Below are 115,343 nucleotides of genomic sequence, written 5' to 3'. Positions count from 1 at the left end.
CCACCACCGGTACGGCCACCGCTTCGCCCCCGGAGCAACCACCGATCAGCACACCGCTGTACGGGGCTGACGGCCCGGTTCTCATACCGGCAACGGTGATCGGCAATCCTGGCAGCGGAATCACCACGAACATTCCCGGCCTGCTTGACCATATATCGAGTCCGGTCCCGAACGGGGACACCTCGCTACTTACCAACGTTGCCGATGCCTGGCGGACATTTGCCAACCACGACACTGTCATGTCCACATCCGACACGCTGAAAAGCATCTCCGCAACTCTCACGGCCGATCTCCACGCACCCGACATCGAGCATTTCGCCGATCACTTCACCACTCTCGCCGCCAGCGCGAGCGATCTCCACAGTGCTGCTGCGGGCATCGCCCCGTTGGTCGCGTCACATCATGACAATCTCGACGCACTACGGACCAACATCCATTCCGATACCGACGGACTCGTCGTCAAACTCGCTGCCATCGCCGTCGCAGCAGCCGTTGTCATCATTCTCACGACGATCTTCACCGCCGGACTCAGCCTCGCCGGCGGAGACGAAGCCGAGGCCGGCGCGGCCACCGCTGCCGGGGCCGCCACGATCGCCACCGTCGGTGAGACAATCACCGGCGCGATCGCTGCGTTCGTCAGCGCCGTCCTCGAAGGAGCCACTGGCGCATTCGCCGCGGTCACCGCGCTGAGCGCCACCGAACTCGAGGCTATCGCAGCGCTGACTGTCGCATCGGTAGCCGGTGCCATGGTCGCCGAAATGGCCAAGGGGGGAAAGAAAAACGTCGGTGACACCGGTATCGAGAATGAGATGCGTGGTCTGCTCGAGAGTGGTGCCGCCGCTACCGCCTGTGAGGCGCTCGGTCAATTGTGGGACGCGGCAAGCAGCGATTCCAAGCGGCGTCAGAGAATCAAGGCGACGCAGAAGAAGTATGGCTGCAGGCACTCGAGCGGGGGCGGGGGACGATGAGTCCGGACAGGAACAGGAGGCGATACATGGCGGACGAGCACCTTTTCTGGGTGGATGAAAGCCGATCCGGCGATCCGGAACGGCAGGTTCGAGCGCTGATCGAGATCATTAAACTTGGCGACGGCACCCTGCTCCCGGACGTTTTCCGTCTGCTCGACTCGACGAACACAGCGGTCCGTGGTGAGGCGGTTCGCGCGATCGGATACCTGGGAGTGGAGCACGTATCCGAGGTCGGGCCGGTTCTGCTGAGGTTGTCGACAGACCCGGACGACATGGTGAGAGACGAGGCCGTCGAAGCGCTCGGTCTGGTGAGGTACGCCCCCGCGTCGAAGGCGCTCATCGCAATTCTCAGCAACGACGAGTCCTGGATAGTACGAGCTTCCGCCGCGGAGGCACTCGGCAGCTATCCCGGTCCGGAATCCGTCCGCGCGCTGGAACGTGTTGTGCGTGATGCCGACGAATACGACGAGGTAAAAGCTTATGCCGCAAATGCTTTGGGCCGATACGCCGATGAGAATCTACTTCGGTTACTGCATTCGCTGATGTCCGATGCCGACAATGATCCGTCGGTCGAATCGGCGTTGCATCTGGCCGCATACCGTTCGGGCGGCCAGGCGGATGTGAACTGGGTACTCGACCACCTGGCCCAGGCGGACGAAGAGGATACGGTCCGCCTGTTGAACTGGATCGAAGATCTCACCCGCCGACCGTTGCCTCCGACTCTCGCCATCGACGCTCCCCACATAGGCGCTGCTCTGACTGTGGCCGCCGATCGCTGGCCGCTTTACGCACGTCAAGTCGCCGCGATACTGGACAAGCTCCCACAGTGAAGTTTCCCGCTCGAGGCCGAGTTGCCGGTAGACCTCGAGCTTGTCGGCGGCACGCGGGATCTCGAGGAGGCCGCCGAATGACTTCACGAGGTCGCGAATCTCGTTGCGGCTCAGGTCGCGCGATGGGCACGTACGAGGGGCAGCAATGTCTGGTCGACGATCGAGCGGATGCGGTCGGTGTCGAGGGGTTCGAGGTCCATGAGCAGGTCGTGGCGCACGAGGTCGAACGGCACGGCGAGCACCGCGGGGGGAACGCGTTCGAGGTCGAGTTCGCCGCAGGCCGCGCCCTGCCGGTAGATGGTTCGGTTCTGTGGCGGTGCCTGATCGCCCATGGCTCCTTCGCGGATTTGGGCGGGCGACAGGCCGGTGGCGGCGAGCAGTCCCGAAAAGGCAAGCTGTACTGCATGGGGTCGGTGGCGAGGAACGATGTCTGAGGACAGTGCCGGGTGGTCGTTTGCCGCAGCGCGCGAGCCTGCCAGATTCGCGGCCGCGCTGAAGCGTGGTTCCGGTGGCGAACATGCGCGTGGATCCGGCCCGACCAGTTTGTGCGGTATCCCCGAAGCTGAGCTCACGGTGGTCAGACGCCTGTTCGCCGACAGTCTCAGCCCTGATCGGTGCTGTCCGCGCTGCTGGGAGCTGGCTGCGGCAGCACCCACCGTGCCCTGCGTGCAAGAGCGTCTGTATGACGAGGTCGTCACGGCACCGCCGGGCACCCTGCGTGCTCGGCTAGTCGATGCGCTACACGACGGAGCCGAAATCGTCATCTGGATCAATGGGCCAGCGCGCGACATTGCGAGTTATGCAGAGACCGAACGCATCACCGACGGAGCCGGCGCAGTGCATTGCGCGCTGGATTCGCCCGGCGAACAGCGTCGTTCGGGTCGGCGGCGCCGACGAAGTGGCGGCTGCGCCCGAACGGCATCGGCGCGGCGGGACACCATTGTCCGAATAGGCAGGCCACCACTCTCGCCATGGCAGGCTATCCAGTGGCCCAGGCGATGACCGGGGCTGCGTGCTCGGTGAGTACGACGACGAATTCACCGCCAGGTTGGCGGACGCGGGCAACGCTGGCGTGATCCGTCGCAGGCCAACGCCTGAAGCCTGGAGTCGGGCTTCACCCAGGTGGCCGCGTTCGATGCGATGACCGGCGGTTGGAGTTCGCCTGCGCCGATGAGCGTCGGTCGCTTCAACTTCGCCGCGGCCGCGGCAAATCCATCGGCGGGGGCCGCCGTGGTCGACGACGCCATGCTGTCCATGGCCTTGCACCGTGGTCATCCCGAAGGCACCGGTGTCCTTGGCAGATTCTCGGCCGTCGCAGCATCGATTAGTTATGTTAGGGTCCCCCCAGAATTAAGAGGTATGGCATAGCCCATATCTCGGTTGATGTGCATCAGGCAGGTCACGGAGGTTTCGATGCCCGAGGCAGAGTCGAAGAACACCGCGTGCGTGTTGTGTGAGTGCAACTGCGGCATCTCCGTCGAGCTCGAGGGTCGCCGGTTCGCGAAGATTCGCGGCGACAAGGCCCATCCAGCCTCGGCGGGCTATACCTGCGAGAAGGCCATGCGGCTGGACCTCTATCAGAACGGCCCGCATCGGCTCGTCTCTCCGCTCAAGCGGGCTGCCGATGGCACCTATGTCGAAATCGATTGGGACACAGCGCTCGACGAGATCGCCGCCAAACTTCTCGACATCAAGACTCGGCATGGTGGCGACAAGATCTTCTTCTACGGTGGTGGCGGTCAGGGCAATCACCTGGGGAACGCGAATCAACTCGCGCTGCGAGGTGCGCTGGGATCGGTGTACCAGTCCAATGCGCTCGCGCAGGAGAAGACCGGGGAGATGTGGGTCGACGGGCGACTCTACGGCGGTCATACCAAGGGCGACTTCGAACATGCCGAAGTGCTGGTCTTCGTCGGCAAGAACCCCTGGCAGTCGCACAGTTTCCCCCGCGCCCGGCCGGTCCTCAAGCAGGTCGCCGCCGACCCTGAGCGGTCCATCATCGTAGTGGATCCGCGGGTGAGCGAGACCGCGGCAATGGCCGATCACCACCTGCAGGTCACCCCGGGCGGCGACGCCTGGCTCATGGCGGCACTGGTTGCGGTTCTGGTGCAGGAGGGCCTCGTCGACCGAGGCTTCATCTCGTCGCATACCGAGGGATACGCCGAGGTTGCTGCCGCGTTCGCGGCCGTGGATATCGCGGCGTTCGCGCGCACCAGTGGTGTCCCGGAGCCGCAAATCCGTTCGGCGGCAAGAAGAATCGCTACCGCGGCGAGCGTGTGCGTGTATGAGGATCTAGGAATCCAACAGGCGCCCAACAGCACTCTGGTGTCCTATTTGAACAAATTGCTGTGGATCCTCACCGGCAATTTCGGCCGTCCCGGAACGATGTTCCTGCACTCCTCATTCGTCGCGCTCGCCACCGGTGGGACGGGGCAGGCTGCGGGCCCGCGCAAACCGCCGAATGCGTTCGCCAGGGCACGAACCAAGGCCGGGGCGCAGGCCTTGCGGACCGGCGCGACCGCCCTGAGCAGGGCATTGCCTGCGGCCGCGAGTATTGCTGCGGTGCGGCCCGTCGTGGCTGCGGGTACTCGACTGACGCTCGAAGCGTTGACCCCCTTCATGGGTGGTGCGGTCGGCGGAATGAACGGCGGCATGCGCGGTGACGGTGGCGGGCGGACCACTCCGGTCACCGGGGCGAAGATCATCGCCGGATTGGTCCCGTGCAATTCCATCGCCGACGAGGTCCTCACCGACCACCCTGATCGATTCCGGGCAATGTGGATCGACAGCTCCAATCCAGCGCATTCACTGGCAGATTCCAAACGGTTCCGCGCCGCGATGCGCACCCTGGAACTGTCGGTCGTGATCGATGTGGCGTTCACTGAAACCGCCCGCCAAGCCGACTACGTCTTGCCCGCGTCGAGCCAGTTCGAGAAACCGGAAGCCACCTTCTTCAATTTCGAGTTCCCGCGCAATGTGTTCCATCTACGCAAACCCGTTCTCGACCCACTGCCGGGGACGCTGTCCGAACCGGAGATCTACGCGCGGTTGCTACGCCGGATGGAAGCCGTCGATCAAGCCACTCTCGACCGGCTCCGGCGGGCCGCACGGGGTGGCCGCGATACCTTCGGCGCCAGTATGTTCGCCGCCGTGGCGGCTCGCCCCGCCCTCGCGAAACTACTGCCATACCTGCTCTATGAGACTCTCGGCGAAACGCTGCCCCCACGTATGCGCGGTGCTGCCGTGTTGTGGGGTGCCGCGCAGTTGTGCGCGATGGGGAATCCGAAGGCCGTTGCGCGGGCGGGGTTCGGTGGGCAGGGACTCGCGCCGGGCCACAAACTGTTCGACGCGATCCTCGACTCCGATACCGGCGTGGTGTTCACCGAGGACACCTGGGACGACGTCTGGCATTACGTCAAGGGGCGGGATCGCAGGTTCACCATCGCCATCGATCCCCTCCTCGAGCAGGTCCGCGGGTTGGATACCGCCCAATCGGTATGGACCAGCGATGAATTCCCGCTCGTGCTCGCCGCCGGTGAGCGCCGTTCGTTCACCGCCAACGCCATCTTCCGCAACCCTGATTGGCGACGCCGCGACCGCAACGGCCACCTACGCGTCAACGGCGAAGATGCCCAACGCCTGCACATCGCCGACGGGGCTCAGGCCCGCCTGACAACCCATGGGGGCTCGGCACTCGTCACGGTGGAAGTCAGCGACATGATGCGCCCCGGCAATATCGCGTTGCCGAACGGCCTCGGCCTGGACTTCCCCACCGAGGACGGCGGGGTGATCACGGCAGGCATCGCGCCCAACGAATTGACCAGCACACACTTCAAAGACGACTTTGCCGGCACACCCTGGCACAAGTACGTACCTGCCCGTCTGGAGCCCATCGCGGCCGATACCGCGACGAGGTAGTTCGATGACCACTTATGGTCGAAACAGGTCAGGCCATGCGGGATAGGAAGGGCCCGAAGTGGAACACGCGAGGGTGAGCATTTCCGCATAGCCGGCCGTGTCGGTGCCGTATCTGCCGGTGGCCAGAATCCGTCCTGTTTTGTCGATGATTTCGATGGTGGCAGAGCGTTTGTGTGGATCCATTCCGCGATCACGGTCATCGGTGTTTCCTCCCTGGACGGCGGCTATTTGTGGTGTCCGTGCCGGGAGGGCATTGCTAGTTCGAGCGTGGGGGCACATCCCTTTCGAGCCACTCCGGCACGGCACCCGGTGGGAGGCAAGCCATGAGTGAGCCACACCGGTCTTGCTGGCGGGCAGCCGCATTGGAGAGCATCCCACCGGGCACCTGGACCAGATCCTGGCCAGGACCCAGCCCTACCCACCATTGTCTTAAGTAGCCGATGAGCGTGCGATCGATAGTCACCGGCGGATCTCTTGAACTAGGACATGATCAGATCTATTTCATACGTCACCCCGGTCGGCATGTCCGGTCGCTGGGCGTGTCAGAAAGGCTCGGTGTGGAGGTCGTGGGCTGCTCTCGAGTCCCGGCGGATCGCCCCAAACAGCTGCGCCTTGGATTGGTTCGGCGGCACGGGTCCACTCCTAGGGGGCCGTTGCAACTGATAGCAGGGTGATCTTGCCACTGGAACCCGCCAGGTGGTGTCAAAATTTGCGGATACCAACACCTTCCGGCGCAGGAGTGGTGTCGAGATCCACCGATCAACGGTGTCGTGATTTGCGGACAAAACCAGATGGCTTTCGACTCTTGACCGGGTGGCCGGTGACGCCGGCGGGTGCGCGATCCGTTCGGCAATATCTGATGGATCCAGGCGCATGTCAAAGATATTCCGGCGGAGCAGTTTCCGGCTGCGGCGAGCGATCCCGGCGCGCTCGAAGCGATAATCTACTTGCAGACCTCGCTCGATGCGGAGCTTCGCGGTCGGTCTCACTGAAAGTCGTTGCGGCCCCGGCGCTGCTCATTCACGATGCCGTTGATCGGCGAGCATGCGAGCGAACTGCTCGTTGCTCGCCCTGACGTCGTCGCGCCGCGTTCAAGTGTCAGTGATCGAACAGAGTGACTACGCTCTGCGGTGCTTCCGGGCCGAAGAAGAGTTCCAGGTTATTCGCCGCGCGGCGGGCGGCGTCGCTACTACCCAGAAACAGCCTCTCTTCGTAGGCGGTGAGCGCGCCTTCGATGTCGGGCTGTTCAATCAGCTTGCTCGCCAGGTCAGCGCCGTCGTACATGGCGAGGTTCGCGCCCTCGCCGGCGAAGGGCGACATCAGATGCGCGGCGTCGCCGACGAGCGTCACGCCGGGCACTCTGTCCCATTCGAGCCCGACGGGCAGGGCATAGATGGGTCGTAGCCACGGTTGCGCATCGCTCTCGGTTACGAAGACGGTGAGCAGCGGCGACCAGCCATCGAACTCGTCGGCAAGTCGACGCAGGCCCGCGGACGGGTCACCGAAGTCGATCGACCTCATCCACTCCTCGGGCTTGTTCAACGCCACGTACCCGGACACGCCCCCGTCGGCGTTGCGATGGGCGATGATGCCTTTGCCTGGCTCGACCGCCATCAGGGTGCCGCTGCCGATCGCGGCCACACTCGCCCGACAGTTCTGTTCGCCTGCGGCGAAAGCGATCTCGACAAAGCAGGTTCCGCTATAGCGAGGCTCGGCGGGGGTGAGCAGCGGACGCACCTTCGACCAGGCACCGTCCGCGCCGATGACGATGTCGGCGTGTGTGGCGGAACCTTTTGCGAAGGTGAGGTCGTAGCCGCCCGCCACACGGTGCCCGATCGAATCGAGCTTGTGACCCCACCTGATCGTCCCGGGCGCCAGTGAGTCGATGAGCAGGCGCCTGAGTTCGCCACGGTCGACCTCGGGACGGACCGAACCGCGGTCCGCGGGCTTATCGAACAGAATCGTGCCGTGGCGGTTGACCACCCGCTTGGCGTCCTCGCCCGGGCGGACCAGAGTCAGGAACTCGTCGTACAGACCGGCTGCACGAAGCGCGACCTGGCCGGTCTCTTCATGGATGTCGAGCAGGCCGCCCTGCGCCCGGGTCGTCGCCGAAGCCTCACCCTCGTAGATCGTCGCGGCGACGCCGTGAGCCTGAAGTACCCGAGCGAGTGTCAGCCCGCCCAACCCCGCTCCGACAATGGCAATGGTCCTGTGCATGTTGCGCTCCTCTGTCGCGCCGACGCATGCCGGCGATGGTCAGTGCCGGGAGCGGACGGGATGCCCGGTCTCAGCAAGGAGACGCTCAACGATCAGAACCATCTGGATCGATGTACGAACGATGTCCTGCGGAGCAACCACGGAACATCGCTTTTCGCGACCCCGTGATCATAGCTCGGCCTCGCGGCCGCCGCACATGCCGCGACCCGCGCTTTTTGACCGGTGGGTGGCCAGCCGCTGAGTGGTTGGCCCAGTGGATGCCGGTGACAGTCCTGCAACAGGATTGGGGCGCGGCGCTCGGCTTCGACGCCGAATCGCTCTGGCGCGCTTGGTCTTCCGAACTCACAAACAGCACCGTCGACTGCGGGCACTTCATGGCCGAGGAATCCCCGGCCACCGTCACCCGAGCCATCCGCGAGCTCGTCACTCGCTGACGCCGTGCATGGCAGTCCGCTGCCGTCCGCGCCCAATTCGGGTCCGCCTGCTGGCCACTAGATGCCAATGGTGGATAGCGAGCCGATCATCGCTCTAGATTGGCGACATCGCGTATCACGCGTACACGGCGTATCCGGGGAGGTGCACGCAATGCCGTTGAAGACTGCGGGGTTCAGTACGACGCCAGGCTCCGCGAATTCACGATGATTCCTGTCGCACGGCTTCGCAGGGCGAGTGTCGGCGAACATCCCGTGCGCATGCTGCTTTTGCATGGAATGGCGGGATCGCCCGCCATCTGGGATGGATTCGTCGCCCGTGCTGCCGAACGGTCGGAGATCTGGGATGTGGAATTACCGTGGTCGGTGACGGGCGACCCGAATTGGGCGCTACGAACCGATATTCCGGGCGTAATCGCTACTGTGCTGGATTCACTGCCGCGGCGATCGGCGAGTTTGCCGGATATCGATGTCGTCGTCGCGCATTCGTTCGGCGCGAGCGCACTGCTGGAACTGCTGTCGTCGAGCGCGGAGGTTCGAGTGGGCGCGGTGGTCCTGGTGACTCCGCTGGCGTGCCCGCAGCCGTTCGACTGGTCGGAGATCGGCAGGAAGGTCGAGGAGTTCCCTCGGCTGCTCGCCGCGGGCATCGCGAACCGCGCTGGTGGGCGCATCAGCGCGGACACCAGGCGCGACCTGGCACTGCGGCTGCGCGACCTGATCGGTCCGCTGCCGTGGTTGCGGACCTACGAGTACGGCCTGCGCAGTGCGCTGCTCGAGCTCGGCCGACTGACGATTCCGGTGCTCGTGGTGGCGGGCGGAGCCGACCGTATAGCCCCGGTCTCCGACATCGAACACCTGACCCGGAAATTGCCAGATGCGCAAAGTGTGGTGTTTCCGGATTGTGCGCATTTCCCAATGGTCGATCGAGTGGAACAGTTCACCGAAACCGTCGACCGCTTTGTGCATGCTTGGTTCGAGTTGCGTGAGCCTCAGCAAGCGTTCGAATGCGAAAGTTGAGTCACGGCAACAAGTTGCAATCGCGCTGGCAGCTTGATGCACAGTTGGCTTCCATGGCCTCGCTCTATCAGCAGCCGACGATATATTGAATTCACCGCAATCGAGTTCCTCGATTGTTCGTGGTTATGAAAGGAAATGGCCGAATGCCTGTTCTCGCTACCGCCGATAAAGACCGGATCAAAGAAACTGTCTGTGCCATCCTCGAATTGGAACCGGACCAGGTCACCGACAGCAGCCTGTTCAAGGAAAACCACGGCGCGGACTCGCTGCTTGCCATCGAGATCCTGGCGCAGCTGGAGCGCACCTTCAAGGTCACCATCGATCAGTCCGAACTCGACCGCATGGTGAACCTCGACGGCGTGTACGCCGTCCTCGCCGATGCGATGCCCGCCTGATCCGGGCGAGCGAGCGGACGAGCATGACCAGCACCGATCGCCGACCGGAGCGCAGGGTTGTCATCACCGGGCTCGGTGCGGTCACAAGCATCGGCACCGGTGCCGGTCAATTCCTGGACGCGCTGCGGGCGGGTAGGCAAGGCGCGGCGCCGATCTCGGCGTTCGACACCACCGGATACCCGAATACCACCGGTTGTGAGGTGCCGGATTTCGTTCCGGCACAGTGGCTCACCGTGCACCGCGCCGAGGAACTCGGCCGGGCAACGCAGTTCGCGGTGGCCGCGGCACGGCTGGCCCTGGCCGACGCGGGTCTGTCCGAGGACCGGCTGCGCAATCGGCACGGGCTCGTCGCCGTCGGGACAACCGACGGCGAATCCCGTGATCTGGATCAGCTGATGCAGACCTGGATCGAAAACGCGCCCGAGGCAATGGATTCCGTGCAGGCCCGGCGCATACCGGTGAGCCGTCTGTCGGCCGTGATCGCCAGGGAACTGGCGCTCACCGATGTCGAGGCCGTCACCATCCCAACGGCATGCGCCGCGGGCAACTACGCGATCGGGTACGGCGCGGACGCGGTGCGCAGTGGCGATGTCGATTTCGCGCTGGTCGGCGGGGCAGACGCGGTCTGCCGCAAGACGTTCTCCGGTTTCTATCGGGTTGGCACCATCGCCGCGGGGCGATGCCGCCCGTTCGACGCGGACCGCGACGGCATCCTCACCGGCGAGGGCGGCGGCATGCTGCTGCTCGAGGAGCTCGACTCCGCGCTGGCCCGCGGCGCGCACATTTACGCGGAAATACTCGGGTACGGCATCAACTGCGACGGAAAGCATCCCGTCGCACCGGATCTCGACAGCTTCGGCCGGTGCATGCGACTGGCGCACGAGGATGCCGGTGTCAAGCCGCAGGAGGTCGACTTCATCTCCGCGCACGGCACCGGAACCAAGGCCAACGACATCACCGAGGCGGGCGCGATCCGAGCCGTTTTCGGCGAGCGACCGCCGCCGACCACCTCGATCAAATCGATGATCGGCCACACCATGGGTGCCGCGAGCGCGCTGGCCGCGATCGCCTGCGCCCTTGCCATCACGCACGGGTTCATACCGCCGACCGTCAACCATCGCCGCACCGATCCCGAGTGCGGACTCGACGTGGTGCCGAATCGGGCTCGTGCGGCCGATCTCCGGACCGTGCAGAACAACGGCCTTGCCTTCGGCGGCAACAACGCCGTGCTGATGCTGAGCCGATATCGGGAGCGGTCATGACGGCGGGCGGGACGCACCGGCGCGCGCCGAGGAAGGAATCGACGAATCCGATGACGCTGGTGTTCTCCGGCTGGTCCGTGCTGTCACCATTCGGCGGTGGCCGGGCGGACTTCGAACGCGGCATCCGATCGGGGGCGTCCGCTCTGCGGGCCGCGGATCCCGGTCCGGACCGGTCACCGATCACGCGGGTCGGCCTGGTGCGTGACTTCGAGGTGCGAGAGGCGCTGGGCAGCAACGGGACTCGCGCCATGGATCGGCTCACCGGCCTAGCGGTCAAGACGGTCGGACAGGTACTCGACGAGTTGCCCGCGCCCGCCAACGACGGCGCGGACACCGCCCTCGTCCTCGGTACGACGACCGGCAGCCTGCGCAGCATGATGGAGTTTGTCAAGGACTCCTTCATCCAGGACAGGCCTTTTCAGGTCGATCCGGCCCGATTCCCGAACGCGGTGATGAACCGTGCGGCCGGGCAGTGCGCCATCTGGCACGGCCTGCGCGGACCGAACACCACTATCGCGGGCGGGCGGGCCGCAGGTGTCGCAGTGCTGCAATATGCCGCGCGGCTGTTCCAGCGCGACCGCGCACAAATGGTGTTGTGCGGCATGGCCGAGGAGTTCTCGCCGCATCGGGCCTGGGTGGAATACCTTGGCGCGGACGACACGGATCGCCCGCTCGGTGAGGGCTGCGCGGTGTTCGCGCTGGAATCGGCCGCCTCCGCGCGGTCGGCCGGTCGCGGCGCGGTGGCCGAACTCGTGCGTGTGCGGCAAGGAGTCTGGAGCGCCGGTGCGCCGGTGCGCGAGGTGCTTTCGCGGTTGTTGCGCTCCATGCTCGAGTCCGCCGGGATCGAGGCGGACGAGGTCGCCGTGGCAATGGTGAGCGGTACCGCGACCACCGACCCATGGGCCGGGTTTTCCGCGGGCGAGGTGGCGGCGGTGCGTGATGTCCTGCCGCGGACAGCGATTCGCAGCATCGCCGATCTGGTCGGCGACGCCGGAGCGGCCACCGGCGGGTTCCAGCTCGCCGCGCTGCTGGACGCGAATCCGGCTGTAAGCCAGCCGTATTCGCTGATGACCTCGGTAGACCTGGACGGTGTTGTCGGATGTGTCCTGATTCGTCACTACGGGCCGACTGGGGCAAAGCGATGAGCGGCACCGAGCCGCGCCCGGTCGCGCTGGTGAGCGGCGGGTCGCGCGGCATCGGCCGCGCGGTGGTGGCTCGCTTGGCGGCCGACGGCTACGACATCGCGTTCTGCTACCACTCGCGTCCGGATGCGGCCGAATCGTGTGTCGAGCAAGCCGAGGCCGCCGGTGCGGTCGCGGTCGGCACGCGGGTCGACGTCTCCGAGGCCGACGCGGTGCACGCCTGGGTCGACGCCACCGAGCGCCAACTCGGGCCGATCAGCACACTGGTCACCTCGGCAGGCATCGTGCGGGACAGCCCGATGCTGCGAATGGCCGAGAAGGATTGGCGCACAGTCATAGACACGAACCTGACGGGGACGTTCACGGTGTGCCGGGCAGCGCTGTTCCCGATGCTGAAGCGACGCTCGGGCAGCATCATCAACATCTCCTCGATTTCCGGTATCCACGGAAACGTCGGGCAGTCCAACTACTCCGCGGCCAAGGCGGGCATCATCGGCATGACCAAGGCGCTGGCGAAGGAGGTCGGCCGTTTCGGCGTGCGGGCCAACGTCGTCGCGCCCGGCTTCATCGAGACCGACATGACGGCCGCTCTGGACGCGGAGCTGCGCGGTGCCGCCTTGGCGCGAATTCCGCTCGGGCGCTGGGGAACCGCCGACGAGGTCGCCGACCTGGTGAGTTTCCTGGCATCGCCGCGGTCGGCATACGTCACCGCGGGCGTCTTCCAGATCGACGGGGGAATGTCATTGTGAAAACCGAACCGAGGTTCTATTTCTCGCTGCGCAGCCCGTACTCCTGGCTTGCCGTCGAGGATCTGCTCGCCCGGCATCGCGAGCTGGCCGAAACCCTGACCTGGCTGCCGTTCTGGGATCCGGACGGCGCCATGCTCGCCGAGTTGGAGCAGGCGGGCGGCGGCTACTGCTACGCGCCGATGTCGCGCGAGAAGCACCTGTACATCCTGCAGGACGCGCGGCGGGCTGCGGCCGCCCGCGGCCTGACGGTGCGCTGGCCGGTCGACCGCAATCCCTGGTGGGAGGTGCCGCATCTGGCCTGTGTCGCCGCGGCCAGGGTCGGCAGGATGCCCGAACTCGCGGTGGCGCTGACCCGCGCCCGCTGGCACGAGGGACGCGATATCTGCGATCCCGGCACGGTCGAGGCGGTCGGCACCGACCTGGGACTCGACGGTGCGGAGCTGGCGCGGGCGGCATCCGATCCCGAGGTGCGCGCCGCGGCCGTCGAGATGCTGTTGACGGCCTATCGGGACAGCGTGTTCGGGGTGCCGTTCTTCGTACGCGGCGTCAATCGGTTCTGGGGTGTCGAGCGGCTGGACGACTTCGCGTCGTGGCTCGGTGCGCCGGTCGCCGAACCGGCCGCCCGCGCCGTACCGCTCCCGGTCGGCAGCGATATGGGGCACGCCGGTGGCTGTGGCTGAACCGCCCGACTGGGACACCATCGTGGTCGGCGCGGGCATCGGAGGCCTGGTCTGCGCCGGGTATCTCGCGGCCGCCGGACAGCGCGTCCTGGTGTTGGAGCAGCACGATGTCGCGGGCGGGAACGCGCATGTCTTCCGACGTCGCCGTGCCTACGAATTCGATGTCGGCGTGCACTATCTCGGCGATTGCGGGCCCGAGGGGATGCTGCCCGCGATCCTGAATGGTTTGGCGTTGGGCGATCGAATCCGGCTGCTCCCCATGGATTTTCAGGGATTCGATCGGATCGTGTTGCCGAGCAGGACCATCGACGTGCCGGTGGGCTGGGCGGCGTACCGGGATCGTTTGTGCTCGGCGCTGCCTGCCGAGCGGACCGGGATCACCGCCTGTATCGCGGTGTTCGAGGCGATCGGCGAGATCATGCGCGCCACGCTGCTGTCGCCCGGCGAGGTCGCGCAGCTGACCCGGGACCACCCCGGCGCGCTCGTTTGGAGCCGACGACCGCTCACGCAGTTGTTCGCTGCGCACCGGCTCTCGCCGCTGGCCAGGACGGTGCTTGCGGCACAGGCGGGCAACTACGGAGCGAGCCCCGATGGCGTCACCGTCGCGACCCACGCCAGCGTGCTGGATCACTATCTGCGCGGCGCGTACCACTTGGACGGCGGCGGGCAGACCCTGGTTGCCGCGCTGGTCGAGCTGGTGGAGGCGCACGGCGGACAGGTGCGTACGCGGGCGTGCGTTCGCACCGTTCACACCGACGGCGGTGTGGTCTCCGGGGTGACGCTCGACGACGACGAGCGCATTCACGCGTCGACGGTGGTGTCCAATGCGGACTTTCGTCGCACTGTGCTCGAATTGTGCAGCGACACCGACGGTTTCCCCGTCGAGGTGGTCGAGCGAACGCGCGCCGCGGTCATGCGGCACGCGTGGGCGATCCTGTACCTCGGTTTATCAACCCAGCCTCCCGGCATCGGTTCGGCCAATCTGTGGTGCTTCGACCACGAGGACATCGAAGGCGCCTATCGCCGGTTCGCCGCGGGCGATGAGCGGCTGCCGTTCGTCTTCGTGTCGTGCGCTTCCGCCCGACCGGCCCGGCGGCCATGGGCTTGTCCGCCCGGCCAGGGCAGCGTCCAGGTGATGGCGCCGTGCGCGGCCGGGCCGCCGCAGTGGAACAGCGACGGTCGTTACCGGCGTGACCCGCGGTACCGGTCGCGCAAGCGCAGGCTCACCAACGCGTTGTTGGCCGCTGCTGAGCGAGCCGTCGGACCGCTCGGCGGCGATATCGTGCACCTCGAGGTCGCGACTCCGTCCAGTCATCAGCGCTACACCCGCTCGACCGATGGGACACCCTATGGCCTGGCCGATTGGGGCGGGATCGCGCGGCGACCCGACACCGCCACGCCGGTTACGGGACTGCATGTTGTCGGGCAGAGCACCCGCTATGGCAGCGGAGTTACCGGCGCGGCCGTCAGCGGAATTTGCTGTGCCGGAGAAATTCTCGGTCGCGAACTGCTGCGCGACGTCTATGCGGGGACGGTGCTCGCGGATCCGGCGCGGCTGCCGCACCGAACAACGGACTGGGATCCGCTCGCGGTCTCGCGCGGCGAGCAGCGCCGCGGCGCCCCTGGATTGCCGAAAGTGCCACTGGTGCGACCAAAGCATGCTGTGTCGTGAGCCGTGAATCACCCTGTGAGAGTTTATGAATCAGAATGAAATGGGCCGCGCGATAGCTGGAGTCGGCGCCGTCGCCGCGATCGGCGACACCGCGGCAACGGTCTTCGACGCGCTGTGCGCCGGGCAGTCCGGCGTCGCGGAACTCCGTCGCTTCGATACCCGCGAATACCGCACCCAGCACGGATATCCGATGGCCAATCAGGCACCGGACCGCCCGGCCTACGCGACCCGATGGCTGATCGAGACCATCGCCGAAGCCGCCGCGCAGGCCGGACTCGGCGATGACCTGACCGGCATTCCGGTCATTGTCGGAACCGGTCTGCGCGAACTGCGCTCGGTCGAGCTGGCGTGGCAGGCGGGTCACGAGGGCGGCGCACCGGACCTGGATTTCGGGCCCGCGCTGCGCGAGCGATTCGGCTGCGCCGAGGTGCACACCGTGGCCAATGCCTGCGCGGCCTCGCTCCATGCGCTCGGTATGGCCGATGACCTGCTGACGCTCGGCCGGGCCGACACCGTCGTGGTCGCCGGCGTCGACACCATCGCGGTGAGCATGTTCGCCGCACTCGACGTGGTGCAGCCTCGGATGACGGCATTGCGCCCGTTCGACGCACGGCACAAAGGCGTGCTCATGGGCGACGGCGCCGCAGCCATTGTGCTGCGGCGCGACGGGCCTGCCTTGGCGCGGCTGCGCGGCGTCGGAATCAGTTGCGACGCAGGCCATGTGACGGCGCCCGACCCGGTCGGCATCGTCGCGGCCATGCACGACGCGCACCGGCGCGCGGGAGTGCGGCCCACCGACGTGGATCTCGTGCTGGCGCACGGAACCGGTACGGCGCTCAACGACGCCGCCGAGGCGACGGCGCTGACTGATGTCTTCGGCGCGGCGCGACCGCTGGTGACCGCGATCAAGGCGATGACAGGGCACACCTCAGGCAGCTCCGGGATGCTCAGCCTGGTCGCCGCCGTCGCGTCCCTGCGCACCGGCCGGGTGCCGCCGATCCCAGACCTTGTCACCCCGATCCATGAGGCGCGCACGCTGCGGCTGGCGACCGAGCCCACCGAGCTGGCGGTCCTCGGCGTTGCCCAGGTGAACTCCTTCGGCTTCGGCGGCGTCAACGCGGTGGCGATCGTGGAGGGTGCCTCATGACCGAGACCGTGCTCGTCGGCGCCGCGATTGTCGGTGCGGGCTTTCCGGACGAGGATCCGGCCGCCATCCTCGGCGCGCGTGGCCTGCGCTACAAGGACGAGGCGACCCGGCTCGGCATGGCCGCCGCGCAGGCGGCGTTGCGCGACATGGGAATAGATGATTGCGCCGATGCCGTGACCGCGGTCGTCGTCAGCTCCAACTTCGGAAACGTCGACACCGTGTGCCGGGTCGTCGGCAATGGGATCGAAGCGGGCGAACGCGGCCCGATGGATCTGCCGAACGCGTCGAGCAACGTGGTCGCCTCGTCCATTGCCATTCGATTCGGGCTGTTCGGCCCGAACCTCATGCTGTGCAGCGGGGCGAGCTCCGGGCTGGACGCGATGGACTGGGCGAGCGTCCTGATCGAGTCGCGCCGGGCGGCGCGCGTGCTCGTTGTCGGCGTGGAGGTGGACAACCCGATGGTCCGCCGATTCGCCGGTGCCCGAGCGTCTTCCGGGCGTTTCCACGGGGCCGCCTGCGTGATCGTCGAGCGGGCGGACGCGTCGGCAGCGCGGCCGCGAGCGGTGTTCGGCGGGTGCGTTCGCGGCGCGGAGATACCGGGCCTGCTGCACAGCCAGGCGATAGACCATTGGTACACACCGGATTTCGGTCCGACACCGGACCTCGCCGAACTGGCTTCCGCGGCGGCGGTGGTCGACCTCGCCGACCGGCTCGGCGCGGCCTCGGGCGCGCTCGGGGTTGTGCAGGCGGCCTGTGCGGCCTGCACCGACGGCACCTCGCTGCTCACCACCGGAGGTGTCGGCGAGCCACTCACCGCGTGCCTGATCACTTCGAATTCCATTAGCAGAGTTGGAGAATGACAATGACCTCAGTCGTCACCCCGGTCACCGATGTCGAGCTGCGCCCGGGCTACGAGGGCGCCAATATCGGCCCATGGATCGGGTTCAAACACGTGAACTACCTGATCGAAGAGGCCGTGCTGAGGCACTTTTGCGCCATCGGCCACGATGCCCGCGGCCTCTACGTCGACAACGGCCTGTGCTGGGAGATCGTCGACATCGACACCCGGATCATTCACGTGTTCAACCTGGACGAGACGGTTCGACTGAGTGTCTCCCCGGTCGCGTCGCCGCGCGACGGTGAGCACGTGTTCGAGATCGGCATCGTGGGCGATCGGCAGGGCGAGCAGATCAAGCTGGCCAGATCGCGGGTATCGGTGGCGTTGCGGGAGGACTCGCGATGGGCGACGCCGCGTGCGGCGGTGGCGCCGGAATTGGCATCCGCGGTCGTCCCTCGGATCCGGCGATCCGCTCCTGCGATCGGGTTCGGCGCCGCGCCCGACGCGGGCGTGCCCACCGACCTCGCGCGAATCGCGCAGGGGCGCAACGCGTTCGCCTGGAAGCTGCGGATCCCGTACTTCTACTGCCACTTCACCGAGCGGCTCCAGATGTCGGGCTACCTGCGGGTGATGGAGGAGGTGGTCGATCGGTTGCTCGCCGACCGCGGGGTGTCCATCCGGACGCTGCTCGACGACAAACAGCTCATCCCGGTGGTGCCGCGCTCGCGGATCAGCATGCTCGACGAGGTGTACATGGAGGAGGAATTGCACACCGTGCTCGTCGTGGACCAGGTGTTCAAGAACCTGACCTTCACCGCGGGGATGGAATGCTACGTAGAGCGCGACGGACAGCTGGTGAACGTCGCCGTCGGAGCGATCACGCACGGGTACGCCATGCTCGAGGATCGGGGCAGCTGGGGACTCAGCACTCTGGATGACCGCCTGTGCCAAGCGCTTACAGCTCCCTGATGGCCCGGGCAGCGTAACTCCGTTCCGCCCGAACCGTTTCCGGTGGCACGTGCCTGTGCCACCGGAAACGCACCAGCCATTACGTCCGCGCGCCCGCCGAGAGGGCATCCGCCAACGCCCGCAGCTGTTCGGTGGCCGCACCGAACAGGAACTCGGTGCGCTTGGCCGCAAGGAAGTAGCGATGCACCGGGTACTCCAGGAAGATGCCGATGCTGGCGTGCACATGCACCATCGTGTGCGCCACCCGGTGGCCCGCCTCGGCGGCCCAGAACTTGGCGGTGGCGACGTCGGCCTCGGCGGGCAGTCCCTGTGATTCGCGCCAGGCCGCATGCCAGAGGGTCAGCCGGACCGCGTCGACATCGAGGTAGGCGTCTGCCAGTCGCTGCCGCACGGCTTGGAACGAGCCGATGGGTTTGTCGAATTGCTTTCGGGTGAGCGCATATTCAGCCGTGAGCTCGAGCGCGCGCTCGACAACGCCGAGCTGATAGGCGCACGCGGCCACGGTCGCCCGGCGGCGCGCCCACCCGGCACCGCCGTCGCCCGGGGCGCCGAGCACGTTCGCGACATCCACCGATACCGCGTCCAACTCGACCAGCGCGGCGTCGGCGCCGTCGACCACCTGCTGTTCGGTGCTGCGAAGGCCGGGGGTGTCGCGGTCGAGCACAAACAGTAGCGGCCCGTCGGCGGTGTGTGCCTCGATCAGGAACGCGTCCGCGAAAGCACCTCCGGGAACGGCACTGTGCGAGCCGCTGACCTGCCAACCGGTCGGGGCCGGTGTCGCGGTGAACCGGTCGTCCTCGGTCGCCAGGGCGACCGCGAAGGTCAGATCGCCCTGGGCGACCGGTGCCGCCCAGCGCTGCCGCTGCGCGTCGTCGCCGAACGCGGCGATGGCCGAGGCCGCGACGGCGACACTGGTCAGATACGGGGTGGGCGCCACCGTGCGGCCGATCTCGATGAGCACACTGCACTGCTCCAGCAACCCGAACCCGCCGCCGATCGGCGCGGGCAGGGCGGCCTCGAGCAGTCCGGCGCGCGCCAGCGACGACCACAGCGACCGGTCGAAACCGGTGCCGTCCGGAGTGTTCTTGCCGGTCCAGTCGGCGAGCAGGTCACGGGTAAGCCCGGACAGGTCGTCCTGAGCCTCGGTGAACGTGAAGTCCATGGAATTCCTCCGGGAAGATCAGCGGGTGACGGGCAGGCCGAGGGCGGTCTTGGCGATGATGTCGCGCTGGACCTCATTGGTGCCGCCGCCGAAGGTCAGGATCAGCGACGACCGGTGCAGCCGTTCGATCCGCCCGCGCAGTATCGCGGCGGGCGAGTCCGTGCGCACGACCGCCGACGCACCGAGCACCTCCATCAGCAATCGGTAAGCCTGCGTTGCCAATTCGGTGCCGAACACCTTGGTGGCCGAGGCGTCCGCCGGCCCGAGTTCACCGGTATCGGCCGCCCAGGCGATGCGCCAATTGCGCAGCTTCAAGTACTCGATGTGGGCATGGACGCGGGCCAGGTGCAGCCGTACCCACTCGGCATCGATCACCAGTGAGCCGTCGGCGCGGGTGGTCTGCTCGGCCCATTCCCGTACCTGACGCAGCGATTCCTGCAGCGGCGCGGCGGAGGTCAGCGCGACCCGCTCGTGGTTGAGCTGGTTGGTGATCAGCGACCAGCCCGCGTGTAATTCGCCGACGACGCTCGACGCGGGCACCCGGACGTCGGAGTAGTACGTCGCGCTGGTGCCGGGCCCGGCCATGGTGTGAATCTTGCTCCAGGAGAAGCCATCCGCCGTGGTGGGCATGATCAGGATGGATAGGCCGCGATGCCTGGTCGCGTCCGGGTCGGTGCGGGCGGCGAGCCAGATGTAATCGGCGTATTCGATGAGGCTTGTCCACGCCTTCTCGCCGTTGATGACGTAGTTGTCGCCGTCGCGTACCGCGCGTGTGCGCAGCGCCGCCAGGTCGGTACCCGCCTCCGGCTCGGAATAGCCGATGGAGAAGTGCAATTCGCCCTTGGCGATCCGGGGCAGGAAGAACGCCTTCTGTTCCGGGGTGCCGAATCGCATGATTGTCGGTGCGACGGTGTTCACCGTGAGGAACGGGAACGGGACGCCCGCGGCGGCGGCCTCGTCGTTGAAGATCAGCTGGTCCATGGCGGGCCGGTCCTGGCCGCCGAACTCCTCCGGCCAGCCGAGGGTCAGCCATCCGCTGCTGCCGAGGGTGCGTACGACTTGTTTGTAGGCCTCCGGCGCGCCGTACTCGCCACCGGGTCCGGCCAGCGCCGCCTGGATGTCCGGTGTCATGAGGTCGGCGAAAAAGGCACGTAGCTGCTTGCGTAACTGCTGCTGCTCTTCGGTGAAATCGATATGCATCGTGATCCCTTGGTTCCGGTATCTCAGTAGTAGAACTAGAACACGTTCCTATAGGTGTGAAGGTGGTGATGCCGCAGGAAAATGTCGTCGAATTGGCAGCAAAATGCCAGCCTGCCGCATCATGTCGGCCGACTACCTGGCATAGATCCTTGCGCGTTCGGTGCAGCGCCGAGGTTGTTGGTCGGCGGGCAAGTCCAGCCTTCCTTGCCATGTTAGAACTTGTTCCATAGGCTGGGAAAGACTTGTAGCGAGGCAGGAATCTGCCGTCGCGACAGTGCGGTGCCGGGCCCATCGGCTGAGCGCGAGGTCGATCGCGAGGCTCGGGTCTACCGGGATGGGTTGGGGCATGCAGTCTTTCGATGACGAGACATGCGCAGGGGAGGGCCAGGCATGAACCGAGACATAACGGAGACCGTGCGGGGTGGGGGGCTCGGATATTCGGGGGACAGCAGCACCGATGTCGGTGCGCTGCTCGCGGAATCGCGTCGGCTGATAGATCAGGCGATCGACGAGTGTCGCAGTACCCGGGGCGCGGACAGCATCATCTACCTGCGGCCGGGCGAGGGGTGGGAACAGGAGCTGCAGCAATTGCTCCAGCGGGTGCGCAAGGAGGCGATGCTGGTGGTGTCGAGTCCGCTGCGCATGCAGCCGCACTACGAGGCAAGTCGGATACTGGTCGCCGATCTGCTCGCGTCGGGCAGGCAGGTCCGGCTGCTGTATTCGCGGCACTACGTGGAGACGCGTGATCCGGCGTTGTTGCTGGAACATCCCCAGATCCACGCGCAGACCAGGGTGGTCGACGCGGACTTCTACAACATGGCCATCATCGACAAGCAGATCGCGGCGGTCTGGGGCGGCACCAGCGAGCAGCGTCCGCACGGATTCGTGATTCGAGATCCGGTGCTGCTGAGGGTGATTCACCAGTTCGCGCGCATCCTCTGGGAATCGTCCTGCGAGTTGTCGGTGCACCTCGGGTTCCGGCTGACCGAGTTCGACGAGACGACGCTCGCCGTGCTGCAAAGCCTCAATCACGGCCTCAAGGATGAGGTTGCCGCCCGGCGGCTCTCGGTTTCGCTGCGAACCTACCGGCGCTACGTCGCCGACATGATGGTCCGCCTCGGTGTCACCACCCGCTTCCAAATCGGTGCTCGCGCTGCGGAACTCGGCTTGCTCGAGTCCTCGGGTGAGCCGATGTCCCCGCCGTGAGTTCTCCCGATCGAGCCCGTGCGCGAGAGAGGTTTCGCCATGTCCGACAGTGCCGTCACGCAGCGACCGAAGGTGTTCGCCGATCTGCTGCTCGCACGAGCCGACGATGACCATCCCGGGTTGCTATTCGAGGACTCGCGGTGGACGTGGCGCCAGGTGGTGCGCGAAAGCTTCGCTCGCGCGGCGGTTTTGGCCGACCTGCGGCAACCCGGCCGGGAGTTGCATGTCGGAGTCCTGTTGGAGAACGAGCCGGAGTACATCTTCCTGATCGGTGCGGCCGCGCTATCCGGTGCCACGCTGATCGGTATCAATCCGACCCGGCGCGGCGCGGCGCTCGCGGCCGATATCCGTGCCACGGACTGCGATCTGATCATCACCGACGCGGCACAGCTACCGCTGCTCGCCGGGCTGGACACGGGAGTCGACCCGGACCGGATCATGATCGTCGGCGGCGCGGCATGGGCCGCTCGCATCGTCGCGGCGCGCGAACGGGCGGTTCCGGTGTCGCCGTCCGCGCAGGACCCGGCCACTCGACTACTACTGACGTTCACCTCGGGTTCGACGGCCGCGCCGAAGGCGGTGATCTGCTCGACCGGCAGGCTTGCCGCGCTTGCCACGGCCAACCCGTTCGGGATCACCCGTGACGACGTCACCTACAACGCGATGCCGCTGTTCCATGGCAACGCGATCATGGCCTGCTGGGCGCCGTCGGTCCGCACCGGCGCGACCTTCACCATGCGGCGCAAGTTCTCGGTGTCCGGCTTCCTGCCCGATATCCGCCGCTTCGGTGTCACCTACTTCAACTACGTCGGACGATCGCTGGCCTATCTGCTGTCCGCGCCCGAATCGCCGCTCGAGTCGGACACCCGGCTGCGTCTGGTGTTCGGTACCGAGGCGGCGCCACGGGACCGGGCCGAATTCGAGCGCCGGTTCGGCGTACGGCCGGTCGAAAGCTACGGCTCCAGCGAGGGCGCCATCGTCATCAGGATGAGCAAGGACGCCCCGCCGAACTCACTGGGGCGCGCACCCGAATTCATGAACATCGAGATCCACGACGAAGCCGGAAGACGATGCCCTCGAGCACGATTCGATAGCAACGGACGATTGTGCAACGCGGCGGAGGCGATCGGCGAGATCGTCAATACCACGGGTGCAACGCTCTTCGAGGGCTACTACAACAACGCCGCCGCCACACGGGAGCGCTTGAGCGGCACGGTATTTCGCAGTGGTGATCTCGGATATCGCGACGAAGCGGGCTACTTCTACTTCGCGGGGCGCTCCGGCGACCGCATTCGGGTCGACAGCGAGAACTTCTCCGCGGCGCCGGTGGAACGCATCCTGGCCCGGTTTCCGGACGCGGCGCTGGTCGCAGTGTATCCGGTGCCCGATGCCCGCACCGGCGACCAGGTCATGGCGACAGTCGAACTGGTGGCGGGCGCCGATTTCGACGCCGAGGCATTCGGTGAATTCCTAAGCAAGCAGCCCGATCTCGGCACCAAATGGGCGCCGCGCTACTTGCGGATCATCGAACAGATGCCGGTGACCGCCACCAGGAAGATAGACAAGCCCGCGTTGCGGCGGGCGGCGTGGTTGGTCGACGACCCGATCTACCTGCGCGAACCGAGGTCGACCCACTACCGTCGGGCCGATGGTCCCGCGCTCGCCGAGATCATGGCCGAGTTCGCGCATTACGGGCGTGCGCCGCGGTGAACGGCCTCGCCCGCGCTGCCGGGCGACATCGGCACCGGGCGGCGTGGCGCCGCACGATGCCGATGACGATCATGCCGTCGTGGACGTCTTCACGCAGATCCGGCCCTGCGTATCGATGCGATTGAGCAGCACCGGTTCGTTCAGCTTCGCGAAGTACTCGTCCACCGCTTTCGTGGCGCCGCTGTACTTGCCGTAGTCGTCGACGATCAGGACACCGCCGACGGAAAGGCGCGGATAGAGGTGCTCGAGCTCGTGCCGTGTCGAGTCGTACAGGTCGGTGTCCAGCCGCAGTAGGGCGATGCGGTCCGGCGCGTCGTCGGGGATCGTGTTCTGCACCAAACCTTCGACACAGCGAATCCGCTCGCGTGGATATCCGGTGCCGCAGACGGTTTCGGTGACCGACGCCTGGTCACTGCCCTCGTCCTGCACACTGTCGGTGACGCTCGCGAGCAGGTCGGTGAGTTTCATGTCACCGGAGGGAAGCTGCAGTTGGTCCTCGTCCGTCGGCGTGTCCCAGGTCCAGTTGAAGGTGTCGTACAGCCAGATCGTGCGGGCGAGGTCGCCGTGCTCGCGCAGGGTCGCGGTGGCGATGGCCGCGCTGCCGCCGCGCCAGACCCCGCATTCGACAACATCACCGGGGATAGCGGAGTCGACGATGTACTTCGTCGCGATCCGCAACGCGTAACTCATCGCGACCGAGGTCTGGGTGGCGTGCTGCACGCTCTCGTAGAGACGCACGAACTCCGGGTCGAGCTGTCTGATGTCCGGGAAGGTCTCGAGAGCGCGCGGCACCTCCATCGCGGCGACGCGAAGGGAGGCGTCGGGCCTGTCGCGGTCCGTGCCCTCCTGCAACAACCCGGCGGCCGCCAGGTGATCGATCGCCTTCCTGGTCGTGGCTGCGGCGTCGCCGTCGAGCGCGAGCTGCGCGACGACCTCTTCGGCCGTCACCGGCTCGGACAATCTGGCGAGCACATCTGTGATCGCCGGCGTCACCGCTTGCAGATCGAGCGGACTGTCGCTGTGCCCCAGCCGAATACCGTCCGTTCCCCACGCGAGGAAGGTGCCCGGCTTGATTTGGTACGTCGTCATGGATTCTCCCGTCGTTGCCGACCGATCGACACGCGGCAGTGCGCCGCTCGCGCGAGTCGGGAAGCTAGACATCTACCCGACGCGGACCGGCTGAACCGCCGCCTCGCAGGAACATGTCGCCGATCCACGGCCGCGCCGACGGCCTGGTGGCCACTAGGTGTCAGCTCGCGGATGCGGTGCGGTAGCGCGCTTACCGTCGTGATCCCACGGCTACCTCACCCGACCGTGTAGCTCGAACTTGGCCAGGAGGCAGATGGTATGCGGGTTCTCGACGGCGCGGAGCTGATCACCGCCAGTCCCGTCCGTGCATCGATCGAACTGGAATACGCGGACCCCCAGGAGTTCTCGGCGTCCTGGATGATCGATCCGGACGACCCGATCTTTCGCGGGCACTACCCGGGTTTCCTGATCTATCCGGGCGTCTGTCTCATCGAGTCGGCTCATCAGGTGGCCATGGCGCACGCGTCGGCCGTCGGCCGGTCCATGGCTCTGGTGCAGATAGAGAGCGCCCGATTCCGGCGTCCCGTGTTTCCCGGTCATCGAATTACCGTGACGGGCAAGACAACCGACGCCGAAGACGGAGATCTGCGGTGCACCGCTACGGTGCGCTCGATACGCGAAGACGGGATACCGGGCGAGGCGGCTCGCATCCGGCTGCGGTACACGAGGCGGATCCGATGACCCGACTCGGACCCGAGCGAATCAAGGAAATCCTGCCGCACCGCCCACCCGCGCTGCTGCTCGATCAGGTAGTCGAACTGGTACCGGGCGAGCGGATCACCGCGATCAAGGCGATCACCGTGGAGGCGATCTGGTACGAGGGCGTGGTCGGACCCGACCACTCCTATCCGAGTTCCCTGCTCGTGGAATCATTCGGCCAGGCCGCCGCCGTGCTGCTCGCCGAGCAATGGCGACCGGAACAGGGGATGGCGCAGGACGTCCCCATCTTCTGCAGCGCGTCCGGCGTGCACTTCGACGCGTCGGTGGAACCCGGCGACATCGTGCGGCACCACGTGCGGATCGACCGCGTCATCGACGACAACGCGATCCTCAGCGGCCACAGCACCGTCGGCGATCACGTCGTCATGCGAGTCGATCAAGTGATCCTGGCACTGCGCCCCAGACACCAAGTCACATAACCGGATCGGCGAACCTTTTGAGAAGGCTGGCAGATGGATTTCGAGCTCGATGAGACACAGCGCGCCGTGCACGAGGCTGTCCACGGCGTGCTTTCGCGCGGACCGGTCCCCGCGACCGCTTGGCGGATGTTGCAGGACAGCGGCGTTCACGCGCTCGCCATCCCGGAGCGCTACGGCGGTGCTGGACTGGGCGCGGTAGAAGTGGGCATCGTGGCTCAGGCGTTGGGAGAAGCCGCGCTGAACAGTCCGTACGTCAGTGCGGGCATCGCGGCCATGGTGGCGTCGCGGACCGCGACCGGTGTCGACATCGGTGACTGGTGCAAGGGCATGGCCGACGGGGAGCTGACCGCGGTGAGCGTGCGGGCCGCGGGGCAGCGCGGTGTGCCCGAGCTCGCACCCGAATCTCGCAGGGTCACTGGCCGATTCGGTGCCGCGCAGCACGCGCGGGACGCCAGGTGGTTGGTTGTGCCGACCACCGCCGGACCGGCGCTTGTCGATCTCGCGCAGGATGGCGTGTCGATGACGCCGGTCCATTGCTCCCTGGGGACCGAAACACCGGATACGCCGGTGGACGGCCAGTTCGAGCTCACCGAGGCGCGGTGCACGCCGCTGTTCACCGGGCAGCCGGATGCCTTGGACCTGTTCGAGGAACTGCATGGAGCGGTCTTCCTGTCGTATGCGAGCGGGCTGCTCAAAGGCGCGTTGCGGCTGACCGCGGATCATCTCGGGGCCAGAAAACAGTTCGGTCGCCCGCTGGCGACATTCCAGGCTGCCGCACAGGAGATCGCGGACATCTACGTCCTGGCTACCGCGCTGGAATCTGTTGCGCTGTACTGTAATTGGACCATCGACAACGGCGGCAGGCCGACCACGGAACTGGCTGCCGCGCTGTTCATGTTCGCCGGAGAGGGCCGCGCGGCGATGCAGATGTGTCACCACCTGCACGGGGGGCTCGGCGTCGACATCACCTACCCGATGCACCGGTATTTCTCGTCGGCCAAGGACGTCGTCCGCCACTGCGGTGGTGAGCGGCATAATCTCCGGAGGTTGGGTACGCGATGTTCATCGGACTGACACCAGAGCAACAGTCGCTGCAGCGCGAAATCCGTTCGTATTTCAGCACGCTCGTCAGTGACGAGGACGCGATCACGCTGCTGAACGACCGGCACGGCCCGGTGGCGCACCGTATCGTCCGGCAGCTCGGCGCGGACGGCTGGCTCGGCGTCGGCTGGCCGGAAGAGTTCGGCGGCAAGGGATTCGGCCCGCTGGAGCAGCAGATATTCGAATCCGAGGCGGTGCGGTCGAGTATCCCGCTGTCGTCGGTCACCCTGCAGACGGTCGGGCCTACTCTGCTGCGCTACGGCACGGAGGAACAGAAGCGCCGTTTCCTGCCAGGCATCCTGCGCGGCGAAATCGAGTTCGCCATCGGATACACCGAACCCGACGCCGGAACCGACCTGTTCTCGCTGTCCACGACGGCGAAAAAGCAGGAAGACGGCTCCTACCTCGTCAACGGGCAGAAGACCTACACCACCGGTGGGCACACCGCCGACTACATCTGGCTTGCGGCGCGAACCGGCACCGTGGACTCGCGGCACCACGGCCTGTCCATCCTGATCGTCGACACCAAAGATCCGGGGTTCAGCTACACCCCGATCATTTCGCTCGACGGCGCGCATCACACGAATGCCACGTACTACCAGGATGTGCGCGTCCCGGCGTCGATGCTGGTCGGCACCGAGAACAACGGTGTCCGCTACCTGATCTCCCAGCTCAACCACGAACGCGTGATGCTCAGCCCGTCCGGTCGCATCGCCGCCGTCTACGACCTCGTGCGCGCGTGGGCCGTCTCGGAGAGCCTGCTCGACCGCGACGACGTGCGGGAAGGCCTCGGCGAAATCCTCGCGGTGCTGAAGGTCAACGACGTGCTGAACTGGCGGGTGGTGGCGTCCGCGGGCCCCGACGGGCCAAGCCAGGCCGACGCCTCCGCGTCCAAGGTCTTCCACACCACCCGAGTGCAACGCGTGGTCCGCATCGCCGAAGACATCATCTACGCGTGGGGCGACCTCAGCGATCCCTACACAGCCCGAACCCTGAAATTCCTGGATGTGCACGCCAAGCGGAACGTCGTGATCACCTTCGGCGGCGGCGTCAACGAGGTGATGCGCGACATGGTCGCCGAAGTCGGCTTGGGCCTGCCGAAAGTCACCCGTCGATAAGCCCCCCGCAACCAATCAGCCGGTGCACGGCTGGTTCGGACCGGGCTGTCCCGGTCGTGCGCCTGGTTCAGCTCTGCGGGTTCAGTCCGGCCACGGTCAGTCCGAACAGCCGCTCCGCCTGGGCGGCGGGGTCAGGGTGGTGTTCGGTGGCCAGGGCGATGCCGACGATCAGCGCGATCAGGTCGGCGACGGTGACACCCTTCGTCACCGCGCCGTCCTGAATTGCGCGGCGTAGCAAAGGTTTTCCTGCCTCTTCCAGCGGCGCGGAGCAGGCGTTGTCGTGCACCGGGTCGGATCCGGCAGCGTCGTGGGCCAGCGCGACTGCCAGGCCCCGGGCGCGGACACAGTAGTTCACCACGTCGGTCAGCCATTCCAGCAGTGCGCTGCGGGCCTCGCCTGCGCCGGTCAGGTCGTGGGCGCGGGCGCACAGGGCCTCGATCTGTTTGCGGGAGACCGCTTCCAGCAATGCCTGGCGGGTGGGGAAGTGTCGGCGCACGGTCGCCGAGCCGACCCCCGCGATACGGGCGATCTGTTCCAAGGAGGCACTGGCACCGTGGGCGGCGACCTGCTCCTCGGGCCAGCACACCGAAACACCCGGCTGGACCGAAGGCCGCTGGGCTGGAATGGAACCCGTCCTCGGCGCGAAAAGCACGATCCAGGACCGGCTCCGCACGGCAGGCTTCCCGCACTGGACGCTGCTCAAGCCGGCCTTTTTCATGGAGAACTTCCTCCCGTCCATGGCCTACCTGTTCCCACGCGGCGTCGAGGGCGGCCTGGTCACTCTGCTGCGCCCCGATACCCAGCTGGCCCTGGTCGCGGTGGAAGACATCGGCCGCGCGGCCGCCGCGGCCATCGCCGAGCCGCAGCGCTTCGCCGGGGTCGAGCTGGAACTGGCGAGCGACTATCTGTCGATGACAGAGATCGCCGAGGTCCTCTCGCACGCTCTGGACACGCAGCTGTCCGCCCCGGACATGACCGAGGAACAGGCCATCGCCGCCGGAATGCCGGCGATGGGCGCCTCACACGAGTGGCTCAACGTGGCCGGCCAGCCGGGCCGCCCGCAATACGCCAGGGACCTCGACATCCCACTCACCAGCTTCGAAGAATGGGCACAGCAGAACATGCGGCCCGATGCCTGATCGTATCGGGGTGTCCGACCCGTGCAGAGTTTCCGCGTTTACCTTCAACGCTCACGGTTTCACGGCGACTCCGGCGTAGAACGACACCAGTGCATCCAACGCGTCGGCCGACACCGCCGAGGTGTAATCAGAGTGTTTGCGTGGCAGCGGCACCTCCACGTCCTGGCGCCAGCGGTGTGGCGGGGTGACGCCGGGTTCGACCAGATCCAGACCGGCGAAAAATCGCTCCACGTCTGCTCGGCATCGGAATTCGGCGTCTATGCCGCCTTCCTGGTAGATGCGAGTGATGTGCTCGAACGCTTCGGGGTCGAAATCGGCTGTGGCGTGGCTGATTACGAGGTAGCTGCCCGACGGGACGGCGTCCATCAGTGTGGACACGATGTCGTAGGGGTGGTCGGCGGCCGGGACGAAATGCAGGAGCGCGACCAGGCTGATCGCGACCGGGCGAGTCAGATCGAGGGTGTCGATGAGTTCGGGTGCGTTGAGGATGTCGTGGGTGTGTCGTACGTCGGCTTCGGCGTAGGCGGTGCGCCCCGCAGTGGTTGTGGAGCCCAGCAGTGCCCGCGCGTGGGTCAGGACAAGTGGATCGTTATCGACGTAGACGATTCGGGATTCGGGGGCGACCTTCTGGGCGATCTGGTGGAGGTTCCATTCGGTGGGGATTCCGGTGCCGATGTCGAGGAATTGGCGGATGCCGATGGTCGCGAGGTAGGTCGTGGCGCGGTGCATGAATTCGCGGTTGACCCAGGCTGCCCGGCGTACGGACGGAAAGACTTCGAGGACTTTGGTTGCGGCCTCCTGGTCGACCGGGTAATAGTCTTTGCCGCCCAAATACCAGTCGTACATGCGCGCGGGGTGCGGGCTGCTCTGATCGAAGTTGTCCACGCTCTTCATCTTTGTCCGAGATGGGTTGTGACGCACGACTTCCGATCAAAAACAGGCCCACTTTGTCGATGTCGTGATACGTCGTCATCGAGTACAGCAGCTTGTAGCACCAGCAGACGCTTTCCTTAACCATTCTGCCCGGTTGTAGCCACTGGTCGGCGATCTTCGCCCACCCGTCCGGGCCGTGGGTGGCGGGGAGTTCCCGGATTGGGAGCAGGTGGCGTGGGATTTGTATATGCCGCTGACCTACGCTCGCAGGCTGCGAGGCCGGCCCGATGAGTTCGCCTCGCCCGTCCTATATCGCCGCAACATTGCAGGCCGTGCTCATCGGGTGAAACGACAACCAGGCCATGAGTGACCCGCCACTGAGAGTTGGCGGTAGACCTCGAGTTTGTCGGTTCCGGCGGCGGGCTGCAAAAATCTTCACAAGGCCGCCCAAGGATTCGACGAGTTGGCGAATCTCGTTGCGGCTCGAGCAAGCAGGACGGAGTGGTGCGGGCGCTCGCAGTCATTCCTGACTGCGAGCGCCCGGAACTCGCGAACGTCTAGGGCAAGCAGCCGTTCTGTTGCAGCTGCGCTGCCAACGAGTCCGATAGCGTCGCCTGTGATCCGACGGTGATGCCGTTTAGTACGGAAACGTCGATGTCGGCGCGAGCTGCGCAGCCGAGCAGATCGGCGGTGACGGTGACGGTCTGGTCGGCGTGGGCCACACCTGCCCCAGCCGCTAGCAAACCTGCCAGTAGCACAACCGAGGAACCCGCTTTAGCGAACCTCATGAGATCTCCTCCTTCGAATCGCATTCGTGTGAGTTTGCTCGATCTACGGACACGGGATATCCCGATTGCACAGAAGTAACCATCCGCGCGTTCGGGCCGCGCGGGGCGTCCGTGCCGGTTTCGGCTGTGATGGGCATTTGGACGATGCCGTTGATGTACATAGATCGCAGTCGTCGGGGCGCGCCTGTGCCCACGTAGCGGCGGTCACCGGCACCAGCGAGGACGTTGCTGCGGGTGTAGACGAAGTCGTGCTGGCTCCCGCAAAGTTGGTCGTGCACCGTCCGGCCGCCAGGCTCGGGCCCATGATGAGCCTGGCGTGCTGCGGGTGCGACTCGGTCGACGCCACCCAACACACCTGAGGCACCTGCGTCCACGCTGGCACCACCCGGCACGATGTCACCGACTCCTTCCGTGTCGCCGTCGACCACGCCTGGACGCTGAGGTCACCGCGGTTCGCCGAAACTCCCTGCCGTGCGGAAGCCGGCGTTGCCCATGGTGGACGTGGGGGTGTTCGAGGACCGGGCGGCGGTGCGGTATCGGGTGCAGTAGCTGTCGTGGCAGAGGTATGAGCCGCCGCGCAGGACTCGCGAATGCCCGGTTGCTGGGCCTTGTGGATCGCGTACGTGGCCTGCTCGGGCGTTGTGGGTGTAGGTGTTGGGGGAGAAGTGGTCGGCGCACCACTCCCAGACGTTTCCGGCTGTTTGCCAGAGTCCGTATCCGTTGGGGCGGTAGGTGCGTACCGGTGCGGTGGTGCGGAATTCGTTGTCCTGGATGGTGGTTGAGAAGGTGCCCTGCCAGATGTTCGCCCGCCACTGGCCGCCGGAATCCGGCGGTTCGTCACCCCACGGGTAGCGGGCGCCGTAAAGGCCACCGCGCGCGGCGAATTCCCACTCCGCTTCGGTCGGGAGGCGACGGCCGGCCCAGTCGCAGTAGGCGATGGCGTCGTGCCAGGAGACTTGCACGACCGGATGATCGCCGCGGTCATCGATGCTGGAATGCCGTCCTTGCGGGTGCCGCCAGTCCGCTTCCCGCACCCCTATCCACCACGGTGTACGGGTGGTGGGGCCGAGAAGGTCTGCGTCGTCGGCTGCCAGCACGAGGTGGAACACGGCGGAGTACCCGAACTTTTCGGCGTCGGTTTCGTACCCGGTCTGTTCGACGAATGTCGCGAAGGCGGCATTGGTGACCGTGGTGGTGTCGATCGTGAACGGCGAGAGTTCCACGGTGTGCACCGGTGTTTCTCCGTCGGCGTGGAATCCGTCGCGGTGCGGATCGCCCATCGCGAAGGTCCCGCCGGGCAGGTGTGCCTGTTCGATCGGGTGCCGGGCGGGGTTCATCCGGTCACCTCGGGTCGGGCTCGCTCGACCAGGAGGGCGCGTTGCCGTTCGACGTCGCGGGGATAGGTGCGATAGAGAATGGTGCAGAAGGCGGCGTTGACGAGCATGAGAATGCCTGGGATCCAAAGCATTACGCCACGGAGGCCGATCACATCGGTGAGCAGTCCGGCGACGAGGTTGAACAGCGCGTAGGCGAGGGCTTCGAACACCGACAGCAGCAGTGCGAAGGCGGCGCCGCGCATTTCGGGCGGTACGACGGCGGCCACGATGGGCCGGTTCACCCCGGGGTTGAGGCCCTGCATGAAGCCGAGCACCGCCCAGAATCCGGCGAAGACCTCGATGCCGCCCCAATTGTGCTGAGTACCAACCACGGCGACGACACCGAAGCCGAGCTGGGCGAACTGCAGGACGATGACGCGGCCGATCCTTGGCAGCCTGCTCTGCAGGAAGTCGGTGGCCAGACTGCCGCCGAAAGTGCCGAGGAGATAACCGATTCCGAAGGGCAGGGTGACGATCGAAGCGACCGCGGTGGAGAAGCCGTAGGTGTGTACGAGGAAGACGATGCCGAAGCTCATGATCAGCAGGTGACCGGAGATGAGCCGCTGGATCAGCATCAGCACGAAGGTGGGGATCCGCAGCATCTGCCGCACCTTGGTCCAGGTGATCCGGCTGTCCTCGGCCTGCTGCGGGGCGATGTCGCTGGCGCCGACGGCGGGGTCGGTGAAGAACACGGCCAGCAGCACTGCGGTGAGCACGGTTATGGCACCCCACGCGAAGAATCCGTAGCGCCAGCCGTCGGGGACGCGGGACAGCTGACCGATGAGTGGTCCGAGCACCGAGCCGAGGAGTGAGATCGCGCCCCAGGTGTAACCGTTGGCGCGACCGCGCGCGGCATCGTCGAACAGGTCGGCGGTGATTTCGCTGGCGATCGGCAGTGCCGCGGCGATGAACACGGCCGACACTCCGTACAGGACGATGAGCTGGGCGTAGCTCTGCGCGAGACCGGTTGCGGCGGTGGCAATTCCGGCGAGACCGGAGGCCACGGCGAAGGCGACCTTGCGGTTGGTCCTGCGCGCCACCCACGCCCACAGCGGCCCGCAGACGATGCTGATGAACTTCCCGATGGAGGTCAGGTAGCCGACCGCGGCCGCAGGGGCGGCGACCGCCGCGACGATGACCGGGGCGAGGGTGCTGAGCACACTTGATTCGTTGTTGTCGGCCCAGAGTGGAGCCGCGACGAGGGCGAGTTTGCGCCAGCGGCCGGGGACGACCACCGGGGTGCCGGTGGTGGTCGGGGATGCCGGTATGACGGTGTCTGTCAACGGAATACCTCATTGAGAGTGGTGGGGGACCGGTCAGCTTTCGGCCAGTGCCCGATCGAGCTGGTGCAGGGTTCGCCTGGTTAGCGCCGGGGTGAAGTCGGCCAGGTCGAGAAGGGTGACCGAACCGGTCTGCGCGGCGATGCGGGCGATCGCGGGCCCGAGCGCGGCCTCGACGATCGCGCGGGTGCCCGCGGTGGCGAGGAGTTCGGTGATCGGGGTGTTCACCCCCGGCCCGCTGGGGCGGAAGTCCGCCGGAATCGGTAGCGGGGCAACGGCTTCCTGGTAAGCACGCAGTTGGGTGCGGGCCAGTAGGTGCCGGGAATCGGCGGGCCCGTCGAGCGGAAGTCCGAGGCGGGTGAACTGGGAATCCGGCGCGTCGTTCGCGTGCATGAGTTCCAGCAGGAGGTTGATCATCCGCAGTTCGAGGTCGTCGTCGATCATCGGATTCTCTTGGCGGGGATCGCTTTCCAGATCGAACAGGGCCGTGCCGAAGTCGAACGGGTCGCCGACTGCGAACCCGGGTACGCGCAACACCGGGACATTCTTGGTGAACGAGAGTGGGCCGACCAGTTGCGCGTTTTCCAGTTCGGCCGGGGTGAAACGGGAGGCCATGTGCGTTGGCATCAGCGTGTGCTCGAAAAGTGGGGCGTTGCCCGGCGCGGCCGGTGCCCGCAGGTACACGTACCGCCCGTCGGTGACGTTGACGTGCCCGCCGAAGATCCCGAACAACGCCCCCGCTCGGTGCCTGTCCGGCGCGGGGTCGCGCAGCAGCGAAAGTAGGGACCGGCCTTGCATATTGGTGGTCGGCTGGAGACCGAAGAAATCCAGGAGTGTGGGGCCGAAGTCGATGGTCTGCACCAGTTCCTGGCAGGTGCCTGCTTTCGTCCGGGCAACCGGATCCCAGACGAAAAGCGGCGTGTGGATGTTCTCGTCGTACCAGGGCTGTACGTTCTTGCCCCACCAGCCGTGCTCGCCGAGCAGGAATCCGTGGTCGGTGCACACGATCAGCAGCGTGTCGTCCCACAGGCCCAGCTCGTCGAAGACGTCGAGGACGCGACCCAGCGACGCGTCGCACATCGTCAGCAGCGCGGCGTACTCGGCCCGCGCGCGGTCCACGGTTTCCGGATCTTCGGCCACTCGCTTGTAGTCGGGCCACGCCGGAGACGCGCCCGGCGCGTCCAGCGCGGGATAGTGGCGCTGGAATTCGCGGTGCGAGAAGTACGGTTCGTGTGGGTCGAAGCACTCGATCTGCAGGAACCACGCGTCCTCGGCGTGATTGGTGCGGATGAACTCGAGGCCGGCGTGCACCGTCCGGATCTGTGGGTGATCGGCCGGTTCGGTCAGGTACTGCCGGTTCACGAGATCCTGGCGCCACAGCTGATTTCGGACCCGACGCGGGCTCTGCGGTTGCGGCGGATCGGCGACCTGTCCCTTCCACGCGTCGCCCTCCTGCCCGCGGAAGAACTCGAAGGTGCGGAATCGGCTGTGGTATGTCGCTCCGCCGTCCTCCCAGTAGTGCGGATGGTCGGTGACCAGGTGCGAGTAGACCCCTGCCGCGGACAGCAGCTCCGGCACGGAGTCGTCGAAGGGTTCCAAGGGGCCCCAAGAACGGTGCAGGAAGTTGTGGCGGCCGGTGTGCATCTCGCGGCGGGCGGGCATGCAAGGCATCGAGCCGCCGTAGCAGTTGTCGAACCGCGCGGTGTGCGCGGCGAGGCGGGTGAAGTTCGGGGCGTGTACCCAATCGGCGCCGTAGGGCGGCAGGAACCGGCGGTTGAGACTGTCGAACAGCATCAGGACCGCGCGCATCAGATGCCCACCTCCGACCGGTCGGGCGCCGCTGTGTCCCGCGCCGTGGATTCAGGTGTCCAGGAGAAGGTGTCGCGCAACGAATTCAGATACGCCGAGCGCGGTGTCAGCCACACGAGGCTGTTCCGGAACGCAACCGTCAGCGGATTGCGCCATTGCGCGACCCGCCCGGCCGCGGCCGAGGCCTGCGCGAGCTGCTGGGTGCGGCCACGACGTGCCAGGTCGTAGTCGGCTATCACGGATTCCACGGTGGACTCGGTGGTGGCGAGCGCGTTCAACGTCGCGGCGTCCTCCAGCGCCTGTGCCGCGCCCTGCCCGAGGTCGGGGGTCATCGCGTGCGCGGCGTCACCGAGCAGGATCACCCGGTCGGAGGCATACCTGGGCAGCGGTGTCTCCAGGGAGTAAATGTCGTGTCGCAGTAGCGATTTCAGGGGAGTGGCGGCGATCAGGCGGGGGATCGGTTCGTGCCAGTCGCGGAAGAGTCGCGCGACCGTCTCGATGTCCGCGTGGGCGTGGGAGTTCGGCGGGGCAGACAGCGTGGCGTACCAGTAGACCCGGCCACCGGTGAGCGGCATGATGCCGAATCGCTGACTCCGCCCCCAACTCTCGACCAACGAGCGGCCCACTTCGATGTCGGCGGCGGCCTCGGCTGGTACCACGCCGCGCCAGGTGAGGTACCCGGCGTAGACCGGTCCCGGATGGTCTGGAAACAGTTGTGCCCGTGTGGGACTGGAGATGCCGTCCGCGGCGACGATGAGTTCCGCGCTGAGCGTTGCGGTTTCGCCGGTGGGACGCTGGAACGTCACGGTGCCCGTCTCGGGCTCCACCTCGGTGACCTGGTGGCCGGTGCACAGGTTGGTGTGCCGCAGTGCTCCGATGAGCATGGCGTGTGCGTCGGCCCGGTGCAGCATGTACCCGGGGACACCGAACCGGCGGACGACCTCGGGGACCTCGCCGCGCAACAGCCACTTTCCCGATGCGGTCCGAATCCCCGTGGCGCCCTGCGCGGCATCGAGCGACCGGAGCTCCTCGGCCAGTCCGAGCCAGTTCAGCGCCCGCACCGCGTTGGGTGCCAGCATCAACCCGGCGCCGACTGGGCGGAACTGCTCCGCCCGTTCCAGCACCGTCACCCGCCAGCCGGCGCGCTCGAGGCCGAGTGCCGCACTCAACCCGCCGATTCCGCCGCCGACCACGATTGCCGTGTTCATGCCTGCCTGCTCCCGGCTGCGTGCGACGAGTCACTCATGTTGCTGGACAACAGTGTTGAAGTCCCAGGCTGCTGTGTGGACAGTCGTTGGGCGCGGTAGGCGAGAACAATCATCACGGCGGGGAAGAGTAGGTCGCAGACCAGGACGCCACCGGTGTTGCCGGGCGCGTGATCGCCGTGCGCGAACCATTGATAGATGTGGCCGATCAGCGCGCCCCACAAGAACATTCCCGCGCCCAGACCGATGGTGATGCGTTCACGGGCAGTGGCGGAGACGGCACGGAAGCCCATGACCGCGAGCCCGAGGTTGGCGAATGCGATCTCGAACTGGAACGGAGTCGAGTCGAACCCGATCGCGGTCGCCATCACCTCCGGCACCGCGAGGAAGGTGAACGTCATCCACAGACTGCCGAACCCGAGCGCGACGACGGCCCACCACCGTTGCCAGGTCTCCAATGTGGCTGCGCGAGAAGGACTGTGCCGGGTGGCGACGAGTGCACCGATGACCGCGACCAGCGGCCAGAACAGGGGGACTGAGGTCCGGGCGAGGTAAGCCATATCGTTCATTCCTTGAGTCTTGCATAGTTAATATTAACCACGCAAGATTCTGGTGTGGCCCGAATCTTGGATGGCGGTCCCGTCTGAAAGGTGTTCTCCACCAGCGGCATCTGGTCCGCACCGTCGCTCGGTGGCGGCTGTCGTACGGCGCTTGTGCACTGACGAAATAACCTTACTACTAGTAAGGCCAATATGGTTATCGACGGTCCGGTGCGGGATCGCCGAGCCCGTCGGCTGGGGAGAAGCGCTCATGTCGGGACGGAGCCATCCGCGAAATCAGCTCTCGCACAATGGTCTAGCTGTCGGAGGTCGCAGCGCGCGAGATCGCCGACCGCGCGCGCGACAAGATGGTCACGACCGGACGTTGGAGCCGTTCGGTGAGTCGCTCGCGATCCTGTGCGGCCAGGGCGTCGAGTATCAGGCGGAACTGCACTGTCGACTCTTGCGGCGCGGCCAGGATGTCGTAGTTGTGCGCACGATAGGACGCCGTGCGCGCCCAGAGCCGTTCGATTTCAGCAATGATGAGCGTGCGGTGGCACAGGCGGTAGATGGACAGGTAGAGGTCCGCCATCGCACCCCTCGCGAGGTCGGGTCGGCCTGCCATCGCCTCGGCTTCGATCCGGTCGACGTGCGCGGACAGCTCGGCCAGCACCTCGGGGCTCGGCCACTCGAGCGTGCGGAGCGCCTCGGCCTCCAGTAGGTCGCGCATGGTGTAGAGCTGCTCCACCTCATCGTTGCTGAACTTCGCGACGAAGTAGCCCTGGTTCAGCCCATGCGTGAGCAGGCCCTCGTTGCTCAGTATCTCCAGGGCTTCCCGGACCGGCGGGCGGCTGACGCCGCACCGCTCTGCCCAGGCCTGCTGACGGAGCTGCTCTCCCGGGGAGAGCTCGCCGTTGACGATGGCGCCACGAATGGCATCGAGGACCTTCGCCGTGGTGCTGCTCGCGGGGCGGGTAGATGCGGCCGCCCGGCGGTCGGTGCCGGCCTGCTCGGCACCGCTGTTGACAGCGTCATTGCTCACCTTCATGATTGAAAACATAATTGAATACATTTTTGAAGACAAGTTTGAGGGCGGAACCTGGCGGTCCCGTGCCGGACCGAAACGGAGAGATCATGCCGATGCGGCTCGGTGCGTCGCTCCTGGGCAGAACTGCCGAAGGCGCACATCGAAGGACTGGAAGTCTTGCGTGGTTAATATTAACTATGCAAGACTCAAGGAATGAACGATATGGCTTACCTCGCCCGGACCTCAGTCCCCCTGTTCTGGCCGCTGGTCGCGGTCATCGGTGCACTCGTCGCCACCCGGCACAGTCCTTCTCGCGCAGCCACATTGGAGACCTGGCAACGGTGGTGGGCCGTCGTCGCGCTCGGGTTCGGCAGTCTGTGGATGACGTTCACCTTCCTCACGGTGCCGGAGGTGATGGCGACCGCGATCGGGTTCAATTCGACTCCGTTCCAGTTCGAGATCGCGTTCGCCAACCTCGGGCTCGCGGTCATGGGTTTCCGTGCCGTGTCGGCCTCGGCCCGTGAGCGGATCACCATCGGTCTGGGTGCGGGAATGTTCTTGTGGGGCGCGTTGATCGGCCACGTCTACCAGTGGTTCGCCCATGGGGATCACGCTCCTGGCAACACCGGTGGAGTTCTGGTGTGTGACCTGCTGTTCCCCGCGGTCATGATCGTCCTGGCCTACCGCGCGCAACGACTGTCCACTACCGAACGCCCCGCCCACGCTGCCTCGCCGCAGACGCTGCCGGCTTTGTAGGCCCAATCAATCGACGCCGCACCGCAAGTCGGATCGGTCGGTCGTCGTGGCCATCGGCGCTCGTGCCGCCGGAGCCGGCGATCAGAACCACCATGGAGTTGCAGCAAGAGAGAGATGACATCAGATGAGTGAAGACATCGTGGAGGACGTTCGGTGGCGGGGTTCGTGGGCAGTGGTCGCTGGTTCGACGGGGGGTGTCGGGCGGGAGACGGCGTTGCGGCTGGCTGAAGACGGGTATTCGATCGTGGTCTGTGGCTGCGACGGTGCTGGTGCGGAGGAGACCCGCAAATTGATCGAGTGGGCCGGGGGGCGGGCGGTGGATCTGGTAGTCGATCTGGGTGATGCCGCGGCGGTGCGTCGGTTGATCGCCGAAATGATCGGGTTGGTCGGCGGTGCGCCGGTGGAGGTGTTGGTCAACAATGCCGGTGCGGCGGATTACGGGTCGGCCGAGGACATCTTCGACACGGTGTTCAACCGAAATGTGAAGGCGCCCTTGGTTTTGACCGGCGCGCTCGCGCCGCTCATGGCTAAGCGTGGCCGGGGAGCGATCGTCAATGTGGGTGGGTTCGGCGCCTCGGTGGGGGATGGGGGCCAGGCGCAGGCCGCGAAGGCGGCGTTGATCATGTTGACCAGGTTGTGGTCGGCGGAGTACGGGCCGAAGGGGGTGCGGGTCAATTTCGTGGATCCCGGCCATCTGTTCCCTTCAGCTCAGGAGCGCCGAACGGAACTGGATCCGGGATACCCGCACGGTGTGTCGGCCGGCGCTGGTGGGCCGGTCGAGGTCGCGGAGACCATCCGGTTCCTCGTCTCACCTCGGGCTGCCGCTATACAAGGCGCCCTATTGACCATGGCCGGAGCGGTAGACGCGGCGGAAAGTTATGGCTGCCCGTCCGCGCCGGCGTAAGGCCTGGCACTGCGGCACGTTTCGCGGCGATTGACGTCGTCGGCGATATTCTGATTGACTTACAGTCAACTCAATTGTCCACCGGACAGCCTCGATGTTCGAATGTGAGGGACCAGTTGTCAGCACAGCGGAACCCGGGTACTCGCTGGACGAGGCATCCGGAACTTCGGTTATCGGTACTGGGACCGGTAGCGGCGTGGTTGGACAACCATCGCCTGGATATCGGCGCCCCGCAGATGCTGGCCGTGCTTGCGATACTCGCGACCGAACACGGGTGCACACTGACAGCGGCGCAGCTGATCGAGCGAGTATGGTCCGACGACCCGCCGACCTCGGCAATCAGTGTGCTGCGCAATCATATATCCGCCCTGCGCAGAGAGTTCGATGCGCACGGCGGTGCGGGTGCCGGGTTCGAGTGGCTCGATTCGACTCAGGGCGGGTATCGACTGTGCCTGCCGGTGCGGTTCGATGTCGCGGAGGTCGAGGCACTTCTTGCCGCCGCCGACGCCGACCGCCGATCGGGAGTGGTGGATCGGGCGGAAACCAAATTGGGTACAGCGCGGAGTCTTTGGCGGGGCGACCCCTTGGTCGGTCTACCCGGACCGTGGGCAGGCCAGGAGCGCAACCGCTTGGCCAGGCTGCGTTCGGAGTTAGGTGAGGCGACGATCTTGGTCGCGCTGGATCTCGGCCGGTATTCGGCGGCGGTCATGGAAGCGCAGACGCTCGTCGCGGCCGAACCACACACTGAGCGCTGGCACGAACTGCTCATGGTCGCGCTCTCCCGCGGCGGGCGGCGGGTCGAAGCGCTCGACGCGTATCGCAACGCACACCGCGTGCTCGCCGACGAATTCGGCCTCAGTCCCGGCCCGGAGATAGTCAAGCTGCATCAGCAGCTGCTTTCGGCCGAGCGGCCGCGATTGGCCGCCACGAAACTGCCTCCCGATCTCGCCGATTTCGTTGGACGCGCGAATCTGGTGCACGAGCTCGCCGAGGTGCTCGGCGCCGAACATCGGCCGGTGATCGCGATCACCGGCATGGGCGGCATCGGAAAGACCGCACTCGCCATGCATCTCGCTCATCACGTGCGCACCCACTATCCGGACGGGTCGTTGTATCTCGATCTCGGCGGTCTGGACGAGCACCCTCCCTCGGCCGAGATGTTGCTGACGGTCGCATTGCGAAAGATCGGTGTCCGGCCCGACGAGCTGCCGCCGGACGTGGCTGGGCGAACAGCCTTGTGGCGCAACACCGTAACGGACAAGCGCATACTGCTGATCCTGGACAACGCGCGCGACGTCGACCAGCTCACCCCGCTGCTACCAGGCACCGGCGCGGCGGCAGTGCTGGTCACCAGCCGGTCGAGCTTGGCGGAACTGTTCGGTGCGCGACTGGTCCCGCTCGGCGTCCTCACCACCGACGAAGCACGGACGCTGCTGCAGCGGCTGGTGACCACGCGACGGTTGACGGACGAGCCCGGCGCGGCCCGCGAGATCCTGCGCGCGTGCGGCAACCTGCCCGTCGCATTGCGCATCGTCGGTGCCCGACTCGCGACCCGGCCCGGCTGGCGACTCACCACGGTCGCCGAGCGACTGGCCGATGAGCAGCGGCGGCTGACTGAACTCACCCTCGGCAACACCAGCGTGGAATCGGTGTTCTGGGGGAGCTATCGCCTCCTGGTGCCCGAGCTCGCGCGCGCCTTCGTCCTGCTCGCGTTCGCCGAAGCGCCCGAGCTGTCGGTCGCGGCCGTCGCCGCGCTGCTGGACCGGGATCGGGCCGAAGCCGAGCAGCTCTGCGAGGCCCTCGTCGATCGCGGCATGTTGCAGACACCGACGCACGGTAACTACCGGCAGCACAACCTGATGCGGCTGTTCGCTCGCACGGTGGCCGATCCCGACCAGCGTCGCGAATCGCCGCAGGCACTGTGCCGACTGCGCGATTTCTGCACCTCGGCCGCACCGCGCTTCACCGGCGAACGCGATGGCACCGCGGCGCTGGGCGCCGCTCTACTCATGACGGAAATGCGTGCCCTGTGAGGACCGAAACATCCCGAACCCCAGCACTTCCGGTCACCCGGCCGACCGGCTGCCCCTTCGACCCGCCCGCCGAGTACGCCGCCTTGCGCGATACCGAGCCGGTGCGCGCGGTGCGCTGCCCGACGGGCATCGACGCCTGGCTGGTGACCCGCTACGACGACGTTCGTGCCGTGCTGGCCGACCGGACGATGAGCTCTCGTGGCGCGGCCTCGGTGCACATCCTCCCGAACGCCGGTCTCGACGAGGTGCTGCCCGGTTCGGTCATCCAGCTCGACGGCAAAGACCATGCGCGGCTGCGCAAGATGGTGATCGCGGAGTTCACCGTTCGCCGCGTCGAGGCGATGCGCGACTACGTGCGAACGGTGGTGGACGGTCACCTCGACACGATGCTCGCGCAACCCGGTCGCGCGGATCTGGTGCGAGACTTCGCCTCTCCGATCACGCTGCTGATGATTTCCGAGCTCCTCGGCGTGCCACCGGCCTACCGTCGGCAGTTCCAGAGCATGAGCACGACGCTGCTCAGCAGCGATGCCACGCCCGAACAAACGCAGCAGGCCACCGCCGGGCTGCGCGATTATCTGGCCGAGCTGTTCGCCGACAAGCAGAAGAACCCACGCGAGGACCTATTCAGCCGGATGATCGTGCGCGGCGAGGCCGATCATCACGGTTGGCCGAGTTCAGTGCCGCGACCAGCAGGAGGCGCTCACCCGGCTGTTCCGGCGAGTACCGAGCCTGCGACTCGCGGTGCCGCGCGAAGCGCTGGAGTACAAGGACAACACGCTGGTGTATGGCGTGCGCCGGCTTCCGATCGCCTGGGACTGAGCCACCGCCAGGGACTGAGCCTCAGCGCGCGAACACCTGTGCTTCATCGGTGAATGCCTTGAACTCCAGGGAATTACCGGCCGGATCGCGGAAGAACATCGTCCACTGCTCGGCGGGCTGGCCGGGGAACCGCTGGTAGGGCTCGATCAGGAATTCCGTTCCTGCCGTGCGCAATCGCTCCGCCAGCACGTGAAAGTCCTTGTGCGGCAACAGTAGACCGAAGTGTGGTATCGGCACGTTGTGTCCGTCGACCTCGCTGGTCCCCGGCGCGACGGATCGCCTGGGAACGAGATGGGTGACGAGTTGGTGGCCGTGCAGATTCCAGTCGATCCAGTGATCGGTGCGGCGTCCTTCGTCGAGTCCGAGGATACCGCCGTAGAACTGGCGGGCCGCGTCGAGGTCGTCGACCGGAATGGCGAGGTGTACGGCGGGACGGGTTGGCATCGGCGAGACTCCTTCGATTCGAGCGGATTCTCACCTTGCCCGAGGCCATGTCCGTATGTCAACATTCGTACATGACCACATCACTCCCCAAGGCGGCCCGCCGCGGATTGGCCGACGAGGCCGCCGACGTCATCCGCCAGGCGATCTTCGCCGGTGACTTCGCGCCGGGTGCGCCGCTGCGCGAGGTCGAACTCGCCGCCGCGCTCGGCATCAGCCGAGGATCGGTGCGCGAGGGTCTTGCGCTGCTGGGACGCGAGGGGCTCGTTCGGGGCGGCTGGCACCGCGGCACCAGCGTTATCGAGATCACCGAGCATGATGTCGAGGAGGTCTACGCGGTCCGCGGCGCGTTGGACCGGCTGGCGGCGGTGACCGCCCAGTCGGTGCTGAGTGCCGCTCAATTGGCGCGGCTGGACGAGCTCGTCGCTGCGATGGCGGCCGAACTCGCCGGCCAGGCATCAGGGCCGAGGCTGCTCGCCCTCGACATCGACTTCCACGACTACATTTACGAGTCGACCGGAAACAATCGGCTCTGTCAGGCATGGCACGCGGTGCGATCGCAGGTCTATCTGTTCCAAACGCGCCGTGTCGCTAGCGGATACGAGCACTATCGGGAGCGGGTGGTGGAGGAGCATCGCGAGTTGGTCACGCTGTTGCGCTCCGAGGACCGGGAGTCGCTGGCCCGATGTGCGGAGCACCATGTGGACACCGCCCGCCAGAACCTGCTCGCCAGTCTGCGTACCTGAGTGTTCGGATCGATGGGGCCCGCCGCAGTGCGCGGCCCGGCTCGGCGAGTCGGACGCCAGTCCGCTTGTTTGACGGCCGTCGGATAGTCTGATTGACTCCTGGTCAAATCAGATGATTCTTAGTAACCCTAATATGGGACTTGGTGTCAAAAGTGTTGCAATCACAGCGTTTATCGGATCGGGATCGATTAGTTGGTCGCCTCGGAAGCGCCGATCCTGTCCGGCATCGCGCGCCATGGTGAATCGGTTGCGCACCAGAGTCACCCAGGCCGTGGCGGCTGCCCCCTACCGAGAACGGAGGTGGCAATTGCTTGCCGCACTCGCCGGCCATCGACCGCCCGCCGCGCTGGTGGCGGGCCTACTCGCTGTGCACACCACAACCGAATCCGGCGCCACTATCCGGTTCGAGCGCCGTCCCGGCGGGACGAGCGGGCCCGGCCGCGATGATTCGCGGTTGCTGGAAACCGTCGTCAACCTCTCGCATGAGCTGTCGCCGTCGTGCCGATTCGAGTTCGGCGATCATGCGGAATATTTCGCGAAGCTCACCTGGCCGTGCGAGTGCGGCAAGAGGGAGAGGACATCAGATGAGTGAGGGCATTGTGCGGAACGGGTGCGGTTCGTGGGCGGTGGTCACCGGGTCGACGGGTGGTGTCGGTCGGGAGGTTGCGTTGCGGTTGGCGGAGGATGGGTATTCGATCGTGGTCTGTGGCAGCGACGGTGCGAAGGAGACTCGTCAGCTGATCGAGTGGGCCGGGGGACGGGCGGTGGACCTGGCCGTCGATCTCGGTGAATCCGCGGCGCTGCGACGGTTCATTGCCGAGATTGCCGGTGTGGTGGCGGATGCTCCGGTGGAGGTGTTGGTCAACAATGCCGGGGAGGCGGATTATGGATCGACCGAGGATATGTTCGATACGGTATTCAACCGGAATGTGAAGGCGCCGTTGGTGTTGACAGCGGCGTTCGCGCCGCTGATGGCCGAGCGTGGCCGGGGCGCGATCGTCAACGTGGGTGGCCCCGGAGCCTCGGCGGGGGATGCGGGGCAACTGCAGGCGGCGAAGGCGGCATTGATGATGTTGACCAGGCTGTGGGCGGAGGAGTACGGGCCGAAGGGGGTGCGGGTCAATTCCGTCGACCCGCGCTACGCGCCTACTCGCCACGGCGGTCGGCGCGCCGAGGTCGCCGAGGCCATACGGTTCCTCGTCTCACCGCGAGCCACCGCCATCCAGGGCGCCGTAGTGACCATTAGCGCGGAGGCGGGTGCCTTCGACAGTGGTGATTGTCTGTCGGCACCCGTGTGAAACCGAGCCTGCTACGAAATCGACGCCGAACCGCGCTCCCGGAAACGTTGTTCGAATCCTTCGGCGTACAGCGACGGTGCGGTGGACGAGGAGGATTGTTCGATGACTCCGTCGTCGGCAATGTAGAAGATGGCGCGGCCGATGGCGATTTCGCCGGGTTCGGTGGGCACGAAGACCATCCAGCCGACGTCGAGGCGTTCGGCGACGAGTTCGTCGAGCGGGTAACCGGTGGTGTCCACGCCGAGCTCCAGGATGTAGTCGCGGACCAGGGTGATGGCCTGGTTCTGGGGGAGTGGCTCTAGATCGGTGACGGTGAGGCCGGCCAGGTTCAGCTGATAGAAGGCGGCGTCGACGTTGTCGGCGGCATTGTCGAAGAAGGCGGTCACCGTGTCCCGGGTGACCACTCCGGTTTCGGCGGCGGCGACGAGTGTGGCCGCGGCGTCGCGCTGGTGCTCGGTCGGCTCGTCGCCGAGCACAGCGCAGAGGATGTCGGCGACCGTCTGGGCCGACCACACGCCGGGGACGGCCGCGCTGAACTCGGCGGCGTCCGGTGATTCGCCGCGGTGCCAGCTGCCGCGCTCCCACCAGTAGCAGAACGACAGTTGGCCTTGGGCGGCACGGGGATTGAGTACCTGGTTGGCTACCCAGTCCGGGGCGCCGGCATACAGGTCGGGTAGCGGCTCGTCGGCGTTGTAGGCGGCGTCGAGGTCGGGGGCGTTCCACAGTCCGCCGGAGAGGACGGCGCGGCCGCCGGGCAGGATGAACAGGGTGGCGCCGCTGCGCGTGGCACCCTCGAAGATGCCGAGCGCGGGCCGGATTCGCGGTCCCAGTTCGGAGCCGACGGCGACGAAAGCGGCCGCGATCGTGGCCCAACGGGCCCACAGCACGGGCAGCGGGGGGAAGTCGTCGCGGGAGAGCGTCGAGGTGATGCCCGCGTCGCGGTCGGCGCGGGCCTGTGCGGCGGCGTCCGTCGGCGAACGCCACTGCCGCTCGTCGTGGAATATGTATGCGGCCAGCCACACCGGAACCCGTTCGCGGGGAAAGGCTTCCAGGTCAGCGCGATAGGCGTCGGCGGGCAGTAGTTGATCGTCGGGGAACGGTTCGTCGGCGTAGTCGTAGTCGACTTCGACCTCGCCGGTCTGGTCGAGGTCGATGAGCATCCGCCACCATGGGCCGTCGCCGAGGCCCGCGGAGATGTCGCGGTGCAGCCGGACGAGTTCGCTGACCTGGGCAGGTGGTTCGGTCTGCGAGACCTGATCGTCGTCGTCGTAGTACAGGATGTAGGCCACGCCGCCCGCGATGGTCAGGGAGAAGAACGCCTGCAGGTGTTGCCAGCCCTCGGGGCCGCTGGCGCCGAGTTCGCGGGCGATGCGGTGGGCGAGCTCGGTCGCCTGCTGTTCGATCGTCAGCAGCTCGGGTGCCGGGTTCTCGGTTGCCTGCTCGTCGGCGGGGTCGGCAAGGTGCGCGTCGTCTGCTTGCGGCTCGCTCGGCTGTGCGTCGGCGTCCGCGTCGATGTTCCCCGGATTCGCATCGGCCGCCGCCGGAGCGGTCTCCCCGGTGTCCGCGGGCGGCGCGGTGCTCGGTGCAGCCGATTTGCCCAGGGTGAAGCCGATATCGATCGCGCTGTCGGCGGCGGAGTCTTCGGGTCGCAGATCGTTCGGCTGCGGATCAGTCATCGGAACAAGCCCTCCGGGGTCCAGCTGTCAGGATCGGGCTCCAGACGCGGTCGCGACAGGCGGCCCTGGATTAGAACCATAGACGAATAGGCAAATCATTTGCCTGCAAGTCAAGCAGAATGCTACGGTTGACGTCAAACACTGCGCTACCGGCGCGGTGCGGTGCGCCTTGCGAAAATCGTTGACCGTCAGGAGGTTTCGTCATGGTCGACAGCCGGAGGACTGAAAGTCGCCGGTCCGGGGCCGAGATCGATGACCTGATGGAAACGGTGGGCACGCACATCCGGTCGATCGCGGAAATGCAGCGCAAACGGAGCGAGCTCGTCGCAACGGCCAGTACTCAGGACAGGCGGATCACGGTCACCTGCAATGCGGATGGCGTACCGATCGACATCGACTTCGCCGACGACATCGACGACCTCGATTACGACGACATCGCGACGGGGGTGCTCGAAGCCGCGCAAGCGGCGGCCACCGAGGTCGCCACCATGGCCGAGGATTTGCTGGCTCCGGTGCGCACGGCGCGATCCCGGCTGCCCAGTTTGTCGGCGATGGTCGAGGGGATGCCCGATCTGCGCACGAATGTGCCTGAGCTGCAGCGGGCGTCGTTCGAGCCGAATCGTTTCCCGGCCGATGACGACTCCCGGCCCCGGCGGCGGTCGGTTATCGACAGCGAGTGATTCGCCGCCTGTGGTGACGAAGATCGAGGCCTCGGTAGGTACTCGCCTGCGGTGGGGTTCGCGCGGGTGAGTCTCCCGTTTCCGCCTCCGCTGCAATGGCTGTTCTATCTGGTGGGTGGTGAGTGGCCGAAGGGCGACGAGGACAAGATGTTCTCGATCGACGGCCATTTCCAGACGGCGGCAGACGGCCTGGATGGTTTGATCGACCAGTTGAAGAAGGCCTGCGACAAAGCGTCCGAGAGTTACTCGGGCCCGGGCGCGGATGAGATGAAACGCCAGTTCGACCAATTCTTTTCCGGCGATCAGGCAATTTCGCACCAGGTGGACGCGTTGCGGGGGCTGGGCACCTCGAGCCATCAGACGGGTGCCTCGATCGAGCACACGAAGCTGCAGCAAATCTTCACCCTGTCATTAGCCGGCGCCGAGATCGCGTACCTGCTGACGACCTGGTTCGGCGCGGCAATGGTTCCAGCGGTGGAACTCGAAACCGAAGGCGTGGTGACGGGCATCAACCGCGCCTCGGCCTCGCGGCTCGGCTGGATGATCGAGCACTCCGCCGCGATCCAGGCGATGCCGCTGTGGAAACTGACCGCGATAAGCAGCGTGGTGCAGGGCGGCCTCGGCCTGCTGACCGAGGTCGGGGTGGAGGGCATTCAGAAGGCGAAGGGGCATATCAGCGGCTACGACTTGAAGCAGATCTTCGTCGCCGGAGCCATCGGCGTGGCAGGCGCCGCGGCGGGCGTGCCGGTTGGCAGCTTCATCGGCAAAGGCCTGAGTAATTGGGTCGCCAAGAACTTCGAGATGACGGGCGCGAAGGCCTTCGGCATCGGCATGACCGCCAGCATCGGCGGCGGTTTAGCAGGTGTCGGTGCGGGTTTCGTTACCGGTGGGTTACTGACCGGGGAGTGGGATTTCGATCCGGCCATGATCGCCGGAGCCGTGCTCAACCCTGCTGGCGTGCTCGGCGCCCTGCGCGGCGTGTCCAGAGGGGGACCGGGCAAGGCGTTGTCCATGTCTCCCGTCGATTTGAAGGCTCATGCGAAAGCCATCGACGGCAGCGCTGCCCGTTCTGGATCGGGCAAGGACGATGGTTCGGGTGGAGGCGGTACTACTGGTGAAAAGGCGAGTGCGGAAGAATCCACGCCGACGCCGTCGCATGCTGCGGATACCGAGAACAACCGCTCCGTGGTCGGGCGTTCGCAAAGCGTTCCCGGCAGAGCGTCGTCCGGCCACGGACCCCTCGCCGCCACATCCCCGGCGTCCGGCCGCGCCGGGGCAGCTCGACCGACATCCATAGGCGTCGGCAGTATTTCGGCGAAGAGCGTGCTGCGGGGACGCTCGGGTTCGTTCGGCTCGAACGCCGATGACGGGTCCGCGTCGCATGTTTCGGCAGCGTCGTCCCCAGCGCACCGGTCCGTCAGTGCGCCGCCACCGGCCAGCCGCGGGTTCGAGTCCCATTCCGAGCAGGTGTCCCGGTCCTCGTACCCGGCTCCACACAACGACGTGCGGGTGTCGTCGGAGAAGAGTTCGGTTGCTCCCGAACATCTTTCGCCGGAGACATCGGTTGCTGCGCGCTCCGGCGGCGAATTCGCTTCCTCCGTATCCCATCCCGGCGAGGCGTCGTCGGTGCGCGGTTCGAACGGGCACGAGCCGCCGCCCAGCCAGGCGGAGTCTCGGCCGTCGTCGAGGGCCTCGTCCACCGACAGCGGGATGGACTCACAAAGCCGGGGCCGGTCCACCGATGGGGTGTCGACGAATGGCACCCGGAGTGGCTCCGAAATCTATACTCGGCCAACGACACCGGACTCCGAGCAGATCCGTGGCCGGTCGGGGGCGCCGATCACCTCGGCGTCCGAGGGCGGGTCGCAGGCGCGGATCACCGCGGCACACAACGAGTCCGGCCCGGCCGGGCAGCGTCCGGTTGCCGCCAGGGAAGACCAGTCGCCGGTCTCGTCGCGGGCGGCGTCACCGGAGCGCACGGTCGGCCCTGCGGCCGGGGCGCGGCCGGAAAGCCCGACGGGACATAGCGGGTCCGGCTCGGAAGCCGGGCAGATCCGCGCCAACCGCAACTCGGGTGACGATACCCGTACGCATCCGGAAAATGTTGTGCGGGAACGCAAAAGCGGTACCGGCGAGACCGAAGACCGTTCGATTCGACGGCCGCGGACGCACCTGTCCGACACAAAAGACGGCCCGGCTGTTTCCGCGCAGCCTCCTCGACGAGCAGCCGAGCTGCCGACGGACTCCGTTGCCGAGACCGGCGAGCAACTTCGCGCCCCGGAGGCACGTGATGATTCCGGCCTGCTGGTTTCAGAGCGGCACAGCACATCTCGTCCCGACACCTCCGTCGGTAGCCACCGAACCGACCCCTCGCGCAGGACGCCCGGCGCCGACGAGCCGATGGACCGGCGCGTGGCAGAACTGCGAAATCGCTTGCGGGACTCGGCCGAGATCCGTGACCACTCGGCGGTAGCCGAGGCCCGAAGCCGGCTGGCAGCCGCGAAGAAGAACGTCGATGACAGCGATGTCTTGCTGGATAGCAAGGGCGAGGTAAAGCACGTCGAGCAGGGATCGAAAGCTGCAGAGGCGCTACGTGAGTCGCATGATGACGCCGCGGCCGAGTACAAAGCTGCACAGCGCGCGCATGAAGCGGCAATAGAGCATGCGGTGCAGGAGCGCTATGCGGAGTTGCAGGCCGAATCGAAGGCCGGAATCGCCGCGATCGACCGCGAGAACGCCCGGGTGCTCGCCGATACCGAGACACAGTTCACCGAGAAGCGGGGCCGTCTCGGGCAGATTCGCGGTGATCTGGAGGAAGCCAAGCATGCCTACAACAATGCGCTCGACGAGTCCGAGGCGAGGGTGCGCGGTGGTCTGGAGGAGCGGATCAGGGCGGCGCGGGAACGGGTGGACCAGGAACGGGCCGCCTTGGAAAGGAGCAGGCGCGACTATGACGGCGAGGCCGCCGATGACGAGCCGCGGCTGCAGCGACTCGAGGGGCTGAAGCAGGAGATCAACGCCCGTACCGAGCAGTTGCGGTCGGAGATGGTCGCGCATGAGGCGCTGGTGCGGGTCGCGGCCGGTGATCACTCGGCCGAGTTGAAGTCGATGGCAGCCGCGCGGGAGAAGTTGTTTCGGGAAACTGCCGGTGATCGTTCGGCGGCGTTGGCGACGGTCCAGGCCGAACGTGATCGGTTGCACAAGCGTTGGGGCGGAAGGGGTGTCGCTTCCGATGTGTTGGGATGGCTGCGGCCGGAGGTGCGGGCCGGGCGGCAGGAGCTTGCGCAGGCACAGGAGCGGGCGGGGGAGCTGACCGCCGAACTGGCGGAGCATCTTTCGGCTGCGGACAAAGACTTCCAGTCCAAGGTGGACGCGCGGGTAGCGGAACTGAAGCACGCGTTGGCTGATCGGGAGGCCGAGGCGAAGGCTCGTACGGGTGTGGATGAGCTGAAGTCTCGGCTGGACGAGCAGACCGCGGCGTATGTGCAGGCGTTCGCGGAGTTCAAGAGCGGTGGACTGGAGATTCTGGGGAAGCGCTGGGAGGTTTCGCGGACTGCGGGGGCAACGGATGTGGCGGCGTTCGAGGCCGGACTGGTCGACCGTGTGACGGCGTTCAGGGCTGCGGCGGCTAAGGAACGGCAGGCACAGGAGAAGTTCCTCGAACTCGCCAACATCTACGACCAGGAGGTGTGGCAGCGGTCGGATGAGGTGGTGGCGCGGGCCCCCGACGACGAGGTCAAGAACATGGTCAACGACGGTTCGCCCGTGGAGAAGTTCGTGGGTATCCGTGAGTATGTGCGCCGGGCGACGGGATACGACGTCGAGGCGAAGGGCGGCCGCGACCTGAGGGATACCCAGCTGTTCGGGCTCATGTCCCACGTTTCCGGCTTGCGGACCGGTGAGGGCAAAACGCTGGTGACGCTGGCTAAAGCGTGGGTGGCCGCCCGCGAGGGTGGGCGGGTGTACGTGACGACCAGCGGCGACAATCAGGTCGGGGATCTGATTCGCGAGTTCGGAAAGTTCGGTAACGCGTCCTCACGCATCGGTGGCCTGGATGTGCAGGTGGACCGGATGGTCAACGAGGAGGATCTGCCCAAGCTGAGAGAGGGCGCGGGGCACATCGTGGTCGCCACGATGTACGACATGAAGAACCGGGTCCTGCACGAGGAGTCGCGGATGCTGGGCCGCCTCGAAGAAAAGGGCATGCCGAAGGAAGAGATCGAGGCGTTGCGTGACCGTTTCAATCTGGAGCGGCCCGACCTGGACGAGATGACGGAGATTTTCAACGACGCTGCTGCCCGGCACGGTCTGGATGATCGGTTCGAGCCGTTCCCCCCGGGCAGGCACATTGCCGACGAAATAGACACCTTGGGCAACGAGGAATCGGTCCTGACGCCCGGCAATCCCGAGAAGATGGCCGCCGACCAGGTCGCGATTCGCCAGCAGGTCCACGATCGGGTCGAGGCGGCCGTGGCGTTGCCGGAGGATCCGTTGACGGCCGCGCATTTCGGCAAGCCCGAGGGCACCCGGGGCTTCTGGCCGGCCCACGCGTCCGCCGAGGTGATCGAGCGGCTCAATCGGGTGCCGGGACCGCGGGTTACCGAGGACGATCCGCTGCTGGCCGAGTACGCCCACAAGGCGGTGGCCAAATGGGGGCCCGAACGCAACAACGATTACCTCGAAGGCAGGGGCGACACCCCCACCTTGAACAAGATCAAGACGATGTCGACTACCGCCAAGGTGATGGCCGACCGGAACAAGGGGACCGAGACCCGTTTCCAGGGGGTGCATCCGTACCTGGAGCTGGAGGCGGGGGTGGATGTGATGGCGGAGTTGCCCAAGGAAGCGTTGCAGATGTCGGATGCGCAATTGCTCGGTACCCGGCTGCTGCAGGACACCCAGGGCCATTCCGGGACGGCGAAGCTCGCGGAGCAGAAGCTGTTCGAGCTTGGTGTTCTCAAAGGTCCGGTGCGCGACATCGATCCGTACTACAAGTCTCAGGTCAAGTTTTTGAAGGATCGGGAGTTCGACAGCACCGAAGACATGTTGAAGGACTTGGCAGGCCAGGTCGTGGAGGACGCGAAGCTCGAACTGGTGGTGCGGGACGGCCAGGTGGTCGATGTGCGGGGGACCGGGGTCAATCAGCTGGTCGGTGGCTTCGACAACCGGGATCTGCGTGGTGACGATATCCGGGTCGACGAGCACGGTCGGCCGGTCATCGTGGACGGCGAGCGGGTGCGGTTGTCGGGGTGGCGGGACAAGACCGACTCGGAGAAGGGTCTCGCCGACTGGATCGATGAGCTGGTCGAGCAGAAGGTGCGCGCCATGGCCGGTGACGAATTCACCGTCGCCGAGGGGACCAAATGGAAGTACGACATCCTCGATGGACGGTTCGACGACGGATTCGACAGCGCCGCCGAGGCCGAGCTGGCGGGCCAGCACATCATCGACAAATTCGGTGACAACAAGCGGAAGGACGCTGTACTCGCTCTCGTGAACCAGAACCGAATGCGTGGCACGGACTTCCAGACGGTTGAACGCTTGATCGAGGCGGGGACCGGTAATTCGGCCAAGTTCATCGGCGGTTCCAGATTCGGAGAGGCCGCGGTTGAGCAGGGTGATGGTCGAGTAGGCCGCGGTGGCCACGGACCCGACCGGGAAACCGATGGGACCCCCGGCACCGTCGGGCACTGGTATGCACCGAAGGACTACCAGGGCCCGATAGCGCACGACGGAGTCATCCGGCAGGTCATCGAATACCAGAACGCCGCCAAGACACACCGGCAGGCCGCTGCCGACCATGAGGCGAACCCGACTGCCGAGACCCGCAGCGCACTCAGCGACGCAAACAAGGCCCTACAGCACACCGAGCAAGTTCTGCACGACGAGACAAGGCCAACCCTGCAGCGCGCCGTCGACGAGCACCTCGCCGCATCCGCCCGCCCCCGGAACTACCGAGCCGGTGCCCTGCCCGCCCCGCACGAAGCGCCCTTCTCGAACACGCCGTCGCCGCAACCGGCTGCCCAATTCGCGCGCACCCCGCTAGACAACGTCGGACATGCACCACCGGGCATGGACTTGACTGGTCCGCCGCCCGCTGCACAACCCCCGCAACGGCACACCAGCACACCGCAGCCGGACCATGCCGACGAATCGGCCACCCCACCACCCAATCCGGCCGACGTTCCGCGCGCGGAAGAACAACTGCTCGCCCCACACCTCGGGCCCAAAGACACAGCACCTGCACCGCGACATGCGATGGAAGACCAGCTACAGTCGTCCGGGCATCCCGGGACCTACCGCGCCAATGCTCCACCGGTGCTTGTTCCTGGCCCGGGCCAGCAGCCCGCCATTTCCTTGGCCCCGCCGGGGATGGACTTCACCGCACCGCCCGAGGTACAGCTGCCGGAACAGCAGACTGTTACACCGGAGCCGGATCGTATCGATGGCTCCGTCGATCCTCGGGGTGATGCTGGTATGCGCCACGACACCGATACTGACGATGGCGCGAATGTATACGGCGACAACAACACTCAGTACGACAGCAGCACCAACGACGACAGCGATACGCACAGCGACACCAGCAGTCATTACGACAGCGACTTCACCGTCGACACCGATGTGCACAGCGACACTCACGACGATACGGCTCAGAAGGTGCCGCCGACCCAGGTGACACCACCCCTGGTACAGGAGCTCACCAGCACTCGGAATGATGGCAACTCTGCGATAACCGCTCGACGTTCGCCGCCGAATACGTCGACCTTCGACGGTTCGGCAGATTCGTTGTCGCGCAACGGATCCAGCGCTTCGGCTAGATCGGGAGCGTCCGGGCGGTCAATGTTCGAGCCGATGGCCGGTAAGACGTATTCCGGCCCGGGCTCGGACAGGTTCTTCGATTCCGCCGACTCGTATTCGGCTAGACATCCGAATGGCCTGGCGCACCAGAAATTCGGCAACGGCCGGGATGGCTTCCAGGATCTGACCGAGATAGTCGACCACGACGAGCCACGTATCGGCCTCGGCCCCGAGCCGGCGGATTTCTCGGGGTCACCACCCGCGCAGTCGCCGCTCGCGAATGGGCAGCCGGCGATACCGGCCACGGCGCATCAACCCGGTTCGGCGGTGGCGCGCGCTGCCGCGCAATCCCGCGATATCTTCGACCAGCCCCTGCGGCTGAACCAGCTCTACACCGCGCTGCGCCCAAGGTGGCACGACCTGTCGTTCGACGATCTGCAGGAATTGCGGGCACACACGTACCTGAACAATGGGAAGCAGCCTCCCACGGTGTCACGGGAGAACCTGGACAATTTCCTGCGGATCATCTGGGACGACCGCGAGTTCTTCTCGGACGAGAACGCGATCTACGAGGCGTATTTGACCCTCGGGGCAGGAGACCGGCCTGCGGATGCGGGCGCCTTCAAAGACGACATGGTGCAGATCCTGACCCAGCGCCGACCCGGACGGGCCCAGCGGGGCGTCATGGGGGCAGCGGGCGTGCTCACGCCGCACAACGCAGGCGACTGGGCGCCCGAAGACATCCCGGTTGTGCAGTTCGCCCGAAACAACCCCCTCGGCGACGCACCCAGCCGAGACGTCAAATACAAGATCTATGTGAACGCGACCGGTGCCGCGCGCTCCACGGTGACCGGGCACCTCGTCCACTATGTCCTCGACAACCCCCGTCATTTCCCGGGGGTCTATGTGGTGAAAGCATTCGGCCCACAGGAACTGCGGGTGGACGGCATCGTCGTCTACGTCACCGACCAGGTCGCGGCAGACCGGGTGATCGACTGGTTGCGGGAGTATCAGGACAACTACGCCGACCTGTTCCATTGGGGCGTGCCGACCGGGTCTGAGCAAGTACTGTCCGGTGTCGGCCTCGGCGCCGAAACCCGCAGCGACAGCTTCGGCATGACTCGGGCCACAGCGCTGTCCGCGGCACTCGACTTGCACCGTTACGGCACGTTCGACGACTTCGCTTCCGAAGTCCGACATCAGTACCGCGCCCACGGCATCGACCCCGAGCGCGTGCACCTGGCACTAGCCGACGACCCCGGCCACGGGGGATACGCTCCGGCACTGACAGACGGTAGTGCCCCGCACCATCAGCCGAGCCAGGGACCTGGTATCGGTAGTCATCCTGCGAGTGTTGTTGTGCAGCCGCTGGTTTCGGGTCGTCGTAATATTTGTGTCGACTTGTCGGTGGCGGGTGTCAAGCGGCTCACGGGTAGTCGGCGTATGACCGTTCCTGTGGAGTCGGCTGGTTTGGGCGGGCGTACCTTCGCCGAGGCCGAATCCTTTTTCGGTGCATCGTTGTATCGGTACGACAGTCACGCTCGCGTCGCGGACCATCTTCATGCTCAGGGTCCTGCGGTGGTTCACGTGGTCGAGGAGTACAAGGGGCCGGTCGACAAGAACGGTATCGGTGGTCATTCGTTCTATGTGGTGGCAAAGCCCGACGGGGTCGTCACTATGGTGGACGAGGCGTTCAAGGAGATCGGTCCTTACCCGCCGCAGCTCCAGCGCCGCGAGATCCTGACGGTGCATGCCAGCTTCTTCACCTTGGCTGGTGGCAAAAACATTCCCCCACCTTCCGGTGTCCCGCTGTCGCGCACATCCCCGCAGAACAAACTCATCGCCCTCGGACCCGACAGCGCCGACGACCCGATGTGGAACGACACGGCGAATACCGGGGACTTCGGGATCCACGACACCGACGTAACCAGCCAAGGCCCGCCGATCACCGACGACAGCCACACCATCGACCCCGCAATGCTGACAGGTCAACGATGGGAGGGCCAGCCGCTGCCGGACGACCCGATGGCTCCACCAGCCTCCGACCTGGTCGTTCTCGACGCCGAAATGCTGCCATTGCGTGGCTATCCGGCCGATCATGGAGGCGATGTCCGGGTGTTCCGCAACCTTGATGAGCTTGTCGCCGACGAGGAATTCTCCTCTTATTCGTTTGGTACCCGTATTTATATCACTGATGGTGAGTGGCGATACTGGTTTGTTGCCTATGGTGGCAATGTATTCGTATCCGGACGTCGCAGTAATTATGACCCCGGCAATCTTGTTGATGGAGCGATCTTTGATGGTGCGGGCATGGTGTACTACTTCCGCAACAGTATCGATCCTCGCACTGTTTCATCGATCAGTGTGCATCATCCTGCACCTGATGTGTCGGGGAGGGCCATTGATGTTACTGTCGACAGGATTGCTCGTTGGGTTTATGACAATGTTCTACTCAGCGGCACGAAGATTATGCTTTCCGCCGAAACTACTGCGAAAGTTCTTGCGGATGGGCGAGTCGAAATCGATACTCGCGCGGGGTCGCACATTATCTATATTGCCGAATTCCGCGCTCGCTTGGCCGCACTCGACGCGGCTTGGGTGACGGTTCAGCTGCCTGAGCCGGGCGACTGGAGCCGTGACTCCGATGATCCGGTCGCTGCTGTTGCGCGCGTGCTCGGCAGGGCTGCCGGGCAGTTGTATGGCGATCTGGCTGATTACCTCGAACAGCATCGTGAGAAATACCAGTCGATCATCACCCAGGATATCGAGGGTGAGCAGGCTCATGAAAAAGTTTATCGTCGGCAAATCTTGGACTACCCGGGCAGGCACTCGGCTATTGTGCACAGTGGTGCCGAACGTGCACGTGCCGATGCTTTCGATGCCTGGATGGCGGGTGAGCGTGCTCGCCTATTCGATAACGAGGTTGCCGCGCTGCGCGAGGGCCGAACCAGCGGTAACCTGTCTGCGGAGTATCCCGGGCTGCCTTTCGTGTTCCATCTTGCCACCGAGTACGCCAAAACAAATCTTGTGGTAATCCAGCCCGGTTTCACTCGGTACACCCTGCTCGGCGACCGGGCTGGCGGGCAGGCGATCCATTACCTACGGCAGCTCCCCGAGGGTCAGGCCTACCAGGGCGGACGCCCACTCGAAGGCACTCGCCACGTCAGCACGATCCCCGGCCGCCCCAGTCTGTTGCCACTGCAGAAGGCGGTTCTCGAGTATCGTGCCGCCGGGTTCGACGGATATGACGAAATCGCGCAACATATGAACCAAAACACTGAATTCGCTGGGACCACTGTGCGCAAAATAACGGAGACGATGGGCAAGCAGCGGTCAAGCACCGCATTCCGGAAACTCGGAGTTTCCGATGTCGAGTCTGCAGTGGTCCAAGCTCGCCGGTGGTGTCTGATCGATGAGGATGTCGTGGAAGCGCTTCGGCGACATCGTCGGCTGCTGGTCAACCCCGCTGCGCCGGCGACGTTGGTGTCTCAGCAGCGGGATGTTCTGCACCGCGTCGCCCGGGGCCATAAGAACGAGCAGATCGTGGAGCAGCTCGGTATCGACTATCAGGCGTTGGAAACGATACTCATGACAGCGGCTCATGATCTCGCCCTACCCGTCGCCAGCCGTAACCCGTTCTGTTACCGGAATGAGATCGCGGATAAAGCCCGCAAGGAGAACAAGCTTGACCAAGCTGCTATCGACGCGCTCCCGCATCCCGGGGAACTCCCCATGACGCGGTTCGTGAATGTGCTGTCGAATCAGACACCGCAGTTCGATGTGCTGCAATATTTAGCCGCCGGCTGGCCTTACGAGGCCACCGCCGCTGATCGTCAACGGCGCGGCCAGCCGACATACAACACTACGGCGAGCGTTCGCCATATAACCGGTAAACGTATATATGGACATCTGCTACCGGATGGAGCCGGCAAGCTGATAGCGACGATGGCTCGTGCCGAGGTTTTGGCTATTGCGCACGATGCGGGTTTGTTGAGGCGGGACGTTATCGACGAACGTGCCGCTCGATTGGCCAAGCCGGTGATTGCACTGGAAAACAGGTTACTTCAGTGTCTTGTCGCGGGTATAACCTCCAACCAGGATATCTTTGACAGGCTGCAAGCCGCCGGAACTGACATCGAACGGGCCGAGATAAAACGTACAAAGAACAAACTGCTTCGTAGTCTGAATCCCCAGATATATCGTAGCCATGGAAAAGCTGATTTCGGTCGGATAGTGCGTATTTTGGCTGAGGCGAGGAGTATGGCGAGGCGGGGTGAGCTGGATCGGGATCGGGTCCGGGCATTGTTGACGCCGTTGCCCGCGTTGCCGCCGCAATCTGGCGATGGTGGCGGTGGACCCTCTCGCGCCGGTGTCGCGGTAGCCGAGGAATCCGGGCCTGGCTCCGCGGCCGACGGCAGCACTGCGCACGCCCGCCCCACTCATATCGGTGCCAGCGAACGCGACAACAACTGTGGTCCAGCCCTACTCACCCACCTCGACACCCACGCCCCCGACTCCGCCCGCATCGACCACGACAGTCTTCCCCGCGGCCCTGCCGGGGTCACCCACCACCACATCGAACAAGCCCTACCCGCCAACGCCGGCTTCCGCACCGTTCCCGACTACGGCGTCATCGCCGCTACCCTGCGCCGAGAAGGTCCCGCGACCCACGCCTTCGTCGTCATCAACTACACCGACGACTACATCAAAAACAAGAACAATGAATACGGCATCGGCGCCCACGCCTTCCTCATCACCAACAACCACAAACTCCCCGACAACCACACCACCCACGACCTCACCGTCACCGACCCGGCGAACAACACCGCTCACCCTTACCCACCCCGCATCACCCAAACCATCACCAGAATCGACGTCCTCTACCTCGATCACACCAACCAGCCCGTCCCACCACCCACCCAACACCACACCCCGACCCCCCACACACCACACCGCATCGGGCTCGACGACAACACCCGCGACGTGAATGCTTCGCTGCTCGACGACCCGGAGGCCCCGCAGGCATCAGCCGCGCCTTCCGGCGTTGGTATTCGTATGTCCAGCGATGACCGGCTGGGGGGTGTGCAGGATTTCGGTAGCTTGGATGCTTTGTTTACCGGGCTCGGGCAGGGTTTTCCGGTTGGTAGTGTGATCGGTCTGCTTGCCGCGGATGGCATGTTGGAGCTTATTGTTACGGGTGAGTATAAGTTTATGCCCTATTATGTTGGTAATAATGGTCCATTTGGTAATTTTAGTGGACCGATCGAGCCTGCCGACCTTCGTGGTTTCTTGGCAGCGTATGTTGATTCCGGGAATCGTGTTGTCACGTCGATTACAGTGTGGCCCGGTTCGGGTGAATTGAGCGGTCGTGGTGAGGATTATCGTCTTGTTGCGGCAATAGATTCGTTCGGGTCCTGGGTGGATCGGGAGGAGGGTGCGGGTTTGCCCGATTTTCCGGAGGGTAGTGAGATTTCCCTATTTGATAATAATGGTGGGGTTTTGCGCGTGCTGGTTACCGAGGGGGGTGGTTTGTTCCCGCAGTACTATGCTGATGCTGATTATGATTTTGCTTCGAGGGGTGGTCATAATGGGTTTGTTTTCAAGGGTCTGGATGCGCGAAAGTTGATTGTTACGCATATGTCGGATCGGAGTCGGCGTGTGATTACTGGGGTGTTGGTGGAGCGTTCGGTACCCGGTTACCGAGACGAGACCGAGACTGTGGTCGATGGGCGCGCTGGGGTCGCGAGTAGCTCGCCGTGGTTCGATCGCCTGTCGGATGAGGAGAAACGGACATTCGCCTATGTCGCTTGCGGTTACAGCTGGCACCGGGCAGCCCGCGCACTGTACAGCACCGACCGGGCAGCGCCGGTACTGATGATTCACCGGCGTACTATTATTAGTAATCTCAATAGCGCATTTGACAGCCTCGAGATCGAGAATGGCACGGAGAGACTTTCGAGGGCGTTGGCGAAGGTGGGCTCCGAACCAGCATTTATAGCTTTGAAGAAGAGTGTTCCGCCTAAGTGGAAATATTTGACAGCTTTTGAGAAGCAGATCCTTTCTTATTTGGTCAGAGGTTACTCGATTGAGCAGATCGGCGAAGCTCTCGGTAAGAACCCGGGACGGTGTGGTCAAACTATGGGGGGGTTGCGGGAGCTATTCGGTATCGTGGTTGGAATCAAGGATCGGGTGGCATTCAGTGCGGCTTTGATGAAGTATGCTGTGGTGCGGGAGTCGTTGACCGACGAGGATCTGAAAATGATACGGGAATTGCCGCCACCGTCGCTGGCCTCCATTGACCGCAAAATCCTCCTGGCCTATATGGAGTACCCCCGCGCTTCCATGAAAATCGTAGGCGACTTGGTAGGTAGGGATAGGCGTACTATTAGGAGGCGACTGCATCTTATCGCGGCCGATTACGGCGTCGAACTGCGGCGCGGTGGGATCACCGAGGATAAGATACGCGAAATTTTGGGTGCGGTTTGGCCCGATCGGGAGGCGGGTGAGGCTGGCCGTTCTGTCGCTGGGCGTAGGGACTCGAGCGTCGGTATGGCTAGCGACTCGGTCCGGCCACCGACGGCCTCTCAAAGGGACGCGCGCGAGCAGGCTGGCAGCCCTGTCGCTGGGCGTAGGGACTCGAGCATCGGTGTGGCTAACGGCTCGGTCCGGCCACTGACGGCCTCTCAAAGGTCCGCGCTCGAGCAGTACGCCATCTACGAGAACTACAGAGAGGCCGCACGGCGACTGCGCATTGCCCCGCCATCGCTGACGGAGTTCGTCCTCGGCGCGGTAGATGAGCTGGGAGCGAGGGATGTGCGACAGGCCGTGGAGTGGCAGCGCGCGGCCATCGGTGAAGGGGTTGATGTCGAGGAGGTCGCGCGGAGGGCGCAGCAACATCCCCAGACCACACCGCGATCGGTCCAGACACTGACGGCCTCTCAAAGGACCGCGCTCGAGCAGTACGCCATCTACGAGAACTACAGAGAGGCCGGACTGCAACTCGGCATCGGCCGTAAAGGGGTGGCGAGATTCGTGCGCGTCGTGACACGTCAGCTGGGAGCGAGGGATGTGCGACAGGTTGTGCAGTGGCAGCGCGAGGCCGTCGGTGAAGGGGTTGATGTCGAGGAGGTCGCGCGGAGGGCGCAGCAACATCCTCAGACTGTGCAGGGGCCGGACGCGGCAGAACTCACCGGCGCCCCCTCGAGCAACGACGGCAGTTACGCCGCTGGCCCCACCACTCAGACAGGTAACACACATCAACCAGAGGACGACCCGATGTGGGAGGGTGACGTGATGTCGGGGGGCGAGCCGATGGAGTGGGATGTCTCGGCGCCCGACCCGATGCCGGGGCTCTTCTCGGGGGCGGAAGAGGACGATTATATGTGGACTGACATCGGGGAAATCCCGGACTGGTGGGATGAACCGACGCTGGGGGATCGTGACGGTAGCTGGGACTTGGGGCCGAATGATGAGAGGCTCAGGGGTGGAGCTCGGCTGGGAGGTATTGGTGGTGCGCTGCGTTGGCGTATCAACGATATACCCGCTCCCCAAGCGGGGTTGTGGGAGTCGCAGGTGGGTGATGGTAATTGTATGTTCCGCGCCATTGCCCGCGTACTCGGCATGAACGACCCCAGTGCACACCTGGATCTACGGGCTCATGCTGTGGAAGCCGCTTACCGCGACCGGGCCGATAATTTTATGGCCGGAAATCCACCCAATTATTTCATGCCTGGAAAACCGCCCACCCACTTCTTGCCCGGCAGCCCCGATACCGAACGTCGTGACAGGTATCAGCAACGCCGCCGCAGCATGTACCTGCGGTTTCATGAGGCCACTCTCGATCAGCTCGAGAACCTTCTCCTCGATGGTCGATACGCCGACTCTGCAGCCGAATTCCTGCTTCCCGCGATAGCGCGCAACCTCGAGGTCAATCTCGATATTCTCCACCCGGACGGGACCGTTCATCATCTTCACCACGGCACTCGTGGCTCACCGGTCTATTCCCTGTTCCGTGACAATCACCGCGGCGGTCACTACCATGTTGCCGTACATCGCAGCGGCGAGCCCGTCACCACAGCCAACACCGGCCTCTCCGCAGGTGGTCGATCCACCCAGCCGCTCCGCGGCGGCACTGAAGCACTCACCACCCCCGACCGCGCACAGACTTTTGATGACCCTGGCGCGCACCACCACACCAATGACGCCGGCTCGTTTCACTACCAGCACAGCGGCGACGAGGAGTCCGACGAAACGGGCGGGCTCTCCGACGGCCGGAGCGTCCCGGGGTCAGACCGCATCAGCGAATTGCGCACGGCCGCTTCGATCTTCGACGGCCCGGAAGATCATGTGCTGCTCGGCCTGTTCGGCGAATCACGGCACGTTGCGCCGGTGTTCGAGCCGGGGGAGGACGAAACCTATTTCGGGGCGCTGGCCGAGGCGTTCGGGGGCGAGGATGCCGGTGCCGCCACGCCGCCGCCTGGTTTGAGTCCGGCGCTGCGCGAGTTCGGTACCCGGCGCGAAGGCCTCCGGAACCTGGTATATCCGCAGCCGGTTCCCCACGATCAGCTGGAGATGCTGCGTGAGCACGTCATCAGAATCGTCGAGGGGGACCGCGGCGCGGACCCTGAGTTCGAGGCCGCTGTCCGGCCCGCGCTGCAGGCGGCCGTCACGGTCAAGAAATTCGACCAGTTGCTGACCGAATCGGGGGTGCCGTTGGGCGCGCCGTACCAGGGCAACCCCTATCCGGCCTTCTTACGCCTCTCGGCTCGTGTTCTGCGCCGTTCGGAAAATCAGATGGCGCCGGTCGGTGACGATCCTACGGTAGCCAATCAAAGATATGATTCCGGTTCCGCCGCACACGCTGACAAGTTCAGCACCGCCAATCAGCGCTCCGCAATGTATTCCTCCGTCTTCAATATTGCCAAGTGGTTGGCGATCACCGGACAGGTGACCGCCGTCTACAACCAGTTGTCCACCATCATGAATGTCGAAACGACGCAGCGGTTCATTGCGAAGCTGCGCAGTCTCGGCCATTCGGAGCGCTACGATCTGGTCGGGGTGTGGCAGATCCGTCTCGGTAACGGCTGGGGCGACGTGTTTCGGGTCCTGCCCGACGGCTGGGAGACGGTCCACGACAACGCGCTGTTGCAAGCTGATTTCCCGCAGTACCTGACCGCGAGCGGTGAGCTGCCCACGGTCGATCCGGACGATGCCACCACGATTCCCGCGCCGATCGAACGGCTGCAGCGCGAGTTCCCGCTGTACGGCGTTCTAGACATTCCGAATTTCGATCAGCTCCGTGCTGACACCTGGGCCTCATTCGAAACTCATCTCGGCGACTTGGACGACAATTCCCGTAAAGTGCTGTTGCAGTTCCTCGATGTGTCGCATTTCACTGACCATTTCCAGAAGATGTGGGGTGATTCGAGGCAGATGTGGGGTGATTCGGGGCAAGCGGGCTTCGGGATGGCTTCACCGACTTTGCGAAAGGCTTCCGGGGAACCGATATATCTGCAGTTCGCCGTCCAGTCGGCGGGTGATGCGGAGATCGCAGGCCCTACGGCGCGGCAGAGCAGGCTCGAATCCTATTCGATGCGGCAGGTCGGATTGCACGGTAGTTCGACGATCACCGAGATGCTCGGTGGTTCCTTGGCGTTGACATTCAAGGTGGGCGGCGAACCGGTCGCCGATCACAGTGGTCACGCGTCCCCGGGTGGCCGAGTTACCCTCCGGGCCGGGGGATCTCGTGAGTTCAGTCACGAACTGAAAACTATTAAGGACGCTCTGACGCAGTATTCACTGCGCCATGCGGGAAACAACATCCAGAACGTGACGGCGGAGTTTATTGTCCACGTCACGCTGGTGCGCCCGTTCGGTCCCCCGGTCGGGCCCGCTGTCGGAACTCCGTTGTACGGCGGGAACAATTATTCGGTACAAATGCTGGTGCCGTCGCTGCAAGATCTCGGTCACGCTCCTACCGGAGCCTTGTTTCCGTCATCGAATATTGTGCATCTCAGGCAGTATGGAATGAACACGACACCGCTCGGCGTCGACATGGAGGAGGATCTGATCGAGCAGGCTCGGCAATTCCTCGTCGATCGCGGTGTCATTCCGTCCGAGCACAACACAGCGGGCCTGCTCACGGACAATGTCACTGCCGAGCAGCTGCTCGAGAATCGTCGCAAATTCGACGATATATTCGGCTCGACGGGCCTGAAATCAATGCAGCCTGCGGCGATCGAAGGCGGCGCCCTCGAATGGTTCACGCTGACCCCGACCGGGGTCCGGCGCTTCGGGATCGAGTTCGTCACCGAACGGCGCTATCTCTCGGATGACCCGTACGACGGCGTCTCCCACGATTGGACCTACGACGAGGCCCAGACGTATAACGTTGCCGGTTCGGCGATGTCGGGCGACGAGGAGTTCTCGGCGGCGTCGCCGCAGCAGAATTATCATGGCGGTGTCAACGTCGCGGTGAATATGCCGATCATGGTCGCCACCGGCGTCTATGACTATGCCCGTAAGGACAAGCGGAGCCGGGGCTCCGGCTCCGGGTTCGGCGAGCAGAAATTCACGCTCAGCTCGCCTGGCCTCGAAGTCGTCACCCTGTCCGTTGTTCACAAGGTGCGGTTCATCGAAGAAGGCCGCCCCGACGAGACGCACACCGCGAACGGTAGCGTCCGCGTGGCCATCCCCACCGACGACATGCTCACTGAACGGCCTGCCGCCGCGCCGCGCCCGTCGGCCACGATCCGCGAACTCACCGCGGACGACACTCGGATACTCGCGCTGCCCTCCGGCGGTCGTACCCTCGAAGACGGCATCGGCGACCTCGACCATCCGGTCGAGGTCCTGCGAGTTCCCGACGGCGCTGTCATGAAGCATTTCATCGCCAGCAAGGAACTCCGCGAAGCCGCCACCGACGCCATCAGCGATCTGCGCAACTACTACCTGAACTACGTGCGGACAACCTCCGCTGGCGCCGTCGACAGTCTCCGCGACCGTTTCCGGCAGGCCGACGGGCCTGCTCAGCCGCTGTCGGGTGCCTACCCTGCCGATCCGATGGACGAGCAACTGCCGCCGATTGAATCGGAGGTCCAGGTTCTCAGCTCTGTAGCGGAGGACGTCCAGGAGCCGCAGCCGCAGCCGCAGCCGCAGCAGGAGCAGGAGCAGGAGCAGGAGCAGCAGCCTGCGCAGCCGCAGGAACACGAGCCGGAGCAGGAACATGAGCAGCAGCCGCGGCCTGCGCAGCCACAGGAAGACGAGCAGGAGCACGAGCCTCAGCCTCAGCCTCAGCAGGAGCAGGAGCAGGAGCAGGAGCACACACCGCAGGAGCAGCAGGGTGTGGCCTCGGACATCCGTACCAATCCTTCGATACCTGGCGCGTTTCCGGCCGATCACCTCGAAAGCGAGCCGGCTCGGTCGGTGAACTGGTCGGCGGTGGGGCAGGATTTGCTCGGCAAGGCGGAGTGGGTCGTGGATGCGGGCACCGGTGTTGGACGGTGGGTTTGGCGACAGGCTTTCGGCGAGTCCGCCACAGATCCGTGGTCGAAGGTCGCCGAGGTCATCCATGCCGCCTTCTCGCCGGAGCAGATGATGGCCAATGCGCTCCCGATCCTGCAAGACAGCCTCACCATCGAAGGCCTCTTCACCGACGGTGCGCTGGCGGGCACCAACTATATGGTCGAGGTCAGGGCATACGCCACCGAACCCGAGTATCGAGGGCGTCAGAAGAAAAATCTGGAACACTGGGTACGGCGCGACAACAAATTTGAACGCTCCGGGGCCCGCCAACGTGGACACCGCTTAGGCGTCACCCCGGCAGGGCTGCCCGGCGAAGCCGCCGACGGAAGTTTCGTGCCGGCCGGCAGCTATCAATACGGCTGGTCCGCCGAGGACCACGTCACCGCCGCCGACAACACCTACTCGAGCCGTGTCCGCAACTCCAACGAACTCGTGCATGAAATCGTTTTCAAGAAGTTGACAATCGTCCTCGTGTTCAGTGCCAATACCAACAATCTTTTCGTCAACCAATTTCCCGGTGGGCCTCGCACCGTCGAAAAGGTCGTTGTTATGCCCGACGGGATTGCGATCTTGGTGGACGATCACGACTTGCAGGACAACCCGGAACTAGCCGCGATCGTGCAGGCGAACAGGGGCTACGAAATCCCCCGCGTGCCCGCGCCCGACCGGACCCTGCCCCTCAGCTTCCTGGAGACCGGTGGCCATCTCGGTTACGGCGCCGTCATCAGCGCTACCATCAGGCCCGATGATGACACCGCCGGCAGCCGCGACGTCCTCCAAAACCTCTTGATGGAGCTCGTCGCGCAAGTAGCGCCGGGCGCCACTCAGATCAGTTCGAGCAATTACCTCCCGTTCCTCCGGTCGGTGATGAACGCGCTCGGCACCACTTTCGGCCTGCGCACCATGGTCTACGACGGGCCCGACAGCCGCATCACCTTCGGCTTCATCAGCCGCGCCTGGCCGTATTCGGTCATCCCGTCCTTGATCACGTTCACGCTCAGCGCTCGCCCCGATCCCAGCGTCGACCTCGGCGCCGTGCTCGGTCGCGAGGTCACCCACCCCTCCGCCATGGACACCATGCTCGGCGCCACCGGCGCCTCGGGTGCCACGGGAATCGGCAAAAAGCGAGTCAAGAGCCACCAGGCAGCCTTCAATCCCAGACTGAACAACGCGGTAAAGCTCGCGTTCAGCTTCACCGGTGAGGTACAAGCCCACCAGAGCGACGAGCTGACCGAAGAAGACGAGGTCGCGTCGTGGACGCAGAGTAGCGGGCCTATTATCCAATACCCGATGCTGTACCGGCTAGATATCGAGGTCAGCCGGCGTCCCGTGACCGCGGACCTGAAGAAGAACCTGCTGTCCATGGGTGCCGATATCGAAGCATTCCTCGGGCGGGAGAACGGGATCTTCCGGGTGGACGAAAGCGAACTCCCGCTGCCGTCGAATACCGTGTTCGGCTCGGTGGGGCTCGACACCCTGCTGTGGTTCCATTCCTCCGAAACCGGAAACGGTGCCATCACGCCACGCATCCCGCCCAGCATTTACAGTTCCGATCCCACTGTGCCCCGCCAGGCCGCCCCGCCGGGCACCGTCGTCGTCGAGATGGAGATCCCGGCCGAACTGCATGCTCTGGTCACCACCGCGCCCTGGATACCGACCAACGAGATTTCACTCAACTATTTCTCGGGCGCACGCCAAATCGCCCAGGCGCTCCGGCAAGTCGACCCGTCCCTGCGCCGCACCGATCCCACCCGCAGCATCGGCCAGCAAACCTATTCCTCGGTAGGCGTATTCAACCTGCTGAAGCAGATGGCGACTTCGAATCAGCTCACGGAGCTGGGGCCCACAGCGATCGCGACTTTGCTCGGCGTATCGGGACCGAATGGTCGGGTGAACCCCCAGGAGCACGCCGAGGGCGAGACAGTTGCGGGCGTCTCCGTGAAGTTCGCTATCTATGCGCCGCGTAGCGACTCGAGCAGCCGAGATATCGCGGTTCACCGGAAAAGAACCAAAAAGACGGGCGAAAAGAGCACGGCCGGACACGGATTCGCCTTCCGCCCGACCATCGGTCTCACCAACGCCTACACGGCGGACTCCACCAACCAAAACCCATCCCACGTGCAGTTGGGCGGCTACTACGGTGCCGTCGAGCAGGTCAGTGGCACGGCCCGGCAGGACGACGATCTGCTCCGCCTGGGTACGACCGCGGTGACGGAAACCGGTGAAGGCGCGGAGAACGTGGAATTCGTCGGCGTCGGAATCGCTGAAATCATCGGCCCCGACGGCACGCACTGGGTGACCGGCGTGGTCCGCGGGCGCCACACAGGGCCGCTGGACATGTACGACCCCGCTCCGGGTGAGCAGATCGGCCCGCCGCGGCCACCAACGCTACCCGCGCCTGCGGTGCTGGCGGGGGCGCGGCGGCCCACGTACGGAGTGGGCCGGATGGGCTCTGTTGTGGCACTGCCGCATATGCGGCCGTCGGTCGGTACGGACGGGTCGAGTGCGAATACCGCTGCGACTGAGTCGGTTCGCGACTCGGTGTCGGTGGACGACGCCGCTGTCTCGCTGCAAGGCTCACTCGAGGATCAGTCGGATGCCGAGGCGCAACAACAGCATTCGGAGTTGCCTGCCGTACTTCCACCCGATCCGACGCGCACTATCGATCCGCCGGCGATTTTCGTGGACCCCGGTGTGGATTCAGCCGGGGCCGAAACTGTCTTCCCCACAATGGATCCCGAGGGCCGGTTGACACCTATCACCGAGGTCGACACCCATTCCCATTCCGATCTCAGTGTCGCACTGGACGACTCGGTCGGGCAGGCAGAGCAGGTGTCTGACGTTGATACCGCGTCACTGTCCGCGCCGGACGCCCAGCAAGCCCTGGCCGCGTACCTGGGTGAACAACTCCGCCCGTCGCAGGAAGAGTCCGACGATGGCGAACGGGCGGGGGAGTCCCGCAGCATCGCTCAGGTGGCGCAGGACGCACCTCGAGCCCCGCCCACAATCGAGCGGCCTGCCTCGTCCTCTGGCGTCGACGATTCCACCCGCACTGCCCAGTCCGCCCAGCGGCTCGATCGGGAAACCGACGACGCCACCGGATCCGAGCACGAGGAAATCGACACCGCGCCGCTGGCTCCGGCCGACGACTCAGCCCTCATTCAGCAGCAACGCGCCGAGCGATTGTCGAAGCTCTTCAACCCGCTCGATCGACGGCGGGTCATCCGCAGGACCGCCTCACTCCCGGATGACCTGCGGCCCCCATCCCGCTCCGACGGGTCGGTCGACAGCACCGAGTCGGGCCAGCCCGGACGTTCGAGCGAACCATCCCTGCACGAACCCGAGCGGATCGCGGGCGACCGCACCTCGCCAACCGAACCGGAGGCTCCCCGCCGTCTGGCGAACATCCCGTCCGCAATGCAGATCGACGACGAGTTGACTCACGGCACCGACGACGAAGTGGTTCGCGACTCCGAAGGCGAGTCGATGCACAGCACCGACGACGGGTCGGTGGACAGCATCCACGAGGAGAACCCAACTCGGCGAATGCAGGACCTCGCGCCGGACGAGTCTGGGGCGCCCAGAGACGAGCGCGGTTCCGGGAGTGAGCAAGACCAACCTCGGCGTGGCCTTGTTCGTCCGGAGGCTCCGCCTCGCACCAGTTCGCAGCCGGATGCGCGGCAGCCCGAAATCTCCAGGCAGGACCGAGTTTCCCGAACATTCGCCGACAACATTCCAGCCCGGCGCAGTTCCGCACCAACGGCGCAGCGGGACAACCGTTTCCGAGAGAATTGGTTCCCCCGCACGAGCTTCCACAGTTGGGCCGACGGCTCCCCGCCGTTGGGTATGTCCGAGCTGTTCAAACCGGACTGGGACCTGCGGCAATCCCGGCCGACGAGACGGTCCACCGTCCCGAGCGACGAGCGATCGCGCAGTGTTTCCCCGACCGGGGTCGCGCCGAAGTCTGGGACGCCCGAGCAGCACGGCGAAACCTCGCAGGCGGGTGCTCATTTGGGTCCGTTCGAGATGAGCCGTCCATCCGAGATGCTGGCCGATATGAACCCCGAGTTCGGAGAGTTCGAGGACATCCCCGACTTCGTCTACGACGCACCCGGCATCGAACCCGCAGCGCGCGACCACCTGGACGATAGCCTGCGTGTTGATGGTGGCTCGCAGGTTGATGGCGGTCCGCGTGTTGATGGTGGCTCACACGTTGATGGCGGCCCGCACGTTGATGACAGCCCGCACATCGACGGCAGTGGCCAAATCCGCGAAGGCACAGCAACATCCACGACCGGCCGCCAGGACTCACGCACCCCGGGCACCGATGGCAGCACCGCCGTCCGCACCGCAGGACCCAACGGCAACACACCCGCCCGTGCCGGCGACACCCAGCCGGGCGGTGCGGGCCGCCAGTCCCGTGGCCTCACAACAACAGTCGCAACCGACGGCCGGATCATCTACACCGGAGCCGACGGCCAACGACATTTCCCCACCCTCGGGCCGCCACCTGCGCAACCCTCACTCCGATCCCGCACGCTGCGACGACTGCGCGGATTCGTCTCCCGCGTCCGCAGCGGAGACGACTCGGCGGATGCGACGACATCGACTGCGGTGCAGCACCTCTCGGCGCCGATGCGCCTTTCACCCCGCCCCGTCCTGACCGCTTTCCAGCGGATCCTGCACCAGATGGTCAGCGGCACATCAGTTCCCACGGTTCCCGCGCATGGTGACGGCACGGCCGCGCATACGACCCGCACCGACCGGCCGAGTGACGCCACACTCGGTCCCTATGACTGCTTCGACCGCGCGCTGACCGACATCCAGCGCAACACCGGCAGCACTACCATCCGGCTCCAATACCGGTCCCGAACCGAAAGGCTGCTCGACCGCTGGCACCAACCCCTACCCGGCAGCTCGCGGCGAACCGCCGAAAAACGCGCAGGCGGCAAACTCCGCAAACACACCGACGAACACAGCATCGCCAGGCAACTAGACCTGCTCGGCCCCGGCGCCGAGGCCGTGGTCGTCAGCGTGCACCCCGAAATCAACGCGAACGGAATCGGCGCACACGCTTACCGGATGGTCAACGACCATGGCGCCATCGTCGCCCACGACATCGACACCAGCGACCCCAACGCGCCGAAACCCATACGCCGAGCTCCCGGACCCACCAAATCAGCCGGTCTCTTCGCCATTCACTACACCCCGACCGGCGAAGTGAGCCCGATGCGCCTGCACGGCCGAGGGCTCCAGAATTTCCCACGCAACATCCGCATCGGCGCGCCGGACGTCGATGGGTCACCGTCCCCGACGGGGCGCCTGGACAGCACCAAGATCCACGAGCTTCGGGATGATTCGGTGGCGCACCTGGAGGATCTCAGCGCCGAGGACCGGGAGACTGTGCTTCCGGTGCCGCTGACGGTTCCCCATCTCACCGATCCTCGAGGGGGCGAGGTCCTTACGCTCGTCGACGACTTGGGCAGTCCGACCCAGGTCCCGCTCTCCGGCACGGTTCGAGCGACCTACCGTCCGGCGCAGAACGGGCTCTCCGAGAGCTTCACGTTCGAGCTGGACGGGGAACCCCGCTCTGTCAATTTCGCGCTGTCGCATGGCTTCACCTTCACCCAGGACGCCCCCGATGTTCTCGACGGAACGCTGACCTGGGATTTTCCCGAAGGTGAACTGCGAATGCTCACGCCCGCCGAGGCCGGTGGGCCGGTTGCTCTGGCGGTGCCGTATGGCTACGTGTTCGTGGCGAAGCCCGGCGATTGGCCGTTCCGGTACGTGCGCTACAAGGGGGAGCAGGATTGGCGGCGCGTCATTGTGCCGGACGGCATTCTTCCCGAGCTTCCCGTGCTCGCCGACGATCGGGACGACGATCCGATGTTCGGACCGGACGGCGAGCCGAAACCGGAGGATGCCCGTCAGGGCGCCGGCGGGGATTGTGCGCTGCTGGCCACTCTCAGGTCCAAGGCGGCGATCGATCCTGCGGCGATCAAGGAGATGTTGCGCGCCAACAAGGACGGTACGGTTTCGGTCCGATTCACCCTCCGCACCCGGAATGCAAACGGCCCGGACGACGTCCGGTTCGCGTGGGTCACGGTCACCAAGGAGATTTACGTGGCAGCGGACACCCGCATCGGGTACTTCGTCCGCCAGGAACTCGGAGAACCGTTGTGGGCCAGTATGATCGAGAAGGCGTTCGCGAAACTCTTCGGCCGGGGCGACGGGTATCACGTCTTCACGGACTCATCGCATGCCGGCACCGCGGCTGAGGTGCTCGACCGGGGCTTCTATGAGGCTCCAGTCGGAAAGGGTTACCAGGCTTGGGATTCCGGGCAGAATGTCACGATGACCGTGGCTGCCACGGCACGGCGGCAGCCCACGCACACTGTCACCGATCAGGATTTGCTGAATCCGCTCGGATTCGATGCCGACACCGTGCACGACCTGGTCAGTGCCTATGTCCAGGGCGACCGGGTCCGTTCCGATCTCCGGCAGTTGCCGGAGATCGACCGGGATTTTTCCCGCGCGGTCGCCGATACGTACCGCGAATGGCATCGTCGGCGCGAGGAACTGCGCGCGGCGACCGAACAGCGGCTCAAAGTGATGCATCACGCCGATCCGGCCGCCAGAGCTGCCGCGTGGGACGAGTTCTTGCGCATCCGCGACTACGCCGCGCCCGAGGGCTTCCGGGACTATCTCGACGCGACATTCCCCCATGTCTGGGCGACCGAGAAAGCGGCGCTGGCGCAGTATTACCGGGAGACGCGGGCCGGGCCGGCCGAAGCCCGGCTGCTGAGCGCCCGCGCCGGTATCGCTACCCGGGCGGTCGGCCACCGGATCGCCTACGCGTTGCGGCGCGGTACCTCGGTGGTGATCGGGACATTCGGATTCGGGGACGGTTACGAGAACTGGACCGCGGTGCCGGGTCTGTTCGGCAATCACGCATTCGACGTACACGCGATCGAAAACGACGAGGCCGGCAACCCCGCCCGCATGTTGTTGCGGAACCCGCACGACAAGTACGGAAGGTATCTCGCGCCGACCGCCGGCATCGCCCACCGCCTCGACCCGGGCGGAATCGATTACCGGCCGCGGGCCGGCGGGGGGACTTATCGGCGGGAGCCCGACAACGCCGAGTGGGGGATCGAATACGGCACCTACCCCGATGGCGACGGCGTCCACCAGTACCTTCGGTACCGGAACGGGACCGAGTACGGCATCACCGGATCCGGGATGCGGTACCGAAAGGACCGGGACGGCACCATTTATCGCGTCTACCCCGACAACAGCAGGTATCGCCGGGTACAGGGTGTGGAGTACGGGAATAATGCGGACGGCAGCGCATTCCGCCGGCAACCGGGCGGCGGTTGGCGCTCCGACCCGAATCCCACCCCTCCGGTGCGGGATATGACCATTCCGCCGGGCGGCCTGATCATCGTGGTCGACCTCGCGCATCTGGCTAAATTCCAGCAGATCGGGATGAGTGGCCCGGGCGCGCACGGCCTCTATCATCCCGATCATCCCGAACCGACCGATGAGGGCCTGTTCGCCCCGGACCTCGGCCCTGCGCAGCAGGTGCCAGGCAGTCACACCGCGGCGGCGCCAACCGGCGAACCGCTGCAGACGGACGACGGACATAACGCGGCTGATCCGCTTCGACCGGCCGCTGGGTTCGACGATCCAGAAACGTCGGGCTCCCGGTGGCGGGATGCCGGTGCAGCCTGGGATCTGCTGCGAGAGGCGGGAATCCTGCCCGAATCGACGGCGCCAACCGTGGCGCACGTCGATCGGTTGCTGACCGATTTCCATGCCGGCGCGGTGACCCCGTTGCACCGTGCCTTGCTGGTCGACGTGCTCGACGATCTCGAGGCGAAGGGCCGGGCGCTCACGGTCGACGAGGTTCGGGCCGAGTATCGGCAGTTCCTCGCCCGCACCGCCGCGACTCTCGGCGATCGGACGGTGACGGTCGGTGACCTGCCCGCCGAATTCGATCGGCTCACCGGTTCCGGGGCCGTGCTTCCGGCCCGGTTGCTGATCGCCGGTGCCGGGCGCGCAGGTTTGCGCCGGGCGGGCGACCGGATGGCCGTGGATTTGCTGCCGAAACTGCGTGCCGCCGACGCGAGCTCGGTGCATGAGGTACCCCGTGAGATGAACTTCGCCTGGTTCGGTGGCGAACTCAGTCCGACGGCATTGGCGAACGTCAAGTCGTGGGGGAAATCGGCGGGGAATTCGAAGTGGGCCTTCACGTTCTGGACCCAGGCCGGCTACGACAAGGTGCGCGCGCAGCTGGAGAAGGACCCCGAAATCCGGACGGCGGCGGCCGCGGGCAAGTTCGTGGTCCGCGATGATCTGCGCGACCTGGTCGCCGATATCGGCAGCGCGGAATTGGCGGCCATTTACGACGCCGGCCTGCAGGCCGGGGCTTTCAATCTGGCCTCGGATATCGGCCGGTATGCGCTGCTGGTGTCGCGTGGTGGCGTGTACGCGGATGTGGACCTGGCCCCCGGCGCGGTGCGACTGGCCGACCTCGAGCCGATGTTCCTGCACGAGGACGACGTTCCGGTGTTCGGCGTGCTGATTCGTGACCGAGAGGAATTGGAGCAGGAGGAGTTCGAGGGCTTGCCCGTCGCGGAGCGGTTGCGGCGCCTGGTCGAGCGCCGATACCGGAAGGGGATGCTGGGCAACCACTTCATTGTGGCGCCGCCCCATTCCCGGTATCTGGCAGATGTGATGACGGCGATCCCGGGACGGTTCGTCGCTCGATACCAGGCCGGCGACCGTGCCGTGATCCAGGCCGACCGTGCGGAGCTCGAGCAGATGGTGAGCGAGCTGGCGGCCGAGGGCGAGCCGGACACCGTGCTGGGACGGGAGTACCAGCGCTTGCTGGAGTCACTGCAGATCAATGGTGTCGAGCAGATCCCGGCCGCGATGCTGCGCCTGCATCGGCTGGCAACGCTGCGTGGGGTGCGGCCGCCGCGGCTGGCCAGGGCTGCTCTCAGTATCAGCGGTCCGGTGCTGATGCAGTCCGACCCGGGAGAGGAGCCCGAGCACGGCTCGATCGAGAGCTACGCCCTGCGGGTGTTCGGGCTGGCGCCGTTGGCCTGGGAAGACCACACCCTCGCGATGAATCCAGCGATTCTGGCGGCGTTCACACCGCTGGACTGGCTGACCGAGGAGAGCGAGGCGCAGCTCGACGGCCCGAGCATATTCATTATGCCGGGGTGGGCTCCGAAGCCGGTGCCGGTGACCGCTGCTCCCACCTCAGTGACTGTCGCGGTGCCGCCCGCACTCACCCACGATCAGCGCCGGGAGGCGGCGCGGCTACTGTTCACCGGCGAGTTCACCGGCCCGCTGGACCTGGCACGGCAGCTGGGCCGCGCCGGGGTCGTCAACCTGCGTGACGTGCTGTCGGGGACCGACGATCCCGTAGCCCACGTGGCGGGCGCGGCGTTGACCCAGATCCTGCGGACTGCCGATCCGGAGCAGGCGTTCACCGAATTGCGTGCACTGCACTGGGCCCCGAACCAGGCGCAACTGCAGGCGCTGGGCGCGGCCGGACTGGAACCGGCCATGGTCGAGCCGACCGGCGACAGCCTGTTCGAGGCGTTCGTCATCGCCTCGGGCGGTGTGAAGGATCTCTTGACGGTCCGCGTCGAAGCCTTCGATCACATCGCGGCGAACCGGGCGGGGTTCTTCGCGCTGTACCACCCGCCGGGTGTCGGTGAGCAGGATCGGGCGGCGCGGTTCGAGGAGGAACTGCAGCAGTTGCGCAAGTCAGGGGTGTACCAGAACGACCTGGCCGAGCTGTTGCCGCGGGCGATCATGGAATCACAGCACACGACGATCGCGATCCTCGACGACCGCCGCTCCAGCCCGATCGGCGATCCGGCCACCGCGAGCGCGGTGCTGGTGCGTGTCGCTTACGGGGGCGGCCACTATCACGCGGGCGTCCGACCAGTAGCCGCCGATCCCGGCCCGCAGCGCACCGAGCACGCGCAGCGGCAAGCACCGGCCATCACCGCCCGGCGGTCCGGCCCCGTGGCGTGGCAGCCCATGGGCGAGGTCGCGGATCCGCTGTTCGCCACCCTGGCCCGGATGTTCGACGCCGAGTCCCCGATGTCGGTGCGGACGATGCTGGCCGCTGAACTCGAGCAGCACCTCGACCACTATCGACAGACGATGCTTTCCGAACGCGCGCAAGCGCAGTGGGCGACCGAACGAATGCAACGGCAGCGGGTCGACACTCGCGCTGCCGCCGATCCTGAATTCGCCGCGGCAAACCAGGCCGCGGAAACCCAACGGCGGGAATCCTTCGACGAGAACTTCCAGAAGCAGTCCGAAACCCGGCTGCGTCACGCGATCGCCGATCTGAAGAATCCGAGACGCGATTTCGAGCGGAATCCCCTCCTGAGTACCGACCTGACCCACCGGGAACTACTGGTCCTCGCGAGCCGCCGGTTCGATGCCGACATCGTGCTGGAACATCTCTCCGGGCCGCCGACCCGAACCGGGGAAGGCAACCGGCAGACCCGCCACATCCGTCGCACCGCACCCGGCCGCTACGAGATCGCGCGCAACGTCGGCGTCCTGAATCTGGCCCGCACCGCCACCGGTAGTTCCGGCATCCGGATCGGCCACCTGCCCGCTGGGTCCACAAGCATCACCCACGAACAACTCGAAAACGGTATCCCTGGCGCCCGCCTGCACACCGTGCCCGGCCACGACACCATCGCCGCCACCCTGCGCGGACCCGGCCCCGCCACCCACGCCATCGTCGTCGACAACTACACCACCGCCGACGACCACGGCTTCGACGCACGCGCCTACCTGATCACCAACAACAGCAAAGCCCTCGACAGCCACGAGCGCCCCGACGGGCTCACCGTCGGGGATCCCGGGCTCGACGAAGAACACCCCTACCCCCCGCAGCGGCAACGAGACATAGCCAGCACTGAGGTCATCTATCTCGACGAGCGCGGCCACCTGGTCGCACCCCCGACAGAACACCACACCCCCACCGCCACACCCCGCGGACAGCAACACATCGGCTCCGGCGTGCCAGACCCGCACCCCGCGCCCGCACTCGAGTTCGAACCGGTGGGCCGCGAGACCTACTTCGGGCACGATCTGGAAAAGGCCTTCGGATCCAGCGCCGGTTACGCGGTCAATGGGCCACGCGCCCGTCTCGACACGCCCCCGGACGGCGGATGGGCACCCGGACAGGGATACGAACATCCGCGACTGCAGGACCACGAACGCCTGGAACGACTGTCTCGCGCGGACAGACAGCGGCTGCTCCCGACACCCGGCATCCCTGTGGAACTCAAACAAGACCCTGATACCAAGACCCTGAAGCTCGTCGACCGTGACGGCACGGTCCACACGCTCCGGGCGCGCGCCCTGCGCCCCATCGATAACTCGTTCACCGTGCGTGCGCGAGTGGTCCACGACCAGCAGGGCGTCGCCTATTACCAGTTCCGTGAGAACAAGCAGCGAATCCCCGTCGCCCTGGTCGACGCCACCGGCAGCAGATACGTTCCGCCCTCCGGACTGCACCGCCACGGCAAACTGAAAATGCGTGTTCGCGAAAGCGAGACACGCTTTCGCGGCGTCGATGACCGCGGCCGCCCAGCGATGTTCGCCGTGGCCGGACAGACTTTCGTGGTCGCACCGCGTGCGGACCGCAACTCCGCCTGGATCCTCACCCATCCGGGCCGCCCGGAGCGGGTCACCGTCACGGTGCCCGATGGGTTCTTCGGCAAGCTGCCCGAACTCGTCCGCCGGCACGACGACCCCCTGATCGGACCGGGCGGAGCCAAACCCGAGGACGTCGCTCAGGGCGAGGCAGGCGACTGCATCCTGCTCTCCTTCCTCAAGGCACGAGTCGCCGACGACCCGAGCATCATCGACCAGTACACCCACGACCACGAGGACGGCACCGCTAGTGTCCTTTTCACCATCAACGGCAAACCCGAATGGGTGCGCGTAGAAAAAAGCATCTACGTCACGCCGGACACCGAAGTAGGATACTTCGCCCGCCACGAACCGGGGCTGGCCCTGTGGGCCGCTATTATCGAGAAGGCCTACGCCGCCCGGCTCACCAACGGTGTGGGGTACGCCAGCTTCGCGGAGCACTACAATAAAGACCTGGAAAACCACGAGGTCGTCGCATTGATCGGCCAGCGCATCGATAAGGGCTTCTTCCAGCAGAGCCCGCACGCGATTCAGCAACCGACCCGCGCCGTCGGCGATGCCAACTTCCTGCATCCGTTGCAACTCGACGCGGATACGCTCCACGACACAATGCTCGGCACACTGCGCGTGCAGGGAGACGCTAATATTCCGGCGGACTGGCAACCCGATCCGGAATTCGCTGTCAACGTCGCCGACAGCTACGCGCACTTCCACCGATGGAAAGAGGATAAAGAGACTGAATTCAAAAATGGTTCAGCGAGGTCCCTCTCCGGCGAATTCGACGCCATTCATCAATATCTGAACGAAGAATTCCCGCAGAAATGGCAACGCGAAAAGCAAGCCATCATAGACTATTACCGGCGGATCACCACCGAACGCGATGCCGGCCGGCCATTGCCGGAGACCTACCGGGTCGTCGGCGAGTCCATCGCCCATCGCATCGCATTGGCCAGGGAACGCCACACACTGGTCACGCTGTCTACCCACCCGCTCGTGCATCGCGAACCGGGTCGGTCCGGCTCCACCGTGCCCGGTCTGACCGGCCTGCACGTGTACACCGTCCTCGGAGTCGAATACGACGACGCAACCGGCAAGCCCGTGCGGCTTATCCTGGAGAATCCACACGACGAGAACGACGCCGTGCCGGCCCTGGCGCCCGGCATCGAATACCGTCCCGACTACGGTGACAAGCACCCCGCGAACCCGCTCCTGCGCCGCGGCGTCCTCGCGGTCGATCTCGAACATCTCCTCGACTTCACGATCCTCGGGATGAGCGGACCCGGCGCGCGCCTCCTTTACGGACCCGATCATCCTGCGGCACAAATACAAACGCCGAAGGCCACGGCGACACGTGCCGCAGCTCGTGCCCGAACGAGCCGCGCCCGCACTGGCACCGGTCTCCAGCCTCGCGACGGCACAACAACATTCACAACCGGACGCCGGAATAACACCACGCCGGGAATCGACGGCTCCGCCGCCCACACCGCCGTCACCAACCCGCTGTCCGACAGTCCAGCGGGCGATGCGCGGACCTATCCACAATCCACCAATCCGACGGCCGGTCCCAGCCGCGCCGCTGACACGACACCGCACCCGGCCGGGCACCAGCGCGTCACCCCGAACATCGACGGCAGCACACCAGCCCACACCGCCGACGCGTCGGGCACGCAATCCGCGCGCACAGCACGATCGGCAGGCCGTCTGCGGCGCTTCGTCTCCCGCCTACGCGGTCGGGATGCACCGGCCGGTGCGGCGACACCCGTTCCGGCACAACAGACCGCGTCTCAACCGCCGACCAGCACCGCATTCCGCCGTATCCGCACCCTCTTCCGGCCGCCCGTGCCCACGCCGACCGGCGCGACCACGGTGCACCTCAGGCGCGAACTCGCGCGCACTCCCCGCGTGGACCTGCTGGAGAAATGGAACGAATTGCCAGCCGGGTCGCGGGGTGCGGTGCTGGCCTTCGCCGCCGATTCGACCGCCGTCAACGAGTTCCTCAGTGATCCCGAGGGGATGGCCGAGACCATGGCGGAGATGCTTCGCAACTACGCCGCCGTGCGCACATTGTGCACCGACAGCGGGGATGTTCCTGATATCAGGACGCTCACGCGACTGCTCGAAGAGCTGCGGATCGAGGAGTCCAAAGGCGCGCTGCCGGAGCGGCAGGCCGAGCAGCTCGAGATCTTGAACAAAATATTCTCCAACCCCTATGTGTCGACGTCCGAGCTATGGACGGTGACCGTGGAGGGTCACAAGGCGATCAACGAGATGAGCGCCTTTTTCCCGCATCTCGACAGGCCGTTCGACGAAGGCGCGCTACAGGAGCAGGTCGGGCTACTGACCGAGCTGACCGACCAACCACTGTCCATCGCCGGGCCGATGCGTGTCGTCCACGACCTCGACGACATCGATTTCCTGTCTCTTCCCCGGGGTAAGGACGCCTATCGCGATGTGATCGGCACTACGGTCACGCCGGACGTATTTCTCGTCACGGCACCGAAAGGTTCGGCGCCACCGCAAGAGACCGAGCACCGGTTGATATTGACCGTGCACCCCGGGTCCGACGGCTTGGCGTTCGGCGACGCCGAGCAGCCACGGCTGCTGTTGCCGCCCGGCACGCCGCTGCGCATCACCGGCGTGCGGCCGCATAGTGACGGATACCGGATCGAGGCCGAAGTAGGCTCCAGCGCAACCGGTTTCGCGCCCGCAGGTCGCCGGTCGCCAGTCGAGGACACCGACGACGAGGACCACCTCGGGGACGGCTCCCGTGATTTCGACACCGAGAGCCTCGGTTCGACAGATTCCGACACCTCGGTGGAGTGGCCCGCTCCAATCCGCGAAACGCGTACTGTCGAACCAACTTTCGGCAGCGATACCGAGAACGAAGGCCGCATCGACGGCAACGGGGTGCGGGTTTTCGATACCGACCAAGCGGGTGACCGCTTCGGATCGAATCGACTGCGGACCCACCCGTGGGAGGAGTTGGCCGAGTCATCGCGCCTGGCGCTCATCGCCCATGGCCAGAATTCGGTGCTCAACAACATCGTGCGGAGTCTGTCGGATATCGGACTCGACGAGCTCTGCGCGCGGATCGAGCGCAACCTCGCCATCTATCACACGATCGTCGCGGAACATGGCACCGAATTCGCCTTCGCAGCTCTGCGAACCCAGCGCGACGAACTGGAAGGCCGCGCCCTCCGCAACGAACATGAAACCGAGCTGTTGAATGCTCTCGCCGAGATCCTGGGCAGCGAAAACCCGTTCCGCCGTTGGGAAGATATCACTGCCGACGCTTACATCCACCATGACGCTTTCGCCCTGTATCGCCGCACTTACGGCGTTGAGTTCGGCCCCGATGTCGTTCGACAGCACCGGGAATCGCTCGACCAGGCGACCGGCCGCCCGCTGCCGTTGACTGAACCGTTCCGTGTCCTGCGCACGCTCGAGAGCGTCGACTTCATGCTCGCCCAGGACGGCGCACCGCTGAACGGACGTAATGTCGCCCTCTTGGTCGATGTTCAGCAACGCGATCCCGGCTACCCTTCGACCTCGCTCACCGCCAACCCGATCCAGGTTTCTCGGTTCAACACCAGGTTCGTCCTCGAACTCGAGGTAGCGCCGGGAGCCCGCGGCGTCTATGTCGGCAGTGACGGCGGTCTCCGGCAGAACGAACTCCTGTTCGCCCGCAACACCGGCTACCGGATCACCGGGATCGGCCCGACCGTCCACGGCGTCACCACCCTGCGCGGTCGCATCGAACCGGACGTGATAGCCACCCGTAGCCCGAGTTGCGCGCCCCTCGCCTTGCAGTATGCCGCCGATAAGAATCCTCGTGCACCGATCACGGCCCCAGAACAGAATTCGGTCGGGCTCGCCGGGATGAGCGCCGAACAGTTCAACCGCCATGCCGGAGGCGAGCTGCAGACCTTCACCAGCCACGCCGAGATCGAGGACCACCTCCGGCAACTCGGCGATGGAGCCTTCGCCTTTGTGGTCGACGGTTATCACGGCCCGGTCGACGAAAACGGAATCGGTGCGCACGTCGTGGTTTTCGAGAACGACCACACTTACGTCCGCGGGTACGAAACGGTCACCGAGAGCTACTACCCGCTCGACCGCCATCCCACCGGCAACGTGCGCGCGATCACCGCCATCATCTACCGCCCGGACGGATCGGTGTACACCACCGATCGGGCAGCCGACGGCGCCGCGGTCCTCGGCGACACCCGCATCGGCGCACCGTACGCCGGTGAGCCCGAACCACGCGCTGGAACCGGCCCGGTCGATGGCATCACCCGTGTGTCGGAGCCGATGGACGTCACCGGGAAACACGACCGTTTCGGCATAGCCGAGTTCCTCGGCGGTTTCGACGGCGCCGCCTACCCACCGGGCACAGAACTGCGTTTCCACGCCACCGACCGCACCATGCACGCCGAATTCGGCGACACCGGAGTAAAGGTTTCCTGGACGAGCAAGCGCACCACACCCGCACCGTCCGAGCATCCGTTCGACGAATTCTGGCAACTCCTCCGGGCCGGCCACGAGCCGCTGGGATTCACCGAGGCGCTGGTGACTCAGCCGCCGTTCCAGGACTCCGCCACCGCTCGCATAATCGGTATCGCCGAACTGCGAAACGTGCTGACCGCCAACAGCTTGGACACCGAAACCGAAATACATTTCCGGGACGGCGCCGACGGCCTGGTCGCGGTGGTGCGCCGGGACGGGAACCTCGCGGTGCGCGAGCCGCACACCGCGGGTGACCTGCCACCGAGTCCGCGGGAAATCATCAACCGAGTGGAATTCGTGCGCCGTCTCGGCGAGTTCGGAATCCAACATGTCCGGATCACCGTTCCCACACCGCTGGAATGGCATCGCATACCGTCGGACGGACCGGACAACCTGTACCCGACACTGGCGCGCATCCTCACGATAGATGCCGACGTAATACGGAACACGACCGAGCAGAAGATGAAGTCGGCGGGCATCGATTCCGCACTTGTCGCGGCGGCCGAGAGCTACAACCTGAATGTCGTCTTCGCGCGACCCGGCGAACCTCGCGTCGTCATGACGAACAATCCGAAGGTGCCGAAATTCTTCCTGCGGCAGACGCCTACCGGCTACGAGGTCGGCGTCACCGCCACCGGCCATTTCGCCGCTGTCGTGGCACCGGACCTCACCGCGTCGCTAGTGGATGTGACGAGCGTGCCCCGCGAAGGTATTCCGGGACCACTGATCACGATGCTGGCCGGTGGCCTGGAACCAGCGCTGGAAGGCGCGGCGATGCGCCGAGTCCATATCTCGGAACAGGGACCGGTCTCCGCGCGGGCTCCGAAGCCGGCGGTAATCAAGAAGACTCGGCGCAAGCGGACGACATGGACCCGAAACCGCACCGTCCCCGCGGCCAAACTGGAGGGACGCCGACTCCAGACGGCGGACCTGCCTCGGCCCACCCGCACCGACCCCACGCCGGTGCACTACATGGACGACGTGGAGCGCGAAGCTCATCGGATCTATGTGGACAAAACCGGCCGGCTTCGACACGCCCGCGACGGGTCACTGTTCCAAGCCGAACGAAACGAGGCGGATTTCGGCGAGCGCAAATACATCTTCGTCATGGACGAGTTCGGGAATCTGTATGCGGGCGAGAAGATCAAGGGCTTGATCCAGCATTCGTCTTTCCTCGGCGGCCGGATCGTCACCGCGGCGGGCTCCATCTCGGCAAAGGACGGCATCGTCACCAGGATCGTGGACAGCAGTGGGCATTACTGGCCCGGCGAGCAGACGAACGACTATGCGTTGGCGTTCCTCGAAGCGCAGGGCCTGCGCTTCTCCGATGATTTCCAGCGAGTCTATTATTCGAAAGACGGTCAGTTCCTGCTACGGGCGCCGGCGATCCAAGAGCGGGTCCGCGCGGCGGCGCTCGCGCGAGCGAAGCGCATCCTCGACGAGGGGCCGACCGTCACCGCGCCCTTCCAGGTCTATCGAACCGACATGTGGCTGAGGCACCTCTCCTGGCGTGATCTCCCACCCGGAACGACAATCGGTTTCAAGGACGCGTTTTTCGACACCACGGCCACGGCCACCGACCACCTCACCTTCCGCGTGGTCTCCCGCGGTATCGATGGTTCGCAGCCCGACCGGAACTACGAACTGGATGGCGAGACCCTGCGGGAACTGGTCTTCCGGCTGGATGTGAGGTCCGTGCGGGTCGAGCGACCCGACGTTCCGGTCTACACCTACTACGGCGAGGATCTGCTGCGCCAAATGGAGCAGGGCGTAACAGATTTCACCGCGGACAACGCCACCCCCGCACCCGGTGCGCCGCGGGCGCCGCCGCCGTCCCAGGAAGACCAGCCCACCGTGCATCCGACGATGCCGTCCCACTGGGTGCCGGTACGGACCACCGGCGATCCGGGATTCGCCGCGGTCGCCCAAGCATTGGGGATCTCCGAGGTCGCGCAGGTCCGTCAGCGCATCTTGAACCACCTCCGCGAGGAAGTGGCGATCGAACAAGAACGCCGCGAGGAGGTCGACCGCAGCCGGTTGGCCGACGAGATCGATGACCTGGAGTGGCAGGACGAACTGCGCGAACGGCACGAATTCGACCATTGGCGCTCGAACGCGTACTGGGACATGGTCGATCCCGCCGCGCAGTGGCAGACACCGGATTTCGAGGCAGGCGATCGCCTGCTCCGGCTGGTGGCGGCTGCCTACATGGTGAACTTCGTCAGCGTGCACCCGGACGGCCAGGTGCGCGAAATAGTCCATTCCGCCGAACAATTGACGGTGTTCCTGCGTCGCACCACAGCCGGGCAGTTCGAGATCGGTGGCACCGCGACCGGCGCACCACTGGTGGTGTGGCCGCAGCAGCGCGTGTGGGACGAGCTCGCCACACTCGACGGACGGGTGCCGAGGGGCCGGATTCCGGCACCGATGCGGCGCAGATTGACCAAGCCGCATCTTCCGCTGCTCGCCGAAGCCATGCCGAACAGGTTCTCCGAGGAGGGTTTCGCGCGTCCCGTTCATTACATGGATGCCGACGAATTGGAGTCGCACCGCCTGTTCCTCGGCCCGGACGGCAGACTGCACCGGGCCGCCGATGGGTCACGGTTCGACACGACCAAGCTCGACGATTGGCCGGGTCCCGACCGCATCGTGCTGTTCGTGATGGACGAGTTCGGCAACCTCTATGCCGCCGCCACCGAGCCGTCCGGCCGAATCCAACACGCTTCGTTCTTGGGCGAGGGTGCGGTGACCGCCGCAGGCGAGATCGGTGCGATCGACGGCAAGCTCGACGAGTGGTCCGATAGCGACCGGCAAGGCCCGCCGCACCCTGCGCACAATGATTTCGCGCTGGATTGGCTACGCCGTCGCGGTATTGCGCTGGATGCCAGCTTCGAGCGGACGGACGCCGATGCTATTCCCCGTAATCGGATCGGCGAGCCGCTGCGCCAGCGCACTGAGCTCACGCACCGCCGGATACTCGCCGACGCCACGGACACCGCGTTGCACCTCATCGAAAACCGGCGTACGCGGAACCCGGCGACGCGCGCGGTAACAGGGGTCGCACGCGAGCAGCTCACCACCGAACAGCGGCGGCTGCACCGCTGGGACCAGGCGTTCCACGCGCGCAGAATCTCCAGGACAGAGCAAAACGATACGTTCGCCCATCCAGCACCCGCGGGCGCGAGCGATCGCCTCGTACCGCCTGGGTCGGTCATCGCCCTGCGAGACGTCGATGAGTCCAGGGATGCACGGGCGGCCTGGTGGGAACAGCATGGTCGCGCATGGTGGGCGGCGCTGCAATTCGCCGACCTGGAACCGGGCTATCAAGCGCGCCTACTCGCCGACTTCCCGGGTCTGCGCAACGGCGACGGAATCCCCGCCGAGGTACGAAACACGCTGAACCGCAGGTACATCCTGCTCGAGCTCGGACAACTGAAGCAGGCCGCCGGAGCCGGCGCGAACATGCCAGCCCAGCAACGTCGATCGCAGCTCGAGACGACATTGGTCGCACTGCACGGCGCGGAGCTGGAGGCCGCGATCGCGGCGCAACGATCCGGTGGCGCGGTGGCCACGGTGCGGTTGCTGTCGTTCCACCAGGACCCGCAAGGCCGGGGCCGGAGCGTGACCATCGCGTTCGGTCCGGTGGACACCGCGGCGACCGTAGACCAGCACCAGACCGAGGGCGCCTCCTTCGGATCACTGCTCCCGGCCGTACCCCGAGTCGTGCTGACCCACCAGCAAACCACCGGTGCCAGAACCGATCACGCGACAATCCTCACGCTCGGCACTGACTTGCGCACCCCGACCCGGGAACCCAGCGCCGATGCGCCGGTCGAGGATGGGTCCGCAGCGCATATTTCGCAATCCGGCACGCCAGATGTCCATGGAAACTGTGGGCCGCTGGTTCTCCAGTACGCCGCGGACCGGAATCCCGGCACCCCGATTCGGCAGTCTGCGGTAACGGTTGGATTGTCCGGAATGCGTGGCGAGGATTTCGAATACGCCGCTGCCGCACCGTTGCAACCCGTCGGCACCCTCGCGCCGGTGGTCGCCGAGCTTCGTGTTCTCGGACCCGGCGCTTTGAGTCTTGTCGTAGATGTCTATGCCGGTCCGGATGCGCGCGGGTTCGGCGCGCATGCCGTAGTGCTCTATAGCCGGAACGGAGAGCTACGGGTGCACGATCCGGTGACCGGCGACCACGCTTTGGCGGCACATCCCATCGCGCGCAGTCGTTCGGTGCTTGCGATCGTCTACGCCGATGAGGGGAGCGTGCGAACCCTTGCGGGTTACTCGGACGACGGTCGGCGCGTCCTGGGCGATGCGCTGATCGGCGCGTCGCCCTTCGATGACGGTATGGATTACTCGGCGGCTTTCGAGCCGGGCGGCTATCCGGAGGCGGGCGGCCAAGGCCTGCCGCACGTCGAAGTATTCCAGGGCCGTCCCGAGTCGTTTCCGGAGCATTTCCGATTCGACGCTGAATTCGGCCTATATCCGCCCGGTACTCTCGTGTATATCACCGAAGATGCCGGAACTCTGCTGCTCACTGTGTCCGGCAACGGCTGGGTCACCGCAAATTACGGGGACGGCGGTAATTCGGGACCATGGGTGCAAACGTTCGCGGGCGACATCGAAAACGCCGCCGCACATTTGATCCAATACCTATCGGATGTTGCGCCAACGCGAATTGAAATCCATTACCCGACGCCGCTGACCGCCGCCGACATATGGGCTCCCGCGCGATGGTCGACTCGGGTGACGAAGCCGACCAGGGCAGAGCTCGAGGAGGGGATTTTCGAGTATCTTTACGAGAATCGCAAGAATCCATTCAATCTTGGATATGAGAGTATTAGTGCCTATCTGGCGAGCAAGAGCTTCGGCAGTCTTTCCCGGTCGGAGGTGCACAATTCGATTTTCGATATACTGAACAAGATAGACGTGCCGTTCAGAGCCACGGAGTTCGTCGTCGCCGAGTGGCCGGCCGACAGGTTCTCGAAGATCGCCGCGCAGTGGCCCGATGCCGTCGAAGCGTACCGAGCGTCGCGTGGCGGGCCGTCGGACGGCAGCGCACCCGTGCCCGCGCGGATCGGCGCCATCCCCGGCCGCGACAATTGCCTTCCGCTCACCCTCACCTACCTTGGCGAGTACATCGGCAACACCGGGTTCGGGCTCGATCAGCTGTACGACGGACTCGCTGGCAACAGCCACCGGCAACTCGAGCAAGCCGTTCCCGGCGCTCGCCTGCACTCCGTCCCCGGACCCGACACCATCACCGACGTGCTCCGGGCGCCGGGTCCGGCAACCCATGCCCTCGTTGTCGAAAACCACACCAGCACAGACGAAAACAACGTCGGCGCACACTTCCACGTCATCACGAACGTCCGTAAGGCCGGTCGATCGGGCACTCAAGACCTCTACACCCACGACGTCTATCCGGATGATCCACAGCGCATCCGAACCGACCCGCACACGCCGCGCCCACAACAGCACATCACCACCACCGACGTCATCTACCTCGACAAGGACGGCAACGTCGTCGCACCACCCGACCACAACCACACCCCAACCGCACGCCCCCGGCACCGCATCGGCCTCGATGACGCCACGACAGGCCCGCAGACCGTGGTATTGGCCGCTGCCGTATCGCCGGGGAGCCCGGCGCGACAACGGCATTCGACGTTCGAGGACAGCGACGACGACCTCGAATCCGTTCTGCGGCAACAGCAGAGCGTCGAACTCGACGGCCCGACCCGCATCTCCCGGCAGCGTTTCAGCCGAGCCGGCTCGCATCCGCCGCGCCTGCGGCGCGGCCAGCGGCTGACCGCCGCGCGGCGGGAGAAAGGGTTGCCGATGCCTGCCGTGCCGATAAGGTTGCCCCGCCCCGCCGGCAATCTGGACCTTCTCACCATTGTCGATGACGCCGGCCGGGTGGAGTCGCTGGCCGCGAAAGGCGAAAAAGTGTCTGCCGAATTGGTTCGGCAACACACCACTGGACTCGACTATTACGAGATCAAGAAGCCCGGCGAACCGGTCCGGCGCCTGCCCGCGAAGTTGGCCTGGGACTTCTCCTTCGCAGAGGATTCGAGCGGTGGCCGAACCGGCACGTTGAGCTGGGATATTCCGGGCGGTCAGGTTCGATTCATGGCCTACGACACCGAGAACCGACTGCGGCCGACCGCCAGTGTCTACGATGACCTCATCGCGGTGCAGCAGGGGGAGGGGCCGTGGCGCTGGGTGAAATTCCGCGGTCGGCCGTTGTGGGTCCGCGTCAACGCACCACACTCCGTGCTCCCCGAGCTGCCGAATCCGGAGCCGCGACACGACGATCCGGTGTTCGGGCCGGACGGACCGCCCAAACCACACGACGTCCGGCAGGGCCGCGCCGACGACTGCTCGCTGCTGGCCGATCTCAAATGGCTTGCCGAACACGATCCGCAGTCGATCGTGGAGATGGTGCACGACAACGGTGACGGCACCGTGTTCGTCCGCCTGTTTCCGGACAACGACGGCAACACCCGGCCGGTTTGGGTGCGCGTCGAGAAACGGATCTATGTCGAACCAGGCACGCAGACCGGGTATTTCATCCGGCACGAGCCCGGAGAACCGTTGTGGGCCACGCTGATCGAGAAGGCCTACGCACAGTTCTTCGGCGGCGACGACGGTTACCTGGTGGTGGCCAACAATCCGCCCTCGGAGGCGATGCCAAGCTTTGGTAAGGGTTTCCATCTGGCCAAGCGCGGATTTTTCCAGCAACCTGTCCATCGAACGCGCATTACCGACATGCTGAATCCACTCAGGTTCGACGTCGACACGCTGCACGAGTTGGTGAGCGAGCACTTCCTACGTGATCCGCGGTCCGATCTTTCGAGCGATCCCACTCCCGAGGCGGATTTCGAGTTCTCGCACGCGTTCGCCGAAACGTTCGAGGAATGGAGCAAGTACCGTTGGGGGCTGCGCAGTAGGGAGCTGAAGCGTCTCGAAAAACTGCACGAGGACAAGCCGGCCGCGTTGCACATCGCCTGGCAAGAGTTCGAGCGAACTGAGCCTCTCCAGCTACCCACAACCTTCCGACGGTTTCTGGACCTGCACCAACCGCATCGCTGGGAACGCGAAAAGGACGCGCTGACAAGCTACTTCCAGGAAGCATATGGCGGGCGGCCTCAGGACAGGGTCTTGTCCGCTAAATCCGAAGCCGCTGCTCGGGCGATCGGCCACATGATCGAATGGGCGTTCCGGCGCGACACCGCAATGACAATTGGAACCTGGCAGCTGGACGGCCCTGATTCGGTACCGGGCTTGCATCCGAAGCACTTACTGGCGATCCTGGGAATAGAGCGCGATACGACCGGCGTACCGAAACGCCTGCTGCTGGAGGATCCAGTAGACAATCACGAGCCGTGGGCTGTTCCGGCGGCCGGTGTCGAGTACCGCCTGGATCCCGGTGGCATCGACTACAGCGGCGACGGAGAAGTTATCCGGGCCTCGGACGATGGCACCCAGTACATCACTCGCGGTCCCCGGGCGGAGCGTGAGCAATATCGCCAGGATCCCGATGGGCGGGTGTATGGCCTCCTCCCCGGCAATGTCCGATACCTCAGAACCACAGATGGCACCGTCCACAAAACCTTTGCCGATGGCAGTAGGCATCGAGGCAAAGCCGGCGACGTAGAGTTCTGGACCGATCCGGGTGGCGGCAAATACATCAGGAAGGCGGGCGATACCGACTGGACCGCCGACCCCGATCGCGACGATCCGCCGGACCCAACCATCCCGCGCCGCGGCGGCATCCTCGCGGTCGACCTCGAGCACGCGCCTAAATTCAAGACGATCGGGATGAGCGGTCCGGGAGCGTACGGCTTGTACCGACCTCAGCGGGAAGACCTGCCGCTCTACGCCTCCGACGATAATGTGCTGCGTTGGCTGTACGACGGATCCGCCAGGCACACACCACCGTTCGAACCCGACGACGACGACACCTATTTCGGCGTAATCGCGGTCGGTCTCGAACACATCTCGAAATTCACGACTCTCGCGATAGGTGGCCCTGCCGCGTACGGCCTTTACGGATCCGAGACCGTGCCCGTGGCCATCCGACTGCATGCCCAGAACTTGAGCTCGGAACTGGCCGGGCCGAGCCCGGCCGGCTTCGATCGGGTGCTGACGATCCTGCGTCGCGCCGACGCCGCGCGGGACCCGCGGCTGTTCGACAAGGCGTTCACGGGTGCGCACGGCGCGACGGTGCAGGATGCGGTTCAACTAGCGACCGAAGAAGGGCGGCTGTCCCGGACGCAGGCGCAGCGGATGGGGCGACTGCTCGGCTGGGAGCCCGAGGTGAAGTTGCCAGTCGCGCCTGACATCGAGCCGGGTGAGCTGTCTGCGGAACTGCAGGAAGTGCGTGAGTACGCGGAAGCGGTGTATTCGGCGGCGACGCCGGAGATCGCATTGGCGTTGGTGGCGCGACTGGACCGTGACCCGCTGCGGGCGGTGCAGGCCGCATACGCGCTGCGGGCGCGCGGCGGTGTTTTGGCCGCAGACCTGCATACCGGGTTGCCGGAGGAAAAGGATTACATCGATCACGTATTCGCTGTATTGCAGGAAGACAACCCAGCGTCCGCAAACGATCGGAATACCGGAGGCGGGTCCGCACACACCGCGGCGGCCAACCTCGGCCGTGCACGCTTCGAGACGCGACCGCAATCGCCCGCGCACCCCGGACTGGCCGGTGACGACGAATTCGACACGCGGCCCGTACCTTCCGGCCCGTCGAACCGAATCGGGCAAGGTAGTCAGCAGTCCCGCCACGTCCGCCGCCGCGAGATCGGGCGCACCACCGATGGGTCGCAGCCCGACGACTTGCGGCCGCATCTCGCCCATCGTGAATCAGCAGACGAACCGCCGGTCGAGAAATTCACCAGTGCACCCGGCTCCCACAATTCTCCAAGACCGCTCACCGGCCTGGCACAGTCCGATTCCGCACATACCCTGCTGGGAATGGATTTTGATCCCAACCCGACCGACAACCGTCCAGGTCTGCTCGATGAGGGCGCTGTCGCCGAACTAGCGGCACGCCTGTCCGCGATCCGGGCGGTTATCGACGGCAGCGTACACGCCATCGGCGGCCCATCGCCGAGTCTCGAAACCCACACTCCCGCAAGTGAATATCACCACGACTGCGGGCCCCGCACACTGGCCCGGCTACGGGAACTCACCGGCAACACCGCCATCGACGCCGGCGGCCTCACCGCCGGCCTCGCGGGCATGACCCACCACGAACTTCAGCGGCGCATCCCCGGCGCACAGCTCCACACGGTGCGCAACCCCGATACCGCCATCGCCGCCTTTCTGCTGGACCCCGAATCGCCCGCAACCCACGCTTATGTCGTCCACAACCACGCCACCCCTAACCAGCAGGGAGTCGGCGCGCACGCAGTCCTCGTCACCAACAAGGACAAGGCCCACAACCTCGACCCCGCCCGCACCCAACACCTCGACACCCTCATCGTCGGGGACATTCGGTTTGACCGCACCTTGCGAGCACCGCACAACTACCCACCGCGACACCCCACCGTCACCACCACTGAAGTCATCTATACCGACAAGCACGGCAACGTCGTCACGCCTCCGCCCGACACCCATACGGCCACCCCTGAGACTTACCGACGACACCTCATCGGCACGAACCCTGACTCCGGATTCCTACCGGAACTGCCGCCTTACGACGCGGTCGGATCATGGTTCGAGGAACCTGTCGACATACCCTGGGATGTGCCACCCGGATACGACGCCGATACTCCCGCCCTGGACGCGCCCCGGACGGAACCCGTTCCTCCCGGGCCCTACTACCAGGCATTGCGTGGGACGGGTCTGCTGATCGACGAAGACTTCTTCGATCGTGCCTCCTACCGGGACGCCGGCGGCGACCATGCGGAATTGCAGCGGCAACGGGCAGCGCTCGCACGTCAGTCGAGACTGGTGGCGGTCTTGCGGGGAGCGTTGCCGCTACGGACGATCGGCAATCACGGTGCCACCAGTCTGACTTCGGACCGGGAACAGGCAGATATGGTGTCGGTGGGACTGGATCGGTATGACCGCGGCCTGTCCGAATGGCGTATCGCGCTGGACGAAGGCTTGATTCGGCCGTCGTTGTCGACCGCCCCTGCGCCGGGTGACTATCTCAGCGGGGGAATGTTCATGATCCCGCAGCAGCGGCCACCGGGTTTGGAGGGGGCAGGGCCGGATCCTCGCGTCGCCGCGTTGTGGTGGCAGCAGCACGGCGAGCGGTGGTGGCGCTTCCTGAACTTCGCGACAGCGACCGCGGCACAACAACGGAGCCTGCTCACGGAGTTGCCCGGCCTGCGCAACGGAGAAGGAATTCCAGCAGCGATACGAGATCAGTTGAACCGCACGTATCTTCGGCTGGAGCTCGAGCGGCTGGCGGATGCTCCCACCGGCGAGACCGCGCAAGAGTGGGACCGGCGGCGGACCTTGGTCGCCGAGTACACGCGCCTCGCGGATTTGCTGGCCGCCGCGGACCTCGAGGCCGGGATCACGACGACGCGCCGCAGGCGCGACATCCCCCCGGTACATCTGCTGTCGTTCACCCAAGATAGCCGTGGTCGCGCGGCGGTGATCATCTGTTTCGGACCCGCGGACACCGCTTTTGGCGTGACGTGGCGCGTGGCGCGGCCCGGCCTGTCGTTCACCGAGCTGACCGGCGAGATGGTCGACGCGGCAGAGGATTACGCCAGACGTTACGGAGCAAGCCACGCGTCGGTGCTTTCGATCGGGCACGACGAACCGGACGGGCACTCCGGCGCGTCCGATAGGCAACGGGCACAGCCGATCTCGTCCGGGCAGGGGTTCTCCAGGCTGCGCAACCCCGGCATGCTGTTCGCTGCCGTGCGCAGGCCCGCCGGTTTGCGGCCGGGTCCGAGCGGGTCTGCTTCGATGATCAGCGCGTACGTGCGTGCCCGCGGCTCGAACGGCGCGGCGTTGCGGGAGGTAGAGGTGTTTGCGACCAGATCGCAGGCCGCGGCGATGATGCGGTTTGTGGATGCGTCTATCGTGACAATTCACATGCCGGGGCGCTCGCTGCGCGCCACGGGAGCAGGAGACGGGTCCGCCAGGTGGCCGATCTGACCAGGGGTTCGGCCGAGGAGGTTCGGGTCACCCTCGATGCTTTCGGCGTGGGCCGAGTGACTATTCATGCTCCGGTTCGAGCAGTGCGGTGCGCATTGCCGTGGCGTGCCATTGTTCGAAATCCTGGTGGCTCCAGCCGCGTTCGTCGACCAAGCGCTGATAGTTCGTGTACTGGAGTTGCAACCACAGCACATCGGTTGCGGCGTCGGGGGAGATACCGCGCCGCAACGATCCGGTCGCGGCGATCGCGGCGACGACGCTACCGGCAGTCTCCAGCAGCTGCCGCTGCGTTGACTTCAAGAGCTCCGCCAGGTCCTGGTCGGTGCCGGCGGCCTGCTCGAGGACGACCTGCAGTGGTCGCACGCGCTGCATCTGGGCTGCGGTGTGCGCGGCGAACTCTTCGAGCAGGCGTCGCGGGTCGGTGATGGTGAGGATGTCCGTCGTCATCGAGTCGATCTCGGTGGCGTCGTTGTCCGCCGCGGTCAGCTGACCGTCGGTGGCCGCATACTGGCGAGCGAGCGCGAAAAGCTGGGCCTTGTTGCCCGCGGCGAAGACGGTCGGGCGGGAAACGCCTGCGCAGGAAGCGATCTGGTCGATGGTGGCGCCGCCGTACCCGCGTTCCGCGAACACCTGCATTGCCGCCTGCACCACGATGTCGCGGGTGCGGCGCGCAGCCTCCTCGCGCACCGGGGACCGGTAGGCGCGCTGCAGTCGATTGACGTCTGCCATAAGCTCTGGTTTACTCTCAGTCATGTCATTTTACTGAAGGTCAACTCAAATGTGAGGCTGACATGGGCGGTGCCGGGGTCGCAGAGTCAAGGAACTGGGACGGTCTGATTGCCGGTGCCTGTCCGGAGGTGGGTGCCGCGGTCCGGACCGGCTGCACCGGCCGAGCCGAGCGCCGTTGCCGGCGTGCGGTGCCCTCGGCTGTGTGTAGATGTCGTCGGTCTCATGCGGTCTCTTCTCCTGCCACTCGCGGCGGGTGTCCGCCGAAATTGGTTTTGCTTCGGCGAGAAGCATATCAGTCGAGAGTGCGAACAGGCCGTAACGCGTGGGTAATGCGTTCCGGGTCGTCGATTATGGACAGGGCAGAATAGTGGCAGAATCTATCGACATCGATCCGGACGGATTGCGTTCGGCGGCAGCGATGTTCGACGAGATCACCGACCAACTCAAAAAACTCACGGACACCCTGGTTAATTCTACCAACGGTGAGGGTGAAGCATGGGGTGACGACAAGTTGGGCCGGAAATTCGCCAAGGGCGACAAGGGATATCTGGTCGGCCGGGATAATTCTTTCAAAAACCTGTCCCAGCTCGCCGACATACTCGGTCAGAACGCGGCGAACCTGCGGGACACGGCGAATGTTTTCGAGGAAAACGAAAAAACTCAGTCCGTTCGGGCCACCCGGCAGAGCATACTGAAGAAGCCCGAGCAGTAACAAATGTCCAGCGTCGCGGTACGCCTCGACCTACCCTGCGGAGGCCCCAGGTGGTGAACGAACGGCTGCAGGCCGATGCCGCGATGATGATGGAAGCGCTGTCGGAACAAATCAACGGTCTGTCGAAAATTCAGCGGGATCGTTCGCGGCTCACCGCGACCGTCACCGCCTGTCAGAAGCGGACCGCGCCGCCGAACTCACCGGAGCGCCGCTATGACCACGAGGACACGGCTTTCGGTGATGCGGAGCCGCTCGGCCGCCGGTCGATGGTCAGCGATCTCGACGAGTGAGGTCGTTGCGGGATGAGTTTGTATCTGCCGCCGGAATTGCGCTGGCTGGGGTGGGTCGCCGGTGGTGCGTGGCCGGACGGTGACGAGGACAAGGTCTGGGCGGTTGCCAGCGCCTACCGTACGGCCGGCGAGGAGCTGCGGAAACTGACACCGGAAATCGCGGACGTCAAACGCACCGCGGTCGAGGCTTATCCCGAGGGTGTCGGCGGCGACAAAATCGGCGCGCTGTTCGACCAGATGCTGACCGGCGATCAGTCGATGGATTCGCTGGCGCATTTCATGGACCAGATCGCCGACGCCGCCGAAGAATTCGGCACATCGGTTCAGGCCGCGAAGCTGATGACCATCGTCTCGCTGGTGGCATTGGCCATCGAAATCGCTTGGGCCTACGCTACTTGGCCGCCAACCGCACCAATCGTTGAGGCGTCCGAGGAAGCAGCGACCCAAATCGTGGTGCGCCGCCTCGAAATACAAATCCAGGAAAAGATCGCGGCGAAGGCGGCGGCGACATTCGCGGAGAAGTTCGCGAACCTCGGTAAGCAATGGATGGTGAAAATCCTGGAGGGGGCGCTCATTTCCGGTGGACTGGACGTGCTCGTGCAGGTCGGTGAGATGGGGCCCGGTGGGCACCGGAAGCATTTCAACTGGAAAGAGTTCGGGGCATCGCTGGCCGCGGGCGGCGCCGGCGCACCGTTCGGCCGGGCCGGGGCCAACTGGATCAACAAGTACACCTCGAAGTTCTTCGGGGAGAAGCTGGCGAATCCGTGGGTCCGGGCTGGGAACGGCGTGATCGTCGGGGTCGGTTCCAGCCCGGTGTTCGGCTTTTTCGGTGGCGTCGGTGCCGGTCTGGTCACCGGTGACTGGTCCGAGACGCTCGGCAACCCGCACGGCTGGGTCGGCGGCGTGGCACACGGCGGGCTCGGGGGCGGTGCCAAAGCCTACTTCGGCCATAGTCGGTTCAACAACAAGCCCTTCGAGGTCGAGTGGAAGCTGCCTGCCGACGGGTCGGTGAACAACCCTCGGCGGGGCGGATTCTCGTTCGACCTCGGCGGGGCCGGATCCCAGCGTTCCCGGAACGGATTCGAGGGCAATAGATTCGGCGGCGACTACGCTACGAACCAGAATCCGGTCGGATCGAACAGGTCGGGGGGTGGCAACCAAGACTCGGTCGACGCTGCCCCTTCGCCCGGTGACCGGTCCGGATCGATGGCGAGCGGGCAGGGTTCGCGGGCGACGCACCCGGCCTCGTCTACCGGGCACGGCAATTCGCAGGGTTCGGCCGCGTCACCGTCCAGTAGAAACTCGCAGGACAGCTCGAGCGGTTCGCATTCGGGCAGCTCGGGCACGAGATCGCAAGCCTCCCGAGATACCGGAAGCAACTACAACGGCAGTGAGTCGGAAGGTACGGCCAATTCCTGGCGGTATGAGCCGCTCTCGAGCGATAGCTCGCACTCGTCCAATGGATCATCGAACGGCCACTCGGGTTCGTCGAGCGGTTCGTCGAGCGGTGGTTCGCACTCGTCGAGTGGGTCGTCGAGTGGTGGTTCGGGTTCGTCGAGCGGTGGTTCGCACTCGTCGACCGGGTCATCGAGCGGTGGCTCGGGTTCATCGAGCGGGTCGTCGAGCGCTGGGGACGGCCGGAGTGCGTCTCCCGCATTCTCGAATCATTCCGGGAGCAGCGGAAGTTCGTCCGCCTCGGAGGGACCGCCGCCGTCGAGAGCGTCCTCGTCGAACCCGTCGGTGGACAACCGCGGCTCGTCGGTGATCAATCGGGCCGGCGATGGGCCTGCGGGCGGTCCGCCCGCCACCCGTCCGTCCCCAGGGAGCGACGGTTCGGTGTCGCAACCGCCCAAGGCCGGTATCGAGACATCCTCGCGCCCGATGCCCGACTCGAATATCGTTGCGGGACAATCACAGCGCGGGCCGGCGTCGGTGTCATCGATGAGTTCGAACGAGTCGGGTCCGCCGCCGCGTTCGTCGGCGGTGTCGTCGGTGGGTTCGAGTGACTCGGGGCAGTCGCTACGCCGTCCAGCCGGGGGGAATCTCGATGGACCGCCGCCGCAGCGTTCGCCGGAGTCCGGTGTCTGGCCACAGCGACAGCGGCTGTCGGAGGGGGAGACGCCGCTGTCGTCGAGCCGTCCAACGGGGCCGAACCTCGATGGGCCGCCACCGCGTTCGCCGGGTTCGGATATGGGTTCGAACAACCCGAAGCCGTCGCGGTTCTCGGTGTCCGGCTCCGGTGACCAGCTGCCGCCGGTTCGGCGCACGCCGGATTCGGATTCGGGTGGTAGCTCGCCGTCGAGGCCGCGTTCGCCGGAGTCCGGTCTCCCGCCGCAGCGACAGCCGCTGCCGCCGAGTGAGACGTTGCGGGGATCGGTTCCGCCGGAACAGCATTCGAGCCCGAACGGGCGGCGTGGGCCCGACGACGCCGAGCCGGGAGTCCGGACGTTCGAGGGCGATCAGGAGCATCCGAACTGGTCGCGCGGTGAGTCGGGTGATGTGGTGGTCACCTCGTCCGATGGCACCGAGCATTGGGTGGACAAGCACGAGAACATCTTCCTCGGGCGTCCCGAGGACCCGCACTGGGTCAAGATAGGTCCGGATCGCTCGGTCGAATTCGTGCCCAAGACCGGCAATGATCCTGTGGCGGAACCAGGTTCGTGGACCGGTGGTCCAGCCCGCGAGGGCGAGGTCAGCTTCACCCGGGACGACGGTACCGAGCACACGGTGCTCGCCGACGGTTCGGTGCGGACGAAGTCCCCGGACGAGTCGACGACGATCGTCCGGCGAAACGGCAGCGCGGAACTGCGTTCGCCGTGGGACGACCGGACGCACTTCGATCCGGACGGAACCGCCACCCACACCCGGCCGGACGACCCGACGACGGTCACCACGCACGACAACACCGTGCACATCGGCACGCCGGGGCGGCACCGGGACGAGGACGACAATCTGGTTGTCACCTCTCCGGACGGAACCAGGCATGTGGTCGGCGATGATCGGACCATTCTGGTGGGTCGCCCCGGTGATCCGCAGTTGCTGAAGGTCGAGGCCGATCGTTCGATCGTGTTCGTCGGACCGGACGGCACCAGCCCGACGGCCCATCCCGGGGCGACTTCGGGCAAAGGGAGCGGTGTGCAGTCGCCGACGTTCACTCGGCGCGATGGCGTCTCGCACACCGTGCTGGACGACGGCGCGGTGCGGACGAAGTCCCAGGGCGATTGGACCACGATCGTAAGGCCCAACAGGGCAACGGAATTCATCTCACCCACCGGTGACAGGACCGTGCACAAGGCGGACGACACCGTGGTCGAGTCCGGGCCGGGCAAGCCAACCGTGACCATCGGCCCCGACCAGACCAAGCAAACCGTCGAACCAAATCGCGCGGTAACTGTCGAGCATCCCGACAGCACCACGCATGTGGTATTCGACGCCGCGGATCCGCAGGGCGGCGGGCGCACCGGGCACCCCGACGGCACGGTGATCCACCATGACGTGCACGACACGTCGAACATCGGGATGCGCGATCGGCTCGGCGGCTTCGGCCAGGACGGTGCGCGCAAGCCCGGTGTCGTCCAGATGGAGCGGCCGGACGGGACCGGCTTCGAATCCTCGCCCAACGGCGTCAAGGTGTTCGACGGCGGCACCACCTATGAGCGCGGTTCGGGTAATTCGGTGCGGGTGACAGAGGCGAACGGGCACACCGAAGCCCGGTCGCTGAGCGAACCGATCGAGTTGTCCAATGGTGCGCGGCTGGAGAAGACGCCGGGTGGGTTCCGGGTCGAGCACGAGGACCGTACGATCTCCGAGATCGGTCCGCGCGAAGTGCGTTTCACCGACACCGACGAGGTGGTGCGCGGAACCCGCACGGATGGAATGGCTTTCGTCAAGCATGGCGAAGACGGCCCGCTGCGTGAGGTCCGTGCCGATGGGGCGGTGCGGATCACGGCGCCGGACAAGACGTCGTGGGGTAGCAGGGGCGACGGCACCACGTGGCATGTCGACGACAAGAACAAGGTGCACATCTCCGCTCCCGATGGGACGGTCGCACCTCCGGTCGACCCGAGGAGTCCCTATGTCGAAGGCGCCCGCCTGACCGCCAAGATCAAGCCGCATCCGCTGAGCGGTAACGGGAAGCCAATAGGCGGGTATGAAGCGCCGACCGCGCCGCTCGCCGACGACTGGATTCCGCCGGGGTACGACAAGAACCAGGCGCCGCCGGACCCAGACCTTCCGGATCCGGATGCGCCGGAACAGTATTGGGGTCCCCAGTACGACTGGGATCCATCGGATTCGGACTTTTGGCCGGGGCCGGATGATGATCCATCCAACGGAGGCCCGCCGAATCCCGGTCCGTACGACAACGATCCGAACTTCCCGGGTCCAGGAGGGGACGACTACGATCACGTCTCCGGTGGACCTGGCCATGGTGGGAATTCCGGCGGCTCCGATCGCGGCGGGAATTTCGGTGGCTCCGATCGCGGCAGCTCCGGCGGTCTCGGCGGTGGTGGCAATTCCGGTGGACCGAGCGGTTCCGGTGAAGATGGCGGCAGCTCCGGCACCTCGCGCCACGATGGCGGGCACGTCGGTGGTTCCGAAGACCGTGGCAGCTCCGGCGGTGATCACCGCTCGCCAGATAACGACCGACCGCCAGCGCGGCACCTACCGCCTCGACCGGACCCGGCGATGCTGGCGAGGATGCTGCAGAATCTGCATGCCGCGGAGAACACGGTGCCGCCGCTCCTGTCACCGGACGGGGACGCAGGGGAGGAGACGAACGGTCGAGACGAGCCGTCGCCGGACTTCTGGCGGCTGGGTCCTAGCAACACCCTGCCGACGGCACCGGGTGGTTCGGTCGAGCGACCGGGAACGGAAGGTTCGACTGGAGCCTCGAACCCGTCGCGGCAATTGCGGCCGGGCGACGGAAACAGCTCCGGCCGGTCCGATCCGTCTGCCCAGTACCGGGGCCTGGATCAGCCAGGACAATCACGCTCAGGCGGTTCCAGACTCGGAACCCCCGATCAACCCGGCTCCCCGAACAATCCCAGTGCCGGGAATCAGTCGGATCAATCGCAGGATACGACTAGGCAGGGCGCTCCGGGCACGCAGAACCATCCGGGAACTTCCGGCGACGAGGGTCAGCCGGATCGTTCAGGGACACCGCGCAATTCGGCTGGTGAGCACCCGCTGGGCCAACCGGGAGATCCGAAAGCGACCGGTGGCGATAATAATTCGGGATCGCCCGGGCAAGAAGGCAAGCCGGGAGCAGACGACAACGCCGGATCTCAGGGATCCGAGTACAAATCGGATGGCGCAGACCCGTCGGTGAACCCTGGTGCTGGGGACCGTTCGGGTGCGACGGATTCTGCGGCACCGTCGGTGGACGCTGGTGCTGAAGATCATTCGGGTGCACCAGGTTCCGGAGACCAGCACGGTGCACCGGGAGCCGAACGCCCTCCAGCAGACCCGCAACATCCGGGTGCGCAGCTGGATCCGGATCAGCATCCGGGAGTGCCTGGGCAGCAGGAGAATTCCGGGTCGAGCGGGAACGGGACGCAGTCGTCCATGCCGAGGATGCCAGCGTCCGCGATGCAGGACGGTCACCAATCCGCCGTGCCGTCCGCACCCGGCGGGGCACCTTCCGCATCTGGAGCGCCGCCACCGGGAACTGCGCCCGGCGGTGCCTCCGCTGCGCGGCAGCAGCCGCGCCGAAGCCGTAAGAAGGACGACAAGCCGCGTAAGAAACCGAAATCGATGCTCATGCCCTCGCCGGACGAGGATTCCGAGCAGCGCGCCGGACCTGGCGACTCGACCGACGTCCCGTTCATTTTGGGAGCCTCGCCCTCCGCGACCGAGGCGGTCATAGCGAAGCGACCCACCACGACGATCAGGAGTACTACAGATGGCTGACGACAAGGTGACGCTGGACGGAAATGAAGATTGTGACCGGACCCCGTCGAACATATCGCGCCGAGCTGGGTAATAGCTGTATTCGGGACGACATCGAAACACATCGGGAATGGGGACGCCCCGAGGACCGGTACTGAATACAGCGCAGGAGTTAGGAGACCGTCATGACCGGAGATCGGCAAATTCGGGTGGATACCGCCCGATTGCGGCAGAGCGCGGACCAGATGGACGAGGTCGGCGACAAGGCGAAAGACATCATCACCACGCTGAAGAACGCGATCAACGCGCGTGACTATCCGTGGGGCCACGACGACTATGGCAACAAGTTCGTCAAGGGCGATAAGGGTTACGGGAAATCTGCGGAGAACCTGCTCACCGGCGGCGACAATATGGTCGATTCGGCGGGCAAGTTCAGCAAAGGCATGCGTGACGCAGCAGACAAAATGGACAACATGGACGGCCGGCAATCATGATCTATGCCGAGCACGAGGGCATTGCCGTCGTGGGGATCGGTTGCCGGTTCCCCGGGCGGCAATCGATGCGGAGCACGAGGCGCCGATTGCGGCGATGCGCGCGATGGGTGTCGAAGTAGTACTCGAACGCGTCGACGTCTCGGTAGGGTTGCCAAGTACCTGGAGATCGACTTCTCGACCATGGGCTCGATGCGTGGCCCGATGATCGCGGAACTCGCCGCTTCGGCGCGCGCCCGGATGCCGGCGAAACATCTGGAACCGCAACGGCTTCGGCGCCGCGCGGGGGGTGATCGAGAGAGCGGAACTAGCGGGTCGGCTCGAAGAGTTCGGCCTGTCGGACGGTGGCTCGGGTCGTCCAACTGCATTGTCAGGGTGGCTAATCGAGCGAGCGAGAAGGTCCGCGACCGCAGGTACTGCGTTCCTTGCAGCGCAACGGCTTCGCGAATCCTTGGTGCTGCCCGAGTGCGGGGCGCGGCCTCCTCGCGCATGGGGGAACGGTAGGCGCGCTGCGCTCGATTGACGTCAGCCATATGCTCTGGTTTACTCTGAGTCATGTCATTTGATTAGCGGTCAACCCAAGCTGTGAACTGGTCCGACGATGCGGAGACCTCCGGTGGTGAACGAACGGCTGCAGGCCGATGCCGCGATGATGATGGAAGCGCTGGCCGAACAAATGCAGGGTATCGCGAAAATCCAGCGCGATCGGTCGCGGCTCACCGCGACGGTCACCGCCTGTGACAAGCGAATCAGCGTGACCGTCAATGCCGACGGCATCCTCATCGAGACCCGGTTCGCCGACGATGTGGGCGACCTGTCCTACGGTGAGATCGCCGCGGCTATCACCGAGGCCGTCCAGGCCGCGGCCGCGCAGGTCGGCGAGCGGGGCCGTCGGTTGATGGCGCCGCTGCGGGAGCGCAAGGACCGATTGCCGCACCCGTCGGACCTCATCGAGGGCATGCCGGATTTCAGGTCCGTGATTCCGGTGCCGCCGCCGGTGTCGACCGCGCCGCCGAACTCGTCCGAGCGCCGATACGACGACGAGGACGCGGGTTTCGGCGATGCCGAGCCCTTCGGACGCCGGTCGATGCTCAGAGACCACGACGAGTGAGGTCGCTGCGGGATGAGTCTGTATCTGCCGCCGGAGCTGAGCTGGCTGGGGTGGATCGCGGGCGGTGCGTGGCCCGGGGGTGACGAGGACAAGGTCTGGGCGGTTTCGACCGCTTACAAGCAGGTCGGAGAGGCGCTGCGGAAACTGACTCCGGAAATCGAAGGCGTGAAACGCGCCTCGGTCTCCGCGTATCCCGAGGGCGTCGGCAGGGACAAAATCGGCGCGTTGTTCGATCAGATGCTGACTCGTGACCAATCGATGGATTCGCTGGCGCATTTCATGGACCAGATCACCGATGCGACCGAAGATTTCGACACATCGGTGCAGGTCGCGAAACTGATGACCATCGTCTCGCTGTCGGCTGTCGAAATCGCCTGGGCATGGGCATTCCCGCCGACCGTACCGACCGCGTCGGCCGTGCGGGCGGCCGAGGAAGTGGCCACCCAAATCGCCGTGCGCCGCCTGAAATTGCAGATCCAGCAAAGAATCGTGGCCAAGGTGCTGTCGTTGGCAGTTGGGGGTCGAAGTGAGTCCGGGGCCGTCTCGAATTATGTTGAGAAAAGCGGAAGTTCGTCCAGCTCGACGGCATGGGCGCCATCGAGAGCGGCGTCATCGAATCTGTCCGTCGGCGGCCGCGGCTCGTCGGTATCCGGTGGAGCGAGCGACCAGTCCGCGGGCGGTCCGCCCGACACCCGCCGGTTCCCTGGGAACGACCGTTCGGTGTCGCAACCGCCCAAGAGCGGTCTCCAGTCGTCGGCGCGCTCGACGGCCGACTCGAATATCGCCGCGGGACCATCGCAGCGCCCATCGACGTCGGTGTCGTCGATGGGTTCGAATGACGCGGAGCCGCTGCCGCGTCGGTGTCGTCGGTGTGTTCGGTCGAATCGCGACTGCTGCGTCGTCCGGGGTCGGTGTCGTCGGTGAGTTCGAACGATCCGGAACCGCCGCTGCGTCGCCCGGTGCGGCTGAATTCCGATGGGCCGCTGCCGGGTTCGCGGGCCTCGGCGTCAGGTTCGGGTTCCGGGGATATTCGAGATCTGCGGGAACGGCCGCAATCTCCGCGCGTGCCTAGTGCCCTGGGTTCGCAGGAGCAGCCGGGGGCATCGAAGGACTCGAGTGCGACAGATGCTTCAGGCACCTCGCGGGACTTGTACGGCCAGCGGCCGCCGGTTCGAACCGCGAGCCCGAATGCCACTAGTGAGAACGATTCGAGTTCGCTTGTGGATCCCTCGGGTTCTAAGGACCGCTCGGGTGTATCGGGTTCCGAGAACGCGTCGGACGGAACCGGCGCTGGAGGCGATTCAGGTGCCCCTGGCTCCGCCGACGGGCAGAACGCACTGGGATCAGAAAGCCGTCCGGCGCACCCACTGCATCCGGGAACTCAGGAGCAGCAAGGGAATTCCGGGCCGAATTCGCCAGCGACGAGTCCGTCCATGCCGGGAAGGGCGCCCGCGATGCCGGACGGGCCCGCACCCACCGGGCCGTCCGCTGCCCCTGGGTCCGCGTCGCAGGGGGCAGCACCGGGCAATGCTGCCGGAGCGCCGAAGAAACAGTCGCGTCGGAATCGCAAGAAGGATGACAAGCCCGGAAGGAAGCTCCAATCGGTGCTGATGCCCCCGCCGGACGAGGCGTCCGAGCAGCGCGCCGGAGCGAGCGAATCGACCGATGTCCCATTCACTTTGGGGGCTCCGATCTCCGTGACCGAACCGGTCGTAGAGCAGCGGCCCACCACGAAGACCACGAGGAGTAACGCAGATGGCTGACGCACCCCAGAAGATCGACGACACGACCAAGGCGACGTACGACGACTGGGAAAAGAACCGCGCCAACGCGGACAGCGGCAAGTTGACGATGAAGACCGACCTGAAGTTCGACATGGCGGCCGTGGTCGAATGCGTACGGCGGTGCCACGACCTGATCGAAAACCTGGCGTGGTATCAGGACTTCATCAAAGAATATCATATGAACGATATGAAAGATTGGTCCACCGAGAGCGGCGGCAGGGAGCTTACTCATCGGTTCAATACCAAGGGTAACGACGTCATCGAAACGATGAATACGATGAAGCGGATCCTGGAGGACATGGGCGATACGTTCAGTAGCGCCGGTGGCAACTATCTCCGGACCGAAAAGCAGAATACCAATGATTTCGACAAGGTCGGCGATCTACAGGCCGCGCTGACCACAAAGACAGCCCCGAAGGGCGACCCGCCGACAACGACAACAATGTCGAAGGCCTCCGATAAGCCGAATCCGTTGACGCCCGCAGTCGGGGCGGGCAGCGAGAAATCGATTTCGACCGAGTCCGCCGACCTCTGGTCGTACGACACATATTACAATTTCAGTCATTCCCTGACGGGAAATGATCAGGTGGCATACGACACCGGTGCCCGGTACACCTGGATGGCCGGAAATCTCACGAATGATCTCGCGGACCTGAACCAGGCCCTGAAGAGGCTGAACTCCGATATGTGGACCGGTGAGGGTGCGGACCAGGCCGTGAAGGCGATCGGGCGATTCGCCGACGATTCGAGCTCCTTTGCCGAAGAGCTGAAGGGCCTGGGCAGCGATCTGAGCTACTGTGCTCAGTGGTTGAACTACATGTCTCAGGATATTCCGGCCAAGAAATGGGACGACGATGATGCCGACACATGCCACAAGAACAAGAGACTCGCGGGCTGGCGCGAGAGGTACAAGAACGCGTACCAGCCCGGTGTCGAAAACGCTGTCAAAGCCATGCCCATTGTGGCCGTAACCGGTGCCGCGCCGGCGCCTCCACCGGGCGGTAACAACAACGACGGTAACAATGGCGATGAAAAAAAGATTCTGGCATACCGCCGCACCAGCGTTGGACGCACTCTGCGAGACGACAAAGACCGCAACAACGACGGCAACAACAACGGCGGCAACAACGGTAACAACAACGGCGGTAACAACAACGGTAGTAGCAACAACGGCGGCAACGACAACGGCGGATCTCAGGGCGGCTACAACCAGAGCAAGTCCCGGGGTGCTGGTGACCCCTCGAACGGCGGTGGCTCCCAAAGCGGTGGTGGTTCCCAGGGAGGTGGCGGTTACCAGGGAAGTGGCGGTTCCCAGGGAGGTGGCGGTTCCCAGGGAGACGGCGGTTCCCAGGGAGGCGGCTCGCAGGGAAGTGGCGGTTCGAAGGATGTCTCACGCACGGGCGGCGGCAACCTGCCCGCCTACCCGAATGTCAATCCCCCGGGCGGCGGAAACCAGGGTGGCGGTGACGGATCCGGTAGCGACGGCGGGTCCGGCAATGGCGACGGCAACAACGGCGACAACGGCTCCAACACGTCCAACAATCCGCAGACCAGTCCGGCGGCGAGCCACCAGCTCACCAAACCCGGGTTGAACGGCAAACCGGGATCGGGCCCCAAGGCGCCGCCGGGATCGCCCCAAGATCTGATCAACAAGCTGATGCACGGCGAGAACCCGTTCAAGGATCTGAGTCCGGAGGCACTGCAGCAGATCGGCAAGGATCTGCTCGGTGGCTTGAACCCGGATCTGTTGAAGAATATGAGCCCCGAGGACTTGCAGAAACTGGGCGCGGATTTCGTGCAGCACTTGAGTCCCGAGGATCTGAAGAAGATGGGCAACGACCTCCTCGGCGGTCTCGGGCCGGACGGACTGAAGGGCCTGGATCCGGACACGCTGAGCAAGCTGGATCCGGAGACGCTGCGCAAGCTGAGCCCCGACACGCTTGGCAACCCGGCGAGTCCGCTGGCCAAGACCCCGGGCGGCGCCGATATTTTGAAGACGCTGATGGACGGGTTCAAGGAAGCGTCTTCGGCGCTCACCGATGTGGTAAAGGCCGGCACCGAGGTATTCGCCGGTCTGACGAGCAGCGGCCTGGCCGGCATCCCGGGTATCGGCGATCTGCAGAGTCTCAATATCCCCGGTTTCGACAGCAGTGCGATTCCGAACGATATCGCGGCTGCCTTCGGTGGCGCCCATGCCGGAATTCCCGGAGGTAGCGGCGGGGGCGGTGGCGCACCGCACGCGCCTGATGCCCCGCATGGCATGGTCGAGTCGAAGTTGTTCCCGCGGGCGTCGGTGCAGAGCGGGCTCAGCAATTCGCAGATGTCGACCATACAGGCGGGAAGTACCGGTTCCGACGCTTCAGGAACGCCGATGGGCGGCATGGGCGGCGGCATGGGCGGCGGGATGGGCGGCGCGCAGGGCGGTGCGGCCAAGGAATACAAGCGGCCCAAGTATCTGGATGCGGCAAGCAATCTGGAGGAGGGCCTCGGCGATGACGCCGCGTGGTCGAAGTCGGTGATCGAGCCGTGACGAGCCAGTGGAAATTCACAGTGCTCGAATTCGTCGTGCTGTGTGAGCGGCATCGTCAGGGTCTGCTGCCCAAGCCGTTCTGGCTCGAGAGCGACGAGGTGGTCTTCGCAGACGACCTGGAGCGACGCAAACGTGCGGCTTGGGAGGACCTGCAGCGGCGGCTGGACGGTTGGTTCGACGGCGCGATCGAGGTGCTGTGTGCCCCGGAGCTGTATGTGGAGGTGTCGAGTTGGGACGAACGAAATATGCGCAACTCGACGAAGGGGCTGCGCGTATATGCCGCTCGCGCAGGCGCTCTCGCTTATGTCTTCGAGCAGACGCCCGGATCGCTTACCTACGACACCGTTGCGTTCACGGTGACCGAATGTGATCCGCGCAGGCTGGCCGACGCCGTGGAGGAGCTGCTACCACGGGTGGAGGCCGGTCAGCTGCCGGGCATCCCGATCGTCACCGACCGCACCGAGGACGTCGCACCGAGTTGGGGCGGCAGCTACCTCCGTGACGATCGGGAAAACACGTTGATCTCTCGGACACAGCGGTTCTTTCAGCGTCCCGCCGACTGCACGGGAACGATCGAGGTGGTGCAGGGCCGGTCGAAGTACGGGCCACGCGGGATTCAGAAGACGACGATGATGTGGCGCGATGTGATCGGTGACGGCCGATATGTGATTTCGCTGGACGAGCCGCCGTTCGCGGTCGGTACGAATCGTCAGATGCTGGTCGAGCGGATCCAGAAGGATATCGGCAATTTGATGCAGCGGCTGGAAACCCATTGGGAATCAGGGCGTCCCGAAGACCGGTATTGAATTCAGAGCTAGGAGACCGTCATCACACTGGCCACCATCTTCAGCCCCTGGCGGCTGGAGCACCTGCCCGGACCACCCATCGGTCCCGCCGTCACGGTGACCCTGCGCCCCCCGCGGGCTGCGGATGCGTGCCATCGGACGCACAAGCCGAAACAGGGACGGTCGTGGCCTTGCTAGGCACACCTCCCGGATGCGCTCACCCGTCCCGGTTCGGTTGGTCGGGTGCGCAGCTGATCAGTAGCTGGGTGGTGTGGGTGATGTGGTCGCGCAGTAGTTGCTGTGCGTGGTCGGCGTCGCGGGCGAGCACGGCGTCGAGCAGTGCTCGGTGTTCGGCGGCGACGTCGCGGCCGGGTTCGTTACCCATGGACACCGACCACTGCCGGTACAGCTCGGCCTCCTGCCGCAGCGACCGCGCCGCGTCGAGCAGTCGCTGGTTGGCGCAGCCCGCCAGCAGCGCGTGGTGGAAGGCGGCGTGGGCTTGCGACCATTCGTCGGTCAGCCGGTCCGGATCCGCCGGGTTCCGGTATGGCGTGCGTTCCAGAAGGTGGTGTGCCGCAACGGCATCGGCTTCCCAGGGCATATCGCCCTCCAGTACGGATAGCCGTAGGACCAGCGATTCTATCTCCGCCCGCGCCTGCGTCAGCTCTGCCAGGTCTCGGTGCGACAGCGGCCGGACCTGGTAGCCCTGATGCGCCTTCGTCACCACCAACCCCTCGGCGACCAGCCGCGTCAGCACCTCGCGGGTGGCGCCGACGCTCACCTGGTAGCGGTCGGCCAGGTCGGGGAACTTGAGGCGTTCGCCCGGCACCAGCCGACCGCCGAGGATGTCGGCCCGCAACGCCTGATGGATGCCGTCGGTGCGGGTCGTCCCGCCGCTCTTCGTCATGCGCACACTCTAGCAGTTTACGAATGTCTCTTGCACTTTCGAAAGTTACCGGCTACTTTCGAAAGTGTTCGCAGCTCTGCAGTTGGAGGGCCGAAACCCTTACCGAGCAACGTCATTCGAGGAGTTGCCATGCGCTCGCACGCCCTGCACCGTCCGACCGTGTTCCGCGGCGGGACCGTCCTCACCATGGATTCCGCCCGGACCGTGCTCGAAGGCCACGACGTGCTCGTGGTCGACGGCCGGATCGCCGCCATCGGTGCCGATCTCGTCGTTCCCGACGGCACCGACGAGATCGACGCCCGCAGCGGCATCGTCATGCCAGGAATGGTCGACACGCACCGGCACATGTGGCAGACCACGACCCGCGGCTACGGTGCGGACTGGACACTCTCGCAGTACTTCGTGTGGTACTACCTGAACTGGGGCACGAAGTTTCGGCCCGAAGACATCCACGCCGGGAACCTCCTCGGCGCGCTGGAGGCGCTCGACGCCGGGGTCACCACCTGCGTGGACTGGTCGCACGGCCTGCAGACGATCGACCATGCCGACGCCGCGGTCGACGCGCTCGCCGCGGTACCGGGCAGGTTCGTGCTGGCCTACGGCAACATCCAGGACGCGCCCGCGAACTGGACGGGTACACCGGAGTTCCGCAAGTTCTTCGAGCGCCGGGCCGGCGATCTCGAGGGCTTCCAGATCGCCTTCGACGTCACCGGCGATCCGAGCTTTCCCGAGCAGCGGGCGTTCGAGGTAGCCCGCGAGTTGGACCTGGCGGTGACCACGCACGCCGGAGTCTGGGGCGCTACCGGCGACGACGCCGTGCGACTGATCCATGAGCACGGCTACGCCGAGGCCAGGACGGTGTACGTGCACGCTTCGACGCTTTCGGCGGACTCATACGACCGCATCGCGGCGAGCGGCGGATCGGTGTCGGTGTCCACCGAGAGCGAGCAGAGTGCCGGGCAGGGTTATCCCGCGACGGCCGCCCTGCGCGCGCACGGAATTCCGGTGTCGCTGTCGCTGGACAGCTGTGTGCTCTGCAGTGGTGACCTGTTCTCCGCCATGCGCACGACGTTGGGTGCCGACCGCGCAGCCGAGCATCAGGCGGCGCACGCTCGCGGTGAGACCGTCACCCACGCCTCCCTGCATGCCGCGCAGGTCGTCGAGTGGGCGACGCTGGGTGGCGCGCGAGCGATCGGGCGCGACAGCGAGATCGGCAGTGTGCAGGTCGGCAAGAAGGCCGATCTCGTGCTCATCCGCAACGACCAGTCGCCGGCGATGGCGCCGCTGCTCAACCCGCACGGACACGTCGTCCTGCAGGCCCAGCGCGCCGATGTCGACACGGTCCTGGTCGACGGCCGGATCGTGAAGCGCGACCACCGCCTCGTCGGTGTCGACCTGGCCGGCGCGCGCCGCGCGGTCGAGGCCACGGTCGACTACCTGCGCGCCGAGATCGGGGAGCAGGCCTGGCGCGAGGGCATGAACCCGGAGATCCCCGAGACCAAGGTCCTCGACAACCCCTACACCTACACCGACTACCGGTCAGCCGCCACGCACGGTGACCCCGTGTCTAAGTGACGACCGTCCACATCCCGTCCAGTCAGGAGCCCACCCCATGCGTTTCGCCACCATCTCGGATCGGTTGTCGCTGATCACCGCGTCCGACACTGTCATCGACCTCACCCGCGCCAGCCGCGGCCGATTCGGCTCGAGCATCCAGGAGGCGTATGAGCGCTGGGACGAACTGCTCGAGTTCTGCACCACCCTCACCGAACAGGGCACACCACTGTCGGACGTCCCGACAACCGAATTCGGCAATCCGGCTCCGAATCCCCGGCAGCTGTTCGCGATCGGCCTCAACTACGCCGACCATGCCGCGGAGTCGTCGTTGCCGGTGCCCGAGGAGCCCGCGGTGTTCACCAAGTTTGTAACGTCGCTGACAGGTCCGTATGGGACAGTCTCCCTGGTGCCGGGCACGGTGGACTGGGAGGTCGAGTTGGTCGTGGTGCTCGGCCGCCGGGCGCACCACGTGGCCGCCCGGGACGCTTGGCGCTACGTCGCGGGAGTTACTGTGGGACAGGATATTTCGGAGCGGGTCCGGCAGCGGGTCGGTCCGGCGCCGCAGTTCAGCATGGGCAAGTCCTATCCGGGCTTCGGGCCGATCGGGCCGGTGCTGGTCACCCCGGACGAGTTCGACGACCCCGACGATCTGGAACTCGGCAGCCTGATCAACGGCGAGCAGATGCAGAAGGGCCGGACCTCCGACATGGTTTTCCCGGTGCCCGAGCTGATCGCGCGCCTGTCGGCGATCACTCCGCTGCTGCCCGGCGATGTCATCTTCACCGGCACCCCCGCCGGCGTCGGGTTCGGGCGCACCCCGCAGCGGTACCTCGCCCCCGGTGACGAACTGGTCAGTTACGTGCGCGGCGTCGGCGAGATGCGTCACCTGATGGTCGCCGGGCACTGAACCCGTCCAGCATTTCTGGAGACACGAATTCCCTGGAGAGACAATGGCTTTGCATCGACTGTCGTCGGTCACGATCGGCGTACCCGATCCGGCCGCGACACGCGACTACTACACCGAATTCGGGCTGGCACCCCGATCGGACGGCTGGCTGTCCACCCGTGACGGTGGCGACCAGCTCCGGCTCATCCGGGCACCTTCCCGACGGCTGGCCGAAATCGTCATCGGCGCGGACGATTCCGACGATCTCGACGCGGCGGCCGCCCGCCTGCGCAAGCTCGGCCTGCCCGTGGAGCGCACCGCCGACTCGGTCGCCACCGTGGAGCCGATCGCCAATTTCCGTGCCGTGGTACGGATCTCGAACCGCCTCAGGCAGCCCGTCACACCGGCGACGCCGTACAACGGGCCGGGCCGCATCGAACGCAGCGGCACCCGCGCCCCCGGTGTGTTGCGCGAGGACCCGGTACGGCCACGCAAGCTCGGCCACGCGGTCATGGGTTCGGTGGATTACGTGGCCACCCGCCGATTCTTCACCGAGGGACTGGGTTTCAAGCTGTCCGACGAGATCAAGGGCGAGGGCGCTTTCCTGCGCTGCTCCACCGACCATCACAACGTGCTTGTGCTCAACGCGCCGGTCAACTTCCTGCACCACACCTCGTGGCAGGTCGACGATGTCGACGATGTCGGCCGCGGCGCCACCGCCATGCTCGAGGGCAACCCGGAACGACACATTTGGGGGCTCGGACGCCACCACGCGGGCTCGAACTTCTTCTGGTACCTCAAGGACCCGGCGGGCAACTTCTCCGAGTACTACTCCGACATGGACTCGATCATCGACGACCAGCTCTGGAGCCCGGAGGTATTCACCGGCGCCCAAGGCCTGTTCAGCTGGGGCCCGCCACCACCGCCCTCGTTCCTGCACCCCGAAGACCTCGCCGCGCTGATGACCGGCGCGCACCACGCCCAATAGGAGAGATCATGTCTGACCTGTACGTACCCCAGATCCCGGACAACCTGAACATCCGCTTCGTCGAGAACCACATCGTCGTCAAGCGCCCGGCCCATGTCGTCTACGACTGGGCGACCACCTGGTCGAATCTGCCGAAGTGGCTGCCTTTCGCGTCGGGCACCGAGGTGCGCCGCGGCACCGAAGGCGTCCCTGCCGAACTCGGGAATGTGCTGCTCGAGTACATCTTTCCGGAGCTGAACGAGAAGCCGAAGGAATACACCGTGGTGGCGCGGGTGCCCGGCAAACTGTGGACGGTGGTCGGCCGCGACGTGCTCGACGACGGTACCCCGGCCGCGGCGATGCACGCGATCGCCACCTTCACCACCTTCGACCTCGGCGACGGGACCACCCTGTTCTGCCGTCTGTTCCAGCGGCTGATCCCCGACACCGAGCCGCACGGCCCGCACCCGGTCGAAGACGCGGCACAGGTCCAGCCGGGACTGGAACTGCTGAAGGCGCACATCGAGGGCACTGCCGAATAGCCCGTGGCTGCTCGGAATTGACGACGAAGACCCTGACAGGGGCGCGTTCTCGAAGCGCGCCCCGCCACTAGAACGAATCATGAGGTAATCCGATGAACAGCGACGCTACCCTTGCCAAGCCCTACCTGACCGGCCACTACCAGCCCGTGCCGGACGAGATGACCGCGCACAACCTGTCGGTGCGGGGTGCCATCCCCGCCGAACTGAACGGCCGCTACTTCCGCAACGGCCACAACCCGAAACCCGGTGACACACCGACACATTGGTTCAGAGGCGCGGGCATGCTGCACGGCCTGCGGCTGCGTGAGGGTCAGGCCGAGTGGTATCGCAACCGGTGGGTGAAGACGCCGGCCCTCGACGGCGCACCTTTGATCCGCGAGGACGGCAGCATCGATTTGACCGCAAGTGTGGCGGGCACCAACATCATCGAGCACGCCGGCCGCATCCTGGCGCTGCAGGAGGCGAACCTGCCGTTCGAGATGACTCCGGAGCTGGATACGGTCGGCGCCTACGACTTCGGCGGCAAGCTGAAAACCGCGATGACCGCGCACCCGAAGGTGGATACGGTTACCGGTGAACTGCATTTCTTCGCCTACTCGCCGGTCGCGCCGCACCTGATCTACTACATCGCCTCCGCCGACGGCGAACTGCGCCACCAGCAGGTCGTTGAGGGGGCGGGCCCGTCGCTGATGCACGACTTCGCGATCACCGAGCACTACGCGGTGTGGCTGGACCTGTCGGTGACCTTCAACCCCGCCGAAACCTCCGGCATCCCGTATCGATGGAACGACGCGTACCAGGCGCGCATGGGCATCCTGCCCCGCACCGGCACCGGTCCGGTGCAGTGGTTCGACGTGGAACCCGGTGCGATGCTGCATGTTTCGAATGCCTACGAGGACGCGGCCGGGCGGGTCGTGGTGGAAGGCCCTCGGTTGGACCGGTCGGCCTGGGAGACATCGTGGAAGTGGTGGATCGGCACACCCGGATACCCGACCGACCCGGTCGCCGGAGCCCTGCAGTACCGCTGGGTCCTCGAACCCGGGCAGGCCGCGGCACGCGAGGAAATGCTGGACACGCTGGTCACCGAATTCCCGACCATCAACGACGACTACGTCGGCCGCCGCAACCGCTACAGCTACGCGGTCGCCTACCCCGGCTCTGGATACCACGGCGTCGGAATCGTCAAGTACGACAACGACACCGGCGCACGTCAGCTGGCCCCGACCGGGGACGGGCGTATCCCCGGCGAAGCTGTTTTCGTCCCGGCCGCCGACGCGACGGGTGAAGACGACGGCTACCTGCTCACCCTCGTCGGCGACCGCGCAAGCACCGCCTCGGAGCTGCTCATTCTCGACGCCCACGACTTCACCGCGCCGCCGATCGCGGCTGTCGAACTGCCCAGGCATGTGCCCGGCGGTATCCACGGATCCTGGATCGCCGACTGATCGCCGTTTCTACTTGCGGCACAACCGAATTCGTTAGAACAGTGTAGCCGTCCGATGCCACCGAGCGGTCGGACGGCCACTGTGCGTGGACCTGGAGACAGCTCATGAACCCTCAACCGCAGCCCGTCCCCGTGACTCGGGCTCCCACCCCGCCGGCTCGGGCCTGGATCGGGCTCACCGTCCTGGCCACCGCACAGTTCCTGGTCGTGCTGACCACCTCGATCGTCAATGTCGCGCTGCCCGATATCGGGCGGGGGCTCGAACTGTCACCGGTCGGGCTTTCCTGGGTCGTCAACGGCTACGTACTCGCGTTCGGTGCCCTGCTGCTCCTGGGCGGTCGACTCGGTGACGTCTTCGGGCGGCGGCGGGTATTTCTCACCGGCACAGCGATTTTCACGGTCACCTCGATTGCGGCGGGGCTCGCCCCGACCGCCGCGGTCCTGCTCGCCGCCAGAATCGGACAGGGGGTAGGCGCGGCACTGCTCGCCCCGACCGCACTCGCACTGGTGCTGACACTGTTTCCGGCAGGCGCGGGCCGCGCGAGGGCGATCGGGGTATGGGGCGCCGTATCGGGAATCGGCGGCGTCGCCGGTGTGCTGGCGGGCGGCCTCTTGACCGGCGTATTCGGCTGGCGCGCAGTATTTTTCATCGGAGCACCGGTAGCGTTCGCGGTGCTGGTCGCCACGATATCGCTGGTGCCCGCCGACCCGCCGGCGGGCGGCCGGATCGACCTATGGGGCGCGGCCACCGTGACCGGTGGACTCGCCGCGCTCACCTACGCGCTGTCGGTCGGCGGACAATACGGCTGGACTTCGGCTCGCGTTCTCGTGCCACTGATCGCGGCGGTAATACTGCTCATCCTCTTCGCCGGATCGCAGCGGCGGATATCGCAACCGCTGGTCGCGCCCGCGATCCTGCGTATCGGCGGGGTACTGGCCGCGAACATCGTCATGACGCTGCTCGGCGCGGTATGGCTTGGACTGTTCTTCTTCCTCCCGCTCTACCAGCAGAAGGTGCTCGGCTACACACCGATCCAAGCCGGCCTCACCCAACTGCCACTGGCGATCATGATCACAACAGCCTCCACGATCACACCGAAACTGGCTCGACACCTCAACACCCGCGCCCTGCTGGCCACCGCCCTGGCACTGCTCGCAGCCGGGCTGGCCTGGCTCGCGCGCACGCCCGTCGACGGGCGATTCCTTTTCGACATCGCCGCCCCCTCACTACTCATCGGCACCGGACAAGGCATCGCATTCGTGCTACTCACCGCACAAGGCACCACCGGCGTCCCCACCGAACACACCGGACTGGCCGGCGGACTGATCAACACCACCCGGCAAATCGGCGGCGCACTAGGGCTGGCCGGACTACTCGCCATCACCACCGCGGCCGGCGACTCCGGCAACCACCCCACCGCATCGCAGCTCGCCCACGCCTACGGCACCGCGTTCACCGCCACGGCGGCCATCGCCGCAGCCGCGGCCATACTGACCGCCATCCTCCGCGACAGACCTGCACGGTGAACGGCTGGTCCGAAGCAATCTGGGACGACGGGAGGGAACATGGGTGATGATCTCACCGCCTCGATGACCCGAATCGTGGGGGCGGGCGCCCGCCCGCCCCCCCCCCCCCCCCCCCCGGCCAGCGGGGAAAACACCACCCCCCCGAACCACCCCACAAAACGCCCCCCGCGGTGC

The 115,343-nt window shown here is 65.6% G+C and carries 61 protein-coding genes (1 of these 61 cut by a window edge); 43 read left to right on the top strand and 18 right to left on the bottom strand.

All coding sequences use genetic code 11. The features are described from left to right. On the top strand, positions 1-968 hold the 3' portion of the coding sequence (locus ACIA8C_RS13180; protein WP_397134148.1) for a polymorphic toxin type 34 domain-containing protein. It extends 169 nt beyond the left edge of the window; only the last 968 of its 1,137 coding nucleotides appear in the window; its start codon lies beyond the left edge, outside the window; the stop codon is at positions 966-968. A 26-nt stretch (positions 969-994) separates the two neighbouring features. Beyond that, positions 995-1,798, top strand: coding sequence for a HEAT repeat domain-containing protein (locus tag ACIA8C_RS13175; protein ID WP_397134146.1), 804 nt, complete (start codon positions 995-997; stop codon positions 1,796-1,798). Positions 1,799-1,908: 110 nt separating this feature from the next. Here ACIA8C_RS13175 and ACIA8C_RS13170 read toward each other — a convergent pair whose 3' ends face one another. After that, on the bottom strand, positions 1,909-2,562 hold the full coding sequence (locus ACIA8C_RS13170; RefSeq protein ID WP_397134144.1) for a TetR-like C-terminal domain-containing protein: 654 nt from the start codon (positions 2,560-2,562) through the stop codon (positions 1,909-1,911). Positions 2,563-3,211: 649 nt separating this feature from the next. On the opposite strand from ACIA8C_RS13170, the gene ACIA8C_RS13165 reads away from it, so the two are divergent. Next, complete coding sequence (locus ACIA8C_RS13165; protein WP_397134142.1) at positions 3,212-5,716, top strand: molybdopterin-dependent oxidoreductase; 2,505 nt, start codon at positions 3,212-3,214, stop codon at positions 5,714-5,716. Between the two features lie 1,098 nt (positions 5,717-6,814). On the opposite strand, the gene ACIA8C_RS13160 is transcribed toward ACIA8C_RS13165, so the two are convergent. Continuing rightward, entirely contained in the window at positions 6,815-7,933 is a 1,119-nt protein-coding gene (locus tag ACIA8C_RS13160; protein WP_397134140.1) for an FAD-dependent oxidoreductase, read from the bottom strand. Positions 7,934-8,196: 263 nt separating this feature from the next. Here ACIA8C_RS13160 and ACIA8C_RS13155 point away from each other — a divergent pair, with 263 nt between their 5' ends. From ACIA8C_RS13155 to ACIA8C_RS13105, 11 genes are all read left to right on the top strand, one after another. Next, complete coding sequence (locus ACIA8C_RS13155; protein WP_397134138.1) at positions 8,197-8,367, top strand: hypothetical protein; 171 nt, start codon at positions 8,197-8,199, stop codon at positions 8,365-8,367. Between the two features lie 258 nt (positions 8,368-8,625). Continuing rightward, the gene (locus ACIA8C_RS13150) at positions 8,626-9,381 is read left to right on the top strand and encodes an alpha/beta fold hydrolase (RefSeq protein ID WP_397134136.1); all 756 of its coding nucleotides are present in this window, start codon (positions 8,626-8,628) and stop codon (positions 9,379-9,381) included. A 143-nt stretch (positions 9,382-9,524) separates the two neighbouring features. Next, on the top strand, positions 9,525-9,776 hold the full coding sequence (locus ACIA8C_RS13145; protein ID WP_397134134.1) for an acyl carrier protein: 252 nt from the start codon (positions 9,525-9,527) through the stop codon (positions 9,774-9,776). Between the two features lie 23 nt (positions 9,777-9,799). Next, complete coding sequence (locus ACIA8C_RS13140) at positions 9,800-11,038, top strand: beta-ketoacyl-[acyl-carrier-protein] synthase family protein (protein WP_397134132.1); 1,239 nt, start codon at positions 9,800-9,802, stop codon at positions 11,036-11,038. After that, a complete protein-coding gene (locus tag ACIA8C_RS13135) occupies positions 11,035-12,183 on the top strand; it encodes a beta-ketoacyl synthase N-terminal-like domain-containing protein (protein ID WP_397134130.1) in 1,149 nt (382 codons plus the stop codon). Before ACIA8C_RS13140 ends, ACIA8C_RS13135 begins: the two co-directional genes overlap by 4 nt. Further along, positions 12,180-12,929, top strand: a complete 750-nt coding sequence (gene fabG, locus ACIA8C_RS13130) for a 3-oxoacyl-[acyl-carrier-protein] reductase (protein WP_397134128.1) — start codon at positions 12,180-12,182, stop codon at positions 12,927-12,929. The genes ACIA8C_RS13135 and fabG overlap by 4 nt, the downstream gene beginning before the upstream one ends. Next, entirely contained in the window at positions 12,926-13,609 is a 684-nt protein-coding gene (locus ACIA8C_RS13125) for a 2-hydroxychromene-2-carboxylate isomerase (protein WP_397134126.1), read from the top strand. The genes fabG and ACIA8C_RS13125 overlap by 4 nt, the downstream gene beginning before the upstream one ends. After that, positions 13,596-15,281, top strand: coding sequence for a phytoene desaturase family protein (locus ACIA8C_RS13120; RefSeq protein ID WP_397134124.1), 1,686 nt, complete (start codon positions 13,596-13,598; stop codon positions 15,279-15,281). The genes ACIA8C_RS13125 and ACIA8C_RS13120 overlap by 14 nt, the downstream gene beginning before the upstream one ends. Positions 15,282-15,306: 25 nt before the next feature. After that, on the top strand, positions 15,307-16,428 hold the full coding sequence (locus tag ACIA8C_RS13115) for a beta-ketoacyl-[acyl-carrier-protein] synthase family protein (RefSeq protein ID WP_397134123.1): 1,122 nt from the start codon (positions 15,307-15,309) through the stop codon (positions 16,426-16,428). Beyond that, on the top strand, positions 16,425-17,288 hold the full coding sequence (locus ACIA8C_RS13110; protein ID WP_397134121.1) for a beta-ketoacyl synthase N-terminal-like domain-containing protein: 864 nt from the start codon (positions 16,425-16,427) through the stop codon (positions 17,286-17,288). Before ACIA8C_RS13115 ends, ACIA8C_RS13110 begins: the two co-directional genes overlap by 4 nt. Next, positions 17,285-18,235: a hypothetical protein gene (locus tag ACIA8C_RS13105; protein WP_397134119.1), complete on the top strand. Its 951-nt coding sequence runs from the start codon at positions 17,285-17,287 to the stop codon at positions 18,233-18,235. The genes ACIA8C_RS13110 and ACIA8C_RS13105 overlap by 4 nt, the downstream gene beginning before the upstream one ends. A gap of 79 nt (positions 18,236-18,314) precedes the next feature. Here ACIA8C_RS13105 and ACIA8C_RS13100 read toward each other — a convergent pair whose 3' ends face one another. Beyond that, on the bottom strand, positions 18,315-19,397 hold the full coding sequence (locus ACIA8C_RS13100) for an acyl-CoA dehydrogenase family protein (RefSeq protein ID WP_397134117.1): 1,083 nt from the start codon (positions 19,395-19,397) through the stop codon (positions 18,315-18,317). Positions 19,398-19,415: 18 nt separating this feature from the next. Further along, positions 19,416-20,597, bottom strand: a complete 1,182-nt coding sequence (locus ACIA8C_RS13095; RefSeq protein WP_397134115.1) for an acyl-CoA dehydrogenase family protein — start codon at positions 20,595-20,597, stop codon at positions 19,416-19,418. Between the two features lie 390 nt (positions 20,598-20,987). Here ACIA8C_RS13095 and ACIA8C_RS13090 point away from each other — a divergent pair, with 390 nt between their 5' ends. Then, the gene (locus ACIA8C_RS13090; RefSeq protein ID WP_397134113.1) at positions 20,988-21,803 is read left to right on the top strand and encodes a hypothetical protein; all 816 of its coding nucleotides are present in this window, start codon (positions 20,988-20,990) and stop codon (positions 21,801-21,803) included. A 39-nt stretch (positions 21,804-21,842) separates the two neighbouring features. Then, a complete protein-coding gene (locus ACIA8C_RS13085; RefSeq protein ID WP_397134111.1) occupies positions 21,843-23,513 on the top strand; it encodes an AMP-binding protein in 1,671 nt (556 codons plus the stop codon). 69 nt (positions 23,514-23,582) lie between these two features. Here ACIA8C_RS13085 and ACIA8C_RS13080 read toward each other — a convergent pair whose 3' ends face one another. After that, positions 23,583-24,602: a TylF/MycF/NovP-related O-methyltransferase gene (locus ACIA8C_RS13080; RefSeq protein ID WP_397134109.1), complete on the bottom strand. Its 1,020-nt coding sequence runs from the start codon at positions 24,600-24,602 to the stop codon at positions 23,583-23,585. A gap of 258 nt (positions 24,603-24,860) precedes the next feature. Between ACIA8C_RS13080 and ACIA8C_RS13075 the strand changes: the two genes are divergently transcribed. The 4 genes from ACIA8C_RS13075 to ACIA8C_RS13060 are packed head-to-tail and all read left to right on the top strand — an operon-like array spanning position 24,861 to position 27,960. Then, a complete protein-coding gene (locus tag ACIA8C_RS13075; RefSeq protein ID WP_397134107.1) occupies positions 24,861-25,283 on the top strand; it encodes a 3-hydroxyacyl-ACP dehydratase FabZ family protein in 423 nt (140 codons plus the stop codon). After that, positions 25,280-25,741: a 3-hydroxyacyl-ACP dehydratase FabZ family protein gene (locus ACIA8C_RS13070; RefSeq protein WP_397134105.1), complete on the top strand. Its 462-nt coding sequence runs from the start codon at positions 25,280-25,282 to the stop codon at positions 25,739-25,741. The genes ACIA8C_RS13075 and ACIA8C_RS13070 overlap by 4 nt, the downstream gene beginning before the upstream one ends. 33 nt (positions 25,742-25,774) lie before the next feature. After that, positions 25,775-26,815, top strand: coding sequence for an acyl-CoA dehydrogenase family protein (locus ACIA8C_RS13065; protein WP_397134103.1), 1,041 nt, complete (start codon positions 25,775-25,777; stop codon positions 26,813-26,815). Beyond that, the gene (locus ACIA8C_RS13060) at positions 26,800-27,960 is read left to right on the top strand and encodes an acyl-CoA dehydrogenase family protein (RefSeq protein WP_397134101.1); all 1,161 of its coding nucleotides are present in this window, start codon (positions 26,800-26,802) and stop codon (positions 27,958-27,960) included. Before ACIA8C_RS13065 ends, ACIA8C_RS13060 begins: the two co-directional genes overlap by 16 nt. A gap of 67 nt (positions 27,961-28,027) precedes the next feature. Here the strand turns inward: ACIA8C_RS13060 and ACIA8C_RS13055 are convergent, their stop codons facing one another. After that, on the bottom strand, positions 28,028-28,546 hold the full coding sequence (locus ACIA8C_RS13055; protein WP_397134099.1) for a TetR/AcrR family transcriptional regulator: 519 nt from the start codon (positions 28,544-28,546) through the stop codon (positions 28,028-28,030). Positions 28,547-28,583: 37 nt separating this feature from the next. Between ACIA8C_RS13055 and ACIA8C_RS13050 the strand changes: the two genes are divergently transcribed. Beyond that, the gene (locus ACIA8C_RS13050) at positions 28,584-29,099 is read left to right on the top strand and encodes an NmrA family NAD(P)-binding protein (RefSeq protein ID WP_397134097.1); all 516 of its coding nucleotides are present in this window, start codon (positions 28,584-28,586) and stop codon (positions 29,097-29,099) included. A gap of 51 nt (positions 29,100-29,150) precedes the next feature. On the opposite strand, the gene ACIA8C_RS13045 is transcribed toward ACIA8C_RS13050, so the two are convergent. The 8 genes from ACIA8C_RS13045 to ACIA8C_RS13010 form a co-directional block, all read right to left on the bottom strand. Further along, the gene (locus ACIA8C_RS13045; protein WP_397134095.1) at positions 29,151-29,993 is read right to left on the bottom strand and encodes an SAM-dependent methyltransferase; all 843 of its coding nucleotides are present in this window, start codon (positions 29,991-29,993) and stop codon (positions 29,151-29,153) included. Positions 29,994-30,529: 536 nt separating this feature from the next. Next, a complete protein-coding gene (locus ACIA8C_RS13040) occupies positions 30,530-30,760 on the bottom strand; it encodes a hypothetical protein (RefSeq protein WP_397134093.1) in 231 nt (76 codons plus the stop codon). 443 nt (positions 30,761-31,203) lie between these two features. Beyond that, entirely contained in the window at positions 31,204-32,097 is an 894-nt protein-coding gene (locus tag ACIA8C_RS13035; RefSeq protein ID WP_397134091.1) for a formylglycine-generating enzyme family protein, read from the bottom strand. Beyond that, positions 32,094-33,419: an MFS transporter gene (locus ACIA8C_RS13030; protein WP_397134089.1), complete on the bottom strand. Its 1,326-nt coding sequence runs from the start codon at positions 33,417-33,419 to the stop codon at positions 32,094-32,096. Before ACIA8C_RS13030 ends, ACIA8C_RS13035 begins: the two co-directional genes overlap by 4 nt. 33 nt (positions 33,420-33,452) lie before the next feature. Then, the gene (locus ACIA8C_RS13025) at positions 33,453-35,225 is read right to left on the bottom strand and encodes a sulfatase (protein WP_397134087.1); all 1,773 of its coding nucleotides are present in this window, start codon (positions 35,223-35,225) and stop codon (positions 33,453-33,455) included. Then, positions 35,225-36,433, bottom strand: coding sequence for an FAD-dependent monooxygenase (locus tag ACIA8C_RS13020; RefSeq protein ID WP_397134085.1), 1,209 nt, complete (start codon positions 36,431-36,433; stop codon positions 35,225-35,227). The genes ACIA8C_RS13025 and ACIA8C_RS13020 overlap by 1 nt, the downstream gene beginning before the upstream one ends. Then, positions 36,430-36,999 carry a DUF6790 family protein gene (locus ACIA8C_RS13015; RefSeq protein WP_397134083.1) on the bottom strand — a complete coding sequence of 190 codons (570 nt, stop codon included), beginning with the start codon at positions 36,997-36,999 and terminating at the stop codon, positions 36,430-36,432. Before ACIA8C_RS13015 ends, ACIA8C_RS13020 begins: the two co-directional genes overlap by 4 nt. 286 nt (positions 37,000-37,285) lie before the next feature. After that, positions 37,286-38,017 (bottom strand): GntR family transcriptional regulator, encoded by a 732-nt coding sequence (locus ACIA8C_RS13010; protein WP_397134081.1) that lies wholly within the window; start codon positions 38,015-38,017, stop codon positions 37,286-37,288. A 192-nt stretch (positions 38,018-38,209) separates the two neighbouring features. Here ACIA8C_RS13010 and ACIA8C_RS13005 point away from each other — a divergent pair, with 192 nt between their 5' ends. From ACIA8C_RS13005 to ACIA8C_RS12990, 4 genes are all read left to right on the top strand, one after another. Next, positions 38,210-38,752, top strand: a complete 543-nt coding sequence (locus tag ACIA8C_RS13005; RefSeq protein ID WP_397134079.1) for a DUF6790 family protein — start codon at positions 38,210-38,212, stop codon at positions 38,750-38,752. Positions 38,753-38,876: 124 nt separating this feature from the next. Then, positions 38,877-39,656 carry an SDR family NAD(P)-dependent oxidoreductase gene (locus tag ACIA8C_RS13000; RefSeq protein ID WP_397134077.1) on the top strand — a complete coding sequence of 260 codons (780 nt, stop codon included), beginning with the start codon at positions 38,877-38,879 and terminating at the stop codon, positions 39,654-39,656. A 200-nt stretch (positions 39,657-39,856) separates the two neighbouring features. After that, complete coding sequence (locus ACIA8C_RS12995; protein ID WP_397134075.1) at positions 39,857-41,689, top strand: BTAD domain-containing putative transcriptional regulator; 1,833 nt, start codon at positions 39,857-39,859, stop codon at positions 41,687-41,689. Then, complete coding sequence (locus ACIA8C_RS12990; RefSeq protein WP_397134073.1) at positions 41,686-42,564, top strand: hypothetical protein; 879 nt, start codon at positions 41,686-41,688, stop codon at positions 42,562-42,564. The genes ACIA8C_RS12995 and ACIA8C_RS12990 overlap by 4 nt, the downstream gene beginning before the upstream one ends. On the opposite strand, the gene ACIA8C_RS12985 is transcribed toward ACIA8C_RS12990, so the two are convergent. Beyond that, complete coding sequence (locus tag ACIA8C_RS12985) at positions 42,533-42,955, bottom strand: VOC family protein (protein ID WP_397134071.1); 423 nt, start codon at positions 42,953-42,955, stop codon at positions 42,533-42,535. The genes ACIA8C_RS12990 and ACIA8C_RS12985 overlap by 32 nt on opposite strands. Positions 42,956-43,026: 71 nt before the next feature. On the opposite strand from ACIA8C_RS12985, the gene ACIA8C_RS12980 reads away from it, so the two are divergent. Together ACIA8C_RS12980 and ACIA8C_RS12975 are read left to right on the top strand one after the other, a co-directional pair. Beyond that, positions 43,027-43,698, top strand: coding sequence for a GntR family transcriptional regulator (locus tag ACIA8C_RS12980; protein WP_397134069.1), 672 nt, complete (start codon positions 43,027-43,029; stop codon positions 43,696-43,698). A 584-nt stretch (positions 43,699-44,282) separates the two neighbouring features. After that, entirely contained in the window at positions 44,283-44,996 is a 714-nt protein-coding gene (locus ACIA8C_RS12975; protein ID WP_397134067.1) for an SDR family NAD(P)-dependent oxidoreductase, read from the top strand. An 11-nt stretch (positions 44,997-45,007) separates the two neighbouring features. Here the strand turns inward: ACIA8C_RS12975 and ACIA8C_RS12970 are convergent, their stop codons facing one another. After that, entirely contained in the window at positions 45,008-46,672 is a 1,665-nt protein-coding gene (locus ACIA8C_RS12970) for a hypothetical protein (protein WP_397134065.1), read from the bottom strand. Positions 46,673-46,875: 203 nt separating this feature from the next. On the opposite strand from ACIA8C_RS12970, the gene ACIA8C_RS12965 reads away from it, so the two are divergent. Both ACIA8C_RS12965 and ACIA8C_RS12960 read left to right on the top strand, forming a co-directional pair. Then, positions 46,876-47,352, top strand: a complete 477-nt coding sequence (locus ACIA8C_RS12965) for a YbaB/EbfC family nucleoid-associated protein (RefSeq protein WP_397134063.1) — start codon at positions 46,876-46,878, stop codon at positions 47,350-47,352. A 66-nt stretch (positions 47,353-47,418) separates the two neighbouring features. Then, positions 47,419-93,018: a T3SS effector HopA1 family protein gene (locus ACIA8C_RS12960; RefSeq protein WP_397134061.1), complete on the top strand. Its 45,600-nt coding sequence runs from the start codon at positions 47,419-47,421 to the stop codon at positions 93,016-93,018. A gap of 60 nt (positions 93,019-93,078) precedes the next feature. Here the strand turns inward: ACIA8C_RS12960 and ACIA8C_RS12955 are convergent, their stop codons facing one another. Next, positions 93,079-93,747 (bottom strand): TetR/AcrR family transcriptional regulator, encoded by a 669-nt coding sequence (locus ACIA8C_RS12955; protein WP_397134059.1) that lies wholly within the window; start codon positions 93,745-93,747, stop codon positions 93,079-93,081. A 322-nt stretch (positions 93,748-94,069) separates the two neighbouring features. Here ACIA8C_RS12955 and ACIA8C_RS12950 point away from each other — a divergent pair, with 322 nt between their 5' ends. The 8 genes from ACIA8C_RS12950 (at position 94,070) to ACIA8C_RS12915 (ending at position 107,360) form a co-directional block, all read left to right on the top strand. Beyond that, a complete protein-coding gene (locus tag ACIA8C_RS12950) occupies positions 94,070-94,459 on the top strand; it encodes a hypothetical protein (protein ID WP_397134057.1) in 390 nt (129 codons plus the stop codon). 50 nt (positions 94,460-94,509) lie between these two features. Further along, complete coding sequence (locus tag ACIA8C_RS12945; protein ID WP_397134055.1) at positions 94,510-94,749, top strand: hypothetical protein; 240 nt, start codon at positions 94,510-94,512, stop codon at positions 94,747-94,749. A gap of 12 nt (positions 94,750-94,761) precedes the next feature. After that, positions 94,762-100,659 carry a hypothetical protein gene (locus ACIA8C_RS12940; protein WP_397134053.1) on the top strand — a complete coding sequence of 1,966 codons (5,898 nt, stop codon included), beginning with the start codon at positions 94,762-94,764 and terminating at the stop codon, positions 100,657-100,659. A gap of 164 nt (positions 100,660-100,823) precedes the next feature. Further along, the gene (locus ACIA8C_RS12935) at positions 100,824-101,132 is read left to right on the top strand and encodes a hypothetical protein (RefSeq protein ID WP_397134051.1); all 309 of its coding nucleotides are present in this window, start codon (positions 100,824-100,826) and stop codon (positions 101,130-101,132) included. A gap of 613 nt (positions 101,133-101,745) precedes the next feature. Beyond that, a complete protein-coding gene (locus tag ACIA8C_RS12930; RefSeq protein WP_397134049.1) occupies positions 101,746-102,240 on the top strand; it encodes a YbaB/EbfC family nucleoid-associated protein in 495 nt (164 codons plus the stop codon). A 12-nt stretch (positions 102,241-102,252) separates the two neighbouring features. Further along, the gene (locus ACIA8C_RS12925) at positions 102,253-103,164 is read left to right on the top strand and encodes a hypothetical protein (RefSeq protein ID WP_397134047.1); all 912 of its coding nucleotides are present in this window, start codon (positions 102,253-102,255) and stop codon (positions 103,162-103,164) included. A gap of 831 nt (positions 103,165-103,995) precedes the next feature. Then, positions 103,996-106,554, top strand: coding sequence for a hypothetical protein (locus tag ACIA8C_RS12920; RefSeq protein WP_397134045.1), 2,559 nt, complete (start codon positions 103,996-103,998; stop codon positions 106,552-106,554). Continuing rightward, positions 106,551-107,360 carry an ESX secretion-associated protein EspG gene (locus tag ACIA8C_RS12915; RefSeq protein ID WP_397134043.1) on the top strand — a complete coding sequence of 270 codons (810 nt, stop codon included), beginning with the start codon at positions 106,551-106,553 and terminating at the stop codon, positions 107,358-107,360. The genes ACIA8C_RS12920 and ACIA8C_RS12915 overlap by 4 nt, the downstream gene beginning before the upstream one ends. 196 nt (positions 107,361-107,556) lie before the next feature. On the opposite strand, the gene ACIA8C_RS12910 is transcribed toward ACIA8C_RS12915, so the two are convergent. Continuing rightward, positions 107,557-108,246 (bottom strand): GntR family transcriptional regulator, encoded by a 690-nt coding sequence (locus ACIA8C_RS12910; protein ID WP_397134041.1) that lies wholly within the window; start codon positions 108,244-108,246, stop codon positions 107,557-107,559. A 129-nt stretch (positions 108,247-108,375) separates the two neighbouring features. Here ACIA8C_RS12910 and ACIA8C_RS12905 point away from each other — a divergent pair, with 129 nt between their 5' ends. From ACIA8C_RS12905 to ACIA8C_RS12880, 6 genes are all read left to right on the top strand, one after another. Then, a complete protein-coding gene (locus ACIA8C_RS12905; protein ID WP_397134039.1) occupies positions 108,376-109,821 on the top strand; it encodes an amidohydrolase family protein in 1,446 nt (481 codons plus the stop codon). 37 nt (positions 109,822-109,858) lie between these two features. Beyond that, positions 109,859-110,710: a fumarylacetoacetate hydrolase family protein gene (locus tag ACIA8C_RS12900; RefSeq protein ID WP_397134037.1), complete on the top strand. Its 852-nt coding sequence runs from the start codon at positions 109,859-109,861 to the stop codon at positions 110,708-110,710. 43 nt (positions 110,711-110,753) lie between these two features. Next, on the top strand, positions 110,754-111,677 hold the full coding sequence (locus ACIA8C_RS12895; RefSeq protein ID WP_397134035.1) for a VOC family protein: 924 nt from the start codon (positions 110,754-110,756) through the stop codon (positions 111,675-111,677). An 8-nt stretch (positions 111,678-111,685) separates the two neighbouring features. Beyond that, a complete protein-coding gene (locus ACIA8C_RS12890) occupies positions 111,686-112,198 on the top strand; it encodes an SRPBCC family protein (RefSeq protein ID WP_397134033.1) in 513 nt (170 codons plus the stop codon). 92 nt (positions 112,199-112,290) lie between these two features. Next, the gene (locus ACIA8C_RS12885) at positions 112,291-113,643 is read left to right on the top strand and encodes a carotenoid oxygenase family protein (protein ID WP_397134031.1); all 1,353 of its coding nucleotides are present in this window, start codon (positions 112,291-112,293) and stop codon (positions 113,641-113,643) included. A 104-nt stretch (positions 113,644-113,747) separates the two neighbouring features. Beyond that, on the top strand, positions 113,748-115,169 hold the full coding sequence (locus ACIA8C_RS12880; protein WP_397134029.1) for an MFS transporter: 1,422 nt from the start codon (positions 113,748-113,750) through the stop codon (positions 115,167-115,169). Positions 115,170-115,343 lie beyond the last annotated feature (174 nt).

This window comes from Nocardia sp. NPDC051321 (assembly GCF_044455225.1).
Taxonomy (GTDB): Bacteria; Actinomycetota; Actinomycetes; order Mycobacteriales; family Mycobacteriaceae; genus Nocardia.
The sequence above is the reverse complement of the archived record's forward strand: the minus strand, read 5'-3'. Positions and strand labels throughout refer to the sequence as shown.

Excerpts from the sequence above, each read along its gene's own strand:
- ACIA8C_RS13175 (WP_397134146.1), top strand. The coding sequence starts at position 995 with ATGGCGGACGAGCACCTTTTCTGGGTGGATGAAAGCCGATCCGGCGAT.
- ACIA8C_RS13170 (WP_397134144.1), bottom strand. The coding sequence starts at position 2,562 with ATGACGATTTCGGCTCCGTCGTGTAGCGCATCGACTAGCCGAGCACGC.
- ACIA8C_RS13165 (WP_397134142.1), top strand. The coding sequence starts at position 3,212 with ATGCCCGAGGCAGAGTCGAAGAACACCGCGTGCGTGTTGTGTGAGTGC.
- ACIA8C_RS13160 (WP_397134140.1), bottom strand. The coding sequence starts at position 7,933 with ATGCACAGGACCATTGCCATTGTCGGAGCGGGGTTGGGCGGGCTGACA.
- ACIA8C_RS13150 (WP_397134136.1), top strand. The coding sequence starts at position 8,626 with ATGCTGCTTTTGCATGGAATGGCGGGATCGCCCGCCATCTGGGATGGA.
- ACIA8C_RS13145 (WP_397134134.1), top strand. The coding sequence starts at position 9,525 with ATGCCTGTTCTCGCTACCGCCGATAAAGACCGGATCAAAGAAACTGTC.
- ACIA8C_RS13140 (WP_397134132.1), top strand. The coding sequence starts at position 9,800 with ATGACCAGCACCGATCGCCGACCGGAGCGCAGGGTTGTCATCACCGGG.
- ACIA8C_RS13135 (WP_397134130.1), top strand. The coding sequence starts at position 11,035 with ATGACGGCGGGCGGGACGCACCGGCGCGCGCCGAGGAAGGAATCGACG.
- fabG (WP_397134128.1), top strand. The coding sequence starts at position 12,180 with ATGAGCGGCACCGAGCCGCGCCCGGTCGCGCTGGTGAGCGGCGGGTCG.
- ACIA8C_RS13115 (WP_397134123.1), top strand. The coding sequence starts at position 15,307 with ATGAATCAGAATGAAATGGGCCGCGCGATAGCTGGAGTCGGCGCCGTC.
- ACIA8C_RS13110 (WP_397134121.1), top strand. The coding sequence starts at position 16,425 with ATGACCGAGACCGTGCTCGTCGGCGCCGCGATTGTCGGTGCGGGCTTT.
- ACIA8C_RS13105 (WP_397134119.1), top strand. The coding sequence starts at position 17,285 with ATGACAATGACCTCAGTCGTCACCCCGGTCACCGATGTCGAGCTGCGC.
- ACIA8C_RS13100 (WP_397134117.1), bottom strand. The coding sequence starts at position 19,397 with ATGGACTTCACGTTCACCGAGGCTCAGGACGACCTGTCCGGGCTTACC.
- ACIA8C_RS13095 (WP_397134115.1), bottom strand. The coding sequence starts at position 20,597 with ATGCATATCGATTTCACCGAAGAGCAGCAGCAGTTACGCAAGCAGCTA.
- ACIA8C_RS13090 (WP_397134113.1), top strand. The coding sequence starts at position 20,988 with ATGAACCGAGACATAACGGAGACCGTGCGGGGTGGGGGGCTCGGATAT.
- ACIA8C_RS13085 (WP_397134111.1), top strand. The coding sequence starts at position 21,843 with ATGTCCGACAGTGCCGTCACGCAGCGACCGAAGGTGTTCGCCGATCTG.
- ACIA8C_RS13080 (WP_397134109.1), bottom strand. The coding sequence starts at position 24,602 with ATGACGACGTACCAAATCAAGCCGGGCACCTTCCTCGCGTGGGGAACG.
- ACIA8C_RS13075 (WP_397134107.1), top strand. The coding sequence starts at position 24,861 with ATGCGGGTTCTCGACGGCGCGGAGCTGATCACCGCCAGTCCCGTCCGT.
- ACIA8C_RS13070 (WP_397134105.1), top strand. The coding sequence starts at position 25,280 with ATGACCCGACTCGGACCCGAGCGAATCAAGGAAATCCTGCCGCACCGC.
- ACIA8C_RS13065 (WP_397134103.1), top strand. The coding sequence starts at position 25,775 with ATGGATTTCGAGCTCGATGAGACACAGCGCGCCGTGCACGAGGCTGTC.
- ACIA8C_RS13060 (WP_397134101.1), top strand. The coding sequence starts at position 26,800 with ATGTTCATCGGACTGACACCAGAGCAACAGTCGCTGCAGCGCGAAATC.
- ACIA8C_RS13050 (WP_397134097.1), top strand. The coding sequence starts at position 28,584 with ATGGAACCCGTCCTCGGCGCGAAAAGCACGATCCAGGACCGGCTCCGC.
- ACIA8C_RS13045 (WP_397134095.1), bottom strand. The coding sequence starts at position 29,993 with ATGAAGAGCGTGGACAACTTCGATCAGAGCAGCCCGCACCCCGCGCGC.
- ACIA8C_RS13040 (WP_397134093.1), bottom strand. The coding sequence starts at position 30,760 with ATGAGGTTCGCTAAAGCGGGTTCCTCGGTTGTGCTACTGGCAGGTTTG.
- ACIA8C_RS13035 (WP_397134091.1), bottom strand. The coding sequence starts at position 32,097 with ATGAACCCCGCCCGGCACCCGATCGAACAGGCACACCTGCCCGGCGGG.
- ACIA8C_RS13025 (WP_397134087.1), bottom strand. The coding sequence starts at position 35,225 with ATGCGCGCGGTCCTGATGCTGTTCGACAGTCTCAACCGCCGGTTCCTG.
- ACIA8C_RS13020 (WP_397134085.1), bottom strand. The coding sequence starts at position 36,433 with ATGAACACGGCAATCGTGGTCGGCGGCGGAATCGGCGGGTTGAGTGCG.
- ACIA8C_RS13015 (WP_397134083.1), bottom strand. The coding sequence starts at position 36,999 with ATGAACGATATGGCTTACCTCGCCCGGACCTCAGTCCCCCTGTTCTGG.
- ACIA8C_RS13010 (WP_397134081.1), bottom strand. The coding sequence starts at position 38,017 with ATGAAGGTGAGCAATGACGCTGTCAACAGCGGTGCCGAGCAGGCCGGC.
- ACIA8C_RS13005 (WP_397134079.1), top strand. The coding sequence starts at position 38,210 with ATGAACGATATGGCTTACCTCGCCCGGACCTCAGTCCCCCTGTTCTGG.
- ACIA8C_RS13000 (WP_397134077.1), top strand. The coding sequence starts at position 38,877 with ATGAGTGAAGACATCGTGGAGGACGTTCGGTGGCGGGGTTCGTGGGCA.
- ACIA8C_RS12985 (WP_397134071.1), bottom strand. The coding sequence starts at position 42,955 with ATGCCAACCCGTCCCGCCGTACACCTCGCCATTCCGGTCGACGACCTC.
- ACIA8C_RS12980 (WP_397134069.1), top strand. The coding sequence starts at position 43,027 with ATGACCACATCACTCCCCAAGGCGGCCCGCCGCGGATTGGCCGACGAG.
- ACIA8C_RS12975 (WP_397134067.1), top strand. The coding sequence starts at position 44,283 with ATGAGTGAGGGCATTGTGCGGAACGGGTGCGGTTCGTGGGCGGTGGTC.
- ACIA8C_RS12970 (WP_397134065.1), bottom strand. The coding sequence starts at position 46,672 with ATGACTGATCCGCAGCCGAACGATCTGCGACCCGAAGACTCCGCCGCC.
- ACIA8C_RS12965 (WP_397134063.1), top strand. The coding sequence starts at position 46,876 with ATGGTCGACAGCCGGAGGACTGAAAGTCGCCGGTCCGGGGCCGAGATC.
- ACIA8C_RS12955 (WP_397134059.1), bottom strand. The coding sequence starts at position 93,747 with ATGGCAGACGTCAATCGACTGCAGCGCGCCTACCGGTCCCCGGTGCGC.
- ACIA8C_RS12940 (WP_397134053.1), top strand. The coding sequence starts at position 94,762 with ATGAGTTTGTATCTGCCGCCGGAATTGCGCTGGCTGGGGTGGGTCGCC.
- ACIA8C_RS12935 (WP_397134051.1), top strand. The coding sequence starts at position 100,824 with ATGACCGGAGATCGGCAAATTCGGGTGGATACCGCCCGATTGCGGCAG.
- ACIA8C_RS12925 (WP_397134047.1), top strand. The coding sequence starts at position 102,253 with ATGAGTCTGTATCTGCCGCCGGAGCTGAGCTGGCTGGGGTGGATCGCG.
- ACIA8C_RS12920 (WP_397134045.1), top strand. The coding sequence starts at position 103,996 with ATGGCTGACGCACCCCAGAAGATCGACGACACGACCAAGGCGACGTAC.
- ACIA8C_RS12910 (WP_397134041.1), bottom strand. The coding sequence starts at position 108,246 with ATGACGAAGAGCGGCGGGACGACCCGCACCGACGGCATCCATCAGGCG.
- ACIA8C_RS12905 (WP_397134039.1), top strand. The coding sequence starts at position 108,376 with ATGCGCTCGCACGCCCTGCACCGTCCGACCGTGTTCCGCGGCGGGACC.
- ACIA8C_RS12900 (WP_397134037.1), top strand. The coding sequence starts at position 109,859 with ATGCGTTTCGCCACCATCTCGGATCGGTTGTCGCTGATCACCGCGTCC.
- ACIA8C_RS12895 (WP_397134035.1), top strand. The coding sequence starts at position 110,754 with ATGGCTTTGCATCGACTGTCGTCGGTCACGATCGGCGTACCCGATCCG.
- ACIA8C_RS12890 (WP_397134033.1), top strand. The coding sequence starts at position 111,686 with ATGTCTGACCTGTACGTACCCCAGATCCCGGACAACCTGAACATCCGC.
- ACIA8C_RS12885 (WP_397134031.1), top strand. The coding sequence starts at position 112,291 with ATGAACAGCGACGCTACCCTTGCCAAGCCCTACCTGACCGGCCACTAC.
- ACIA8C_RS12880 (WP_397134029.1), top strand. The coding sequence starts at position 113,748 with ATGAACCCTCAACCGCAGCCCGTCCCCGTGACTCGGGCTCCCACCCCG.